Below are 115343 nucleotides of genomic sequence, written 5' to 3' on the forward strand. Positions count from 1 at the left end.
CTGCGTCCACCCCTGCTCGCTAAGCTCGGATACCAGCTCGACCGCATCATCTTTAAATGCGCGCGGGTAGCGCATCGTGTCGCGAGTTTTGGCGCGGGCTTTGAGGTCGTCGATTTTTGCGATCAGGCGGTCCATGAGGGCTCCTCGTTGAAGTCTGAGTTGAGCCGTCACGGTATCAGCGGGGATGTGAGTGTGTCGGTGGGTTCTGGCGAGTACTTACGGCTAAGCCACGCACCACGATTCAACGGAAAGCGGCGTCATCCACCTGGATGGCGCCGCTTTTTCTCTGCCTCCTCCTTCTCAATCCTGACTTTTTACTTCTTCGCTTTTCGTCTGCCGCTCCCCACGCTCCGATTCCCCTCGCCTTCCCCCCTCCCAACCCACACCGCACTCCCTCATCCTCAAATTTCACATGCGTTCGCTCACACGCTACCTTAACCCCTCACCGTTAAGCCTCGCCTCGCCCCGCACCGCCTCTCATCCTCAGGAGACCTCATGCTTCGCCCCAAACTCGGCGTCGCGCTGCTCATCATCATCGGCATCTCGGTCATCGCCCTCCCCATCGCCGCCCTCAGTTGCACCTGGCCCGCGAAGGTCGAAGTCTGGGAGCTTGAGCTCATCGCCGTCACCATCGATGGCGAGCCCGCCGAACTCCACGATCGCTACGACGACATGACCCTGACCTGGTACTCCGGCATCTACAGCGAAGGCATGTACTTCGACTATACCATCAGCGAAGACGCCAACCCTCTGGGCTTCCTCTATTCACGTCAGTCCATGCCCGAAGATTTTGAGCCCTTTGTCGCCGACCAGGGGGAACGCCAATGACCCACCCGACCCGATGGATACTCGCCGCAGCGTTCTGCGCGATTGCCCTTTTCACCACGGGATGCAGCGAAGAATGGTTCGCTGAAGACTGCGCCGAAATTGACCCCGACACGATGCCCGTCGAAAGAGTCCGCGTCGACGACTATGCGACATCCCACTACCTCGATACTTCTCTTCCCCCTGATCATCCGCTCATCCATCTCGTCCCCGACGACGACCATCGCCTTCACGTCCGCGTCGTCAACGACGACCTCCTCGAACTCGCCTTCATGCGCGATGGCCAGGTGGTAGTGGAAACCTATGCGGTCAGGGAAAAGCGCGAGGAGCTGCACTGGTAAGGGGTGGTGCCCGAGCTCAAGGTGATAAGGGCGTCTGACCCACGCTCTATCCCCCACCCTCGTCTCCCCATCCCGATCCATCAACCCTGTTGCCATCCCCCGTTCGGGTCGTTACTCTAGCTTCACATTTCGCAACGACTCCGGTGGGGACCTTTCAGACCACCACATCTGCTCAAGGAAGTTCCGACGTATGAGCACCGACCAAACATCACTCGCTGACTGGCTGCGCTCCGAGCGCACCGCCGCGGGCTTCTCCATCCCCCAACTCGCCAGCGCCATCAGCGCCTCCCCCGACGATCTCAAAGCCTGGGAGGCCGGCAAAGACGTGCCCATCGTGGTTAAGTAATTTCATCAAAACAACTAAAAACAAACATCAACACCAAACCTTACAACATAAAACCTAATAGGGAGGGCAACATTCCAAACAAAACACCTGACGAACTTGAGAATGCATTAAAAGGGGTCGCCACCGCATCAGCAGATACGTCGGAAGCACTAATCAATTATGCTGACGACCAAATCGCTAACAATGCGACCACATCCAACTTTGGAGCCAGGTTCTTTAAAGAGCTTTGGACAGCCTTGGATTATGCCGGTATTGTCTGGAACCGTGGCGCCCACGGTCATCTCGCATTGATGCAAGTCCTCCAAAACCTGACAGATCACCTTATCAGAGATGCATCATGGCGAAACGTTGATAAAGGAACTCACTTCTTTAACCTTGGCTTAGTGCATGTCGCAAATGGAGATGTAGACGCCGCGTTTAGGTACTTCTTATTTGCTGACGAGGAGGACCAACATCACACCGGCACCACAGCGGGTGATTTGTTTCGAACGCAAAGGTTGTTTAACGAGCTACGAACCAGATTTTTCAAAAATTGGCTTCGTTCCGGAACCCACTTCCACGATGGTTTACAAGATTCGCAAAGGTTAGGGGTCGTCGAACGCCTTATAAGCAGCATCCCCGACCTCTACTTACTTTCCCGGTGTCATCTTGGGCTGTTTAGAACTTGCCTGATTTTTCACCAAAGAGGTTCGAACGTACCTCAACCAATCGGAGCCTATCTCCTCGCCGTGGAAGATTTAGCTGTAGCGGCAGAGGCTAGCGCAAAACGGCTCCACTTCAACGGGCATTTTCAGTCCGGAGTAACATTCGGAAAAATGTGTAATGGCCGTAGTAATGTGGGCAATCTTGGTTTCGACCTAAATTCATATCCACGTAAATTTGATATAGATACGAAAGCGACCGCCTATCCAATTATTAAAGACGCCTTAGCCGGAGACAAAGGAGCGATGGCGCGTGTCGTTAGTGGCGTTCGCAACATTTCGGCTCACGCTCACCCGTTTCCTGTTTGGACATTAAATTCAACGGTGCTCTGGGAAGTGGTGTCGATCACCCTCGACTTTATCACAACGACTTCATCCGAAGTTGAACGAACATACCTGACGTCCCCGTCGCCCGTTCATCCCTAGAGTAGTGCCACCGCCTTTATATAATCAAAACCCAAATAAACAAAACCAGAGGACCCTCCAACTAAACATTTTGCCGCAACTGATAACCGTCCTTAACAAATCCAACCCATCACACTTGGCACGATCAGGAAACCAATTGATTACAAACGTACCCAACCATGAAGATTTTCGGAACGAAGGGCGCATTCTACTCAATCTCGCCTGGGACGAACTAAGGAGAGTTGATAGTGCGATCAACGATTTCCTTAGCTTTCCTAAAGTTGACGAGGAGAGGGACGATCTGGACGATCTGGAGATTCAATGGGTAAAGGAAGATATAGCTTATAGAAAACAGATGCATTTAGGTCTGGCTCGATCAATCCAACGCCCCCTCGGCGTTTGTCGCACCCTTATCGCGCAAGCTGCGGAGTTCCTCCTTAAGGCGAAGATTGCGGAAGTATCTCCCTTCATCTTGCTAAAAAACGATCATTCAAAGTGGCCTGGCAAAGACCAGTCCTATTCCGAGTTTCAAACGGTCGACGCGGGTGATCTTGTGCGCGTATGTAATAGTGTACTCAAACAACCTCTACCAGATAGCTTCGTGAATATGTTCGACATCCTCCGCAAGGACCGCAACGTGTATGTTCATGGAGTAACCCCGCCAACAAGCGTACCGCTGTCGAAAGTGTGTGAAGAGCCACTGCGGTTGATTCTGAAAGTGGCGCAGCACCTTGCTAACGAGAATTGGAGAGACACTCGAGCTTGGTTTGTAGCGAATTATGATACTGACACAATTTTAACCCATGGCGATCATATATCGGATTACATGGCCTATGAGATGGCGTGGCTAATCCAGCAGCTTGAGCCCTCCGAGTCCGAAAGGTATCTGAATTTCCATCCGAAGAAAGGAGGCAGAAACTATCTATGCCCATCCTGTTATCACGGCGAATACGACTATATCCGAGAGGCGACGTTCTCAAAGGTCGCAGATGACCAAGCGTTCTGTTTTGTTTGTAACACGAAACACCCAATTACTCGCCAACCGTGCCCGAAAAAAGACTGTAAAGGTGACGTAATCTACACAATAGAATCGATGTGCCTTACATGCGGGGCAGTATGTGAAAGCGCGTCATTCTGAGGGTTACCGCTTCCTCCTAGATTCTAAATCCGCCACCAGCGTCTTCAGCGAACCGAAGTTGCCCCGGTTTCGTGGACAGTCATCTCTTAAATCATGCCGCCTTATTCTGCCCCCCTGACAATCAAGCCACCCTTACGACAACGGTGCCTGGCCAAGCCAAACCTGTCAGAATCGGGTTGGGTGTTGGCCAGGACGTCAGTTTACTGAGGGTGAGATGAGCGAAGAGTTGCCGGAAGATATCAAGCGTTGGACCTCGAAGCGCCGTACCGCATTGGTGCTGCAGATTATCCGCGGGGAGACCACGGTGAACGTGGCTGCGCGCCAGTATTCTGCCCCCCCTGACAATCAAACCACCCTTATGACAATGGTGCCTGGCCAAGCCAAACCTGTCAGAATCGGGTTGGGTGTTGGCCAGGACGTCGGTTTAAAAGGGTGAGATGAGCGAAGAATTGCCGGAAGACATCAAGCGTTGGACCTCAAAACGTCGTACCGCGCTGGTGCTGCAGATTATCCGCGGGGAGACCACGGTGAACGAGGCTGCGCGCCAGTACGACCTCAAGCCTAGCGAGATTGAGCAGTGGTACGAGACCTTTTTGGATGCGGGTGAGAACGGGCTGAAGAGCCGCCCGAAAGAAGAGATTAAGCGCAAAGATGCCCAAATCGCGAAGCTGCAGCAGAAAATTGGCGAGCTGGTGATGGACATCGACATCATCAAGGAGGTCCATCATATGGCCAAGCTGGACCCTTTTGGCTCAGGGTGGCGCTCCGAGGATTGATGGAACGTCACCCGGCCGTGAGCGAGCAAAAATTGTGCGGACTTTTGGCGCTGAACCGCTCCACGGTCTGGCGGCAGAAAAAGGGTGTGCGCCGCCGGGTGGTCAACCTCGAGAAGGAGCGCGAGAAGCGGGAGCTCGTGGAGCGGATGCAGGAGCTCATAAAGGAATACCCGACCTGGGGCTACCGCCGAATTTGGGCCTGGCTTCGTTTTCGAGACCTGCGCTGCATCAACAAAAAACGAGTGGAACGCCTGATGTGTGAGAACGGCTGGCAGGCCCGGTGCATCGTGAATACGCCCCGCCCACGTGTGGCTCAGTCCATCTCCCAGACCTCACAACCTGACGAGCGCTGGGCGATGGATGCAACGAGCCTGTACTGCGAGCAGGACGGCTGGATTGGCGTGATGGCTGTGATTGATTGCTGCACCCGCGAGATTGTTGGCATTGATGTCGCGCGTCGAGGCCGTGCCGTGGAGGCACAGCGAGCCCTGGAAAGCGCATGCTTAAAGCGTTTTGGCCTCATCTACCCCAATGGCGAATCGCGGCCGGTGCTGCGTAGCGACAATGGCAAGGTGTTCACATCGAAGTCTTTCATCGGGAGCTGCAAGCAGTATGGCCTGACCCAGGAATTCATCACACCCTACACACCGCAGCAGAACGGGCTGATTGAGCGCTTCTTCCGCTCGCTCAAAGAGGAGTGCATCTGGATGACGAACTTCAAGACCTTTGCACAGGCCCGGGAGGCGATTGAGACCTGGGTTGAGTTCTACAACACCGAGCGACCCCACCAGGCGCTCGGGTACAAATCACCGGCTGAGTATGGTGCTCAGTTTGGCGAGTTGGTGGCTTGAATTATGGGGGGCACTACATGTTGCGATGACGCGCTCTCGAAGATCCAGTGCGTAGTTGTTGTTTATACAATATTTTAAGCGAGGAAGTTGTTCTCAGGCAAGTGGATCACTGAGCTGGGATCGCCTCAATTCAAGGGCGCAATAACCCGGGCCTTATCAACTCACTTGGAGAGCACTAACCATTCACCATCAATACGCTTCGGCACAGGAATGTCATTAATGGCTTTCCTACATGAAAAATCTACCCACTCCTCTTGTTCGCTAGCACGTCCCCAAAAGCATTCATTACCAATAGCATAGGCGTGTGAATGTGCAGGATCGCCGTGGTCCAGCTTAATCTGATTAATACCTTTCGGAAACTTCTTACCGTAGTCACCATGAAACCTTGCAAGACCTAAAATAAAGTCAAAATCGTCACCCATAACATTCTCCAGCCTCTCGTACTTGCTCTTGATTTTGGAAACGGCTTCGTGAATCTCCCCTTTTGACGAAAAAACCCTTCCTCCGACAGAATACTTACTCATCGCTGATACTCCTTTACTATCTCAACGCTATGATCAACCGAGTTCGCCCTCACCCTCGAGAATGGACCAAACTCGTCTATATGTTGGACCGATAGGCCCCATCGCCTGACTCCACTCAGCATCGCTGCTTGATTGAACGGCGCTACGTGCTTCAGTAAGCGGCATATCAGGTTTCACATCGAGAACACGGGCAAGCCCTTCAGCGGCCGTACGTGGCACGCCAGCAAGCCTCAAAACTAATGCTTCATCACTATTTACTCCGTAATAGACCCTACCCGGTAAGTTTCGGACGCGTCTTTGCTCGACTTCATCCATATCGTCAAAGTCATCTAACAATGTCAGCGTCTGAATCGCAGCCATCCCCCAAGATGCGGTTTGAGTGATCTTGCCAAAAAGCTGTTGACAGCACTTCGAGATATTACCGTCAAAGTATTTATTCGCCATGGACTGAATCGACTCACCTTGAACCCAGTCACACACCGCTCGAGCGACTTCATCCCCATTAATGCCGCCCCCCCCTAAAACATCTTTAAAATTTTCTTTAAGTTCAGGAATACTTATCAGCACTCCCATCATGCTTTGCAGATGCGGCTTCGGCCCCCCAAATATATTAGAAGCCCAAACTTCAGGACCAATCTCCGCATTTTTAAGCTGCGCAAGAGTGTACCTTACGGACTCTAATGAGAATCCAGTGCTATCGACGAGCTTTAAAGGCTGACCTCTCATACTCGCACCATATCGATGAACGCCTGTCAAAAGTTGGTCGGCCAACATGGGATGAGTTTGTTTTAGCTCACGAAAACCAAGGGTTCCGCGTAATACCTGTTCGACCTGGGCGACGAACTGATCATGATCGCCGATTTGACGGTAGGTGTGTGCGAGGTATTGGAGAAAAGAAGACCATTCCGACTTCCAGGCAAGACTCGACAAATTACGAAGATTAACCTCCTCAACATCTTGCACCATTTTAATGAGCGCAGAGTTTAAGGCGCCAACATTGTTTCCGATAAATGTCTCGACTTTCACACGATATTCATCGGTTGGAGCCGAGATGGCGACGATACCCAAATCACCCTGATCAACACGGCCGGCTCTACCGGCAAGGTTCCAAAAGTCAGACGGAGGCATCTCTTGGCCATAAGGATACTGATGAGCGCCCATGACTACAGCAGATACTGGGAAATTAACACCTTGAGCGATTGTCGTTGTGGCGACCAAGATATCTAGTTGACCACGTTCGGTAAGCCATTCAATAAGCGTTTTGGTGTCGTCGGACATTCCAGAGTTGTGAATACCGACGCCATAGTTTAGCAACTCGATAAGCGGGAAATCTGGCCCAAACTCGTTTCGTAAGAATGTTTGCGCCAACTTCACATCCTCTGAGACATTGGCGCGAAGATTCTCTTTAACCTTAAAGAGTCTTGCAAGGCTCCAACAATTCGGCACTGTGCCAGCCAGGACAACAACTGTTCCCCTTTCTTTAAGTTGATGTGCAGTCGCTGCAGCCAGCGCTCCGCGCTGCTTAGCCTTGGACCAAGACATTCCTAAAGGACGAGTCTCAGGCAAGGTCAGATCTTCTGGAATTGCCAAGGTACAGCGTGATGTGTGAACCGGATTAAGTTTCACCTGGAACGCCCCTCGCTCCTCCCCTTGCTCGCGTTCGGCAGTGGCAATCATTCGGTCGTTCGGGGTCCAATCCAACGTCAGCTCAACACTGTAGTTGCTCTCACGATCGAGCCACATCGCAATCTGCTTTGCATTTTCGATAAATGGAGTGAGGAGCAAAAACTGGGCGAACCTGCACTCACGATTAATTGTAGCGAGAAGGAGCTCTAACTTAATGCCGCGATGGGGATCGGCCAAGTTGTGGGCCTCATCGACAACGACCAACGTCAGCGGGCGTCCGATCTTCTCCTCCCAACCACCGCGAAGCATCAAATCGAGCTTCTCAGGAGTCGTCACGAGTACGCGAAACTGCCGATCCCGATCTGCATCCGTGAGCATAATGGCTTCGATACCATCGACCTCGAGGGCCGGACTGACTTGCTCGACCGTGATACCAATCTGTGCGAAATCACGCCTTAAGCGCACCGCTACTTGCCGGACGAGGGTGCGCGTTGGAGCGAGGTAAGCTACCCAACCCCGCTCATGATCGAATTGATTCAAGGCTTGTAGAATGCGAAATGCCGCGATCAAAGTCTTTCCGCTTGACGTGGGCAGGCTAACCACCACGGAACGGTACCCGGAACCTAGAAGACCTTGCTCGCGCAATGTTCGTCTTTGAGGTGGCAGCATTTCGAAGAGCGGGCGAGCCTGGGTTTTAGCGACCAAATGACGGACGAACTTCGTGACTCGGCTATTCACGGCGCGGGTCACGGTCCAAATACTATTCTCCACCAACACATACGCTGTGCGTTCAAGGAGCCTCACGAGCAACTCAAGCTCCATAAGGTGGCCACGGCTGCAAGCCGCAAGAGCTCGCTCAAAATGAGGCTCGAGTTGTTCTCGCACGTCGAATGTGCCCGTCGGGGTCTCTCCCTGGCCGAGAAAGACGGCGAGCACTTCCGCAACTTTTGCGAGGTGGTATTCAGCAACTAGTTGCCAGGCCGGACCTCGAGACTTTAGGCCATTTAAGTATGATGGCTCTCCATCGCCCTGTTCTTGTCGGAGACAAGCCACATTCTCCTGAACCCGATCTAAATCGCTCCAACCTGCTTTTCGAATCAGTCGCAGCCAAGTGTCGAGTGTCAAAGACCAGACCCTAGCGCCCCAATCTTCTTCGTTGAGAATTAGCCCGTCAAAGGATTCATCGGCTAAAATACGGCGAATATCCGCGCCGCGATCGCCCAACATAGCCAAACATGCGAGTCTGAGCAGTTGCTCCCCGCGTGATTGACGTTCGTCGTCCAGGGGCAAGACTCGGGATATCTGGAAAGCCTTACCACAGACTTGCCGTAGCTCATCAGCGTTCGTTCCGCAGAGCTTATCGAACACTTCGAGTTCCAGCAGCGAAACAACCTGACGCAACTCAACGTCATTAACCTGAAACGTTGGCTCCAGACCAAGGGCCCCACCAATTCGCCGACGGCTCGCCTCTTCTTCAGCTCGCTTAAAGCGGTCATTCCCCATCGCGTCTATAAGCCATGAGGTCATAACATACCTCTTGAGATCTCAGGCCAATCGACGATCTTCTCCGGCAAGTACCAAGCGGAAAGTTCAACTTGGGTCGGTGTCGCCAGCATTCCTGCCAGGAACGTAGCTCGGCCTTTGATATCTCGCTCATCAGGAACTGTATCTCTCAAAAGAACACCAACAATCGCTAGATCTTTACCGTCGGAAGTAAGAAAACGCTTTAAGGCTTGGTGATACATAACAAGAAGTACGTCACTCAAGCAGCGCGCGCGGAGCCATTTAAAGAGCGTTTTAAGAATCGTTAATGATGCTGCGGTATCTGCAAGTTGCCAGCCCATCCCGGTCCTCCCACTCATCACGCTCGGAGGCGTCTTCGCATCATAAGAAGTTTTAACTTCTCCGAGGATGAGCTTAACCCCGAGGTGGTCTTCGACAAATCCTACGAGGTCCGCTCCTGGAAGACTCGCTCGAGGGGTCTTGCGATCCCGCGCCTCGTTCCATGGCCAAACCACTGTCCGCTCGGCGTCGGTCGCCAACACTGTCTCAGCAAGCGCTTCGCCGATCTCCCAGCTCTTCTCTTCAACCGACGCGCCGAGAAAATCTTCGAGAAAGGTCGAGCTCATACCGGTCGAATCCAATGCCTTAATCTCTTTCTCCCAAGCGTTATTGAACTCCGCATCAGCTCCTCGCTCATGGACAGGCCCGGCCAAAAATTGTCGAAATGCGGATTTATCCTCTACCACATATCCAACCCAAACGGTGCAACCTTGCGCTCCTGAATAATCGATACGTGCATTGAGTTCGGGGACAGTGATCGTCATATAGGCAACCCGTGAACGGCAAGGCCAACGAAGGCATTTAACGTGGTTTTTTTTAGCATCGAACTTTTTACGCAACAATTCAAAAAGAAGAACAATTACCCCCCCCTTAGACCAAACACAACCCTACAAAACAACATATACTCACTAACAAAACCACAAAAACAAAACACTCAAACACAAACCTACTTTATTACATCGACACCATCCCTGATACGAACAATATTATTTTTTTTAAGACCGCCTAGCTCCTCTAATCCAATCATAGGGTAACTTCACGCATCTTCGCACACCGCCGAACCACTTGACGTTCTCCTTCAAAATTCAAATCTCGTCAACAAAAAGTACGGTGGCGCCCCTAGGACCTTTAACATGTACTACCCTTGGTCGGTGTACTTGTCGATCAAAACGTCAAACTCAGTTAGAGTTTACAAAGCACGCTCTTCACAAGTATAGCATTTCGGTCCTTTCTCGACCTGCTCGGGCGCATGTAGGAAAGCGATCTCTGAATCGGGCCCTACCGTCGCCAGTCATTTACGATGAGGTTGTCCCAGTAAGGCATCGAGAAACTGCGGGAATTCATTGAGTTATCACACCCACCCCCCACCTCCAAATACCGCGCATCAAACGCCCTCCCCCACGCCTCATACCCCTCCCCACCAAGCCCCACCGCACCCGCCACCAACCTCTCCAACGACACCACCCGCACGCAACTCTCCGGCGCCTCCAACTGCCCCCGCACTCCCGCCACAGCCCGTGCCGCGCCCTTATCCCCTTCCAACGCCAGCACCACCACGTGGCCATGCTTGAACCCCTCAGCCTCCTGCACCGCTTTCACCAATAGCAGGTTCCGCCAGAGTTGGTTGGTCGCCCGCTTTACCAACACATCCGCCGCACCCTCAACAAACCCGTGGGCCTTCGTCGTCAGCGTTCGGTAGTTCTCCCGGTCGTACTCCTTCGCACTGAAGGGCTCGGTGTACTTCGTCTCAATGCCCAGAAACCCCACCTCGTTATCGTGCGTCAGGTACTCGACGTAGGCATCAAACGCCGTCTTATCGCCGAGAGGGTGCGCGCCGCGGGGAATCCACTCCACCTCCATCGCCGTAATCGCAGCAATATCCAGGTCGAGCAGCTCGCCGAGCAGTTGTGCGGCCGAGATGGGGTATTGGCGCCAGTACCCGAAAATATTGAAACACATCGGCATGCTCGAGAGCATGTTCCGGTAGAGCCGGTCTTCCTCAAGCGTGCCGCCATGGCAGACGACATACCTTAAGCGCGCCCGGGCGTATTCGGTGATCTCCGGGCTCAGGAAATTGAGCCCCGGGTTCTCCTCCACCGCCTTACGAGGCAGAAGGTTTGGCCGAGGGATCTCCTTCGAGTCGCACCCCACGCCAACGCCCAGCACATGCTCACGATAGTGCGATTGCAGCCTTCGGTAGGTCGCCGTGCGCGCAGAGTCAGAGGCTACGTGGAGCTCCTCAGCGTCCCAGGGGATCATCAAACCGTGGGAAAGCGTCGGCGGTGTATTCGGGGGCTTTGTCATATCTCACGCCATCCATACGTACGGTTTTAGCGAGGTTAAACCACAACATAAGTCCCCGCCTGTGATGTGTTGACCTGACCCAAGTCTAAAAGACATACCTTCCAGGCGCACCCCGACTTTTCTGTGCATCACGATCCATGGATTCTCCATGTGTCAGGTGTCCTCTCACGAACAGAATCGGGATGGCCCCTCCAAACTCCTTGCCACCCACCCCACTTCGTCCTACGTCTTCGACCCACTGTTTTCGCTTCCACCACCGTGCTACCCCACGCCCGGCCCCCCCATGCCCAAAAACCTCCCCCCCGACCGCGTCCCCCGCGCCCGCAGCGGCCAGCTCGGGCCGGCTCGCGAAGAGACCATCGAGCGCCTGCAGCAGGCCTACGCCGACGACCTGCTCACGCTGGACGAGCTCGACGAGCGTCTGGAGCTCGCCAGCCGGGCCGAGAAGCGCGAGCACCTCCTGGTGCTTGTCGACGATCTGCCCGACGAGGCCTCCGACGAGCTCGTGCCCTACGAGGCTGGCAGCGAGCTGGTTCAGGCCGGGGCGGCCATGCGGGTGATGTGTGTGTTTTCGGAGACAAAGCGCACGATCGACGGTCCGGCCCCCTCCCGCATTGAGGCCACGGTGCTCTTTGGCGAGGCCAGGATCGACCTCAGCGGGGCCGACTTCGACTCCGGCGTGCTGGAGATTCGCTGCAACGTCGCGTTCGGTGAGTTGAAGGTGTACGTGCCGCAGGGCGTGGCGGTGGAGACGGCGGGCGTGCCCATCCTGGCTTCCTTCTACGGCAAGGATCGCGACGTGAAGTCCGGCGCGCCCGTGGTGCGCCTGACGGGTTTTGCGGCGATGGGAAGCGTGAGCTGCAAGGCGACGAAGAGTAAGAAAAAACGTCGCAAGCGGAAGTAGGCTTGCGCGCCGCGCGAACGGCCAACGGCGCGTGTCAGACACGCTTACCCGAAGACCTTCTCGGCGTTGTCGGCCAATATACGCGCGAACGTAAACAGGTCGCTGAGGCGTTTGAGCTGGCCCTGCGGGGAACCCCAGAGACTTTCCAGGAGTGGCTCGAGGTCCCGCGCAGGCACCCCGATCGTGCCGTCCTCTCGTTCCCAGGGATACTCAAGATGAGGCCCGCCGCGGGCGATCTGGGGATGCAAGCGCGTAAGCTCAGCGACGAGTTTAGCCGTTGGCAACCAACGACGTTGAGATGTTCCCGGAAACACCCCCAGAAATCGGGGATGGGTGCGAAAAATAGCCATCAAGGATTCTGCGGCTTTATGGGTCCGTTGCGCATCCTCGACGTCGATTTTCTTACTGTAGAGCAGCGCGGCTTTGGCCAGTTTTTCAAAGACCATCTGTAAGAGCATAGCCAGTACAGAGGGATGCCGTCCTTGCAGCATCTGCGCGACACGCAGATCTTCCCGCGCCTGATCCACATAAGCGCTTGCCCACGCTTCGCGCTGGTCTCGTGTTACAGTCACGACTTAGTTACTTTTACGAAGGGAGAAAACTCCTGCATGCGCCACCCGTCGGGCAATAGCTCGCTCTTATCAACACTGTCATTCCACGCGTCAGCGTTCACTAACAAAACAACCACGGGATAATACAACTTACGCTCCGGTTGCGCTGCGAAACGAAACGGCAAAGGCTCCTCACTTATCGGGGCATGCTCGACCACTTCGATAAGGCGCACCTCTCCACCTTCCCAAGACAAATAAACGGAGATGTCACCCTCCTCATCGTCTACATGCGCCTCTGCCATCTGCATCGCATAACTCAGAATGGAAGGGCGTCGAGTATTGGAGGGATGTTCTTGAGACGTCATGGTTCTTCCGGGTTTTCGGGAACGAAGTGCCACTGACAGCGTAGCGCTCTCTTCAAGAAAAGACACACGGCGCGTGTTCAGATTCCCGGCGTCCAGGGCGGCTGACCGCCAGCCCCCCGGGTTATCGGCAGCCATCGCCCCCATTGGCCTTCTTCCTAACCTTCCTGATCACGCAGATTCATGAGCCAGAGACTCGCACGTGCTCGCTCCCTGGCTGCACGACGTTCCGGGCCTCCCGCACCCTCGGTGTTACGTCCTTATCCCCTCCCACCATGTTTCGCCGCCCTCGACACCCCACGCTCCGGCCACCCCGGCCATCTCGACCTACCCTCGACACCCCACCACCCTACCCTTCGGGCATCCCGACCGGCCCTCGACACCCCTCCACGCTACCCTCCGGGCACCGAAACTCGCCATCGACACCGCGACCCTGTGGCGCAGCGACCTCCGCGCCGCCCTCGACACCACCCGGCGATACCCCGACCACCTGAGAGGGTGCCCTCGACACCGCGCCGCCCTCCCCCCGGGCACCGGCTCCCGGGGTCGACACCCGGCCTCCATGCCCCCCGGGCACCCCGCGACGCCCTCGACACCACCCGGCGACACCCGGCCCGGTCCCCCTACCGGCCTCGACACCCCCGGCACGTTACCCCCCCGGGCACCGAAGCCCGGCCTCGACACCGCGAGCTCTCAGCGCCGCGACCTTCGCGCCGCCCTCAACACCTCGCCGCCCTCCCCCCGGGGCACCTGCTCCCGGGGTCGACACCCCGATCCCATGTTTTTTGTCCGGCCGGCGGATCAGCGTGCCAGGTTGTCATAGTCGACGCGTTTGGCTCCGGTTTTAGCGGAGCGCGCGGCATCCGGCATCGCTTCCGACTCGCCCGGGGGTGGGTTGGGGGGCCTCAGCGCTGGCCTGCGATCGGACCTGGGGGCCGGCGAGCGCATGCGAGCGGTGTGTTTGCGACAGGCGCGCATGCCCCGTGCAAAACGCTTAGAAAGCGACCTTTTCACGAAAAACACTTAGGGCCCGTGAAAAACGCTTAGAAATCGGCCCTTTCATGAAAAACCGTTATCTCAAGCCTCCCCCACCACCCTCAAGGCAGCTCTCCATCACTCACATCATGGGCCACCACCAGGCTGATCTCCTGCCCGATGATGCCGTCGCCCGTCGCGTTGAGGTGCCCGGCGAGGCCAAAGGCATAGACCGTAGTGGCCTGGTCGGGGGCGCTGAGTCGGGCGTGGTTGAGCTCGGCCAGCAACCACGACGCCTCGCCACGGGTGCAGGCGGCTACGGCCGCTCTCTGCGCCTCCTCGTCCACGCCCGGCTCACAGAGCAGATAGGCCGGGCAGACCCGCACCGTGCTTGTGAACGCCAGCGTGTTGTAGAACTGCGCCTCGGCCGCGCCCTGAGCGCTGAAAAGACTGGCGTGCCGGTTCCAGAGGTTGTCCTCGCCACTCGCGGCGATGATCTCGGCGTTGGCGGTGACGTTCACCACGCGCCAGCCGGCCTGATAGCTGCCGTCGACGCGCTGCCCGTCGCGCACGAGCATCGCCGCCGGTGCCGGACACGCCGCGGCGCTCCCCGACGTCTCACTTCTGGCCGGATAGAACCCGCACCCTTCCACCTCCGCATGGGCGGCACAGCTCCCACGTGCGTCCTGCTCATACGCCGCGATGACCAGTGTGTGATACTCGCCAGCCACCAGCCCCTCGTCCCCCAGGGGCCGGGCCTGCGACGCGTCGCAGCCTTCGATGCTCTCGTCATAGGCATCATCCCAGGCCAGGTGCGCCACCTGGAGATCCGCGATCGCCGGCACGGCGACGTACTCGGCATACACCATCGCGATGCGGCTTTCGGTCACCGCCGCGCGGGTCAGCACCTTAAAGGGCTGCGAGTCGCCCGCGCGATACAAGCACACCTTGCGCGTCGAGCTTCGCCCCCGGTGATCGCCGACGATAAGGCGCAGGCGCGCCTCGTCCTCGCCGAACACCGGTTCGTCGCACGCCGGGCACGTCTGCCCGCAGCCGTCGGCGCCACAAAACCCCTCCGGACAGCGGGGCACGCACACCGTGTCGCCACCCTCGACCCGAATCCCGCAGTCCTCACAGTCGGTGCCCAACTCGCACAGGCTGAACTGCGAGGCCGGGCCACCGTCATCGCATTGGCCATCGCCGGCGTAGCGACAGGTGTTGGTGCAGATCTCCCCGGGCTCAAGCTGGGGCGGCTGCCAGGGCTCGGGTTCGGGCTCTGGAAGGGGATTCGGCGTCGGGAAAGGCCCCGGGTCCGGCTCCCCCTCTGAATGCCGGGTGCCACAGTCGCGGCAGTCGGTTCCCAGCGCGCAGATGCCATACAACGCCCCCTCACCGCCGTCATCGCACTCCCCGTCGCCCGCATAGGGGCAGGTGTTTGTGCAGAGATCCCCCTCCAGGGGGGCGTCGCCAAAAGAACAGGAGCCAAGCTGAAGGCTCAGGGCGACCAGTCCGACCATCACCGCGCGCTGCATCCAAACATTCATTAAAGCCCCCTCGTTCGGGTGGGTTCAAAGCCATGCTTCGCATGGGACTGACTCTGGCCCTTCACCACGGAGAGATCAAGGCCCCCCGTTGCGGGCATCACCCTCGACGGGCCTCTTCCACCACCCGGACATCGAGCGTTGAACACCCGTTGAACGTCGCGAATCGCCGAAGCTCATCGTTTAACGCAACGAAGAAGCGCTCCCTCTCAAAGGCGACATCTTCCAGGTGCACGCTCAACACCTCCAGCCGCCCCTCGGCCCGATGCGCCTTCGCGTCGATGCGCGCCACAAAGGCGTCGCCAAAGAGAACGGGCAGGCAGAAGTAACCAAAGTGCCGTTTGGACGCCGTGACATAACTCTCCAGCCGGTAGTCGAACCCGAAGAGCGAGCTCAGACGGTCGCGGTGAATCACGGCGTTGTCGAATGGCGAGAGGATCTGGAGCGCCGGCTCGGGTTTAAACGCGGACTCCAGCGAACGCGCGCGCTCCTGCGCCTTGAGGTCGACGTAAACGCTCGACCCATCGCCGAGGACAACCTCCTCCACCTCCCCCGCGTCGAGATGTGCGTCGAGAATCGCGCGCATGGCCTCGCGCATCGCCTTGCCCTTTTGCAGGTGCAGGAGCTGCTTCCAGGTGAACACGCCATGGGCGCGGCGAGTGGTTTTGAAGAGGTAGGCGGCGACGTCGGGCAAGGTGGGTATGCTCAGGTCGAGGCCCTCGGGCAGCACGCGCTCGCTCAGCTCGTACACCTTTTCCATGCCATCGCGGCGGCAGATCATCAGCTCGCCCATCATAAAGAGCGTATCCAGCGCGGCGCGCACCGGGCGGCCGCCCCAGGCCTTGCCGGAGCTCGCGGCCCGGCGCTCGAAGTCCCGCGCGCGGGTGGGGCCCTCGGCGCGCACCCGCGCCAGAATCTCGCGCATCAGCGGGGTATCGAGGTTTTTGTAGTAGCGATTCTCCCCCTGACGAATCGTCGTCATGCGGCGAAGCGCAAAGCGGTAGTCGCGCATCGGCAGGTAGGACGCGGCATGAAACCAGTAGTCAAAGATCTGCCCTTTGCTCACCAGCTGGTTCAGGTGGTCCTGCTCGTAGCCCGGCACCCGGCTCCACAGCACGTGGTGATGGGCCCGCTCGACCACAGCGAGCGTATCGATTTGCACGTAGCCCAGATGCTCCATGGCGCGCAGCACTCCCGACTCGCCAGTGCCAAACGTCCCTGGCGAGGTCAGCCCCTGATGGGCCAGAGCCAGGCGTCTTAACTCGGATGTCATAGGGGGGACTCGGTCGGTAGGGGAGGAAAGGGATTGGGCACCCGCACAAAGGCCTCGCTCGGATAACGCGTGGACCGCCGGGTGCGCCATCTTATTTTGTCTTAAAATTTCCCCCTTTTAGCGGGCATCGTCGCCCATCATGTCGGCCGGAGCGCCCCTCGTCTACTCGCCATAGCCCCCCCAGGGACCGAGCCCGCGCTCGTGGTCTGCTCAGGCCTACTCGCCGGCCTCGCAGGCGGCGAAGAGCGAGCACGCCAAAGGTCGATCAGGCGCATGAATGCTTGCCCTCCGAGGCTTCTCATCGGCTCCGGAGAGCCCCCCCGGGGAGGCAAGGTGCCGCGGATATCTCCTCGGAAAACGCCTGTTTTCCGCTCGCCAGACGCGTGCTCCGCGCCCCCGGAAAGCCCCTCTATCCGGGGGAAAACCTGAGCGCGGGCGCTTGTTTCAGGCCATACGCCCTGCACTTGACTAACCCTCCGGTCAACGCTTTTCTACACCGAACTCATTATCTCCGTCTCTTTCCTGCCGCCGCCCTCCTTTCCGGCGTCTTAAGGGGGCAGCGAGACGCCACTTTGAGGGGATGCCGCTCCGGGCTCCTTTCACACCCTACAAGGACACGCCATGGACCTGCGCTCTTCTCTACCTCGTCGGGCTCGCGACCTCGCAGCGCTGCTCACCAGTCTGGCCCTGCTGACGGCCTGCTCCGACATCGACAGCGATCCCACCCGTGCGGCCGGCGGACTTGCCGAGGCCTGCTACCCCAACGACACCTGCGACGAGCCCTACATCTGCAGCGAGCAAGGCGTCTGCGTGCAGCCGCTGGAGGATATCGACGCCGGCGATACGGACATCTCCGATACCGACGACGCCGGCGATGCAGAGGTCCCCGACGCCGATGATACCGATACCGACGACACGGACATCTCCGACACCGACGACACGGACATCTCCGACACCGACGACACCGACATCTCCGATACCGACGATACGGACATCTCCGATACCGACGATGCCGATGCGACCTGCATCCCGCTGACCTGTGCCGATCTGGGGGCCCAATGCGGTCCGGTCGACAACGGCTGCGGAGAGCCTCTCCAGTGTGGAAGCTGCGCCGCCTATCAGACCAACGCCGGGCTCACCGGATGCATCGAGGGCACCTGTGAATACGCCTGCCGCCCGGGCAGCCTGGCGAGCGCCGAGGGGTGTCGTGATCACCTGCGCGTGGCCGCCGGAAGCACCCACAGCTGTGCGCTGGATGCTCAGGGGCAAGCCTACTGTTGGGGGGCGAACGCTCAGGGTCAGCTGGGCGACGGCACCACCGAGCGCAGCCTGGTGCCGGTGGCGGTCCAGGGGCTGGAGGGCATCGTCCTGAGCGCGATCTACGCCGGGGAGAGCCATACCTGCGGGCTCAGCGACGCCGGTCAGGTGTACTGCTGGGGAGCTAACGCGTACGGCCAGCTCGGCGACGGTACGGCCGTGGACCGCCTGGTTCCCACCGCGCTCACCGGTCTGAGCGAGCCGGTGCTCTCTCTGGCGATCGGGGCGCGGGGAGACCATACCTGCGCGATCACCGCCGGGGGCGCCCCCCGCTGCTGGGGCCGCAACGATAAGGGCCAGCTGGGCGACGGCACCACCGCCCACCGGGCCACGCCCACCACCCTGCTCAACGCTCCGAGCGAAGGCGTGGTCGCTATCGCCGCCGGCACCGCCCACACCTGCCTGGGGCACAGCGACACCTGGATGACGAAGACCTTCTGTGTGGGCGACAACGCCATCGGCCAGCTGGGCGATGGGACCCAGACCACGCGCCACTCCCTGACGGAGACCTCGCGCAACGTGCGCTCCTTTGATCTGGGGGCCGGGGGCCACCACACCTGCTCGCTCAACGCCTACGACGGCCGTGTCATCTGCTGGGGCCGCAACGATACACGTCAGCTCGGCAACGTCTCGGGCGACGTGTATTTCAATCCGCCCACCGAGCGGACCATCCCGGCCGGCGCGGTGCGGGTACGGGCCGGAGAGGCCCACACCTGCGCGCAGATGGATAACGGCGGCCTGACATGCTGGGGCAAAAACACCTCCGGACAGACCACCGACGCCCGGCCCAGCACCGATACGCCCCGGGACGTCGCGGGCCATACCTTTGGGACCCTCTACTTTGACACGGGCGCCAACCACACCTGCTCGATCCAGTCGGATCAGATCGTGCGCTGCTGGGGAAGCAACGGCTCGGGACAGCTCGGCAACGGCAGCACCACCGCGACGGCCACCCCGGTGGAGGTGACGCTCCCCTGAGCGTCGCATGCTGGCCGGCCCGTCGATGCATAGGCATGACGGGCCACCTCGGGTTCCCCCCTGCCGCCGCTTGCTTACCTGATGGGCGTCTCAGGGGGGGCACCGCCCCCCCGCGCCGAAGGGATGCCGCTCCTGACTCCTTACTCGCCAGACAAGGACACGCCATGCACTTGCCCCCCTCCCTATCCCGCAGGGCTCGCCACCTCATCGTGCTGCTCGCCAGCCTGGCCCTGCTGACGGCCTGCTCCGACACTGCGGGCCATGCCACGATCGACGCCGGCGCCGGGGACATCTCCGACGCTGACGATACGGGCACTCCAGACGACACGGGCGCTCCAGACGACACGGGCGCTCCGGACGCTACGGGCGACACTGACATCCCCGATGCCGACGATGCGGGAACCGGGGACACAGGCCTCTCCGATGCCGCTGAAACGTGCATCCCGCTGAGCTGTGCCGATCTGGCGGCGCAATGCGGTCCGGTCGATGACGGCTGCGGCCAGACGCTCCAGTGTGGAAGCTGCGCCGCCTATGGGAGCGACGCCGAGCTCACGGCGTGCATCGAAGGCACCTGCAACTACGTGTGCCTGGCGAGCAGCCAGCCCGCCGCCGACGGGTGCCGCGATGCTCGACGCCTGGCCCTGGGTTCGGGCCATACCTGCGCGCTGAACGCCGAGGGACGAGCGTATTGCTGGGGAAGCAACCCCGACGGTCGGCTGGGCGACGGCACGACCGAGCGCCGCCTGGTACCGGTGGCGGTCCAGGGACTGGAGGGCATCGTCCTGAACGCGCTCTACGCCGGGAGCAGTCATACCTGCGGGCTCAGCGACGCCGGTCAGGTGTACTGCTGGGGAGGCAACGCTGAGGGCCAGCTCGGCGACGGAACGACTGTGGACCGCCTGGTCCCCACCCCGGTCACCGGTCTGAGCGAGCCGGTGCTCTCCCTGGCGATCGGGGCGCGGGGTGACCATACCTGCGCGATCACCGCCGGGGGGACTCCTCATTGCTGGGGCCGCAACGCTGAGGGCCAGCTGGGCGATGGCACCACCACCCACCGGGCCACCCCCACCCCGATGCTCAACGTCCCGAACGGGGACGTGGTGAACATCGCCGCCGGCACCGCCCACACCTGTGTGGTGATCGACGACACGGCAACGACGAAGACCCTGTGCGTGGGTAACAACTCCGTCGGCCAGCTCGGCGATGGCACTCAGACCACGCGCCACACCCTGACGGAGCTCTCGCGCAACGTGGAGTCCGCTGGCCTGGCAGCCGGGGGACTGCATACCTGCTCGATGGACGGCAGCGGCCAGGTCATCTGCTGGGGCCACAACGGCTCCGGACAGCTGGGTAACCGCTCGGGCTCCGCGACCATCGACCCGCCCACCGAAGTCACCCTTCTGGCTGGCGTGGAGGAGGTGCGGGCCGGAGAGAACCACACCTGCGCCCGCATGGACACCGGGGGGCTGAGATGCTGGGGCAGTAACTCGGAAGGACAGACCGCCGACACCGAACCCCGAACCTTCAGGCCCCGGGACGTTCCCGGCCATAGCTCCGGGACCCTCGTCTTTGACACCGGGGGCTACCACACCTGCTCGATCACCTCGGATCAGATCCTCCGTTGCTGGGGAGCCAACGCCGGTGGGCAGCTCGGCATCGGCACCACCACCGCGACGGCCACCCCGATGAGCGTGACGCTCCCCTGAGGGGCGCAGCCGAGGCTGCCCGACTGCGCGCGCCCCCCGGGGTGCGACCTCCTCCCGGGGTCGCACCCCGGGGGGCTTTTTTTTGTACGGTCCGGGCGCTGGCGATCCCCGCGCACGATCGCGGCGCCACATCAGGGCACCGTACTGCTCCCTGCGCCCTTCGGAATACGGGCTGGGCAAAAACCATTCAAAAGGTGTTCAAAACTACTGGACTCGTTCTGAACAGGTGCTTACAACTCTCTTCAGCCCGGGCTGCCCTCCTGGCGTTCGGCCTCCTTTCACAACGCCCTACTTTCGCTTTAACTTCAGCCAGATAGCTCCACCCTTGTACAAAAACAAACAAGTCGCTACACAGGGTCGCCGCAGCGCTCTGAGACTCGCCATCCCCGCTGCGCCCTCTCCCCTCCTGCCGCCTCCCCCCGCCGGCATCCCCCCCGATCGCCCGATCACACCAGGACCTCGCCATGAAGCGCACCCCTGACACCCCCTCTCCGCCGCCCCTGCCTTCCCGCCGCAAAGTGGCCCCTGTGCGGGCCGATATTAGCCTGGAAACACTGATAATTCCGGCCCCGCCGGCCCCCTCCTCCACCCTCGAAGGCATTCCCGGAGTCAGGGGTGACACGGAGGCCGACGCGCCGGTGCCCCGACTTCAAAGCCCTGTTCAACCGCAGGCCACCCGCTTCAGGCGCCGGCGCCTGAACACCCCTACTTCGGGGTGGTCCCGGGCCCTGACCCCGGTCGACGCCATCCCGGCGCTTCCGGCCCCTGCAACTACTTCAAAACCCGTTCAAACCCCATCCAAGGAACCCATCATGAGCAGCATCCTGACCACCGCCCTCGAACAACTCGCGACCACCGCCGGCTTCATCGCCGGAGCCGTCGGCAACAGCACCAGCGGCATGGTCATGGGCTCGCTGGGCGGCTCCGACGACTTCAACGTGGAGCTGGCCGTGGCCGCCAACACCGAGGTGGTCAAAGCCAAGCAGCGCGCGATGGCCTCCCTGGAGTTGAAGGGAAGCGTGGAAGACATCCTCATCACCCTCTCCAACCAGTACCACCTGATCCGTCCGCTCACCGAACGCCCGGAAATCTTCCTCTACCTGGCCGTCGATCGCAGCCAGGCCAACCTGGGCATGGCGCGCTTCGCCCTGGGCGAAGCCGAGAGCATCCTCAAACTCTGAGAGGCTCTCACGAGGCTGATGTGCAGGAAAAACGCCAGATTTGCGCCGGGCGATCTCATCTCAAGCGCCCCTTCCTCAGTAGAATTCACAGAATTCAATAAATGCACATCACCTCATTCCGGCGCGACCCTTCTGAGCGCGAATGGCCGCAGGAATGTTTCCCCTCATCGCTCCTGCCAGGCTTCGTCGCGCTCCTCACCTTTTCATGCGCCCCAACCGGACTTTTACCTTATTCGCGGGAGCGTCGCCCATGATGACCGATGAGTCACACCAACGACAAAAACCCCCGGCTAAGCTTGAGCTACGCGCATCGGGGCGTTACAACCGCACCGACTCAAGCGAGGTTACTTTCGCTCCCTGACAGGAGGAATCCTCTTTGAGCCTACCCTGAGCAATGTGGGGAGACGCCCTGTTCATACGAAACATGAATTCGGGAAGCCCCCTTATCTCGTGTTGTATGAGTCCGGGAGGGCCGGGTGCCATGAGTTCATCACCAGACGAAGCCGAACCTGGCATTCAAGCTATCACCCCTTCCGTTGAAACGGAGCACTGTCCCTCCCGCGGGGAGGCCGGGGTCATTCCCCCCACCCCGGAACAGGATGAACTTCGTCACGCCCCATTCCCCACTGTGCGCCTTCGTCCGAAGCCGCACCGACACGCTCGCCAGAGCGCACTCCGGCTCCCACACCAGACCCCGGTACGGGGATGGTCGGCGGCCCTCACCACCCCGGGCGACTCTCCGGTCGCCCCTGACCCAGAGGAAGTAACGATGTCAAACCCGGTCAACAACGCTCTCGAACAACTTGCCAGCGTCGACGGATTCATCGCTGGAGCCATCGGCAACAGCGCCAGCGGAATGGTCATGGGCTCCCAGGGAGGCTCCGACAAGTTCAACGTGGAGGTCGCCGTCGCCGCCAACACCGAGGTCGTCAAAGCCAAAAATCGGGCGATGAAAGCGCTAAAGCTCAGCGGTGGAATCGAGGACATTCTCATTACGCTCACCGATCAGTACCACCTGATCCGCCCGCTCAAGAGCCACCCGGAGATCTTTCTCTACCTGGCCGTCGATCGCAGCCGCGCCAACCTGGCGATGGCCCGCTTTACCCTGAGCGAAGCCGAGAGCGCGATGAAGCTCTAATCCCGGCATCTGTATCACGACCATGGTCACGTTGAAGGCCGTCGCCCTTTGGGGCGACGGCCTTTTTTATGACGACGTCACACGCAAACGCTGATGCCGATCGCTGCGACGTGAAGGGCGGCACGGCGCAAAACCTGAGAGTCTGCGTTCGCCTCGTCGAGGCTCTCCAACACGCTCGGGGCGCGCTCGATGCAGCAGACATGGCGTCAACGCCGGCTCACAGCGCTGTTACCAGCGCAGACCAACGCGGCAGCACCCGTAGCTCAAGGCGCACGCATCAGACGCCCCCTTTCCCCGGGGCGATGAGGGGTGCCACAGCCCGGCTTACGAGCGGAACTTCTCAAATCCCAACGCGCCCTTAGCATCCAGCGCGCCATGCGCTAGGGTAGTGGAGCCGCGCGCCTGTTGAGTCGGCTTTTTGTGCCCACGCGCCGCACATCCGTCCTGAGCATGCGCCCCGACCGTACCGGGCGCCTTCTATCCACCCGCGTTCCCCTGAGCTGAGGTGATTGTATGAGTGACCATCCCGAAATCGACAGTCTGGAAGGCATCCTTCGTAAACTCCCGGTCGAGGATCAGGCCGAGGCCTTCCGCATCCTTTACGGCAACGTGCCTGCGCCTATCGAGCTTACCGAGGCCGCGGCCTCTCTGGCCGAGCAGCACGACTTTGATGTTGCCGCCTACGCCTTTGCGTGCGCGCCCGAGCAGCGCCGGGCACCGCGTCGCGTGCGCGTCGGGGCCATTCAGACGCGCATCATCGAGCCGACCGACGCGCCGATCGAAGCGCAGTATCTGGCCATCCGTGACCGGGTCGCGACGATCATTGAAGCGGCCGCCGCCATGGGCACCAACGTGCTCTGCACCCAGGAGGCCTGGACGATGCCCTTTGCCTTCTGCACCCGCGAGAAGCAGCCCTGGGTGGAGTTTGCCGAGCCGGTCGACGGCCCGACCACCCGCTTTCTCGCCGAGCTGGCGCGGCGCCACAACATGGTCATCCTCTCCTCGATTCTCGAGCGCGATGAGCGTCACGGCGACACCCTGCACAACACCACGGTGGTCATCGGCAACCGCGGCAACATCATTGGCAGCCACCGGAAAAACCACATCCCGCGCGTCGGCGACTTCAACGAGTCGACCTACTACATGGAGGGCAACACCGGGCACCCGGTGTTTGCCACCGAGTTTGGTAAGATCGGCATCAACATCTGCTACGGGCGCCACCATCCGCTGAACTGGTTGATGTTCGGGCTCAACGGGGCGGAGATTGTATTTAACCCCTCGGCCACCGTCGGCGCCCTCTCCGAGCCGCTCTGGCCCATTGAGGCCCGGTGCGCAGCCATCGCCAACAGCTACTTCAGCGTCGCGATCAACCGCGTGGGCACCGAGCACTTCCCCAACGCCTTTACCTCGGGCGACGGGCGAGCGGCACACCACGACTTCGGGCACTTCTATGGGTCGAGTTATGTGGCCGCTCCCGATGGCAGCCGCACGCCCGGGCTCTCGCGCACCCGCGACGGTCTGATCGTCAGCGAGATCGACTTGAACCAATGCCGTCAGGTCCGAGACTCCTGGGGGTTCCAGATGACGCAGCGCCTCAGTGAGTATGGCGAGCTCCTCAGCCGTGCGGCCGCTCCGGACTTTGAGCCTCAGATCATCGCCGATCCCGGCGTCGATATCTCCAGCGGCCGCGGCTCCGCCCTGCCCTCGGCCGGCCGCGCCCTGCACCACGTCTCGCCACGCGCGCTGGGCTCGGCGCCGACGCAGCAGATCACCTACGTGGGCGACGAAGAAGGCTCGCGTAAGGAATGAGCGTTTTTCGGCGTTTACAACCCGCCTGACGCACAAACGCCCCGCTCATCGACAGGTGAGCGGGGCGTTTATCCTGAAAACAACGCAAATTGGAGCCACGGAGCCGTGACGAACACCTTCAGGCGGCCGACCACGAGTCAGACGCGTTGAAAAACGCCAGCGCCTCCGCGCTCGTCTCGGCGATGACCACGCCATCGCGCTCGGCGATGGCCGCGCGCTCCAGCAGCTCACGGGTCTGCTTCTGGCATCCCACAAGCGCCACCTGACACTGATGTTCGCGGAGTGTCTCCACCGCGCTCTCCAGCGCGACAAGCCCGGTGGCATCCATCGCCGGAACCTGATCCAACTCCAGAATCACCGCCCGCATCTCGCCGCTGACGATCTCCAGCGCGGCCATCGCCTTCTGTGCCGCCCCGAAGAAAAGCGGCCCGCTGATCGCATACACCATCACCCCGGGCGCAAGAGCCGGCTGGCCGGCCGCAGGCTCCTCCTCTCTGAGCCGCCCCTCGGTCACCTCCGACATCCGGCGCATAAAGATGAACGCCGCCAGTACCACCCCCACGCCTACGCCCACCACCATATCAACGGCCACAGTCAGCCCGAAACAGGTCAAGAGCACGGCCACGTCACTGCGCGGTGCCACGCGCACGATGTGGGCAAAATGCCGGGCCTCCGACATATTCCAGGCCACCAGCACCAGCAGCGCGGCAAGCGAAGCCATCGGCAGATACCCCAGGAGCGGCGCGGCCACGACCACGGCCCCCAGGATGGTCAGCGCGTGGACGATCGCCGCCACTGGTGAGCACGCACCGGACTTGATGTTGGTCGCCGTGCGGGCAATCGCCCCGGTCGCCGGAATTCCGCCAAAGAAAGGCGCCACCACATTGCCCACCCCCTGGGCGATGAGTTCGGCGTCGGGATCATGACGCGTGCGCGCCATGCCATCGGCCACTACCGCCGAGAGCAGCGACTCAATCGCCCCGAGCATCGCAATGGCCAGCGCCCCGCCCAGCAGGGCACGCACCATGCCAAAACTCAGCTCAAAACTCGCCCCTCCCGGCCCACCGGCCTCCCAGGGCCACATCGGCAAAGGCGGCAAAGGCGGAATCCCCGCGTAGAGCTCCTGGCCAACCCTCGTCTCGAAGCTGCTGGCGATCGTCGCCACCTCAAACCCCTCCCAGACCATCGAGCCCCCCAGCGCAACACACGCCGCGGCTGGAAGCGCGATCAGCGGTGCCGGAAAACGACGCGTAAGCCGCGGCGTCAGCACAAGGATGGCCAGAGTCAGCGCGCCGATCCCCAGCTCATCCAGCGAAGCCGTCGCGCGCGCCTCCCACATCGCGACCAGCCGCTCGAAGAAATGTGCCGGAGCACCATCGAGCTCAAGCCCCAGCAAGTCTTTGATCTGCATCGCGGCGATCACAGTGGCAATCCCCGCGGTGAAACCCGTTGTGACTGGATGTGGGATAAAACGCGTCAGCCCCCCCAGCCGCAAGAGTCCCATCGCAATGAGGATCACCCCGCCCATCAAGCCCGACACCAGCAACCCGGCCAGCCCGTACGAGGCATAGATCGGTGCCAGAATCACAATAAAGGCCGCCGTCGGACCACTCACCTGCGTGCGGGATCCCCCAAGCAGCGCGATGAAAAACCCGGCGACAATCGACGTGTAAAGCCCGTACTGCGGAGGCACCCCGACCCCGATGGCCAGCGCCATCGCCAGCGGAAGCGCCACCACCCCGACTACGAGCCCCGCCATCACATCGGCACGAAAGTCCTCCCCCCGATACCCCTCTCGCCAGACCGCACGCAGCGCTGCCCCGGGAAGCTCGGTCAACCTGCTCGTCATCTGGCCTGCTGTATAACGCGTGCGTCCCATCGTCGCCGCCTCGCCATGACCCGCATCAACATGCGACCAACGAACGCAAAAAACGCCATCCGTTGTCAATTAACGCATTCCTACGTAAAACAACGCAACCGGTCAATCACCCCCTCCCCCCGCTCAGGCCTGCCCATGGAAGACCGCCTCATGACCGCCCGCCAGCTCGCCAGCTACCTCAACGTCAGCGAGCGCACCGTTCTTAATCTCGTCCAGGAGGGCGCGCTGCCCGGCGTCAAAGTCGGCAACCAGTGGCGTTTTCGAAAGGCCATGATCGACACCTGGCTCGACGACCAGATGCTCGGGCTGACCCCGCGCGTGGTCGAACCCACCCCTCACCCGGCCCCCCGAAAAATGCTGGCGCTTCGGAGCTGTTTTGAGCCTTCCCACGTACTGGCCGACCTGGTCGCCACCACCAAAACCGGCGTGATCAGCGAGCTCGCCGCCTTTGCCGCCGGGCTGGGCCTGGTGCGCGATGACACCTGGTTTGTCGGCGCACTGATCAAGCGCGAAAACGTCATGCCCAGCGCCATCGGCCAGGGGCTGGCCTTCCCGCACACCCTGCGACGCCACCCCGAGCAAATCACGCGCCCCTTCATGGTGGTGGGACGCTCCCGGGCCGGAGTCGACTTCGATGCCCTCGATGGCCAGCCCACCCACCTCTTCTTCGTGCTGGGCCTTCGCTACGAAGAGCTTCACCTTCCCTGGCTCGCCCGCCAGGTGCAGATGCTGGCCAACGCCGAGCTCGTCGACACCCTCCTGCACGCCCCCGATGCCCCGACCATCTACCAGGCCCTGCTGAGCGCCGAAGCCCCGATTGCCGGCCTGTAAAACCCTCTCGCCGACACGCCCGATCCTCGCCGCAGCGCGTCATTTCGCGCGATCCTCCGCGTGACTCACCAGTCATGCCAAAGGCCGTCTTGACATCGCTCACACCTCCCCATAAAGCCCACCTCCCGATAACCGGCAGTGTGCCCGAACCGCTCGGAAGCCGGTCACTTCAATCCAGGTTGGACCCGAAGCCAGGTGGCTGTAGATGGAACCCCATAGCGACACTCGCCGCACCGCCGCGTTCTACGACGTCGACGGCACGCTCATCCGCACCAACGTCGTGCACGCCTACGCCTACTACGCGATCAACAGCCCGGCGATGGGCGATAAGATCGGCAAAACCGCCGGCCTCCTCGCCAGCCTGCCCCTCTACTGGATCGCCGATAAATTCGACCGCCGCGTGTTCAACGAGGCCTTCTACAAAAACTACGCCGGGTTCACCGAAGACCGCCTGGTCCTCATCGGCGAAGAGATTTTTGAGAAGGTCATCAAGCCCAACATTTTCAAGGGTGCACACAGCCTGGTCGATCGCAGCAAGCGCCAGGGCCACGACCAGATCCTGGTCACCGGCGCGCTCGACGTGATCACCAAACCTCTGGCCGACTTTCTGGGCTGCAAGGACTTCGTGGCCAACCGCCTGGAGATCAAAGATGGCAAGGCGACCGGCCGGCTGCTCAAGCCCATGATCGCCGGCGCCAACAAGGCCCTCTGGGTGCGCCGCTACGCCGAGGAGCACGGCTACGACCTTGACCGCTCCTTTGCCTACGCCGACAGCGGCTCCGACATCCCGCTGCTCTCGGTGGTGGGCAACCCCTGCGCCATCAACCCCGATTTCAAGATGCGCACCACCGCCCGCGCGTACGACTGGCCGGTGCTCAACCTCGACTGATTTCGATAAAAAACGCCCGCCGCGTCATCCCCTGACAGGCAGCGCTCCTCATACATCTTTATTGCGGAAGGTCCTGGCATGTCCGACAGCTCGAAGCCTTACAATCCGGTTCGCTACCTCACCGAAGACTCGCGCCCCCTCTACCTGCACTACGGCGAAGACTTTTTGACCCATAAGTTCCCCGCCGGCACGCGCGTGGTCTATGCGAACAAGCCGATGAAGCCCATCGACAACCAGGGCGCGGCCATCCGCTACGCACTCAACCACCCCGAGGGGGACGTCAAGCCCCTCTACGCTCAACTCAAACCGGGCATGAAGGTCACCATCGCCATCGACGATATCTCGGTGCCCCTGCCCCCGATGAAGACCCCCGACATCCGCCAGAAGGTCCTCGAGATCGTCCTGCAGATGCTCGCCGACCACGGCGTGGAAGACGTCGAGATGGTCGTCGCCCTGGCCCTGCATCGCCGCATGACCGGAAGCGAAATCAAGCGCATGGTCGGCCCCGAGATCTTCAACGAGTACTACCCCGAGCGCCTCTACAACATGGACGCCGAGGACGAAGACAACATGGTCTTCCTCGGCGAAACCGACCATGGCGAGAAGGTCCAGATCGTGCGCCGCGCCGCCGAGAGCGACCTGTTGATCTACGTCAACGTCAACTACGTCCCGATGAACGGGGGCTTTAAATCGATCGGCACCGGTTTGTCGGGCTACCAGTCGATTCAGTACCACCACAACCCCCAGACGATTCTGAAGTCTGACTCCTACATGGACCCCAAGAACAGCGCGCTCTACAGCAGCAACGAGCGCATGGGGCGGATGATCAACGAGAAGCTCAACGTCTTCCACATCGAGACCGCGCTCAACAACAAGATGTACGACGACCAGCTTCAGTTTCTGGCCGATCCGGAAGACGACTGGTCCTCGGCCGATGAGCTCAAGTTTAAGTCGATGCAGTGGACGCTCAAAAAGCTGCCGCGCGCGGCCAAGCGCAACTTCTTCCACAAGGTGCCCGCCGACTACGGCCTCGTCGGCGTGTTCGCCGGCGCCACCGAAGCCGTCCACGAGAAGACCCTGGAGAAGTGCTGGCAGCAGCACGCCGTGCCCGTCGAAGGCCAATCCGACGTGGTCGTCTGGGGCATCCCCTTTGAGAGCCCCTACAACGTCAACTCCATCATGAACCCCCTTCTGGTTCGCGTGATGGCGCTGGGCTACTTCTTCAACATGTACCGGGGCAAACCCATCGTGAAGAAGGGCGGCACGCTCATCATCACCCACCCCTGCTACGACCAGTTCGACCCGGATCACCACCCCAGCTACATCGAGTTCTTCAACCGCTGCCTGCCCGAGACCCGCTGCTCCAAGACCCTGGGCAAGCGCTGGGAAAAAGAGTTCGCCGAGAACCCCAACTACATTGAGATGTTCCGGCGCGGCAACGCCTACCACGGCGTGCACCCCTTCTACATGTGGTACTGGGCCGAAAACGGGCAGCATCACGTCGGCCGCGTCATTGTGGTCGGTGCCGAAAACGACCACGTCCCGGCGCGTATGGGCTGGCTCAGCGCCAAAACCATGGACGAGGCCCTGGAGATGGCCGCCGAACACCACGGCCCCGACCACGACCTGACGGTGATGCACCACCCGCCCTTTGTGATCGCCGACGTCCGCTAATCACGTTTGATGGTTTCAAGTCTCGCTTGATGTTCGCCGTCTTTCGCTAAACGCGTTCCATCGTTCTGGAAGTCGTGCGCCTCCGAGCACGCCAGCCTTTGTCGACCCAGGTTTTTGCCATGACGCATACCAACGACACCCCTGCCATCCAAGATGGCGCTCCAACAAACGGTCACGCCAACGGCGCCAACGGCTACGCGCTGCCCGCCACCCTTGATGAGCCCACCCTGGAGGGCACGCTCAACGTCGGCGAGTCCCTGCGGGGCAAGCGCATCCTTCTGACGGGCACCACGGGGTTTCTGGGCAAGGTCGTGATGGTGATGCTCTTGCGCAACCATCCCGACATCGAGCAGCTCTACGTGCTCGTGCGCAGCCGCCGCACCCAGAGCGCCACCGAACGCTTCTTTGACGAGGTGGTGCCCTCCGGCGCGCTCGACCCGCTGCGTGAGGTCTACGGGGACGAAGGCTACCTGGAGTTTCTCAACGAGAAGGTCAGCGTGATCGACGGCGACATCTGCCGCCCGAACCTCGGCCTTCCAGACGACGAAGCCCGCGCGCTCTCCTCGCAGCTCGACGTCTTCATCAACTCGGCTGGCCTGACCAACTTCAACCCCAACCTCAAGAACGCGCTGGAGATCAACACCCTCTCCCAGCGCCTCACGCTCGACTTCCTGGAGCTCGGCGACAATCACGCTCGTCTGATGCACGTGTCCACCTGCTTTGTGGCCGGCAACAGCGAGAAGCCCAGCCCCGAAATTTTCCCCGGACCGCGGGTCTACCCCAGAGTCGAAGAGCTGGGACTGGACTACGACCACACCCGCGAGATCGACGACTGCCTCAAGCTCATCGAGCATTTTGAGGACATCTCCCGCGACCAGGAACATCAGGTGCGCTTTGTGCAGCAAGCGCGCGAGTTCCTCAAAAAACATAATCTCAACCCCGCCGACCGGGGCGCTCTGGACTCCGCCTGCGAGCGCGAGCGCGTGAAATGGGTCGATCGCACCCTTTCACTGGAAGGCCGCAAACGCGCCGCGTTCTGGGGTTGGCCCAACATCTACACCTACACCAAGAGTCTGGGTGAACGCATTCTGGCCGATGCCGCAGCCCGTGGCGTCAAGGTCACCATCGTGCGCCCGGCCATCATCGAGAGCGCGGAGAGCTTCCCCCAGCAGGGCTGGAATGAGGGCATCAACACCACCGCCCCGATCTGCTTTATGATGTACAAGGGGCACCGCTTTGTGCCCACCCGGGAGGGCATCAACCTCGACGTCATCCCGGTCGATTACGTCTCCGGCGCGATGCTCGCTGTCACCGCCGCCCTGCTCACCGACCAGCATCACGATGTCTACCACCTGGGCTCCTCCGACTTGAACCCCATCTCGGTGGCTCGCCTGGTCGAGCTCTCCACCCTGGGCAACCGCCGGGTCATCGACCGCGAGGTCAAGACCCCGGGCTGGAAGAAGCTCGTGCTCAAGTCGATGGACTCGGTGGTCGTCGAGCGCAAAGAGTTTGAGCGCCAGTCAGCTCCGGGGCTCAAGCGCACTGTCAGTGGCATGCGCAAACTCCTCAAAAAACTCCCGACCAGAGAGCTCGGCGGCGTAGGCAAAGCCATCGAAGGCGTCGAGAAGTCGCTCAAGAGCGTCGAGGCGATGGCCACGACGACCGAGAAGATCTTTGAGCTCTTCTTCCCCTTCATCTACGACAACCGCCTGACCTTTAAGTCGGGCAACATCGTGGAGCTCTCCGCAAAACTCGGCCCGGCGGAGCGGCCTGTGTACGGCAGCCGCATCCAGGATCTGGACTGGCGCGAGTACTGGATTCAGACGCATATCCCCGGGCTCGCTCGCCACAGCTACCCGGCGCTGGAGGCCAAGCTCAAAGAGCGCAACCGCGAGGTCTACACCTACGACGACCTGGTGGAGCTCTTCGACGCATCGACCACAAACTTCCAGAAACGGGTGGCGCTGCAGCATCAGTCGGGCTCCATCGTGGAGCGTTACACCTACGGGGAGCTCAAAGAGCGCGCCGAGCGCGCCTGCAGCGTGTTGAGCGGCGTGGGCGTGGGCCCGGGCACCACCTGCCTGCTCATCTCGGAGAACCGCCCGCAGTGGGGCATGACCTACTTCGGCATCCTGAAGACCGGCGGCATCGCCGTACCGGTGGATTCGGCGAGCACCACCGAGCAGATCCTCAACATCGCGCGCTCGGCCCGTGCACGGGCGATTGTGCTCAGCCAGGCCGTTGACGAGCGCCTGGGCGCCGAGCTCCGAGAGACCCTCCTCAAAGAGAGCATCCCGGCGCGCACGCTGACCTTCGCGCAGCTCTACAGCCTGGGGCTTCCCGACCAGGCGCAGCTCAGCGAGGTCGCCGAAGCGCCTTCGAGCGACGCCGCCTCCGTCGAGCTTTTGCCCGCCGAGGGTGATGACCCGCTTCTGGCCGAGCTGATGCGCGCTGAGCAGGACGGCCAGCCCCTGGCGAGCCTGATCTTCACCTCGGGGACAACCGGAGCTCCCAAGGGTGTGATGCTCACCCACCAGAACTTCGCACACCTGCTCAACAGCCTGCAGAAGACCTTCCAGATCACCGAGCGAGACGGCTTCTTGAGCGTGCTTCCGCTGCACCACACCTTTGAGTTCGCCTGCGGCTTTTTGATGCCCCTATCCCGCGGCGCCTCCATCACCTACCTGGAGGAGGTCAACGCCGACGAGCTCACCACGGCGATGACGCATAACCGCATCACCGCGCTCATCGGGGTTCCGGCCCTCTGGCAACTTCTTCACCGCCGCATCGACCAGCGCATCAGCGACGCCCCGCCGGCGCTTCGCTTTGCGCTCGAGTCGATGCTCACGGCCAACACCACCCTGCGCGAGAAGTGGGGGGTTAACCTTGGCTCGACCTTCTTTGCGCCGGTGCACGCGGCCTTCGGCGGACGTCTGCGCTACATGATCAGCGGCGCCGCAGCGCTCCCGGTCAACATCCTTGAGACCTTCTACGGCCTGGGCTTCAGCCTCTATGAAGGCTACGGCCTGACCGAAGCCGCCCCGGTGCTCACCGTCAACAGCCCCGAGCGCGGGCTTGCGCCGGGCACCGTGGGTCGCGCTCTCGAAGGCATTGAGGTCGACATCAAAGACCCCAACGATGAGGGCGTCGGCGAAGTCGTCGCCCGCGGCCCCAACGTCATGCGCGGCTACCTGGGCCGCGACGAAGAAACCGCCGCCGCCCTGCAAGATGGCTGGCTGCACACCGGCGACCTGGGCAAGTTCGACCGCCGCGGCAACCTCACCATCGTCGGACGCGAGAAAGAAGTCATCGTCACCGCCGGCGGCAAAAACTGCTACCCGGACGAGCTCGAAGACATCTACTCCAAATGCCCCGACGCCCTGGATCTCTCCATCGTCGGACTGCCCGACGGCAAGGGCTCTGAGCGCGTAGCCTGCCTGGTGCGCCCCGATCTTCCCGAGAACGCCACCGCCGAGCAGATTGCCACGATGCAGTCGGCCATCCGCGAGTGGATTCGCGTCGAGGGTGCCCGCGTGCCCTCCCACTCCCGCGTGCAGGTGTTGCGCTTCTGGAACGACGAGTTCCCCCGCACCGCCACGCGCAAGATCAAACGCAAAGATGTCGTCAAGATCCTGGAACGCCTCATGGCCGCCGAGCTCGAAGCGGTGGACCGCGGCGAAGTTGAAGACACCACCTGGAGCTGGCTCGACAAGGTGCTGGCCACGCTCGCCGACTACAACGCGGCGCATATCCACAACAACACCCACCTGCTCGACGACCTGGGCTTTGACAGCCTGATGTTCGTCGAGCTGGCCTCGATTCTGGAGGCCCGCGACCACCACGTCAGCGCCGAAACACTCGCCACCATCCAGACCGTCGGCGAGCTCCAGGAGCTCCTCGACGGCGGGGCAAGCTCCACCGAGTTGGTTGTCCAACCCAAATCGGTGCTTGAGCGCGTGGACTCCTACGATGTGCCCCCGGCGGTGCAGCGCATGGTCAAAGACTTGCTCTACAACGGCCAGATGAACGCCTACGAACGTCTCTTCGACGTGGAGGTCTTCGGCCGTGCGCACATCCCCTACCACAATCCCAACGTCATCGTGGTGGCCAACCACTCCAGCCACCTGGATATGGGCCTTGTGAAATACGCCCTGGGCGAGTTCGGACAGGATATTCGCGCGCTGGCCGCCGCCGATTACTTCTTCAAAAACACCGCACGCAAAACCTACTTCGGCAACTTCACCAACCTGCTTCCCGTGGAGCGCTCCGGCACCCTGGAGAGCTCCCTGGGCCGCGCGTCGGAGGCGTTGCGCCGCGGCGAGATGTTGTTGATGTTCCCGGAGGGCACGCGCTCCCGCGATGGGAAGTTGCAGGCCTTCCGCCGCGGGCTGGGCTACCTGGTCGACACCCACCAGATCGACGTGTTGCCCCTGTGGATCGAGGGTACCCATCGCGCCCTTCCTAAAGGTCAGGCGCTTCCCTCCCCGACCTCGCGCAAGCTGAAGGTCACGATCGGACCGGTGCTCAAAGCCTCGGAGCTTCGCGCCAACATGGATGCCGATTCGCCCACCGCCCGCTTCGACGCCATCAGCCAGCGCACCCACGATGCGGTCGCGCAGCTGGGGCTCGCCGCGCGCGGCGGCGGAAACGCCGAGAAGGCCAAAGCTCAAGCCGACCAGCTCTCGCCCATCTTCCACGAACTCAACCACAAGTTCGCCGAGAACCAGGTCGATAGCCCCGTGAGCTTCTACTTCAGCCTGGGCAACTTCGACTCCCATAAGTGGACGATCACCGTCGACCCGAAGACCTGCAACATCCAGAACACCAAACCCTCGGGGCACGCCGACTGCGTGGTCAAAACCTCCCCGGAGATCTTCCGCAAGATCGTCCAGGAGAGCTATGTCCCCTCGATGGAGGAGTTCATGAACGGGGTCATCAAGACCAACGATCCCGATCTTCTGATGCGCTTCTCGGCGGTCTTCCGCCTCTGAATCGAGCACCACCGCCGCATCAGGGCGCGGCCGCCACCTGCGGCCGCGCCTTCTTGATTTTCCAACAAAATCAATACGATAGAGCCACCATGACCACACTCATCACCGGCGGAACCGGCTTTCTGGGCCGACACCTTATCGACCAGCTTCTGGCTACGGGTCAGCATGACCTGCGCGTGCTCACGCGTCGCCACAACGCCGAGATCGAAGCGCTGGGCGTGGAGCAAATCGAGGGCGGCCTCGACGACGCCGACGCCCTCAAAGCGGCGGTCCAGGGCGTAGGTCGGGTCTACCACCTTGCCGGTCTTGTGGAACGCGACCGCAGCCAGGCCCACCGCATGTACGCTCTTCACGTCGAGGGCACCCGGCGGCTCTTTGACGCGCTCATCGCCAGCGACACAGACCTTGAGAAAATCGTCGTGGCCTCGACCAGCGGCACCGTCGGCGTAAGCCGCGAGGCCTCGTTTGTCGCCGACGACACCAGCCCTTATGCCGAGAACCTGGTACGGGACTGGCCTTATTACCTCTCCAAAATCTACCAGGAACGGGTGTGTGTCGATTACCAGAAGCGCCATGACCTTCCGGTGGTCTTGATGCGCCCCACGCTTCTTCTGGGCCCAGGCGACTGGCGGGAGAGCTCGACGGGCGACGTCGTGCTCTTCATGAAACGCAAAGTCCCCGGCGTGATGCCCGGCGGGCTCTCGGCGGTTGATGTGCGCGACGTGGCTGCGGCGTTTATCGCGGCGATGGAGCGCGCTGAGCCCGGCTCAAGCTACCTGCTGGGCGCGGGCAACCTGACGCTTGCGGCGTTTTTCGAGCACCTGGCCGACATCACCGGGCTGAGCGCACCTCGCCTTCCTGTGCCGGGCAAGCTCGCTAAGCTCGGCGGCAAGCTCCTCGGTGCGCTGCAAGAAGCCGGCGCGCCCTCCGGCGACCTGGACGCGGCCAGCTTAGAGATGGCCCGTCACTTCTGGTACATCGACAGCAGCCGCGCCAAAAAAGAGCTGGGCTTTGAGCCGCGCCCTCTCACGCTGACCCTGCGCGATACGGTGCAGTGGATTCGCGAGCATCACCCCGACTTCGCCGGCACCGCCTCGCACCGAGAGGAGCCGCCTGCCGAGTGGGTACCCTCGGAGACGGTGGAGTATGCCCGGGAGCTGCGTCAGCGGGCCGGCGTCGAGAACTGAACGAGAGCTCACGCAGGCTTCGTCAACCTATCGGTGCTTCAAAAAAGAAGCGCGCCTTCATCATGAAAGGCGCGCTTCTTTGTCTCTACATACCACGCCCCGATCAGGGTACGGCGAGTTTTAGTAGAATCGGGCGATCGACAGTCCGATGTTGTCGCCCCCGCCGCCGCGGTTTGCCAGCAAAATAAGCTCCAGGCAGGCCAGCGCCGGGTCCGGCTCCGCCAGCATGATCGCCAGGATATTATCCTCAGCTGCCAGCAAGTTTGGACCACCGAAGTCCGTCAGGCCGTCGGTGGTAAGCAGCATGGAGTCGCCCTCGATCACGCGGAAACGGAAAAGATCCGGCTGGGGCTCCACCGCCACGAGCTTTGCCTCCTCGATCACAAAGGTGCCCATGCACCGTGCCAGCGCTTCGCCGTGCGGCATCGCCAGCGCAGTATCGGCAGCGACGCCTTCTTTGATCGAGAGCGTCCACAGGTTGTGATCGACGGTCATCTGTTCCAGCCCCGCGCCCCGCTGCAAATAAACGCGGCTATCGCCCAGCGCAGCCAGCGTCACCACCCCATCGAGCACCACCGCCACCAGCGCTGTCGAGCCCATCACCTCGTGCGGACTCCCCCGAAAGGGCGAATAGGTGCGGTTGACGTAATCGACAATCCGATGATTCGCGCGTCCCAGAATCTGACGAATGATGCGCGTCTCGTCGACCCGGCTTTCGAGCAAATAGGTCGGCAGAGCATCTTCCCAGACGCGCGCCGCCTCCTCGGCCAACGCCCGACTGGCAAGGTCCCCGGAGCCGTAACTCGCGGTCGATACCCCGTCGGCAACGACGATAAGCGCGAAACGACCGTCTTCGGAGGCGGCCGAGAAGACGCTGTCCTGATTGGTCGGATTGCGACGACGCTTGGCGATGCCGATGTGCGTATCACTCGCAAGGCGAATCACCGGCGGCGCATACTCGCGAGAGCGCACGCGCCGCTCCATGGCCTCACACGCCTCGTAGAAGGCCTCCAGCATCGACTCGACGCTGTCGTAACGGTCGGCGGCATGCGGTCGGGTCGCCCGCGAAATCACGGGCTGAAGCCCCGGAAGAAAGCCCGGGCGGAAGTTCCGCGCAGGAATCGCCGGCGCGTAGCGCGTGTACACCGAAGCCGGCGGCACCATGCCTGAGACCAGAAAATAAAGCAGCATCCCCAGCGCGAAGACATCCGCCGACTCGCCATCGTGGCTCCCAAGGCCACTGAGCAGCTCCGGCGCAGAGAAGCCTGGCGTCACCGCGATCTCGTCGTCGATCTTGCCCTTCTCAAAGAGCCGGTCGATGCCGTCGAGTACCGCGTCGATCTCCAGACCTTCGGTGCCAACTTCCGGCTCATCCTCCTCGATCGCCTCCGAGACGGAGGACGAGTCGTACGCCGGCTCATAGAAAGCGCTATCGTCGTCAGCCGCACCGTCGTTCTTGCGCAGCGCTGCGGCGCGCTCGATCTCCTCCGCGGAGAAGGCAAGCGGCATTAGCTCCACGACGGTCGCGCCCCGATCTTCAAAGGGATTGTTCGGTTCAAGCTGACCGCCCTCAACGGGGGCGGGAGCTTCAAAGACCTGACCGAGCGACTGCGAGATAAAGATGCGAGGAAACCCGTCTTCGCTTCCACGATCAAAAACGCGCACATTCCAGGGGGTCAGCCCCAGATGCACCCAGCCGGCGCGATGCAACTTCCGAAACAGCTCGGCGACCGAAACGAAGATCGCTTTGACCTGCTCGTACTCGAGCTCTCCGCGCACCAGATCAACCAGGTCACCGACCGAGACACCCACATTATCCACAAAGACCGAGCGGGTATGATTGCCCTGCTGCTCCAGGAAGACCGGTGCACGCACCAGCCGACGCACCTCTTCAGGCCAGGAGTCATGCCGTGGCCGTGGTCGCGTGGTTTCCTCGATCAGGTAGGTCGGATGCACAAAAGCCAGCGCATCATCGCCTTCCAGGTCCACACCCGACACCGACGCGCTCACCGCGCTCGCCACCAACACTCGCCGACCATCAAACTCTTCGAGCACCTCGTCGACACGAACCACAAGGGTGACCTCGGCGAGTTCCTGGCGACCGTAATGACGCCCCGCTACCACGATGTCGAGGGTTTGCCCGGGAGAGGCAAATTGCGCGCTAAAAGCCGCCATCTCACCGGTGGCCCGATCGCAAATCGGGCAGCTATCATCGTCACGGGTCGGCTCTCCGCATTCGGGGCAGACCGTTTCACTCAGGGGCATACCATTCGTCCTGGACATTTACGCCGGCAGCTCGTCGTCTCGGCGCGCAGCCTGCCACACCCTGTGCGCATGCAGCAAGCTCCAAGCCGGCCTCAATCCCCCCCTGAATGAAGCTTCAATAGAGTTGTTGCGCGCTGCACAACCCGAGCTCGGTGGCGGTCTCCACCATGGCGTTGCCTACCTCCGGCGGCTGCCCCTGGGGAAGTGCCGGATAGCGTGCATCGACATCGACGATCGTCGCCTGGCCGCTATCCCAGTGAATTCGCGCCACATCCCAGAACTCGCCGGTGCGCTCCAGGGGCTCAAGCGCCGATTCGTAGCGCAGCTGTCCCTGAATGTAGATGCGCACGGTGGCATAGGCAGTACCAAAGAGCTGCCGGTAATAGTGCACACCGATAGCATACCATTCGCAGTTGGCCGGGTTTCGCATCGTGATGTTCTCCGGGCCCGCCCCATCGCGCACGTCGATGTCCAGGCTGGGGTCTTCCGGACTCCAGATCGACTCCTGGGATCGGTTGGGGAACTGGAAGTACACGCTGTAGGGTTCCTCCGCCCAGTTTCCCGGCCCCATTTTGGTCAGGTGCAGATCCACATCACTTCCCTCACCGTCTCCCTCATCGGGATCGCTGGGGTTTGTCCATGTCAGCTCGATATGGATGTCCTGGTCGGGCACCGCGCGAATCTCGACTTCGGCCCCCTCGCAGGAGCGGAACCCGTCGTTGTCGATCACGTTAAGGCCGATACGGTAGGTGCCCGCAGTGAGCAGGCGAAACTCGCGCCGAGAAGAGTCGTTGCCCAGGGGGTCATCCTGCGTCGGCCCCAGCTGCACGAGCGTTCCCGGGGGGCCCTGGAGCACCTCCCACTGATAGTCGACAACCTGCCCATCCGGGTCCTCGCTCTGGCTACCATCGAGGATCACGTACTGCAGGGGAATCGCAGTGAGCGAGGGCCGGCCCATCCCGCTGACCCCGCGCACCCTACCGAGCGCCGTGGCAATCGGGCACTCCCCGTCGGCCCCGCGGCCGACCACATCAATGACCAGCTCGGGCTGAATCGGGTCGTTGTTAACGATGATCACTTCCGCGCGCTCAGTCCCCTCCTCAAAGGGAATGAACTTGATGCCGAAGTTCACGCTCATTCCCGGCGCCACCGATACCGGATCGTCGATCGCGCCATTGCCGCTGCGGTCCCAACTCCCAAGGTCCAGCTCGAAGACGTTGCCAGCCTGAGCGACCACGACGTTGTCGATCTGCAACACGCGGGTACCGCAGTTGGTGACCTCAACCTGGTCGTTGCTGGAACTTCCGATGGGCACCTGACCGAAGTTGCGGTTTCGACTGTCAACTTCGATGCAGGCGGCATCCGCGTCGGCGCGCACATCAATACGCGTCAGTCCGCGATCTTCACGACCGGGCGCCGGATCCCGCACGTCGTTGGTCACCACCGAGATCTCGCCGGTATCCTGCCCCTGCCCGGTAGGTTGGTAGAGCACATCGATCACAAGCTCATAGTTCTCAGCGCCCGCTTCAACCGCCTCGGAATCGTAGGGCAAAATCTCCAGCGGGTAGCTTCGCTCGGGTAGCGCGATGCTGAAGTCATCCCCCCCGCCATACTCCGGCGCCTCATAAATGATGAGCGGCGCGGTACCCACGTTGATGAGGCGAGTCTGGCGCTCATCGAAGGCGCCGGTGCCCGCACGCGCGAAGCGCACGATGGGTGGGTCCACGAGAATCTCCGGCGAATTCCCCAGGGTGGTGATTTCGACGTAGAGAGGCGACTCCGCCGAGTAGCGCGGATCACTCGAAAGAATTCGAACGCGCCCTCGCGCGGCCTCTCCGGGCTCCGGGGCGTAGGTCACCTCAATGACCTGCTCCTGTTGGGCTTCCAGCGCGAAGGGAAGCCCTGGCACCGAGCCCAGGCTCAACCCGGCGGCGCTTCCACCACCGGTTGCTTCCATCTCCAGTTCAAAGATCTGAAGTCGCTCATCGGAGTTGTTCCGGATCGTCAGAAACTCGGTGTTCGAGTCTCCAAGATCGACCTGGGCAAAACCAATCTGAGTCGGCCTTACCTCAATAACGCCAGCGCCGGTTTCACCGATGCCGTCGCGATCGCCGCAGGCAACAAGCGCCATCGACGCCAACACCATCCAGAGCAGCACCACACCGCTCGTTCGAAATCCCGACTGCCAGAGGCTTTGCATACGTCTCACCGACCAGAGGTTACGTTCTTTGAAGCGCCACAGATATGCGGCGATCGTGTGTGTGCCGACACCATAGCGAAACCCGTCCCCTATTGGAATGCCGGGCCTCCACCCCACACGATCGCCGCGATGCAGCAAAAGACGCGCGTCCAGCCGGTCAGCCGGTCAACCAGCTGGCTGGGGACTTGAGGCTGACATAGACTCACGCTGACGCCCCCGGACCACGCCCTTGAGCGCCCGGGCGCGACGCGCGTAAACCTCATCACCAGCGCCACCAGCGGCAATCACGCAGTCAAGTACCTGATGCGCACGCTCCAGACTTCCTGCGCGCAAAAGCGCCTCCCCCAGCCGAATCAACACGTCGACATCCTCCGCTTCCTCTTCGGCAGCGCGCTCCAGCCACATCACTGCCTGCTCGACGTCGCGACGCCTGAGCGCCACATCGCCCAGAACCAGAAGCGGGTACACGCGCTTTTCATCAAGCGCCAGAATCCCCAGCGCCACCTCCTCGGCCTTCTCCAGTTGCCCCTGACGATGAAACTCGTAGGCGCGACTCTCGAAAAACGCCATATCGCCCGGCGTAAGTTGAAGGATGCTTGCCATCGACTCCCCCGCCGCCACGCGCTCGGCGACCTTATGGAGCGTCTTAATTTCTTCGGTATACCTGCCCTGCTTTTGCTCGCTCATGGCCTGTTCTCCCTGGTGGTTATCAGGCGCTCGCCAGCGCGAAGCGCCCGAAGTTCGCCTGCCTCACTGACTTCACACACGCAGATTGCTGATGATCGCCTTCGAGGTGTCATGCATCGCCTGCGAGAACTGCGAGACCATCGAGAAGAGCTGGTTGATCTGCTGAAGTTTGCTCTGAACCAGCGTCATCAACGCCGCCCGCTCCTGAGGATCCACGATCGCGCTGAGTTCCTGCATAAACGCGTCGGGATCGCTGGAGAGCAGATTGACCATCTCGGCGACCTCAAAATCCGCAGCGGTTTTCCCCCCCTCCTTCGTCTCCGAACTCGCGCCCGGGGAATCGGTCGCGCCCGAACCTTGCGTGTTGCCTCCCTTTTCAACCCCTTCATTCGTCTCCATCCGCCTGAGCAAAGCCTTGCCAGCCTCCGACACGTGATGCTTTGAGACCTGCAAATTGCTCAACTTCGGCGCCCTCAGTTCCATGCTGCTCATGGTAAGTTCGCTGGCCGTCGTTACTCCTCCCCCGCCGACGGCCGTTCCATAAGTTTCATAGCTTGCCCCCAACTCGACCTGCATCTCGCGCACAAATCCCTGAAGCATTTCCCGCGGTAGAAGGTGGGTGTCCTCATGAATCCAGGGCACTCCTTCATCCGTTGTTGTGACAAAGGAGGTGACGCTCTCGCTAAAGTCCCGAAACGCATTCTCCAGACGAGTGACCTCCCCTTTAAGCTCAAGCGCACGAGCACTGCGGGGGTCCTCGGCAATCTGCGCTTTGAGATCATCAATACGCGCGAGAAAATCGCTCTCTACCTCAGCTACCTTTGAGGCGACCTCCGGCTTCACGAGCGCCATGTCAATGGGCTCGTAATCGATAGGGCTCTGCTGGTTGATGCCGCCACTGCTGATGCTCGTCATGCTGACCTCGACGTGAAGTAGGGTTGCCAGGTTATGAAGAATACGTCGTGAACATCGCCTCGTGATGCTCTCCCCTCTATTGTCGAGCGCTTCGGAGAGGTTTTGCGTCCAACCCCAAACTTTTTTAATCACGCGGCTTCACACCGCCCCGCACTGGCCAACGGACGCGCAGCGCTTTATGACTTAGTGGCGCGTCGCCTCCCGCAGATCCCCCAGGCCCGGAGCCACCACCGTGAAGACCTACAAACTCAACCCCACCCCCGGCTCGGCCTCCGGCCTGGACTTTGAGCGCGACTTAAACGACGAGCAGCGCCAGGTGGTCACCGCTGGCTCCGGGCCCCTTCTGGTCATCGCCGGGGCGGGCACCGGAAAGACCCACACCCTGACCTATCGGGTGGCCTACCTGGTTTCAAAGGGCGTGCCGCCGGAGAACATCCTTCTCTTAACCTTCACCAACCGCGCCGCCCGAGCGATGACCAGCCGCGCCAGTGCCCTGATCACCACCGACGTGACTCGCCAGTGGAGCGGCACCTTTCACTCCGTGGCCAACCGCATCCTGCGCGAGCACGCTCCGCTTTTGGGCTACCCCAGAGATTACACGATCATCGACGGCGAAGACGCCCAGACCCTGATGAAGTCCTGCATCGCTGAGGCCGGCGTCGGTCATCTCGATCGTAAGCTCCCCCGCGCCAGCATGCTCACGCGACTGTTGAGCACCACGCTCAACACCGGCGTCTCCCTCTCCGATGCCCTCTTCGAGCGCTACCCCTACTTCGCGCACCTGGTCACGCCGATCGAGAAGATCCTCCGCCTCTATCAGATCCGTAAACACGAGATGGGACTGATGGATTTTGACGATCTTCTCGTGAGCTGGCATCGCCTGCTGACCGAGCATCCGGAAGTACGCCGCCACTACGCCACGCGTTTCGAACACATTCTGGTCGACGAGTACCAGGATACCAACCAGCTCCAGGGCGCCATCGTCGATCTGATGGCTTCGGTGCACGGCAACCTCATGGTCGTGGGCGACGACTGCCAGTCGATCTACGCCTTTCGCGGCGCGGACTATCGCAACATCCTGGAGTTTCCCGAGCGCTACCCCGACGCCCGCCAGTACCGTCTGGAGATCAACTACCGCTCCACCCCGCAGATTCTGGAGCTGGCCAACCGCTCGATCCGCTACAACATCCACCAGTTCCAGAAAACGCTGCGCGCCGACCGGCCCGGGGGGCCTCTGCCGGCGCACATTCACGTGCGCGACCCCAATCAGCAGGCGGCCTTTGTCTGCCAGCGCATCCTGGAGCTCGTCGATGAGGGCACCGAACTGAGTAACATCGCCGTGCTCTACCGCTCCCACCACCACTCGCTGGAGCTTCAGCTGGAGATGACCCGCTGCGAGATCCCCTTTGTGGTGCGCTCCGGGCTGCGCTTCTTCGAGCAGGCTCACATCAAAGATGCGCTCAGCTACCTGCGCTTTTTGTTTAACCCCCGCGACGAGCTGGCGTTTCTTCGTCTGGTGCGCCAGTGGTACGGCATCGGCAACAAACGCGCCCAGGACATCTGGCTCTTCTTAAGCTCGCAGCCCGACGCCCTGGCCGCCCTCGACGATCCGGCGCTTCTCGAAAGCCTGGGCGGACGGGCGAAGTCCTCGTGGGAACGCGCCTCAACGCTGCTCACCCAGCTTCGCTCCGAGCGTCTGGCCACCGGCCCCGACCAACTCCTGACCACCCTGCTTCGGAGCGACTTCAAAGATCATATCCAGAGCAGCTACGACCAGGCCGACAACCGCATCGCTGACCTGGAGCAGCTCGCCAACTACGCTGCCCAGTACGAATCGCTCGATCATCTCCTCGGTGAGATCAGCCTGCTCTCGGGCATCTCCGGTCAGGAGATCGGCGTGGGCGAAGCCTTCGACGATCAGTTCGTCTGCTTAAGTTCCGTGCACCAGGCCAAGGGCCTGGAGTGGGACGCGGTATTCATCCTCAGCTTAAGCGACGGGGAGTTTCCCCATCAGAGCGCCTCCCAGGATCAGGAGCAGATGGAAGAAGAGCGGCGCCTCTTTTATGTGGCCACCACCCGCGCCAAACGTGATCTTCATCTCTGCCATCCCCTCATTAAGACCACCCGCGACCGCACCCCGGTGGTGCTACGCGAGTCGCCCTTTGTGCAGGAGCTGCGTGATGAGTCCTACGTCGAGCAACGCCCGCTCCCCTGGGAAGACTGGAAGATCGAGGCCTGAGCCCTCCACAACCTCGCCACCTTGACACCTCGCGGCGCGCCGCGACACTTTAGCTCCATTCGTCGCGCCGAAATCGGTGCGCACTCTGAGTCGACGCAACCCCGTGCACTCCGCCGCATCGCGCTCTCTGTAAACCCCTGACCTGTGAGACTCCCATGGCCAACGCACCTCTGCTCTCCGGCGCCCTGACCGCCCTTATCACGCCATTTAGCGACACTGGCGAGGTTGATTTCGACGCGCTGCGCGCCCTGGTCGACCGCCAGATCGAAGGTGGCATCAACGGCCTTGTCCCCTGCGGCACCACAGGTGAGGCCGCCACGATGAGCGACGATGAGTGCAGCCAGGTCATCAAGGCCGTGGTGGAGCACGTCGATGGTCGCGTCCCGGTCGTTGCTGGCACCGGCTCCAACTGCACCGCCTCGACCATCGCCTTTACGCGCCGCATCGCCGAGGAGAACCCGGGCAAGATCGCCGCCGCCCTGGTCGTGACGCCCTACTACAACAAGCCGGGTCAGGCCGATATGATCCGCCACTTTGAGGCGGTTGCCAACGAGGGCGGCCTGCCCGTGCTTCTCTACAATGTGCCCGGTCGTACCGGCGTCTCGATGAGCGCCGATACCATCGTCACGCTCTCCAACCACGCCAACATCATCGGCGTCAAAGAGGCCAGCGCCGACCTTGTGCTGGACACCGAAATCGCTGCGCGCGTTGCGCCGGACTTCGCGCTCCTCTCGGGCGATGACTTTACGACCTTCCCCCTGATGACCATCGGTGGCCACGGCTGCATCTCGGTCGTCTCCAACTTGAGCCCTGAGACGATGAGCACGCTCTGCAAAGCTGCCGCCGCGGGCAACTTTGAAGAAGCGCTCACGCTGCACCGTAAGATCCAGCCCCTGGCGCGCATCCTCTTTGAGCGCAGCAACCCCATCCCTGTCAAAGCCGCTGCGGCCGCACTCGGGTGGTGTTCACCTGCCATGCGCGGCCCGCTCTATGCGCCCGATGAGGCGTTTGTGACCCGACTTCGTCAGGCCCTCAACGACTTCGGATTGGCATGAGCGCGCACGCCATTGAGATCGCCATCGTCGGGGCTGCCGGGCGCATGGGCACGCAACTTCTTCAGGAAGCAGCGAGCCTTGATACGCTGAAGATCAGCGCAGCGATTGTCGCGCCGCAGAGCGCGCATATCGGCCAGGCGCTGGGGCCAGAGGGGATCATCGCCACCGACGACCTCGACGCCATCGCGACGGTGGACGTGGTCATCGACTTCTCATCACCAGACGCCTGCGCCCGGGTGGCCGAACTCGCCGCGGGTGCCGGCGTGGCGATGGTCAGCGGCACCACGGGTTTGAACGCCGAGCAGCATCGGGCGCTCGACCAGGCCGCTCGCTCCATTCCCCTGCTCCTGGCGGCGAACTTCTCAGTCGGAGTCAACCTGCTGGAGCATCTCGTTGAGCTTGCCAGCCGCGGCTTCGGCGAGGATGCCGACATCGAGATCTTTGAGGCCCACCACCGCCGCAAGGTCGACGCCCCCTCGGGCACAGCGTTGATGCTGGGACGAGCTGCAGCCCGCGGCCGCGACTGGAACTTAGAAGACGTCGCCACCTGGGCGCGCGAGGGGCACACCGGCCCTCGTGATAACGATGAGATCGGTTTTCAGGTGCTGCGCGGCGCCGACATCGTAGGTGAACACACCGTCTACCTGTGTGCCGCTGGCGAACGGCTGGAACTCACCCATCGCGCCACCGACCGCGCGATCTTCGCGCGCGGCGCGCTTCGCGCCGCGCGCTGGCTTGCCGGAAAACCCGCCGGGCGCTACCAGATGCGGGATCTTCTCTTCGGCGACGCTTAAGCGACGCTCATCCAGCGCGACCTCTTATTGCCCCTTCCACTGCGGGTCGCGCTTCTCCAGAAACGCGCTGATTCCTTCCGCCGCGTCCTCAGCCAGAGTGTTGATGGTCAGCTGGCTGTGCAGCATGCGCAGCGCCTGCTCCAAACTCATATCTTCGGTGGCGTAGTAAGCCTGCCTCCCCAACCCCACCACCGCCGGGGAGTGCGCCGCCACGCGCTCCGCCAGAGCACCGACGGCATCGTCCAGTTCGGCGGCAGCGACCACCTGATTGACCACCCCCACCTCCAACGCCCGCGCAGCATCGATGCGATCGCCGGTGAGCATCAACTCCATGGCGTGCTTCTGCGAGATCGAGCGCTGAATCAGCGCCGAGATCATCATCGGAAAGAGCCCCACCTTGACCTCCGGCGTGCCGAAGCTCGCATGATCGGCGGCCACCGCCAGATCGCAGGCCAGCACAAGCCCGAACCCGCCTCCCAACGCATGCCCGTTGACCCTGGCAATCAGTGGCTTTGGCGAGCGTCGCATCGACAGAATCAGCTCGGCGAATTGCCCCCGCACCCGGTGCATCCCCAGCATGCCTTCTTCCGGGAGCTGGTCGCCCAGGTCACCGCCGGCGCAAAACGCACGCTCCCCCTCTCCGGTAAGCACAATTGCGCGCACCTCGGTGTTGTCTCCGAGCATCTTCAACCCGTCGATGAGCCCCTCGATCACCCCGGCGCTCAGCGCGTTGCGCCGGGCCTGTCGGCAGATCGTCAGGCGCGCGACCTGCCCGACCTCGATCTTCACATCGTTCTGCGCTTTGGCCATCTTTGCCTCCTTCCGTATGCCAGCTCTGCTTTTAACTTCTCATTTACGCTCAGAGCATTATAACGCCGTGAGGCCATGTTGACGCTTTTGGATGCGCCATTGCGAGAGACCTGAGCAGGGCACAAGACGCTGGGCGTTGCTTTCGTTGCAACGCAGCTCAGGATGCTCTCCATGCAGCAGGCATGACGTCAACGTTTGCTCACCGCGTCGCAGGGTGCCACCTGCAGCGATCGCCTCCAAGCCTCGCCAGACCTCAACCTCTTGCCCCCACGGAAAGATCATGGACGACACCGCCTGGATCCGCGCCGAGATGCTGGTCCCCATCGCCCAGACCGATTCCCATGTGCTCTGGGAGCTTGGCGCCCTGGGCGTCGAAGTCCAGGACCGCGACACCTTCATGGAAGACGCGCCCTTCGCGCCCCTTCCCGACGGAATGAACCGCCTCATCGCCTTCTTCGACCAGGGTGAAGAGGCCGTCGAGGCGCTGGCTCAGACGATCGTTAACCGCCTTACTGGCGCGCAGATCGTGGCCATCGCCCCCTACAACGACCGAAGCTGGGAGACGGCCTGGATGCGTTTCTTTCGCCCGGTACGCCTCTCGCGCCGCGTGGTCGCCGGCCCACCCTGGGAAGAGCTTGAGACGCCTGACGACGGCATGACCATCACCATTGAGCCGGGCATGGCCTTTGGTACCGGCACCCACGAGACCACCCAGCTCTGCGCGGCGATGCTCGATGAGCTCCTCGACGCCCGCACCGCCCCAACTGTGCTCGATGTGGGCTGTGGCTCGGCGATCCTCGCGATGTTGGCCAGCGGCCTGGGTGCCGACCACGTGGTCGGCGTCGATGTGGACGCCACCGCCGTCGAGGTCGCAAAGGACAACCTGCGGGCCAACGGGTTTAGCGAAGAACACATCGCCCTCTCGACCACCCCGCTGGCCCGGGTCGAAGGCGACTTCGATGTGGTCGTGGCCAACATCCTCGCGCACATTCTGCTGGGGCTGCGCGACGACCTCTTGAGCCACGTCGCCCCCGGCGGCGACCTGCTGCTCAGCGGCATCCCGGACTTTGAGAAAGACCGACTCACCGAGGCGTTCACCGAGCCGGGCTTCACGCTCATCGAGCATCGCCAGCGCGGCGAGTGGGTCGCGCTGCATCTGCGCCGGGAGGGGTGATGCGACGCGTCCCCCTGACTCCTGAGATATTCGATTTCCTGAGCGACGCCGCCCATCGCGAGCGTTTTGTGCTCCCCGAGCAGGCCTCCCACTACGTGCGCACCGTGCTGCGCCTGCCTCCCGGCGCGCCCGTCGAACTCTTCGATGGCAGCGGGCGCCTGGCCCGCGCCACACTTGTTGAATGTGACGCCGATCAGGTTATCGCGCAGGTGGACGCCCCGCGCATCAGTGAGCGCGGGGAGTCCTCGGTGCAGTGGGTGCTCTTTCAGGCCATCCCCAAGGGCGACCGCTGGGAGTGGTTGCTCGAAAAAGCAACCGAGCTCGGTGTCGACGCCATCGTCCCTCTGGCCACTCGCCGCGGCGTGGTGCAGCTCTCCGACGATCGTTTTGAGAAGAAGCGCGCACGCTGGGAGAAGATCATCGCCGGTGCCGCTCGCCAGTGCCGTCGCGCAAAGATCCCCAGCCTGCATGCCCCGCTTCCTCCGGAGCGCGCGCTTGAGTCGCATCCCTGCGACACCCACCTGGTGGCGCATCTGGGCCACGGCATGACCGCGGTGCACGACGCTCTGGAGCGGCGCGCATCCGAGGGCGACGCCATCGCTCGGGCCGGCTTGTGGGTGGGGCCCGAGGGCGGGTTCGAAGAAGCCGAGGTCGACGCCATCTTGAACGCCGGCGGCGCCCCAATCACCCTGGGCCCGCGCGTGCTTCGCGCGGAAACCGCCGGGCTCACGCTCCTCACCCTGGCCCAAAACGCCCTGGGCGAGCTCTAAGGTCCACCCCAGGCCAGATCTACTCGCCGGTTCAGCCTGAGACGAACGACTCAATCCCCCGGGCCAGCTCCCCGATCACATCGATCGCATTGGAGAGGTGGCTGACGGTGTTGCATGTGACCACCCGATCGACGCCGGCACCGCGCAGGATCTGGTAGGCATCCCCCACAAAGAGCGCGTGAACGCCCACGCAAACCGGAGGTTTGAGGCCCGCCTCACGCAAAAGGCGCACCGTCTCGACCATGGTGCGTCCGGTCGAGATGATGTCGTCGAGAATCACCGGTGTCTGGTCGGTCCAGGGCGGAAGGCCCGCGCCGGTAACCTTCACCTCGCGGTCGCCGTGGCGGATCTTATCCATGATCACCGAAGGCAACCCGGCGCGCTGCGCCACCGCGCTGACCCACTGAAAGCTCTCTTCATCGGGCCCCACCACCAGCGGTCGCTCCACATTCTCGGCGATCCAACGTGCAATCGGAGCGGCGCTCTCGGCGACCTTGCTGGGGATCGCGTAGCATTCGTCCAGACTCTGATAGCGGTGCAGGTGCGGGTCGATGGTCACCAGCCAGTCAAAGCTGCGCGAGATCAGCGCCCCGAAGTATTGACTGGTCAAGCCCTCACCGGGCTCAAAACGCGCGTCCTGCCGCATATAGGGAAGGTAGGGCGTGGCCAGGCCAACCGAAGCTGGCGAGAGCTCGCGGGCGGTCTCGGCTAAAAAGAGCGCCGGGAGGACGCGCGCGTTGGGGCGCACCAGGTTGGCCACAATCACCACGTGGCGGTCGGCGACCTCCGAGTCGATACGCACATAGGTTTCCTCATCGGGAAACGCGCGAACCTCCACGCGGGCCAGCTCCCCGTTCAGGTGCGCGGCGACCTGTTCGGCCAGGGGGCGATCGGAAGGCGCTGCAACAATCAGGGCATTCATCGGTCTGAGCTCTCCCCGGGAGCACGCAACGCAACGCCGCGCACACCCGTCGAAGCAAGGGAGCTCTCGCAAAGAGGCTCCCACATCGTTGAGACTTCTACGGGCAAAACCGTCGGCGACTTTAACACCACAAGAAGCGTCACCCAACCCTTAATCGCCACCGGCCTTCGATGCTGTGTTCACGCCTTCAAACCACTATAGTGAGCACAGAACTTGCCAGCGGCCGCCCCCAGACCATCTTTGTGGAAGGTCGACCGATGTAGGCCGCTGTTCATGTCATGCCCGAACCCTCGCACCAACCTTTGGGGGCGCGCTCCCCACGATGGATACCTGATGAATGACGCGACAATCCGGCGACTGCTGCCCTCCGCGCTCCTCTTTGCGGCCGGTCTTGTACTCACGCTGGGCGCTCTGCCGCCGGCGGCCGAAGCGCAGATCTACGTGGTGCCGCGACGCCCCAACCAGTCCAACGTGCGCTACTTTGATTTCGAGTGGTACCACGTCGACATCTTAGTGGGACCGGAAGCCGATACCTCCGATGCCGACCGCATCGACTCCCCACGCGGCCCCCACGACGGCCCACTTCAGCTGGGCCCATCGGCCACCGATGAGGCCCCGGAGCTCGGTGTTGAACGCTCCGGACTCGACGCTGCTCCCCGCTCAACGCTGGCCAGTGATGACGGTCCGCTGACGCCCGCCGACGACTTCCCAGATCCGGCCACGGACACCGCCACAGAGCCTCCCGAAGTCGAGCTTCCGGCCGAGAGAGAAGCCCGAGAGAAGCGCAAGAACACGCCGTCTCCGGAGTTTCCCGCCTCCACCCTCGATGAGCGTTCCGGGGGGGTTCGCCTCTATTTCTACGAACGTGAGCGCGAGGTAGCCCAACGCGCCGCCGCCTACATTGAGCGCAGCTACCGCCGGCTTGCCCGCGACTTCAACTACGTGCCCACGCGCACGCTTCCCTACATCCTCTACAACTCCTATCAGGAGTTTTTGCAAACCAACATTTTCCCCCTTCAGGAAGGCGTGCTCGGGGTGACCAGCCGCCGAGGCGACCTCAAGCTCGTGCTCCCCTACTTCGGTGACCACCGCCTCTTCGAGCACGTCTCCTCCCACGAGATGGTCCACCAGTTCACCATCCAGAAAGCCCAGGATGTGGCAAAAAACGCAGGCGTCAGCGGCGATCCCCTCGACCGCATGCCCCTGTGGTACATCGAAGGAATCGCCGAGTTCTACTCGCTTGAAGGGCTTGACCCGGAGACCGAGATGATCGCCAGGGATCTTCTGCTTAACCCCGATCCCGAGCGCGGCTACGTGATGCTCGACTTCTTCGAAGACCGCCCCTACAGCGGTCTGTGGACCTATAAAATCGGTCAGACCCGCGTGGCATTTCTGGAAGAGACCTATGGCGAGGGCACCCTCCAGGAGATTCTGGAGGCCTCCCACAAACTTCTGGGCGGACGCAACACCGAGGTGGAGCCTATCTCCTTTCGCGGACTCCTGGCCGAGGTCACCGGCGACGACGCACGCACCATCTCCGCGCGTTTTGAGAGCTGGCTCAAAGAGCGCTCTTACACAAGCTTCTTGAACAGCGGTCAGGACGCCCCCGACCTGAGCATCTACACCGAAACCGAAGGGGTCATGCAGACGATGACCACCTCACCCGACGGCTTTTTGATGCTCTACCGCGCCATCGCCACCGATACCGGTCAGGTGCGCCTGTATCTCAACGATGTACGCGACCCCGAGCAGCATATTCGGGTGGCCGCCGACGGCACCCCGGGCGTGGAGTCACTCCACCCGGTCGGGCCGCGCACCTTTGATGTACGTGACGACACCCTGGTCTTCGTGGCCCGCGCCAACGGCCGCGACGTCCTCTACATCCAGGAGCTCGAGACGACGGTCGAGCGTACGCAAAACGCCGAGGGCGAAAGCACCGGCTGGAAGGTGGACCTGGGCCTGGGCAAACGCCGAGGCTTCGAGCTGGGTCGCGAAGGGCTACTCGCTGCCGAATCCCCCTCCTTCTCCCCCGACGGCCGGAGAGTGGCGTTCATCGGACTCGATGAAGACGGCCAGAAAGACCTCTACCTCTTTGAACCTCTCGATGGTGACGACTTTACGCTGCGCCGTCTCACCGACGATCTCTACGCCGAGCGCGGCGTAAGCTGGGGCCCCTCCGGCATCGTTTACACCGGCGATGGTACCGAACATCGCTACTACAACCTCTTTGAGATCGCTCCCACCCCCGGTGCCCACCCCCGACGCCTGACCCGAGAGGCCCGCGACCACATCGCCCCGCGCGCATTGGCCGACGGTCGCATCTTCTTTACCGCCTATGACGCTGGCCGCGCCAACCTCTACCAGGTCGCCGAAGCGGGCCTGACTCGCCGCACCGACATTGTCACCGGCCTCTTCGATCTGGCTCCCGGCCCCGGAAACACCCTGTGGGCAGTCTTTTACCATCGGGGCCAGCGCCGCCCTGCGCGCATCCAGGAGAAGCGCCTGCTCGACGTCAGCCTCCTCGCGTCAGAAAACCCCTCGGAGACTTCCGAAGCCCCTGCCATCCCCAGCCGCCCCATCGAAGGCGCGGAGCGCTACAGCGCAGCGAGCTTCAAAAACTGGGAGCTCGCCAACGTGTTTGGCCTTCTCGGCGCCAGCAGCTCGGGGCTCTATGGTCAGTTGATGCTTCTGACCAACGACCGACTTCGTAACCATGCGATCTTCGTCAACGTGCTGGCCTTTGGCGATCTCAACAACACCCTGGCGGATCTGACCTACCTCAACCAGGAGCGCCGCCTGATCTGGGGAGCGGGTATCTTCCAGGACGTGCGTTACCGCGTCGAAGACACCCTGCCCGACACCCCGCGCTTTCTCTCCGGGGAGCGCTTCTACGGAGGGCGAGCGACGCTGCGTTTCCCGATCAACCGCTTCGCCTTTGTGCAGGGCGAGTTAGCCGTGGGCGGCGTCTCCTACTTTTTGACCGAGGGCTCCCAGAACCTGCTGCTCAACGAAGATCTGGCCACACCTGACGTCGGCCGTCTGGAGCGCTGGGCCGGTCGCTACGAAGGGCCGCGTTTTCAAACCTCGCCATCGCTGAGCCTCGGCTACAACACCATCCGCTACCACCCGGGCACCGGTCCTCTCTCGGGGGGCTCGATCCTGGCGGAGACGACGCTGGATGTTCAGCCCTTCCGGGACGAGGTCCATGGCTCGGTGCGCGTTGACGCCGAGCGCTACTTCCCGATCTATGGGCGCATCAACCTCTCACTGCGCGCCGCCGCTGGCACAACCTACGGCGGACAGCTCGCCAGGCAATTCTACCTCTCCAGCTTCGACACTCTGCGCGGGGTGGAGTTCGGTGACATCGACTATCTGCTGGGCAGCACCTTTGGCTTCGTGAAAACCGAGCTTCGTTTCCCGCTCAACTTCCTCTTGCGCGTGCCACTGCTCGACATCGAAGGGCTGGTGGGCGCGGACTTCGGCGGTACCGGTCAAAATCTCGAAGACCTCTGGCAATGGCGGGCCTTCTCGCCCGTGGCAGGTCTGAACTTCGGACTGGGACCCCTGGTGTTTCGCCTGCACTTTGCCAAACCGATCAATATCGGCGCTCCTCGCCTCCCCCGCGATGGCCAGTGGATCACCAACTTCTCGCTGGGCTGGCGCTACTGGTGAGGCGAATCGACGGCCCTGACCTCAGAACCAACGCCGCGCTTGACGCTGCGCGTAATCTACAGCTAAAACTTGACAAGCTGTCGTCGTTCAGTCCTGTGCGGAGGTTTATCCTTGTCAGATCCCATCGAGATCCTGGAGCGTCGGCTCAAGGCGGTCCTCGATCGTGAGCAGGACACCACCGGTCTCCACTTCTTCTGTCAGATTGGTGGGAATTACGACGATCTGGGTATCGTCACCCTTCAGATCTCGGGTGCCGGGCGTCTTCTGCTCAGCTGGCGCCTCGACGACGAGAGCCCCGATCTGTGGAGCCTGACCCTCTCCGAAGACGATACTCGCCGCTTTATCGCCATGCTTCTGGAGCATCCCTTCTGGACGGCAAGTCCGGCCCGGCGCCCGCGCCGCGACGAAGAGACCAACGTTCATTTTCGCATCTGCGATCAGACCGTGGCCACGTACAAAGGGGTACAGTTCTGGAGCGGCGATTTTGACGAGTTCCCCGTGTTGCGCACTCTGACCTGGCGCATCTGCCGCATCATCGACCGGGTCAGCGAGGGCGAGATCGACCTGGACGATCTTCAGGCCGCCAGCGCGTGAGACGCATTTCCCACACCATCTTCCGGGGGCTTCTTCTCGGCGCGCTCTGCCTGGCTGGTTGCGAGGCGAAGCCTTTGCCCGAGGTCGATCGCGACGCGATTGAGGTGCGCATGCGCACCGGGCAGCAGGCGCTTAACGAGGAGCGCGCCGCGCTCGATGGTGCGGTCACCGAAGCCCTCGATGAGGCCGCCGAACAGGTTCAACAGGCCATTGAGCGCGCCGATGACATCGACGAGTCGACCTTCACCTTCGACGAGTAGACCGGCAGCTCCGGCCTCCCTTCTTCGCAGCGATTCAAGGCCTGCGAAGCCACGCCAGCGTCTCAATATGGCGTGTGCGCGGGAACATATCGAAAAACTCCAGCCCCTCCACGCGCCAGCCTCCTTCGCTCAACACACCGAGATCTCGGGCCATGCATCCCGGATCGCAGGCGATGTAAACCACGTTGGAGATAGGATTCTCGGCTGAGGCCAACCAGCGCGCCGCCTCCTGCGCACCATCCCGGGGCGGGTCGAGCAGCACTGTATCGAAGTCCGCCGCGACCACCGCCTCATAACTCTTCGCCTCGAAGAGGTCCGCCCGTGCAAAACCCAGATGTCCCAGGTTGGCACCGGCAGCCATCATCTTTGCTGCGCGCACGGTCTCGAAGCTACCTTCCAGTCCGTAGAGCGCGTCGAGTTGCCGGGCGAGTGCAAACGAGAAGTTTCCGGCGCCGCAGAAGAGTTCGAGCACGCGCCGACCTCCCAGCTCCGAGAGCAAGGCCGCAACGCGTTCCACAAGCAGCGCGTTGACCTTCGGGTTACTCTGGCGAAATTGCCCGGCGTCGAGCGTGTATGTTCTTTCTTCGGACTCGGGAACGCTCGCCAGCACCTCACCTGCGTCCACCTCCACACGCCCCAGCTCAACCGATGCTCCGCCCTCATCTCGAACCCGCATACCCCGAACCGCAGCGTCTGCATCCACATCCCGGCGCAACGCGTCGAGCGCGGTCTGCCCCGGCAGCCCCTCGCGCTCCAGCATCACCGTGATCACGACTTCATCGCAGCTCGCCGTCTCGATCAGCACCTCGGCCGCGCCCAACGCTCCCAGGCGCGCTTGCCAATCCGATGCGACCGCACGCACAAGAGGCATCGCCACCTCACAGCCCCCTCCCACCTTGATAAGCCGCTTGCCCTCCGCGCTGTAAAACCCAAGCCCGACCCCATCCTCACCTTGATGCAAACGCACCCGTGAGCGGTAGCCTTTGATCTGCGGCGAGTGATGCAAGACGGGCTCGGGCAACACCACCCCGGCAATGCGCTGCATGGCCTCAAAAGCGGCCTTCGCTTTCCAGGCAAGCTCCTGTTCCGGACTCACATGCCAGAACTGACAACCACCGCAACCCTTTGAGACATAAGAACATTCAGGCTCAACGCGATACACCGAGGGCTCCGCAATCGAGAGCACTCGGGCGCGCGCCCAGCGCTTTTTGTCCCGCGTGAGTTCCACGTCGACCCTATCTCCCGGCAGCGCACCGGGAACAAAACAGATCCGGCCATCGGGAAGCTCCGCGACACCATCTCCCCCCTGAGCGATCTCTCGCACTTTCAGCGCCTGATAACGAGCCTTCGCCATCTTCGTACCTCAACCTGCCTGATGCCCGGGACGCAACAACGCCACATCGCCCACCCCATTCATCGGGTCAGCGAGGGGCGTGTGTCAGAGTATCGAGCCGGGCGTGTCCTGTTAAAAGGTGCTCTCCAGAGCCTTGCGCAGTGTGCGATCGTCAACCGCCGGGGTCGTTTCGCGCTCCTTGCCGCTGCCCTCTTCCGATGCCTCGACCTCTTCATTGACGAACTCAAAGTCCTGCAGCTGTCCCAGGCGCTCGGCTTCGGCCAGGTGCCGGGCCAGCTCACGCGCTTCAAAGGAGACGTAAGCGCCGTGCATCGCTGCGGCGCTCACCACGTTGCCCATATCCAGCGGCGTTGTCGGAAGCTGCGGGGCCTCAACATCGGCGGCGGCCTGATCTGCCGGGGTGAGCCCGTTGAGGGTATCACCGCCAAACATCAGCGCTGCGATCATAAGCACTACTAACACCGCACCGGCGCCCACGACCATCACCGTGCGTCGGCGTTCCTCGCGGACTGGTGCGGCATCCAGCACCGCGCTGAACTCCGCCGAGGCGCTCGCCGCCTCCCGTTCCACGCGGACGTCTTCGGACACCGAGGACGATGCCATCGCCGATGTACCCGGCGCGGGCAGTGTGTCCAGAACATCCCGCGCGCTGCTCAACGGAAACGCAGGAAGGGCGTTGGCCACATCGGTCTGGCCGAACGCATCAATCTCGCGAGCCCTCCCCTCCTGGGAGCTCGATGCCTCCGAGCTCGCCCGTGCGTCCTGGTTCTGCGAGATATCCGGCGCGTCACGCATCCAGGCCTGAAGCGCGATCGGGTCGACTTCCTCTGCGGGCACTCGTGCCAGAAGCTCGGGACTAAAGTCCTGCGCGCGGATCACTTCCAGGCGCGCCACAACTTCCTCCATCGAGCCGGGGCGATCTTCGGGGCGCTTGGCCAGCATGCTCAACACAAGCTCATCGAGCGCCGCGGGCACACTGTTGAGCCCCGGAATTGAGGAGAGCGGGCGCGCCGGCTCATTGAGGTGCTTGACCGCGAAGCCCATCTGCGTCGAGGCATGAAAGGGCAGATTTCCGCTGATCAGCTCGTAGACCATAATCCCGATACCGTAGATATCGGCCGCCGCCCCGACCACATCGCCGCGGGCCTGCTCCGGACTCATGTACGCCGGCGTTCCCCACAGGGTGCCCGACTGCGTCATCGTCTCGGCACGGTTGTGTTTGGCGATACCGAAGTCGAGAAGTTTAGGAAACTCATGGTTCTCCTCGACTTTGAGCAGGTAGATATTCTCGGGTTTCAGGTCACGGTGAATCACATCCTGAGCGTGCGCCTCGCCGAGCACCCCGCAGATCGGGGGAATGATGTCGAAGACCTCCCGATACGTCACAAAACGGTAGGCGAGGCGATCGGCCAGACTCTCGCCATGGAGCAGCTCCATGACCATGTAGAAGTGGCCGTCAGAGGTCTGCCCGAAGTCAAAAAGACGCACCGCGTGCGGATGCTTGAGGTTGGAGATGACCCGGGCCTCGTACATAAAGCGCTTTCGGATCCCCTCATCGCGGGCAAAGTCGACTTTAAGCAGCTTGAGCGCCACATCCGTCTCAAAGTCGAGGCGGCGCGCGCTGTAGACCGCGCCCATCCCGCCCTCTCCGAGCTTTTTGTAGATCTGAAAACGCCCGTCGAAGATCGAGCCTATCAGCGGATCTTCGAGATCTTCGAGCCCCGTCTCAATCAGGCGCGCGCCGTCATCGGGGCACATCTCCAGCGCGGTGCTGAAGGTGCGGCCACATTGCCAGCAGACCTTCTCACGCGGAGAGCTTGTCGGGTCGTGTTCGTTGGTAGAAGCCACACACGTCTCAGGTAGGCTTATGCGGGGTCCCACGCGAGGGCCGCGCGGTGGCTCCGAGATTCGGAGCACGTCATCGGGGCAATATAGGAGAAGGCCCCCCGGGGAGCAATCACCCTTGAGGCATCACACGGTGCAGGCGCGGTTGTCAGATCGCCTGGCACCTCGTAGAGTTCGGCCAGCTTTTCTGCGTACTTTCTAACTCTGACTGCTGTGGTTGAACGAACGTTGATGCTGCCATCATTCCGCCGTCTTGCTTCCGAGGGAAGCCGCCTGAGCCTGGGCGCGCTGACCATGGCAGCCATGAGCCTCTCGTCGCCCCTCCTGGCACACGCGCAGACGCCGGCGCCAGCCCCTCATCAGTGCCCCGACTACGTCAGTCCGGATCACCGCGAGGATGCGCGAGTGTTGACCCTGCACGGGGTCTCCTGTTTTGAAGCCGGCGACTTTGAGCGGGCGCTTCACTATTACCTGCGTGCCTACGCCCGCAGCCCCGGGCCGCTCTTGCGGGGGGCCATCGGTCGCTCGCTGCATGAGCTGGGCATCTACGGGCCAGCTCGTCAGTATTATCAGGACTACCTCGACAGCCCGGCAGCCGACACCTCCGGTGCGCAGCGCATCCGCGAGCGCATCGAGCAGCTCGACGCGACGCTGGCCGAAGACGCCGCCGCGCTGGAAGTTCGCAGCTCGCCACCCGGCGCACGCGCGCATCTGGTGTTCGAGAGCGGAGAGTGGTTTGAGCTGGGAACGACCCCGGTGACCGCCCGGGTGCGCGAGGGACGTTATGAGGTAGCGCTGACGCGAGAAGGCTACCGGACACAGCGGGTCCGTACCCGGGTTCATTCCAACACGCAGGCCGTGGTGGAACCCACCCTGGTCGCCGATGCCGCCGCCTTCGATGTGAGCGCAGCGAGCTGGCGGCGCGGCGCACTCTGGACGCTCGTGGCCAGCACGCCGGTGGCCGCTGCCGGCACGGCGATGCTCATACTCAGCGCACAGGACAGCGAGGCGGCCCGCAACGCTGACACCCTGTACGAGGATTCGGACGAGGCGGAGCAGCGGCGTGCGGTGCTTCTGGAACGCTCCGACAACCTGCGCACCTGGGGCACCGCCGCCACGGTGGCCGGTGCCGCAGGCATGATCACCGGCGTGGTCCTCTACTTCAGCGCCAACCGCCTCGCCAGCCCGGGAGGTGAGCCTGGAGCCGAATCGCAGGCAGGCGTGCGTGTGCAACCGGAGCTGGGGGCAAACTACGCGGGCGTGCGCGTGCGCTTCTAAGACCTAACACCACTGTCCTCATTCCCCCCGTAGCCGCCGCCTCCCGGCGTCTCCAGAATCAGGCGGTCGCCGGCCTCCACCTCCACGCTGACTTTGCCCTTGAGCACCTCTTCGCGCCCGGTACGCGCGCGAATCAGGCGCGTGCTTCCGCACGCTCCGGGGCCGCCGCCATGAAGCCCATAGGGCGCAAAGGCGCGCCGCTCGGCCATCACGCTGACCGTGGCAGCCGCCTCAAAGATCATCTCCCGTACGACCCCATCTCCGCCGCGGTACCGCCCCGCACCGCCGGAGGCCTCACGCCTGGCATAACGGACCATGCGAATCGGATACGCATGCTCCAGCGCCTCCACCGGCGTATTGAGGGTGTTGGTCATATGTGTGTGTACCGCCGACTGCCCCGCCCACCCGGGCCCTGCCCCGGCCCCGCCGGCGATCGTCTCGTAATAGGCAAAGGGCCGGCCTGCGTGGCGCGGATCATGACCACCGATCGTCAGGTTATTCATCGATCCGCAGGAGGCCGCCGGAATGCGCCCGGGCAATGCCCGGGCCAGCGCGCCGAAGATCACATCGACGATGCGCTGGCTCGTCTCCACATTCCCCAGCGCCACCGCTGCCGGGTGGGACGCGTCGACCACCGTGCCCGGCTCCGTCAACACCTCCACACACCGCATATACCCGCCGTTGGAAGGAAGTTCGGCGGGAGCCAGACAGCGGAAACAATAGAGCGCCGCCGACACCGCCACCGCCCGCGGCACATTGAGCGGGCCGCGCACCGCAGGCGCGCTGCCCCGAAGATCCACAGTGGCGCGCCCATCCTCAATGCGCAGGTCGCAATGGATGCGAATCGCACCGCTGCCCAGGCCGTCATCATCCAGGGCATCTTCAAACGACCAGCGCCCGTCGCCGACCCCCCGCAGGACCTCACGCATAAAGCGCTCGCTGTGGGTCTGAAGCGCCCGGCAGGCCTCGAGCACCGCCGGACCGCGCCCCTCCAGCTCCGCCTGGAGCCTGGCCACTCCACGGAGGTTCGCGGCAAGCTGGGCCTGCAGATCGCCGCGACGCTCCTGCGGAGTGCGGCTGGCCGAGGTGATCGCCTCCATCACCACCTCATCGAACACCGTCGGCCCCAGGCAGATCCCCTCCTCGTCGATATGCTCGGATAGCCCCATACTGCCCGGCCAAAGGCCCCCGACATCGGCATGATGCGCGCGGTTGGCCACCACAAAAGCCAGCTCGCCGGCGGCGTCAAAGACCGGTGAGACCAGCGTGATGTCGGGCAGGTGCGTGCCGCCGGCGTAGGGGTCGTTGAGGATGATGTGCTGCCCCGCCTTCATCGGCCCCGCTTCCAGTGCGGCGGCCACGCTCATCGGTGCCGACCCCAGATGCACCGGGATATGCGCCGCCTGCGCCACCATCTCGCCATCCGCATCGAAGATCGCACAGGAGTAGTCGCGCCGCTCTTTGATGTTTGGCGAGAAGGCCGAGCGCATCAGCACCACGCCCATCTCCTCGGCGATCGAGGCAAAACGATGCCGCTCCAACTCCAGGGTGATCGCATCCATCAGGACTCCCGCTCCAGAATCAGATGTCCCCGGCTCACAACCACCTCCCAGCCCGGAAGCACCACCGTGGTGGCACTGTACTCGGTGAGAATCACCGGCCCTTTGATGCGCTGGCCCTCGGCCAGCCAGGCCCGCTCGATCACCCGGGCAGCCACAGCGCCTTTCCCCATATCGAGCATCACCTCCTCGGCATCGGCAAGCGCCCGCGCGTCGCCCTCAGGCGCGAGTGCATCGAGCGCTGGAGCGTCGCTGAGACTCGCGCTAAGTCGCAGCCCCACAAGCTCCACCTCGCGGGCTGCCCGGTAGCCATAAAGACGCTCGTGCTCCGCCTCAAAACGCTCGCTCGGATCACGAAGCCCTTCGAGCTCGGCACTCCAGTCCACGGGGACCACCACCTCGAAGCTCTGCCCCTGGTAGCGAAGCCCCACCTCCCAGCGAAGCTCAAGCTCAGCGCCTGACTCTGCGCCGAGCGCATCGACGGCGCTGAGCTCGCTCTCCCGGAGAAGTTCACGCAGCGAGCCATCTTCCGCCAACACCTCGGTGAGCGGGCGCAGCACCGTACGACGGTAGTAGCGCCGACGCCTGGCCCCCAACATGCCGCGAGCCGAGAGCAAACCCGGATTCTGCGGGATGAGCACACGCCGCATCGAAAGCGCTTCGGCCAGGCGGCAGGCGTGCAGGCCACCGGCCCCGCCGAATCCCACCAGGGTAAAGTCGCGGGGATCGCGTCCGCGCTCCAGACTCACCACCTTGAGTGCCCGGGCCATGGCAGCATCGGCAATGGCCAGCACGCCGCGGGCAACCTCCTCGGCGGGCGTCTCAAGCGCATCGGCCAGCCGCCCAAGCGCTCGGAGGGCGGCCGGAGCGTCGAGGGTCATCTCACCACCTAAGAAGCGGCCGGAGCGCAGCGTTCCCAGTGCCAGATGCGCATCGGTTACGGTCAGCTCCTGCCCGCCCCGCCCATAGCACGCCGGCCCCGGGCTTGCGCCCGCACTGCGCGGCCCTACACGCAATGCACCGCCCGCATCACGGTAGGCAATCGATCCCCCACCGGCCCCCACGGTCACGATGTCGATGACGGGAACCACCATCGAAAGCCCATCGATCTCTGCGTCTTCCCGAACCTCCAGCTCACCATCGACCAGGCTCACATCGGTGGAGGTGCCGCCCATATCCAGAGTAATGATCTTCTCAAGGCCTACCTCCCGGGCGGCCTGCAGCGCCCCGACCACACCTCCGGCCGGCCCGGAGAGGACCGTGTGCACAGGCTGCTCAGCAGCAAAGGCCACCTCCGCCCGACCTCCGTGCGAGAGCAGAACCTCCACGCCACGCGCCCCCTTTAAACGCCCCTGAAGTCGCCGCAGATACCGCGCCATCAGCGGGCCGACATACGCGTTGACGCTCGCCGTACTCGCCCGCTCAAACTCTCGAAACGCCCCGCTGATCTCGTGACTTACACTGACATGCCAGCCGGCCGAATGCTGCCGAAACGCGCGGGCAAGGCGCGCCTCATGCGCCGGATTCGCCCAGGCATGAAGCGTGCAAATCGCCACTGCGTCCACATCCAACGCCTCGACATCAGCCACCACCCGCGCGATCTCGGTCTCACTGAGCACCTCGATCACCTCTCCCAGGGCCGAGAGGCGCTCGTGTACACCGACCACGTCGGCGCGCGCCACCACCGGCTCGGGCATCTTCACGTGCAGCGCGTAAAGTTCCGGTCGGGCCTGCCTCCCCAGCCAGAGCACATCCTCAAAGCCCGCTGTGATCACAAACGCCACACGCGCCCCACGACGCTCCAGGAGCGCGTTGGTCGCCACCGTGGTCCCGTGCACCACCTCGTAGGGCCGCTCGTCAGAGCCAAGAAGCGCATCGACCCCGTCACCGATCGCCTCCGAGGGATCGGCCGGGGTCGAGAGCAACTTATAGACCCGGAGGCGGCCATCGCCGCCCGGCATCACCACATCGGTAAACGTACCACCGGTGTCGACGCCGAAGCGGCTGGCCTCTGTGGGCCTGATCATGGTGCTACCTCCAGTTCCAAAAACTTAAGGGAAGACGCCACGCTCCACATACATCACGTTGATGCGCTGAATGGCCACGGCCAGCGCAGCGGTGCGGTTGTCGACGTCGTGGGCACGAGCAAACGCCCGCATCTCTCGGTAGGCGTTCTTCATCATGAAGTGCAGGCGACTGTCGACTTCCTGAAGTTGCCAGGACTCCGAGCGCTTGTTCTGAATCCACTCGAAGTACGAGACGACCACGCCGCCGGCGTTGGCCATCATGTCCGGGATCACCTCGATGCCGCGCTCGGCCAGCACGCGCTCACCACCCAGGGTGGTCGGGCCGTTGGCCGCCTCGACCACCACGCGAGCTTTGAGCTTGCTCGCGACCTCTTCGGTGACCTGAAGCTCCAACGCCGCCGGGATGCAGATATCGCACTCCACCTCCCAGAACTCATCCGAGCGGATCGCCCGGGCTCCCGGGTAGCCGGCCACGCCGCCATGCACTTCGACGTGATCCACAAGTTTACGCGGGTAGATACCCTCGGGGTTGTAGAGCGTTCCGGTATGATCTTCGACGGCCACCATCACCGCGCCCAACCGTGAGAGGATCTGCGCGGTGTGGCTTCCTACATTGCCAAAACCCTGCAGGGTGTAGGTGGCGCCGTCCAGACGGAACCCATGCTCGTCGGCCCACTCCTGGATGCAGTAGACCACGCCCTGTCCGGTGGCCTTCTCTCGCCCGACGCTACCACCGGAGTTGAGCGTTTTACCGGTGACGATGCCACGCTGGGCATTCTTATCATTGGCGTTATGCGTATTCATGTAGGTGTCCATCATCCAGACCATCGTCTGGCTGTTGGTCCCGACATCCGGTGCCGGAATGTCGTACTCCGGCCCGATATTGTTGCCCAGGTCGTGCGTAAAGCGACGCGTGATGCGCTCAAGCTCGGTCTGGCTGTAGCTCTCCGGGGTCATACGAATGCCCCCCTTGGCCCCACCGAAAGGCACATTGAGCAACGCGCACTTGTACGTCATCAGCGCAGCCAGCGCTTTGACCTCTTCGAGCGTCACCTCGTGATGGTAGCGAATCCCGCCCTTGTAGGGGCCTTTGATGTTGTTGTGCTGAATCCGGTAGCCGGTAAAGAGTTCGTAACTTCCGTCGTCCATACGCACCGGAAAGTTAACGATGACCTCATTCTTGGGCTGGCTCAAGATCAGACGCACATGGTCCTCAAGCGGAGCCGCTTCCATCGCCCGCTGAAGTTGGGCGAGGTGAACGTCAAAGAAGCTCTCAGCAGGATCGGGGCTGGTCTCGGCCGCCGTGACAGAAGCCGGTGCCGTCGCCTCAACGACGTCGGGTGCGTCGGGTTTCTTGCTCATCGCAGGACCTTAATCTGGGACGTAGGTAAAGAACTGAAGTCACGCGCTATCACGCGGCTTTCAGCAGCGAATTGTCGCTCCAGGACGAAGCTGCACAACTCTCATCGGACGCGATCGGATTATCAGCGCCACCGGGGAGCGTCAAGCGCTGGAGAGGACGCGCCGTCATCTCCGAGCCCTTGAATCGCCTTAGTCAGTGCGGACTTCCGCATCCTGCCCGGGGGCCGGTTCGGCGGCCTCGACACCGACATCGGAGGGCTCCTCATTCCCCACCGCCGCCTCGTCATCGTTCTCTACAGGCTCAGCCTGAGGCGATGGGGAGGCAGCCGGTGAAAGATCTGCCTGGCTGCGCTCCACTGGCGCTTTGAAACTGAGAATGTCACCGGTGTTCGAGACCTCATAGACCACATCAAGCGCGCCGTCGCCACGCAGCACACGCAGGGTCACCTCGGTGCTGCGATGATCACGCGGCGCAATCGCCACCACACCGGCTGGCGTGACACCCAGCTTTTGCAAGACTGCGACCCGCTCACCAAAGTCTTCCAATGATGTGCCATACATATCGGACTCTGCCGCAACATAGCGGCGCGCTTGCTCAACTCTCCCGTTGGCAACTTCCCGGTGAAAGCGCTGCGCCATCATGGCCGCCGGATCATCGGCCAGGCTTCGCGTGACGCGCGTCACCTCCCAGGCGCTCACGCCGTAGCCGGGCTCGGCCTCTTCGCCACCGACGTAGCCCACCTCCAGGCGGAGCTGCAGCGCGTGCGAAGCACTCGGCTCGGCCACGCGTGTGGTCATCTCCCAGACCACCTCACTCTGGTCATCATTGCGAGAGAGGAGAGTGACGCCGAAAGGCGTGGGCATCCCCTTATTCAGATCCTCGGTATGCGGAGAAAAGGCCCGACGTACATCCTCCACCTGAAGTTCGTGTTGCGCGGTGGCGCTGAGTGCGGCGTAGGCGCTCTCGTAGTCTTCCCGACGAAGATCGATCACAAACTCGTAGGCATGCTCCTGGGCACCCTCGGCGACCAGCGCGAGTTCCTGGAACTCCCCACAGCACGACACGACTTTAAACGCCCCAAAGCCGGCGAAGATCGCGCCAATCAACACGATCACCGCGCAGCCTATCGCCGCGAACTTCAACACTTTAGAGCCCGTGCTCGCGCCCTGCTCTCCACCCGAAAAATCATCCACCGTCCGTCTCCTGCCGAAGATCCTGTGTACCTTTTAAGAACCCTTCATCACCGGGGAGGACCATACGCAAATCCGCGCGCGCTGTCCTCCCCGGCGAATTTTTTGATACGTTTATGGGATTGCAGAGAGCTCTCGGACGATCTCGTCGAGCATCTCCTTCGGCGCCTTGCGTAAGGGATCGAGCTCATTGATCGACATGCTCCGGGGTCCCTTCATGGCATGAACCTTCTTGTTGACATCAACCTGGTAGGTCACCGTTGGCGCCTGGGGATTCTCGTGAATGACCAGGGTGACATCAACCCGACGCTCATCAAGCGGGAGAAAAGCTACGACCTCCACTTGCTTGTCGCGGATAGGCTTAAACGCCTCCACCTGTTCCTCAAGACTGAGCGCGGCCTCGTCCTCAAAAGACGCGTCAATCATGCCGCGGGCCCGGCTGACATCGCCGTCGATCAACGCCTGATGAAAGGCCAGCGCGCGTTCACTCTGCGGAAACGCCGAGAGATCGCGAAGTGCGAAATCCGTGCTCAGCTCGACAATACTGTAGCGCGAGCCGGAGCTGCTCGGTTCGCGCGCGATCACCAGATGGATGGTTTGCGCCATCGGAGCGACCGGTGACCCGATCGTGGTAAAGGCCTCCCAATGTTTTGGATTATCGTCGCTCTTGGCGACGATAAAAGGTGTGGGAGGTACGACCGCAACGACCGGCCGCATCAGCGCAAAGGTCTCGTTCAAATCGGCAGGACTCATCTCGCTGCCCAGCTCCTCGCTGAGGCGAGCGTGAAGTCGGTCATAGTCCCCCGACTTGATCTCGCCGGCGAATCCGTCAGCGAACGTCCTGACTTCGTCGACGGTGTCGATGGTGTCTTTCACGGTGAAGACGACTGCAGCCGTGATGAGCGCGAAGGCGATGCCGCCTACAAGGAGCAGAGCTCCGCAGCCCCACGCCGCGATCGTTTTCATGCTGCGGCCTGCCTTAACCTCTCCCACATCTGCTTTGGTGTTCTCGTGCATGGTCGCCTCCCGTCTGGGTGGTTGAAGGTGGTTCCCCGGGCCAACCTGACTTCGCACCCCGCGCTCCGAGCGACCTCGGCGGCAGCTTCAGACGCCGCCGCTTCGATCCACCCCGGAGCACGCAACACCCGTACGCAGCGCGTCCGCCCCACGCCGAGTAACGCGACGCAAGCAAACACCCCGCACACCTCTCGGCTGCGACTCAGGCCCCTTCTACGACTTGGGAATGAGGTACGACACTAGCCCAACTCCGGCGGCGAGACCAAGTGCGATCGGCGACGGCAAAAAAAAAGACTGCGGGCCTCAGGGCCCGCAGTCTTTTTTAACTTCGCGACGTGATGTCGCGTCAAAGCAACGCGGCTCGATCCTGCGTCACTTCCTCAGCGGCCACGCCCGTCGATCACCCGTGAGACCAGCGCCCCGAGCCGCCCGGGAGGGCGCACAAGTGCCACCTTCGGCCCCGGGCTCACACGCAGCACACAGCTCTCCTCAGGCTCAAAGAGCTCGCCATCAAGCACCCAGCCGGCCGGCGCATCGAGCACAAGCTCATCCAGCTCTGCGGCGCGTCCGGCGCCCTCCCCAACCGACTCTAATAGTTCCGGTTTAAGCCCCTGGCTGACCAGCGCGCGGGTGGGGATATGCGCCCAGAGGGCGGGCTTCGCAGCGGGGTTTCGAAGCCCGTACCAGGTCCGCTCCAGAGAGGTCGCCACCACCGAGCCCTGATGCATCTCCACGATGGCACGAGCCACGCGCATCCGAGCGGCCACATCCTGGGCCTGAGCCTCACGCAGGGTGTCCGATGCCAGCCGCGCCACCGCACTGACCAGTCTTCCCGCGCCCTTCTGCGCTTCGCTCTGGGCTCGACGCGCGCGGTACACCCAGCCCGCCCCGAAACTAAACCCGTAGCGCGCCCCGCTGTGGGTGCTCGCGCTGACCTTGAGCGTCGGCGTCATCTGCACCGGCCAGCCCGCAGCCTCCAGCATGATGCGCGCCGCCCGGGAGGGTTTCATCTCTGAGGCCAGCGCCTCCCCCACCACCGAGGTCCCCCGAGGCCCGCAGGGCCACACCCGCATCCCGCTGGCCACAAGGTTCACCTCGCCCAGGAGCGCGCTGATCACACGCCCCACCAGCGCGTCGTCGCCATACACCGCCAGCAACTCCACCCCGTCGGCGGCCAATTCGTGGAGTTGCGCGCCAACCTCGGCGCGATCCCCACCCAGCGCAATCACCTTATCGGCGCCAAAATAGCGACGCGCATCATCCAAAAAAAAGCCGCCCGAAAGGACGGCGTAGGTTGCTTGACTCATGTCTCACTCAGCCTTGAGGTGCCATCGCCAATGATGGCACCGTCTTAGCGCTTCATCGTGCCGGCGACCAGCCCCAGAAAACGATCTTCATCGAGATCACTGGTCATCGCGTACGTCACGCCCAGGTCCTGGACGACCGCAACGCCGTATCCCTTCTGGTTGAGCCAGACGATATCACGATCTTCGACCTCACGGATCGACTCCCGCGGCACTTTGAGCCCCTCGCTGTCAAAGAGCAGCACGCTCATTCGCGAGCCATCAACCTCGTAGAGCACCAGCGCTGCGCGACGATCTTCGACGTGCGCGATGCGCCCGCCCAGAAGATTAACCCGGGCATTGTCGAAGTGCGGCAGGCGCACCGAGAAATCGACCTTGTCCTGGAACCAGGCGCTGGCCTCCTGCGGGTTGCTGGTGGTGATCTCCAGGGGGAAGTTCCCCTTATGCCACTCGACCGTCTGATCGACGACCGGCGTGGGACTGCTTGCCGCCGGCGCAATCGTCATCTCCGGCATCAAAAGCACCAGCGCGAGCATCGCCGCCAACGGTCCGGCTATCCAGCCCACCCGCACATAAAGCGGACGGGTTTCGACACGCTCCTCATCGAGCTCAAGTTCCAGCGTGGCGAGGTCGAGAGTGATGCGTTCCCGCAGCGCTTGTGGCGCGCGCTCCTCCGAGAGTTTCTCGCGAAGTTGAGCCTTAAAACGCAGCTGGGTATTCACTCGCCCGCGGCAGCGCTCACAGCCCGCCAGGTGCGCCTCCATATCGGCGCGCTCCCGCTCGTCGAACTCCTCATCGACATACGTATCGATGAAAGGCTCAAAGTCTTCACAGCCCAACGCCACATTTTGCACCAGTTGTCCCACGTTCTTCACCTCATCTGGAAGTTCGACTCAACCCGCCACCACCGAACCTATCAGCTGGCCTGAGCGGCCTTGCGTTCGCGGTAGGCGTTCAGGTCGGCAGGCGCGTCCGTGGCATCTTCCTCCTCATCCTGAGCGGGGATGTAACCATTGTTGAGGGCGTACTCTTTGAGCTGCGCCTGGAGCATGCGCCGCCCGCGGTAGAGCCGGCTCATCACCGTACCGATCGGGCAGTCCATGATCTCGGCGATCTCTTTGTAGGCAAAGTCCTGCAGGTCCGCCAAAAGCACGACCATGCGAAAGTCTACCGGCACCTGCTCCAGCGCGCGCTTGACCTCATCGCCGAACATCTTGAAGTACAGATGCTCCTCGGTCTCAAAGCTCTCGTGGAAGGGGGTCAACTCCGGCGCTTCGGCGCGTTCCTGCAAGGGACGGAAGTCGTCATCGACCAGATACTCGCGGCGCTTCTGCTGCTTGCGGTAGCGGTTGATGAACGTATTGGTCATGATCTTAAAGAGCCATGCCTTGCAGTTGGTGCCCTGCTCGTATTTATCGAAGTAGCGGTACGCCTTGAGCATCGTCTCCTGGATCAGATCCTCGGCGTCGCTCTCGCTCTTGGTCAGACGCAGCGCCGTGCCGTAGAGGGCATCCAGATGAGGGATGGCCTCCTGCTCAAATGCCAGCCGCTCCTTTGCGTCCATCTTCGCTTTGTTCTTCTTAAACATGGGCACCTTCCCGTGCTCTTAAGTCATCGCTGCGCCCCGAGTGGGCGGCGGCGCGTGGCCCGCAGACCAACGCGTCGGTTGTAACTTCAGACGTGGACGATTCTATTTCATTCAGCCTGCAATCTTCCAGATACAACCCGATCGCGGCCTCGCCCCACATCCTCCTTCATGATCGCAGAACGACGCCGAAAAACAAAGACGCCCCGGCCAGCCCTTAGCGGGCAGCGGAGGCGTCGGAGGGATACGGGTATCACCCTGCACGTTTAGAGCAACTCGCTCAGCGGCGTGTACTCAAGATCCAGGCTCTCGGCCACGGCCTTATACACACACTGCCCCCTGTAGATGTTGACCCCCAGAGCCAGCGCAGGATCGTCTTTGACGGCCTGCTCAAAGCCCTTGCTGGCCAGCGCCAGGCCGTAGCCCAGCGTGGTGTTGTTGAGTGCAAAGGTCGAGGTGCGTGCTACGGCCCCGGGCATATTCGCCACACAGTAGTGCACCACACCGTCCACAACATAGGTCGGGTCCTCATGGGTGGTCGGGTGACAGGTGGCGATGCAGCCGCCCTGATCGACCGAGACATCGACGACGACGCTGCCCTCCTGCATCTGGCTGATATGATCGCGGGTCACAAGATGCGGCGCCTTCGCGCCGGGAATGAGCACGGCACCCACCACGAGATCGGCGTTGAGCACCTGCTCGGCAATCGTGGCGACGTTGGAGTGCATCGTCTGAACCCGGCTGCCGAAGATATCATCGAGATAGCGCAGACGGTTGAGATTCAAATCGACAATCGTGACCTGCGCGCCCATGCCCACGGCCATCTTCGCGGCGTTGGTGCCCACGACGCCGCCGCCCAGGATCACAACTTTAGCGCGGGCCACGCCGGGCACACCGCCCAGCAGAACCCCCTTGCCTCCGTGCTCGCGCTCCAGGCAACGCGCCCCTACCTGAATGGCCATACGACCGGCCACCTCACTCATCGGCTCCAGGAGCGGCAGTCGCCCGTCGGGGAGCTGAATCGTCTCATAGGCCACCGCACGCACCTGACGCTCCAGCAGAACCTCGGCCAGCTCCGGCACCGCTGCCAGGTGAAGATACGTGTAGACGATCTGGCCTCTCTGCATCAGACCGTACTCCGGGGCCATCGGCTCTTTGACCTTCACGATCATATCCGATGATTCCCAGACCGCTTCCGCGCTGGACACCATCGTGGCCCCGGCTTCCACATAGCGCTCATCCGGGATGGCGCTCCCTTCGCCAGCACCGGTCTGGACCACCACCTCATGGCCCTGACGCACGTACTCAGCCACACTCGCTGGGATCAGCCCTACGCGATACTCGTTATTCTTGATCTCTTTCGGAACCCCAATTTTCACGGTTCTTCTCCCGGTGGTGTCCTGCGTTGACACGGTCGGATCTCGCTCGTCTCGTTTTCGATACCGAGACTATAACGAGCACGCCTTATCCCTGCAATCCGGCCACACCCATGATTGTCGATGGCACAACGACAGCACAGGCCGACACTTGCGCCCGTTGCGAAAGATGCCTTCGGCCACTAGGAATGCCCCCGAGCGCGGATCGTTTTTCAACGCGTTGAGACTCTCCCACACCAGGACTCCCTCCATGAATACCCACCAGACTTTGATGACGCGGCGCACCATTCACGACTACAAAAGCGACCCCCTCCCCGAAGGAGTGCTGGAGCGCGCGCTGCAGGCCGCCACTCGCGCGCCCAATCACAAACTGACCAACCCCTGGCGCTTCACCCTGATGGGTCCGCAGACGCGCGCCCGCATCACCGAGATCGGCGTGGCCGAAAAGCGCAAGAAACGCGGCGAGTTAAACGATACTGCGGAAGCCTCCATCCGCACAAAGTTTTCGCGCCCCCCGGAGCTCGTCGCAGTCAGCCAGGTCATCGACGCCGATCCGCACCGCCGGCGCGAAGACTATGCCGCGGTGGCCTGCGCCATCCAGAACATCCAGCTCTCGTTGTGGAGTGAGGGCATCGGCTCCAAATGGAGCAGCGGCGGCGTGACCAACTCCCCCGAAACCTACAACGTGCTCGGCATTGACCCGAGCATGGAGGAGATCGTGGGCTTTGTCTGGGTGGGCTTCGCCGACGTCGTGCCCGACCCGCCGCGCACGCCGCTGGCCGAGGTGATACGCACCACCGCCTGACGCCCTACCCCGGCCTCATGAGCCGGGGACCTCGTCCTGAAGACGCTCCGGGCGCATCTCCACCCGCGCCCCTTCGAGCAGCGCGCTGAGCCGCGCGGTGTAAGCCTGAGCCCGATCTTCACGCGTCAGCGCAGCGGCCGCAAAGCGCTCCACCTCCCGCGGGTCGGCGGGCTGGCTTTCCAACTTCTCGTCGACCTTAAGAAGGTGCCACCCGACCGGGGAGCGCACCGGCTCACTCAACGTGCCGAGTTCGTGTTCGCTGGCGAGCAGATCGGCGGCGCGGGAAAACTCCGGCACCACCTGAATCCATCCGTCGGGCAGACGCTGACTGACATCGCCCTCGGCAGGCCGGGCAAAACGCATATGTGCGTTGACCACGGCCTGATACTCGGCGGGTAACACCTCCCGGTTGAGGCGCTGCGCCTCGGCGAGCAGCGCGTCGAGCGTGGGCTTCGCTTCGAGCGATTCCGCGCTGGCTTCGATCCAGGCCTGAGCGCGCTCAAAGCGCTCTTCGCGAAGTTCGCGGCGGCGATCCGCGCCGAACTTCTCATCGCCGGGCATCGTCCCCGGGACCACAATCACCAGATGGCTGGAGCGATACCCCCGGGGAAAGTCGGCGTTCTTTTGCAAGATCGCCACAAAGTCTTCGGAGGGCGCGTCGACCCGATGCTCCGCCTCAACCTCTTCGTCGAGGAAGGCGTTCACCAACCCCTGCTTGCGCGCAAAGCCAGCCTCGGGCCTCGCGTGCAGCCCGAGTTTGTAGGCCTCCTGCCAGAGCATCGTCTCTTCGATCAGGGCGCGCATGGCCTCCTGACGACCCAGCTCCGGGTGGGCCTCCCAGAAGATTTCCAGCTCACGCACGCCCAGGCTGACCTCTCCGACGCGCGCGAGCTCCGGCTGAGGCGATGCGGCCAGCACGCGCTCCATCGCTTTTTCCGCCGGAGGGTGCGCCACCCCGGCCTGCTCCTCAGCGCACCCCATCAGCAGCGCGAGTACGACGACTCCCCATCCTCTTTGTTGCCAGCTTCGCATCAGTCCTCCCGGCTCGCCGCCACCGCCAGACGGCTGAGATCGACGCCGGCGCGCACCACCGCAAACGCCACCGCCAGCGCAATAAGCGCCGCCACATAATCGGCCTCGGCGAGGAAGTTCACCGTGCGCACGAAGAAATAGGCGCTTCCGGCAATAAACCCGATCCCAAGGATGTCGTACATCGTCGCGCGCATCTCGCCTCACCTCTGCTGTGTGGCCGGCCACAATGGAGCCACCTGGCGTCATGGCAAAGTTACGACCATCTGCATGCCCAACACGACCATCATCGCCGTCGCAACCACCCAACCAACAACCCGACGCTTCAAGACGCCCGGGGATTCCAGAAGACGCGACTGCCCGCGAGTCAGCACCGGTTGCCGCCGCTCATATTCCCAGTTTAGTGACGGCAGTACCGCCGCCATATACGCCATCACAACCCACGCAAAGAGCATCACGACCGAGATAAAGGTCAGGTGCAAGGTCGCGCGCTCCCCGGCCTTCTCCACAAGCGTGCGACCGATGTTCGGGTCGACAAAGATCATCCAGACCAGGACCGCGAGCACCCCTATCACCACCAGGGCGCGCGTGCGCACGAACACGCGATAACGCGAGGCCAGGCTATCCGTGGCATGAACCTCGGTGGGCATCTGGCCCGGCGTCTCGCGCAGATCGTCACCGATCGCCGCGACAACCAGATAACTCACAAAGGTCGCCGCGCTCGCAAGCAGTGCGACCGGCTCGGCCATCGCCGCCCATTCACGCTCGGTCAAAAGCGCCATCGCCGGCAGGAAACTCACCGGAAAGACCATCAGGCGCAGCGCGGGGTTGGCGCGCGCAATCGCCAGTGCTCCGAAAAAGAGAGGCGTGAGCAGGGCTATCACGCGTAACCCGGATCCGTCGGCGCTGAGGACCTCGGCGGCAAGCCCCGTCCCGAGCCATTGACCCCAGAGGGTCAGCGCCAGAAACGCCAGCAGCATCGTGCGCCACACCGAGCCTCGCACACGCGATGTCTCATGCCCCTGATCGTCGCGCCTGGAACTTTCAACCATCCCTGCCGCCCTGTCGGTGTTCACGTGTGCCCGGGCTCACTCCACCCGCCAGATGGCATGCGCCGGTTGTCCGTCGCGGCGAAAGTCCACACGAATCTCATCGGCCTCGGCCAGCGTCGACCAGGCGTTGAGATAATGATCCGGTCGCTCCAATTTCACCAGGTTCACGTGGGTGACCACATCGCCAACACGAAGTTGCGGCGCCACAAAGCTATGTGCCTGGGTGGAGATATCGACGATCAAAAAGCCGACAAATACGCCCTCTTCGTGGTGAGGCTCGGTGTCGACATGCTGAAAGACCACCGCCGGGCCGCGCTCCAAAAGCGCGTCAACCTCACCGCGGGAGATCAACGAGGCACCATCGGGTCCGACCATGGGCTCTCGGAGCTCGACGCGCCGTGCCGGCGAGGAGGCGGGGTTATCGGGCAGCGGCGCAACCGCCGCCTCATCGCCCGAAGGGGGCGCACCTACATTCTGCTCTGGCCCCCGCTCGGCTGCCCGCCGCTGATCGGGGGCGCTCGCACACCCCGCACTCAGCGCGACCAACGCCAGGGCCACCAGCCAGCCCCCCAACCTCTGCACTTCGCTCTTCATCGGCGCTCCTCATTGAGTTTTTCAAACATCTCGGCGCGCGTGGCGTACTTAAACTCCACAAGCCCCCGCGCCTCCGCCTCTTTCGCAGCGAGCCGATCGAGATGCTTGACGCCTTCATAGTCCACGACCCGAACCTCGCGCTCGTCGAGAAGAGCAGAAAGCCCCTGACGAACATCCTCATAGCCGCGCGCTCCGGCCGGTCGCACCCGAAACGCACCATCGAGGTAGGCGAGAATCTCATCGCCCCCCTGGACCGCATCGGCGCGGGCTTTACCCACAAGACCATCGGAGGCCTTTCGCGCCCAGCCCACCACGAAGGTGTCCCAGATCGGTGTCTCAGCGACCGGATCGTAGACCATGTAGCGCGGCCGCTCCGGATGCGTCTCCCAGGGCTCCTGCACCGTCGCAAACTCGCCGGACCACGCCGGTGAGAGCGGCAACCCGAGCGAAGGCTCAATCGCATCGCCGATAGCAAATACGATGGTGTCGCAGGCCAGGGTCTCAAACTCCCCGGTGCGCTCCACGCCCACGCGACCGTCGGGGCCCGCTGCCTTGAGACGCGTTTTCTCGCAGATGAGCCCGCTGACCCGGCCCGCCTCATCGACCTCCACGCGGGCCGGCGAACGCAGAAAACGCATCTGCAACGAGGTCTCACTGGGGTGCTCCAGCGGCTCATCTACAAAGCGCACGTACTCCTCAAAGAGCGCCTCCGGATCCTGGCCCACCTCGGTGAGTACCGGCGCGATCTGGTCGAACTCCGCGCGCAGCGCATCCTGGTCGAGGGCCTCACTGACGAGCTTGAACTCCTTGTCGGTGAACGCCCGCTCGGCCGGTCCCCGTCGTGCCACCGCGGTGACCGAGCGCACCTTCCGCTCACAAACCATCCAGTGAACGATGTCCAGGCAGACGTTGCCCATGCCCACCACCACCACGTCCTCACCGACCGGAAACTCCCGCTCACTGAAAGGCGGGAGCCCGTTGTAGTGGTACACCAGATCTTTGGCGTGGAAGCAGGCCTCGGCATCTTCACCGGTGAGCCCGAGCCACTTGGTGCCCTGGGCCCCAACCGCGACCACCAGCGCGTCAAACCCCAGCTCGCGGAGCTCGTCGAGCGAGACATCGGCGTTTTCGCCCACGCTCACATTGCCCACGTAATCGATGTTCTCATGGGAGAGCACCCGATCGAAGTAGCGGCGAAGGCCGCGCTTCATCTTGTACTTGGTCGGATAAATCCCGAACTCGGCCAGCCCACCCGGCTTGATATCCCGGTTGAGCATCACCACCTGATGGCCTGCCTTGGCCAGCACTTCCGCCGCATAGATGCTGGCCGGGCCAGCGCCGATCATCGCAACGGTATGCGTTGATTTCGTCGTCATAGTCTCGTGTCCTTACGCCTGGAGCGCGGCCTCGGCCAGCTCCTCATACTCCGCCACGTCGCTTTCAAGATCGGCGATCGCGGCCTGCCAGAACTTCGCATCGCGAAGATCGCCACCGAGGTAACGCTCGGCGAGTTCCTCGGAGGTCATCCGCCCGGAATCCAGCAGCAGGTTGTCGATCTGTTCGATGAAGCCTTCGCCCTCCTGCTTCGCGCGCGCATACACCGCCCGCGAGAAAAGGAACCCGAAGGTGTAGGGGAAGTTGTAGAAAGGAAGCCCCGTCAGATAGAAGTGCAACTTCGAGGCCCAGAAGAGCGGGTCGACCGAGCTCAAGCTCTGACCAAAATGCTTCGCGAAGATCGTCTCGGTCATCTCGCTGAGTTGCTCTTCGTTAAGCGGCCCCTCTGCGCGCACCTCATGCAGCGCCAGCTCCAGATCATAACGCGCCGGGATGTCCATCAAAAACGCCACCCCTCGCCCCAGGCGCTGATCGAGCAAGCCCAGGCGTTGGGAGGCATCGGCCCGCGCCAGCGCGCCCTGCTCCACGATGACCTCCAACAAGGTGCTGGCCGTCTCGGCCACCCCCATCCCCAGGTCGCGCTCGCTGGAGGGCAGATCGCGCATGACCCAACCGTGGTAGGCATGCCCCAGCTCATGGGCCAGCGTGGTGACACCGGTGGTCGAACCGCCGAAGGTCATAAAGATGCGCGTCTGACCGCTCACCGGCAGCCCCGAGCAGTAGCCACCCTGCGCCTTTCCGGGGCGATCTTCGACTTCAACCCACTGATCGCGCAACGCCATCTTACAGAACTCGGCGATGCGTTCGGCGAAGCCTCCCACCTGGTCGACGATGAAGGTCTGAGCCTCCGGGTAGGTGAAGCTCGGTGCCTCGCCACCCACCGGCGCCATCAGGTCATACCACTGCATCGCATCAACACCGAGCAGACGCTGCTTGGCCTTGAGGTAGCGATGCAACAGGGGCTGTGCGCCGCGGGCGGCCTCAAACATGGCCTCGATCGTGGCGCGCTCCACGCGATTTGCGTTGAGCGAGAAGGTCAAACAATCCTGACCGCGCCGGGTATAGAGCGTCTGCTCCGCCCCGATGATCGAGCTGAGTGTCGCAGCGCAGACCGGCGCAAGCTCACCCCAGGCTTTGCTCAGCCCTTCGTGCGCCGCGCGTCGAATCTCCCGATCATGATGGTCGAGAAGGTTCTTGGCCTGCCCGACCGACATCACCTCCACCTCACCATCGCGCTCAACCTCAACCGTCTGGCGGGCACTGACCTGCCGGTAGAGCATCCCCCAGGCGTGCAGACCGTCGCGGTTAAGCTCCACGGCAAGGTCTTCAAGCTCGGGGTCGAGCGCCATATCGGCATCGCGGCGAAGCTCGTTGAGATAGAGCTGCATATCTCCAAAACGAGCGTCCTTGAGCAGGCCTTCAAAGACCTCGTCGCTCAATCCGCGGAACTTGCTCTTCAGCGCGACCGACAACTTCCCATGGGCCGTGCTCACACCTGTAAGATTGGCAGGCAGGCGGAGCGCGACCGGGTCATCGGCGTGGGCCGACGCCATCCCGCTGGAGAAACAAAAAGCCTGGGAGAGCCGATCGTGCATCTCGAAGAGCCCGTTGAAGAACGCGCGCCACCCGACCAAAACCTCGTCGTCCAGCGGAGCACTGTCGGGGAGCACCAGCGCGTCGAGCGTCGACTCCAATTCCGTCACACGGCTCTGAAGCCAGCGCAACTCCTCCTGAAAGCTCTTCGACGTGGGTCCGCCGGAGAACACGCTCTCCATATCCCAGGTGGGGTCGGTGGTTGGAAAGGGACGCGACATGGGGGCTCCTCTTCAGCGACATCTTGAATGAAAACACCGAGTCGACGCGCTTCTTTTGAGCGTCGTTTCAGCAAAGGACGATTGGCCGGGCAAACATAGTACTGCCACCGCGTTGAAACAATGGCTCTTGGTGCCAGGTTCTTCCGACCCGCTTGCGGGACGTTGACGTGGCGCGCTTCCATCTTCTAAACCTCCTCTCGGACTGCACATTTCCTCAGCCCCCGACACCACCATGACCAAGCCTGCCGAAGTATCCAGCCCCGAGCGGGAGCTGGCCGCCCGCGTTGACGCCCTCAAAAAGGAAGTTCAGGGGGCGATGCGCGATCTCAACCGCGCGCGCAGCGCGCTGGAATCGATGACCCGCGCGGGCACCTTCGCCTCCGACGCCGCAAAGGTCGCCGACGCCCTGCGGGACCTGCGCCGCTCCTCCCTCGACGCGCTGGGGCTCGAAGATGAGCGCGCGGCGCTGGTCGGCGAGCTTGACGCGTATTTTGAACGCGAAAAAACCCGCGCTCGTATGCAGCTTTTAGGTGAGCTTGATCGGGCGCTGCGCACCGAGGGAGGCCGCCTGGAACACCTGGGGGACCAGCCCCTGACCCTGGGCGTCGGGCCGCTGACAGTGACCATCGATCTGCTCGCCAGACGCGCGACCCTGAGCTACGCCCGCGAAGACATTGCCACAGTCGACGCCGACGCCCCGACCCTCCTCAGCGCCCTCACCAGGGTGCGCGCCTCCATTCAAGAGCGGGCGCTGGAGAGCGAGACCTTCTTTGAGCAACTGGAGCGTGCCTACCGCGTTCAGCTGGCCATGGCGGGGCTCCCCGATGGCGAGCGCGTCGATCTGGTGGACCTGCTTGTCCCTCTCTCTCTCGTCGATGCCGACAGCAGCGCGCGACGCAAAAAAGGCCTCGACGCGCTCAAGCCCTGGCCGCGCTACCTGCTGGCCTATCAGCTGCAACGGTTGCGGCGCGACGGGCTGCTCGAGCGCCAGGGACGTCGCCTCGATCTGGGCACGGCCACGGGCGGATCCACAAAAAATAAGCGGGATGTGCTTTTTGTCCCTGGACCCGGCACAGATGGGCAGTATTACTTATCGCTCCGTTTCCAATCCGTACCGGGAACTCCTGGCAGCTGATGTCGACGTCGGGCGCGCACTCACGCACACGTGCGCCCCGGATTTTGACAGATGCGCTCGTGTGCGCCTGACCGACTCCCGCGTGATGTACGCGTGTAAAGCACCCCACGGATCGACCCATGAGACCTTCCCAACCCAACGCCGCCATCGACGACGCCCTGGTGGCTCGCCACATTCTTCAACGTCTCGGAGAAGGTGGTCAGCCGCCTCAACACGGCGTGCGCCGCATTAATGTGGGCAATGAGAGCTACCTGAAGGTGCTCGAACACGAGTATTTTGACTACCACCTGCGCTTTGGCGCGAGTTTTAAGCTGGTGCAGGGCTATTTCGGCGGCGGCAAAACCCACTTTCTCTACTGCGTACGTGAGCTGGCCTGGGATCGCGGTTTTGCTACTGCAGTGGTCGAGCTCTCACCCAACGAATGCCCCTACGACGACAGCTTCAAGGTCTACCAGGCCGTGGTGCGCCGCATCGGGCAACGGCCGCGTACTGCACTGGGATCGCCGAGTTACGGCCTGCCCGACCTTCTGCGTAACCTGATGGATGATCGCGTCGACGCCGCGCTGCAGACGCCCTCGGTGCCCGACGTCGACGCGGCCCGAGAGGCGGTTCTGACCTGGCTGCGCACCACGGTGGCGCGCGCCGCCTGCGAGAGCCACTCCTACCGCCGCGCGATTGTGGAGTTCGCCGCCGCCTTCCTCGAAGGACGTTTTGAGGACGAGCAACGCCTGGAAGCCTGGCTCACCGGCGAGTCGATCCCGGCCAGCGAGCTGCGGGAGCTGGGCGTCTATGAGGATATCGGTAAGAGCAACGGTTTTATCATGTTGCGCTGCCTTACTCAGATGGTCGTGGGCCTGGAACTTCCCGGCACCGTGCTCCTCTTCGATGAGGTCGACCGCAACCTCTCGGTGAGCGTCAAACGCAGCCAGATCATTGGCGACAACCTCCGCCAGGTTATTGACCTCTGCGGCCGCCACCAACTCCCCAACACCCTCTTTATGTATGCGGTCCCCCCGGAGTTTATGCGCAATGTGGTGCCGGATTACCCCGCGCTCTACCAGCGCTTAAAGAGCCCGGTACCACTCAGCGTGCGTAGCCCCCAGGCAGTGCTTATTGATCTGGAGCGCCTGGATCTGGAACCGGCTGAGCTCCTCTCAACCCTCGGAGACAAGCTGGTCGGTGTATTTGAGTCTGCGCGTGACTGCACCTTCGATCGCACTCTTCAATCCGCCAACGCCCGCGCCCTGGCAAACGCCTGCGTCTACAGCTACTTCGAAGTCAATCACCGCCGCCTCTTCGTCAAAACCTGGGTCGACTTTCTGCATCGCCAGCTCGTCGACGGTGAGCTGGAACTCAACGCCAACGCCGCCACCGATCTCGTACTCTCCGGCTACGACGCGCTCGCCCAGACCCCGACCCAGGACGACTTCTCCGACTTCTAACTCCATTGCGCTGTCTCCACAGGTGACGCCATGATCGCTGAAGCAGAAGAAGTCGAACACCCGGTCCACGGAAGCGGCCGGCTGGTCGGCTTGCGACGAAACGGACGGCTGGCGCTGGTCCACTTTAAGACCTTGCCCCTTCCTACGCTCGTACCCACCCGCGAGCTGCGGCGCCCGGGCGCGAGCACGCCACCACGCACTCCTGAGCAACCGCCATCCCCGGCCCAGGACGTTGACCTGCGGAATGATCATCCGAAGGCACCGACGACGTTGCGGCGCTACGCCCTGGAGCCCACCCAGGCCGATATGGCCCTTGAGGCGATGCGTCTGGGCGTGGTGCCCGCCCAGGGCATTGAGGCGTTTACCGTCGCTCGCGATGCTGCCTTCGCCAGTCTCAACGTCGCCCTGGAGCAAGCCTCCCAGCACGGGGCGCTGCGCGTTATTGAGGGCGACTACGGTGCCGGCAAGACCCATATGCTTGAATGGTTTGGCACCCGCGCGATCTCCGAAAACTACATCACCGCCCGCGTCACCCTTGACGCCGATGAGACGTCTCCGGCGCACCCTCAGCGCGTCTACCGGGCGATGATGCACACCCTTCGCTACCCCGACCGCCCCGATGAGGTCGGGCTGGGACTTGCCCCGCTGATCGATCGCGCGCTGATCTCCGATGGCGCCCGCGAGATCTTCGCTGTCGGGGAGCGCGGCCACGGTACGCACCTCTATCTGAGCGCGGCGCTCAACTGGCTCGACGCCCTCAACGCTCCGCAACTTGCCGGTGAATCTGACCTCGAAACCTGGCGTCGCGCCGTGCTCGACTGGCTTGAGGGCCACCGCACCCAATCCAACCTCGGACTCAACAACGAGCTCGGCGCCGTGCCCGGCTCCCACCCCTGGCTCTACAGCCTCAAAGACTACCGCCCCTGGGCGCGCATCTACGCCTTCATTTTAAGCGGCCTGGCAACCCTGGCCCGCGAGTGCGGCTACAGCGGTCTGATGGTGATGGTCGATGAAGCGGAGCGATTCGCGCTTCTCTCGCGCGAGAACCGCGAACACGCCGCAGCCACCCTGCGCGCCCTGAGCAGCGCGGCCCTTGGCGATGCGCTCCCACCTCACCCTTCCGACGCCACCCTGGAGTTGGGTGGAGTCGGAAGACTGCGCGAACTCCCCTGCCGCTTTGAGCCCGCCTCGGGCCTGGGTGTGGTCATGGCCCTCACCCCCAGCTATGACGACGATCCTCTGCTGCAGGGCCTCTTTCCGCCCGAAGCCCGCATCGAGCTCACACGCCCGCTTCCCTCCGACTACGCCGAGCTGGCCCGACGCGTCAGCGCCTTCTACGCCGAAGCCCGAAACGGTCTGCCGCTACGCCCCCAACAAATCGACGCCATCGCCCAGACCATCGAACGCCTCAGCGCCCGCGGCACCCTGGGCTCCATGCGGCAGGTCATGAAGACCCTCGTTGAGCTCCTCGACGTCCACCGCCACTTCCCCGAGCGCGCCGATGGCGTCGTCGACAACCTCGCACGCGTCAGTCACTTCGACCTCTAAGGCCCATGACCTCACCCACCGACACGTTTGACGAGCTTCGCGCAGTTCGCGAGGCGCTGCGCCACACCTGGCATGCCTTCTACGCACGCTTTGGAAACCTGCGCGAAGCCCAACGCCTGGCCGTCGCTCCGGTGCTCGCCGGGCACGACACGCTGGTCGGAGCCCCGACCGCCTCGGGAAAAACCGAAGCTCTGATGGCCCCCCTGGCGCAGCGACTTCTGAGCCGTCGCGACGCCCCTGCAGGCCAGGCCCGCCTGCTTGTCATCAGCCCCACCCGCGCGCTCTGCAACGATCTTCATCGACGCATCGAACCTCCGCTTCGCCAGTGCAAGTTGAAGGTCGGCGTGCGCACCGGTGACCACAGCCTCAACATCACCCGCGACGCCCCACCGGTGGTGATCACCACCCCTGAATCTCTCGACTCGATGCTCTCGCGCTGGCCCGCCGCGTTGCGCTCGGTCGAGGCCCTTCTCCTCGATGAAATTCACCTCCTCGACGGCAGCGCCCGCGGCGATCAACTTCGCGTGCTTCTGGAGCGTCTCGAACGCATCTGCCACACCCGCCCCCAGCGCTGCGCGGCGTCGGCGACACTTCCTCACGCCGATGAGATCGCCCGACGTTACCTCCGCGCCCCCGAGCTGATTCTTGTCGGCGGCGCGGGTCGAGGCCTGGACGCGCGTCTTGTGCACACCCCGGAGCTTGCCGATGCGTCCACCGACATCGCCGAGACCTTCCTCTCGGGGGAGTCGCGCAAGATCCTCGTCTTCGCCAACGCCCGCGCTCAAGTCGAGGCGCTGGTGGCCTGCCTCTCAGCCCATCCGCGACTGGCCGGGCGCATCTTCGCCCACCACGGCTCGCTCTCCCGTTCGGTGCGCCTGCGCACCGAACGTCGCTTCCTCGACGCGCCGGCAGCCATCTGCGTCGCGACGATGACCCTGGAGCTGGGCATCGACATCGGAGACGTCGACCGGGTGGTGCTGGTCGGACCGCCTCCCAACGTCGGAGCGTTGGTGCAACGCGTCGGCCGTGCCAATCGCCGCGGGTCCGTGGCCCATGTAACCTGTCTGGCCTCCGATGACTTCGAGGCGTTGCGTCTGGAGCATCTTCTCGTCTGCGCCGACGAGGGCCGTCTCTTCGAAGATCCGGTCCCCTTTCGCCCCTCAGTGCTCGCGCAGCAGGCGATTTCGTTGCTCTTTCAAAGCCGCAACAAATGGATCGGCGCTGAGGTTCTTCACCAGCGCCTGCCCGAAACGATTCAGTCGACCTACTCGCCACACGACCTTCTCGATCTTCTCCAGGCGATGTGTACCGCCGGCTACCTCACCCCCCTCAACGGTCAGCGCTTTGCCGCCGGCGATCGCGCTCAGAAGATGTACGAGCACGGTCTGATGCACGCGAACATCGACGATACCCCCGAGATCGAGGTCTTCGATGAGACCACCGGCGAACTTCTCGGGCGCGTCGCGCTGAGCCGAAAACAACGCGAGTCGCTGGGCGATGGTCAGGAACTCGGCCTCTCGCTGGCCGGCCGCCGTCGCGAAGTGGTCCGCATCACCCAGGATCAAGTCTTCGTCGACAGCGCCCAGGGCGAGGCCCCCAGCGCCTTCTTCGCGCGCCAGTCTCCTCGTTATGCCTTTGGGCTGGCTCGCGACCTGGCAGCCTTTCTGGGCATCGGCCACCATGAACTCCGCGTCGAGCGCTGGACCAAAGGCGCGCGCCTTGGCCACTTCCTGGGTACCCGATGGGGACTTCTTCTCGATGGCATCCTGCGCGAGCGCGGGCTGGCTACTCGCCCCGGAAACGCTTTTTTTCACATCCTTAAACGCGACCCTGAACTCAAAGATGGCTTCGATGACGCCGAGCGGCTTGAGCGTGACGCCCGCGCCTTCATCGCCCGCGAGAGCGAGCGCCTGGCCCGACGCCTCGATATCGGTCCCTTCTACAACGGTCTGCCCCCCAACCTCCTTCGCTCCTGGCTCGACGAGGCGCTGGCCCCCGCCGAGTTCGCCCGTCACCTCGCCCAATGCGAATGGGTGGAAGGCCCCATCTTCCCCCTGTCCCCCGAAGACTAAGCGCCCGCCCCCCATTGGCCTACCCGGCCTCGAAGCGTAGGGTAGACCTCCCCGCGGACTCCTTGCTTTCCCATTACTTTCCTTCAGGGCGCGCTGTGTTGGATACCATCGCTGAGTTTTTTGTCGCTTCCATCGGTCCCTACCTGCCGATGACGCTCACCGCGCTGGCGTTGGCCGCCGCATTACTCTCCTCCAGCCACATCCTGCTCTCCCGCCGCGAACCCGGATCCACCATCGCCTGGATGGCTCTGGTGTGGCTGGCCCCCCTTCTCGGCTCGGCCGCCTACCTGATGCTGGGCGTCAACCGCATCCAACGCCGCGCCGAATCTCTGCGCATGGAACACCACCAGCGCCGGCACGCCACTGAAGAACTTACCTTAAGCGACGCCGAGCTCCGAGAGCGTCTTCATCACGACGTCGAGCATCTCATTCCCCTGCGCGCCCTGGTCGATCGCGTGGTGCGCCGCCCTCTGGTCGCGGGCAACAAGGTCCTCCCCCTCTTCGACGGCGACGATGCCTACCCCGCCATGCTCAAGGCCATCAACGAGGCTCGCTCGTCGATCACCCTGGTCACCTACATCTTCGATAATGATGAGATTGGTCGCACCTTCGTCGACGCCCTGGAGCGCGCCCACAAACGCGGCGTCGAAGTCCGCGTGCTCATCGACGCCGCCGGGCTGCGCTACTCTTTTCCTTCGATCCACCAACGCCTTAAACGCGCCCGCGTCCCCTCGGCACGCTTTCTCCCCTCCATCCTCCCGCCGCATATCATGACGGTAAACCTGCGCAACCACCGAAAGATCATGGTCGTCGACGGTACCCTGGGTTTTACCGGCGGAATCAACATACGAGATGCGCATCGCCTGGACACCCTTCCTAAATTTCCCGTCCACGACCTGCACTTTCAGATCGAAGGTCCGGTCGTCGCCCACCTTCAAGAGGTCTTCTCCGAAGACTGGGAATTCACCACGGGGGAGCGCCTGGAAGGCCCGGCGTTTTTTCCCGAGCTTAAACCCACCGGCGAGGTCGTTGCGCGGGGCATCTCCGACGGCCCCGACGAGGATCTGGACCGTCTGCGCTGGACCATCGTCGGTGGCATCGCCTCGGCTCGCCATCGCGTACGCATCATGACCCCCTACTTTATCCCCGACGACTCCCTGATCACCGCGCTCAACCTGGCCGCGCTCCGCGGCGTTCAGGTCGATATCCTGCTCCCCTCGATCAACAACCTCGTCTACGTGCAGTGGGCTTCAATGGCGCATCTGCGCAGCCTCCTGGACTGGGGCTGCAACATCTACTTCAGCCCGCCCCCTTTTCATCACTCCAAGCTCATGGTTGTCGATCAAACCTGGTTCACCCTGGGCTCGGCCAACATCGACCCGCGCAGCCTGCGCCTGAACTTTGAGTTCAATCTGGAGTGCTGGGATCCCATCCTTGGCGGCCACCTCGACCAGCTCCTCAATGACCGCATCGCGGAGGCCACGCGTATGACGCGCGAGAACTGGGAGCAGCGCCCTCGCTGGCAACGCCTGCGCGACGGTGCCGCTGCCCTGCTCTCCCCCTACCTCTAATCCGGCATTCAGACGGGCTCGGACGTCTTCCAGCGCTCGTAAATCTTGCGCGTCAACGCCGAAATCGCCGCCTGACCAAGCTCCAACTCCGGCACCCAACGCCAGCGCTCCTCAGCCACCGTCACAGGTGCATCGATCTCAGCCGCATACATGCGCGTCTGCAAACGGCGGTGCGAGAAGATATGCGTCACCTCGCCAACTTCCTCTGCGACGATCGGCATCCCCAGTAACGACGCCACCTCATCGAGCTCCGGCCATCGCGTGCCCTCGCGCTCTACCGTGGGAAACTCCAGCATCCCGGCCAGGAGCCCCCCGGCCTCTCGCGGCCCCACCAGCATGTCTCGCCCACTCGTGCCCCGACGGTGGACCACCACCGTCAGCGCCCGCATCGGCTTGACCGCACTTCGTCGCGCAACCTCCGGGAGGGCCTCGGGCTCACCGCTGGCAAAGCCCGCACAATACTCCCTCACCGGACAGAGCAGGCACGCCGGAGAGCGCGGCGCGCATACCCGGGCCCCCAACTCCATCAATGCCTCATTAAAGTCCCCCGGCTTGTTGCGATCGACGAGCGCCTCGGCCAGCTCCCAGAAGATCTTCTGATTGGCCGTGCTGCGCGGGTCTCCCGCAATGGCAAAGAGACGCGCAAAAACGCGAATCACATTTCCATCCACGATCGGTGCCGGTAGCCCGAACGCAATCGATGCGATCGCCCCCGCGGTGTACGGCCCGACTCCGGGAAGCCGGCGCAATCCCTCAAGCGTTGAGGGAATCGCCCCGCCATGCTCATCGACGACGACCTTTGCGGCCCGATGCAGAAAACGTGCCCGTCGGTAATAACCGAGCCCCGACCACTGCTCGAGGACCTCCTCCTCATCCGCCGCGGCAAGCGACTGAACGTCGGGAAATCTCGCCATCCACCGCTGAAAATAGTCGATGACCGTGATGACCTGGGTTTGCTGCAACATGATCTCGGAGACCCAGGTCGCATAAGGATCGCCCACCCCACGCCAGGGCAAATCTCGCCGCGCTCGCCAGAACCAACTCAACAATGCACGCTGAAACTCGTCCTTTCGCTCCCCCCAACCGCTGGCAACGAGCACCTCGCTCACGCCGGCTCCGGCGCCACACACTGGTTGGTCGACGCCTCGTAAACCTCGTCGTCGGCGCAGCCCTCACACCCCGCCTCACAGCGCGCAAGCGGGCAGCCGCGCTGGTCTTCGTAGATCTCCAGGCCACACCCCTCGCGGCACTGCGGCTCCTGGGCCGCCGGACAGGTCATGCATGCCTTATTGGCCTCATGATAGAACTCCCCCGGACGGCAATCCTCCGGGCGGTCGGTCGCCTCGGCTCCACAGCCCATCATCACGAGCATCACCGCCGCCTGCATCCACTTCTTCACGCTCACCTCTGCAACTTGGCCATCCCAGGTGGCAACGCCACCGAGACCTCTGTCCTAACAGCGTCATCTTGCGCTGAAAAGTCCCGGAAGCAGAGCCCGGGGTCGATTGCGCAGCCGCAGCCCCTTTGTTACGGTATGTTGAACGCTCAACCCCCGAAAACCTGCGGGCTCCATCCTCTCCCGCCCCCCCGGGTTGTACGCGCTACGAACACCGCTCACCTCGAAGCCGTGAACCTCGACTCTTCGCTCTCACCGGTTCAAGCATGTCAGCAGGCGCCAGCATCGGGACGGTCATTGAAAACAAATACCGCCTCGACGAGCAGATCGGTCATGGCGGCATGGGGGCCGTCTACCGCGGCACTCAGCTGATGGTCGATCGGCCTGTCGCCGTCAAACTGCTGCACCCGAACTTCGCGCATCAAAAGAACGTTCAGGCTCGCTTTGAGGTTGAGGCCCGCGCTATCGGCCGACTTAACCACCCCAACTGCATCACCCTCTATGACTTCGGCTACTCAGCCGACCTCAACGCCTTCTACACGGTTGTGGAGTACATCGACGGCGTCGCACTCGACGAGATCGTGCAGCAGCGCATGCCATTGAGCACCGTGGTCACGATCCTGCGCCAGATCGCCTCGGCCCTCGATCATGCCCATCATCACGGCATCCTCCACCGCGACCTCAAGCCCGAAAACATCATGCTCGCCAGGCAAACCGATGGCAGCGAGGCCGTCAAGGTACTGGACTTCGGCATCGCCCAGATCATGACGGGCGAAACCGAGGATGACGACGACTTTGAAGCCGACCGCCTGACCCGCGCCGGCGAACTCTTCGGCACGCCCCCCTATATGAGCCCGGAGCAGGCCCAATCCTCGCGGACGCTCACCCCGGCCACCGACCTCTACTCCATGGGCATCATCGCCTACGAGCTCATTGAGAACCGTCTGCCCTTCTTTACCGACAATCCGCTGGACATCTTGATGATGCACATCCAGCACGATCCGCCTCCGATGCGTCGCGCCGCAGTCCCCGACGCGCTGCGCGCGGTGGTGATGAAGCTGCTGGCCAAAGATCCGGCCGCGCGCCCTCCCAACGGCAAAGCGGTCATCGAGCAGCTTGCAACCATTCCGGCCGACGCCCTCGACGTTCCGCTGGCCGCCGCGACCGGTCCGTCGGATGGAGCCGATACATCTCGCGCGGTCGACCCTACCCTGCTCAACCTGGACACCGGAGAGTCACGAGCCCCCGGGGTGTCAGACACCTCCCTGGACATCGATCTCGCTCTGCCCCCGACCCGACCTCCATCCGCACCGCTGACGTCGCCGCACCCACCTCGTAGCGAGGGGGCCCCCGCCATTCCCACCCTGATGGGCTCGCCCGAGGACAAGCCCTGGCGCTCCCCTTCGGCCGAACGCATCGCGCAGTCCAACTCGCGTCGAAGCCTTGTGGTGATGCTCGGCGCCCTCTTCATCCTGATGTTCGCCGGTCTGCTCTGGTGGGTCTCCTCCCAGGGGGCCGCGGAGCCCTCCGAAGCGCCGGCGCCCCCCCCCGGGGACATCGCCGAAACTGCCCCCGAGGCCAGTCCGCCAGCCTCCCATCAAACCACCGAACTGTCCGCCGAAGAACCCGTCCCGCGCGAGGTCAGCGTGGAGTCCGTTGATGGCCTGGAGCCATCCATCGACGCGGTCGCGCCCACCCCGGAACTCGATCATTACCCCCCGCCGCCGCCTCCCACACGGCCGGCCACCCAGCGACGTCAAGCCGACTTAAAACCCTCACGCACGCGCCCGACCCGCAGCGCTGAAGCGGGTGAATCGTCCGCCAACGACGCGCCCGTGCGCCTCTACGACGACCAGACCGACGACGACGCCCCGCGACGCCCTGCGCGCCTGGGCCTGTGAGGAGCCTTCTTTTGACCGCTCGACCTCGCACGATCGCGCTCGCTATGCTGGTGCTCATCACCCTCTTCGGCACTCCGGCTCTCGCACAGGATGACGAATCCCCTGAGTACCAGCGCATGCTCCAGCTCAGCGACGAGGCCACCATCGCCGTGCTCGATGGCAACTTCGAGGCCGGCGCGATCACTTTTCGCGCCGCCTACCGGGCCTACCCCGACCCGGTCCTCCTCAAAAATGAGATGATTGCGTGGTACCGCGCCGGCGACTGCCACAGCGCCCTGCCACCGGCACGCAACTTCCTGCAAAGCGAGAAAGCCCTCCCCGAAGACATCGCCGATGTCCGCACCGTCGAACGCGACTGCCACCTGCAACTCGGCGAGGAAGCGCTCAAGGACGACGACCTGGCCCTGGCCGACTACCACCTCGACCGACTCGGCGCGCTTGAGTTACCCGCGGAGTCCGAGCAACGCCTCGATGCGCTCCGCACGCAATACGCCGCGCGAGTCCTGACGAACTCCGATCCCATCAACCGCTCGGAGGATGCCGGCTGGAGCCCCCCGCCTACCCCCGCGCTGGCACTTTTTGGAGGCGGCGCTGCAGGAGCGATCACCGGATTGAGCCTTCACATCATCGCGCTGCAACGCCAGAATGAACTCAACAGCCTCTCCAACTCAACCGACCCCAATGACGCCCGGCGCCTGCGCCAACGTCGCGCCGCCTGGGATGGATACCAGCGTGCCTCCCGCTGGCTCGTGCCCACGCTCTACACCTTAAGCGCCGCGGCCATCGGTGCCGGCATCTATATCACCCTCACCGAGACCTCCGGCGATGCGTCCGCCCGAGCTCATGCGGTGACATTTGCCCCCGTGCTACGGACGGGCTTCGCAGGTGCCCATCTCAGCGGCGCATTCTAAGCCATGAGCCGATGGAGCCCGGCCGACGCACTCGTCTCCCGGTTGCACAGCGCCCCGAGCTTCGGTATCGCTGCAGTCCACGCTCCCCACCCGATGGACGGCTCCGCCTTCAACCCGAACGACGAGTCAGATCAGGCACTCTGCGCCTCCCATCGACGCGAACCCACACCCTTGATATCACCGACAGCTGCAGCGAACGTCGGGTCGTCTACTGCAGCAGTTGTCGTGACCCGTGCTGGCAACTCCGGCGTCTGCGCAACGCGCCCTTCGGACCCTCCTGCTAACCTTCAGAACCTCTCGCGATGAGCGACATTGCTATGACCCCAGAAACCCTTGAAACGACCTTTCTCATCGTCGGCGCCGGCATGACCGGGCTGGCCTTTGCCAACTTTTTGGAGAGTGACGACGTCCTCATCGTCGAGCGCGACCAGGAGATTGGCGGCTGGTGTAAGACTGTGCACCAGGACGGCTTCGTCTGGGATTACTCCGGCCACTTCTTCCACTTCAAACATCCCGACATCGAGGCCTACCTGCGCGAGCGCATGGATCCCGATGAGGTCATCACCGTCGAGAAAAACTCCCTGATTCACATCGCCGGCCACAAGGTGGACTTCCCCTTCCAGAAGAACATCCACCAGCTGCCGAAAGAGCTCTTTATCGACGCGCTCTATGACCTCTTCTTTCGCGACGAAGTCCGCGCCGAGGCCGACGCCACCTCTTTTAAAGGGATGCTCTACGAGAAGTTCGGGCGCGCCATCTCCGAGCTCTTTTTGATCCCCTACAACGAAAAACTCTACGCCTGCGACCTCGAATCGCTGGATCGCGACGCCATGGGCCGCTTCTTCCCCCATGCCGATCTCAAGAGCATCGTGCGCAACATGCGCCGCCCCGACAACGCCTCCTACAACGCCACCTTCACCTACCCGATCAACGGCGCAATTCGCTACGTCGAGGCACTCGCCAGCGACATCCCCGAACAGGCCATTCGCCTGGGTGACGGGGTCGCGAGCATCGACCTCAACCAGAACATCGCCACCCTGGAGAGCGGCACGAAGGTCCGTTACCAGCACCTGATCTCCTCGGCTCCCTTTGACCGCCTGCTCCAGATCACCGGGCTGCCCCACAGCCCCGAGGACTTCAGCTCCAACAAGGTCCTCGTCTTCAACCTGGGCTTTGATAAAAAAGGCCCCGAGGGCGTCCACTGGATCTACTACCCGGAGCGCGATCTGGCCTTCTACCGCGTAGGCTTCTACGACAACATCATGGACACCGATCGCATGAGTCTCTACGTCGAGATTGGACTCGACTCCGACGCCCAGGTCGATGTCGAAGCCTCCCTGACCCGAGTGCTCGCCGATCTAAAACACGCCGGTGTCATCGAAGACCACGAGCTCGTCTCCCATCACAGCGTGGTACTCGATCCGGCCTACGTGCACATCACCTCCCGCTCGCGCGCGAGCTTCGATGAGCTCTCGGCCATCTTAAAGCAGGCCGGTGTCTATTCGGTGGGACGCTACGGCGGATGGACCTACTGCTCGATCGAAGACAATATCGTGGAGGCCCGCGCGCTGGCCCGGCGCTTCAACACGCTGGCGCAGGCCTGAGCCCCTCGGAAGCCCCGGATTCCCGCATAAAAAAACCGACCTCGTAACGAGGTCGGTTTTTTTTATGCGTCGGTGATGGTCAGGCTTAGCGGGACTCCCCGGGCTGCTCAAGCAACCAGCGGGTCTGCTCCACATCCTGCTCCAACTCCCAGGCAGACTCGTCGGCCTGCGGGAAGCCTGTCGGGTCGTGCGCGGTCGCGCGATTGGTGCTCAGAAAACTGAACATCACAAAGATTCCGAAAAGCACAAGCACCACCGCCACCATGTGGCTGGGCCGCAGCGTCTCGAAGTAGCGCTGCACATCAAAGCTGGACGGCGAGGCAACTGCTGCGGCACCGGAGGCCGCCGGCGCGGCCTGAGGGATGGCTCGGGGCTCCGGCGTTGCGCGGCGCTCCTCGGGAATCGTCAACGGCTGACGCTTGCGCCCGGAAAAGCGCTCATAGACCTGGATGACCTGTTCGCCATCAAGCCCCAGCTCCCGCGAGTAGTTGCGAATATGGCCCCGAAGAAACACCTCGGCGACGTACTCCTCAAAGCGATCGTTCTCCAGATGTTCCAGCATCTGGCGCGGGATCCGGGTCATGGTAGCTACATCACTCAGCCCCAACCCTTGTTCCTCGCGCGCTTCGCGAAGCATCATTCCGGGCGATTTCATACGACGTCCTTACGCGTTACGACTCGACAACCTGCGCATTCTTCTAAGCTCGGCAACGACCGACGGCACCCCGCCAGCTGTCGCGCTTTGAACTGTGATGCGTTGATACATCATTCCACAGAGATTGCAACCCGTATTGGATAAGGTTTTAACCAGCTTAGCCAGCCCTCGGGTCGCACCCCGGCGAGTGTTTTCCACACCCGCCAAACCAACGCATCAAACACTTAAAGAGATACTTCAACAGTGCAGCAACGCAGGCAGGCCGTCAACATATCCCGACGTAAAGTCATGTTACTCTGCGGCGTTTCGAGCTCCGCCCCCTTCTTGACACCCCTGCGCCTCACTGATAGCAATGCAGGGTGCCTCAAAGCTGTATTTTTTGCGTTCAAATATCCGCCCAAAATTCTCGGGTGTGCGTTCGCCTTCACCGCTGATGTTGTCCGGTCGAGGCCCCGGCCCTTTTAAGCGACGCCTGCCCTGGTCGGATCGAGGAGTAACCTATGTTGGTGCGTGTACTGAATCGACTGACCGCAAGCCCCCTGATCGCCACTCTGGCGGCCGCCGCGCTCTTTATGCCGGCCTCGGCGTATGCCGGTGAATTCACCGACCTGATGGATGCCGCCGATAATTTCGATGATCGGGACCCGGCGACGCACGATCCCTTCGATTTCAACCTCGAGCCGACGTTCCGTTTCGACTACGGAAGCGCTCGCATCAGCCGGGAGGCGCCCTGCGTGCCCACCGGGGGCTCCAGCAGCACCGTCGATGAGAATCCGCGCCTGGTGCGCGACTCAGGCCGCTGCAGCGAAGCGACGGTGGTCAACAACAAAGAGATGCTCTACCGCCAGACGCGCAGCACGCTCGACATTACGCTGCGCGCCGGCCTCTATAAAGATCTCGAGTTTCGCGCCACCCTTCCCTACGTCTTCGAGTCGAGCCGCGCGCTCAAATACGCCGATGACGACCCCTCCGGACGTCGCATCGTCGATGCGGCCAACTCCTCGGTCGACCCCAGTGACGATCGCATTCGTCGCCACGCCGAGACGGTGTTTCAGCCCGGCGACAGCGCCTCGCAATTTGCCGCAGGCCTGGACGATTTCCAGCTCTACCGCTTCTTTGATCTGAACAACCAGTACAGCACCGCACAGTCACGCGGCGGCCTGGCCGACCCGACCATCGGGTTGCACTGGGCTCCCTGGAACGACCACCGCGACCCGACCAAAGCGACGCTTGCCCTGGGCATGGACTACACCATGCCGGTGGCCGAGGTGGAGCGCTTTGATAACAGCGCGGTCGGCCGCGGGGTGCACCTGCTCTCCTGGTCGGTGAACTCCTCGAAGAAGTTCGACTGGATCGAGCCTTACTTCGGCCTGAAGTACAACCTTCCCCTGGCGAGCACCAACTCGCTCTACGGGCGCACCGACTCGAACGCCGACAGCCAGGGCCAGGTGCTGCTCAACCCGCCGATGAGCGGGATGTTCACCGTAGGCACCGAATTCATCCCTTACGAAGATGCCGAGACCGGCGCGCGCTACGGCATCGATTTGCGCTTTAGCTTCGGCTACACCAGCGAGGGTCGCGACTACACCGCGCTCTTCGATCATATGACCAGCGATAATAATGAGTGTAATAACCGCACCATCGACTCGGTCCGCCCGGAGTTCGACGGCAACGGAAACCTGCTCAACCCCGACGACGTGGCCTGCGCCTGGGTGGTGCGCCAGCCCTCCAACGCGCGTCCGCTTCCCGTTTACGATGTGCGTGAAGCGATTGAGAGCGGCGACACCTCTGAGTTCGCTTTCCGCGACCTCGCCACGGTCGGCAGCTACGGGACCTTCGCCGGGCAGCTGGGCCTGCACCTGCAGCCCTCGCGCTACTTCCAGTTCAAGGCGGTGGGCGGAATCACCCACAACCAATCGCACCTGATCACCAACGCGCGCACTGGCCGCAACTCCAACCGCAGCAACGACGACACCGTCGCGCTCACCGGCCCCGACGCGCGCTACGAGCGCAACCCGGCCTACAACCCCAGCTACGACAGCTCCGGGGCGCGCTTCCGCATTGAGGACTACAACATCTGGCACTTCGCCGTGACCGCTGCGTTGCAGTTCTGAGCGCGTCTGCCGAAGTCTAAAAAGAAAGCCCCCGACGCCTCGTCGGGGGCTTTTTTGTGCGCGCCGCCGCGACGCGAAGCTCACAACACCATCGCGATCGCCTCAGGTCCCGCGCTTGCCCTCCACCGCCGCGATGCGTGCGTAGATCGCCGAGCGCGGAAGATCGCTGACCTTTCCCAGAACCTCTTTGATGCTGCGCGAGCTCAGCCCCTGCTCGAGTAAGGCTTCGATGAGGCGATCGGCCTCGGCCTCCTCCGCGCTCACATCGGTGGCCTGCCCCGGAGCCACCACCAGCACCAGCTCCCCGCGCAGCTCCTCCCGGGCTGCCACCTGCGTGCGGACCTCGGCCACCGTCCCCCAGAAGTACTCCTCAAAGCGCTTGGTCAGCTCTCGCCCCACACAGATCTCGCGTTCCGGGCCACAGACCGCCTCCAGATCGCTCAGGGTCTCCTCCAGGCGCCGGGGAGACTCGTAGTAAATCACCGAGACTCCCAGGCCCTCCAGGGCCCTGTGACGCGCCTGGCGAGCTGCCGACCTGGTGGGAAGAAACCCCTCGAAATAAAAGCGGTCGCTGGCGAGCCCCGACGCGCTCAGCCCCACGGTGGCAGCCACCGGCCCGGGAAGTGCCACGACCTCGAGGCCTGCCTGACGTGCCGCGCGAACCAGACGGTAGCCCGGATCGGATATCGTCGGCGTGCCCGCGTCGCTGATCAGCACCACCTTCTGGCCCTCTTGAAGCTCCTCGACCAGGCGCTCCGCCTGCGCCTGAGCGGTGTGATCATCGTAGCGCCACAACTTCGGCCGCCCCTCCACCCGCGCCACCCCCAGGCGCTCCAGGAGTTTGCCGGCGTTGCGGGTATCTTCACACGCGATGATATCGGCCTGCGCCAGCGCCTCGCGCTGGCGCGGGCTTACATCATCAAGGTTTCCTATCGGGGTCGGGCACACAACGAGCATAGCGAACTCTCCACTCTCACTTCAGATCGTTTGTTCAACAACTCGACGTCGTGGGGCGTATCAAACACCGCGCACGACAGGTCGCCCCGCAAAAAAGGGCGGCTGCCACGTGGTGTGACAGCCGCCCTCTTCACTGGCAAGGGATGACCCTGGTGGTCAAGTCCCTGCCCTTATTTACCGATGGCCAGGCCCAACTCCTCGCGAAGCTGGAAGTAGTCTTCGCTGATGGAGAAGAGCACCAGTTCGCGGATCTTCTCCTTCACGCTGGCTTTGCCCATCGGCACCAGATCGCTCTTGATGCAGGCCGCCGCGGTATGAAGGTCACCGCAGATGAGCAGCCCCATGCGAATCGCGGTGTGCTCCACCGCCAGCACCCACTCCGAGAGGTTGGGGTTCTGACCCTTGCTCAGGAACTGCTTCATCGCCTTCTGCGCCTGCATCAGCATCGGGCCGGGAAGCGCCATAAGCTCTTCCTTCAGCGGGGCACCCTGTTCACCGAGCGTCGCGCCGATCCCTAAGCTCGGGTCGGTGATGTCCATCAACGCCATGAAGAGCAGCTTCAAGAACTCGGTGGGCTGACCGATGGAGCCGACATAGTGGCGCGGCATCACCCAGGTGAGCGACTTGGCGATGATGAACGCAAGCTCGCGGTCGCCGCTCTTCTGGCGCACATCGCCGCCAATGATCACCGCAGCCGGATCGATGTTGGCATTGCGCATGCCCATGGCCTGGTCACCCTTGAGGTAGACCCTTGGCGCGGGCAAAAGCTGCATCGTCTGAGCGACATAGCGGTACACGTTGTTAAAGGGCGTCTGCTCCTCAAGATCGACCAGGTCGCGCTTCTTATGCACGCCCCAATCCTTGATCGAGGAGAGCGAGTACATCGGGCGAAGCCCCTGGCCGAGCACCGTCATGATGTAGGTGATCAGCACATCCTGACGCGGATGGTAGAGGCGCTTGTACATCTCCTCGTTGAAGGCCCCGCGCGCCGGCTGCATATGGGCGCCCAGGTACTTGCGGTAGAAGGTCTCTTCTTGCTCCGAGGCGCTCTGCAAGAAGCTGAGCGCGCCGGCCATGCACCAGGCTTTGTCGTACTGCTTGGTCTGGATGTAGCTCTTAAAGAGAACCCGGTAGCTCTCCACCCGGAACTGATCGAGTTCGATCAGCGCGCGATGCTGCTCGATCGCGCCTTCCGGATCGCTGCCGGTCTTCTCGTAGAGCTCGGCCAGAATCAGACGCAACTTCTCGTCGGAGGGGTTCAGCCCCACGGCGATCTTGTACGCCTCAATCGCCGTCTCCATGTCGCCCAGGCGCGTTCGGTAGATCTCGCCGAGGTTCTGCCAGAGCAGCGTCTTGACGCTCTCCATCTGCCCGTCGTCGTGCTCGCTGACGCGGTGAAGCATGCGGCGGTAGGCACGTGAGAGCTCCTTCCACTCCTTCTGCTTGGTGAGGATGCGGTCGATGGCCTCAAAGGCCTTGAGCATCTTCACGTCCACATCGAGCGTCTCATCGAAGAGGGTGACGGCCTGCATCGGGTCGTCAATCTCATCGCGGTAGATCACCGCCGCGGTGTAGTAGTACTTGGCGATGCGGCCCGGATCCTGCTCCTGCTCGATGATGCGCTTGAGGATGTCAACAGCCTCATGCCACTGACGCGTCTTGGTGTAGAGGTCGAGCAACTTACGCAGGATGACCACGCTCTTCGGCTCCAGCGCCAGGGCCTGCTCATAGGCATCGACCGCTGCCGGGGGCTGGTTGAGTTTGGCAGCCAGCAGGTCACCCATCTTGGAGAGGTGAGCAAAACGCGCGGTGGGATCGTTCTCGGCGTCGAGGAGCCAGCGGGTGTAGTGGACGACGTCCTCCCACTTGCTCTGAGCCTCGGAAACCTCCACCAGGTTGACCAGCGTGGGGCGATGCTGGGGACTGAGTTCGAGCGTCTTCTCGAAGTACTGGCTGGCCTTGCGCATCTCGCCAAGCGTTTTGCGCACCGAGCCCAGGCGGAAGTAGATCTCCGCCAGCTCCGGCGTCTCAAGTTTGTCGGCGTGATGCAGCTGCAGCGCCTGAAGCACCCGGGAGGCCTGCTCCCACTCCTGGCGGGCGTAGAGCAGCTGACCGAGGCCCTTGAGCGTGTCCATATCGTTCGGGTCGAGCTCGTACGCGTTACGGTAGGCCACCAGCGCGCGCTCGGGCTGAGCGAGCTGGTCGTAGGCCTGGGCGAGCTGGAGTTGGCGGCGGTGAAGCTCACTGGCCGGGGCGGAACCCTGGCTGAAGACGCCGATGACCATCTCCAGGAGCGGGATGGCGCGCTCAAACCGGCGCTCGCGCACATACACATCGATCAGCGGTTCAGCCGCCTCGGTGATGCGGGGCTCAAGCTCCAGGGCCGACTCGTAGTAGCGCAGCGCGCTGACCTCATCGCCGACCTGCTCTTCGTAGACCTTACCGATCTCGCACTGCAGCGCGGCCTTCGCGCTCAACTCACGGGTGGCCTCCTCGGCCGCCTTGAGCACGCGAATCAGGCTCTGCCACTCCTGCTGAATCGCCAGCAGGTTGCGCACCGCGTCGAGCACACCCGGGTGGGTCGGCTCCAGACGCAGCGCCGAGAGGTAGGCATCTTCGGCGTTGGCGTGATCATGGAGCTGGCTTTCCATCAACTGACCGGCACGGAAGTACACATCCACGCGCTGCGCCGGATCTTCGAGCTGATCAGCCAGGCGGTTATACGCCTCAACCGCGCTCTCCCAGTTGCTGGTGGACTCATGCAGTTGCGCGAGTTCCGACCACAGTTGCGGGTTGATGGGCTCCAGCCCCAATGCGGCGTTGAACGCTTCAATCGCCGAATGCGGGTCACGCGCCTGGTCACGTTGCACACGACCAAGTTCGGTATAAAGCGCGACCTTCTCCTCGCCGCGCTGGGAGAGTTCGATATGGCGCTGCAACACATCGACCAGCTCAAACCAACGCTCCAACGCGTGGTAGAGACGCTCGAGGTTCTCAATGGCGGTGACGTTCTCCACGTCGACCATCAAGATGTGATTGTAGCTCTCAACCGCACGCTCCATGTCGCCGAACTGCCCTTCAAAGACGCCGGCCATCTTGCCGTAGATTCCCACCTGGGCGTCGGGCTCATGCGTCAGCGCCAGGCGCTGTTCGAGCACGTCAATCAGCTCATCCCACTGCCCGCTCTGGGTGTAGAGGCGCTCCAGCGCTTCGAGCGTGGGGGCGTGGGTCTGATCGACGGTGAGCACATCGCGGTAGGCCATAATCGCCTGACCGATGTCGCCGAGTTGACCTTCCCAGAGCTCGGCGGCCCGGCTCTTGATACCCACGATGGCGTCGGGGTCGTAGGTGGCGCCGGCCTTCTGCTCCAGCACCGCCACGAGCTCTTCCCAGCGCTCGAAGGTCTCGAAGACCCGCTCCAGACTCTCCATCGCAAGGATGTCGGTCGGATCGATGACCAGGATCTCACGGTAGGCTTCGACCGCCTGATCCACTTCGCCGAGCTGCATCTCACTGAGTTCGCCCAGCTTGCGCCAGAGTTCCACGCGGGAGTCCGGCTCACCGACCAGATCGACCTGGGTGCGCAGCACCTGGGCGAGTTCCGGCCAGGCCGCAAGACGGCGATAAAGCCCTTCGAGCATCTCGAGGATCTCGACGCTATCCGGGTTGATCGCCAGCGCACGCTGCAGGTGGTAGACGGCCTCATCGGGCTGGTTAAGTTCGGTGGCACGCCACTGACCCACCAGGCGATGAAGCTCAGCCGCCTGGGGCGAATCGTCGATGACGCGGAGCACGTCGCCGAAGCGACCGACGGCCTCCTCCCACAACCCGGTCTGACGCGCGAGACGCTCGATATCGGCGATCAACGCCTCATCGCTCATCGTCTCCGGCCCGAAGGCCGAGAGCAGCACAACGAGCGCGTTCTCCGGCTGCATCAGGTTCTCTTCGAAGATACGCGCGGCGTTTCGCAGATTCTCCACGCGTTCAAAGATATCGTCGCCAACCATCTCAGCGCGATCCAGGTAGACGCCGGCAAGCTGCTCAAAGCCCTCCGAGGTGCCCTGCTCAACGAAGATGGCCTCCAGCGCACGGCTGGCCGACATCCGCATCGGGTCGATCTCAAGCACCGCGCGGTGATACTGCACCGCCTGGTCGCGATCCAGGAGCTTGCTCTCCCAGATCTCGGCGACGCGCGTGAGCAGTTCAATGCGCTGCTCATCATCGTGCATACGATCGGCTTTCAACTCGAGAACCTGGGCAGCTTCCTCCCAGCGGCTCTCCTGGAGGTAGAGCCCTTCGAGCTCATCAAGCGCCTGATCGTGGCCGGGATCAAGCCCCAGCACGTTCTTCCAGGCGTCGATGGCCGACTCCGGATTCATGAGCATATCGCCCTGGACCCGACCAAGCTCCACCCAGAGATCGAGCTTACGCTCATGGGCGACCTGCTCGTGAGCGATCAGACGCTCCACCATATCGGCCTGCTGCTGATAGTCAGCCTGACGGGTGGCGATAGCGTGCAGAGCCTCCAGCGCCGGGAGGTGACGGGCATCGAGCCCGAGCACCGCCGTCCAGGCATCCTGTGCCTGGATCTCATCGTTGAGGTACTCCCCGTAAATCGTGCCGAGCGATTCGTAGAGGTTGAGCTGCTCGTCGGCGTCCTGGCTCAGCTCCACTTCACGGCGAAGCACACCCACCAGGTCATCCCAGCGCTCACCATCGAGGTAGAGGCGGCGAAGTTCGCCGAGCGCCATGCGATCATCGGGGCGAAGCTCACTGGCACGCTCCCAGAGGTCGACGGCATCATCGCTGCGACCGAGCATATCCTCGGCGATACGCGCCATGCGCGCCTGGTAGTTGGCCTGCTCATCCGGATCGTGGGTGAGCTGAGAGCGACGCTCCAACACATCGAAGAGCGGCTCCCAGGACTGCAATGCAGTGTGAATCTGCTCCAGATGGGCCAACGCCTGCTCGTGGTCAGGCTGAATGCTCAGGATGCGCTCGTAGGTGGCCACAGCCTGATCGTAATCGGTAAGCTGCTCGGCAAAGACCCGTGCCAGGCGGAAGTTCAGTTCGACAACCTCCAGCTCATCGTAGGTGCCCTCGACGCGACGCTCGAGCACGCCAGCCAGGTCTGCCCAGCGCGCCTGCGCAAGGTAGATGCGGTCAAGCGCAGCCAGTGCGTCGGCATGGGTCGGGTCAAGCTCAAGCACCTTGAGGTACGCCATCTCCGCATCTTCAAACTGCTCCAGGCGTGCGTCGAGAATCGTCGCCACGCGCAGCCAGAGATCGAGGGCAGCGTCTTCAGTGATCTGCGGGCTCTCCAGCGCGTCGGCGTAGAACGATGCCGCCGCGCCCCAGTCCAGCGTCTGCTCGGCCAGGCGGTCGAGCTCGGCGATGGCCATCTCATCGTCCGGACGCTCCACCAACGCCGCCCCATAGGCCTGCATGGCGCGACCGAAGTCCTGGAGCGGGTCGAGGAAGATACGTGCCACCTGGGTGAGCAGCTCATAGCGCTCGATCGGGTCCTCGAGCATATCCAGGCGCTGCAGGTAGATCTCGACCAGCTTCTCGTGCTGACCTTTCTCCAGGTAATAAGGCTCCAGGATATCGCTGATGCGCTGGACCTGGCGCCCTTCCATGAACATCTGCTCCAGGTTGTCGATGGCCTGGGCGTTATCCGGCTCCTCCAGAAGCACTTCCTGGTAGGTCGAGATGGCGTTCTCCGCGTCATCGAGCGCGGCCTGATAGAGCAGCCCCAGTCGCAGGCGAAGCTCCAGAGCCTCGGCGGGCTCTTCGCTGCTGAAGATGCGGGTGCGCAAAATCTCAGCCAGGTTGGCCCACTCGCCTTCGCGCTGGTAGAGGCGGTCGAGCGCAAGCACCGCATCGGTCTGCTCGGGCTCAATTTCGAGCACGCGCGTAAAGCGTGAAATCGCCTGCTGCGGCTGGTCGAGTTCTTCTTCGAAGATGCGCGCCACGCGCAGGTGCAACGCGGTGGCGACCTCAAAGTCGGTCACCGACACCAGGCGCTGATCGATCTGCTCGATGAACACATCCCAGGCACCGAGTTCGCCGGCAAGACGCTCCAGGGTATCGACGATCTCAACGCGTCCAGCGTCGACATTAAGGGCCTCCACGTACGTCGCAAACGCCTCGGCCTTATCGCCCATGCGCTCTTCGACGATCGGACCGACCTCTTTGTAGAGGGCGATGCGGCGATCGGGATCTTCGCTCGCGTCGATCAGCAGGCGATAGACCCAGACCAGCTTCTCCCACTGGCCGGCATCCTGATAGAGGGGCTGGAGCACCTGTGCGGCCTCCACGCTCTGCTCGTTGCGCTCCACAAGCCCCTCCAACGCCTCGATCGAGGGCTGGTGCTGCGGGTTCTGAGTGAGCACATCCTGATACACCTCGACGGCCCGAAGCGCATCGCCCAGCTGCACCTCCCAGAGGCGGCCGGAGCGGTACTTAAGCGTCTCGATTTCCTCGGCGTAGGGCGAGAGCTGGAGCTGCTGTTCAAGCGTCTCAAGGAGCTCGTGCCACTGCTCAGTGGCCTCAAAGAGCTCATCGAGTTTCTCCAGAGCGTTCTTCTCACTGGCGTCCAGATCGAGCACGCGACGGTAGGTGTCGATCGCATCATCGGGCCGCTGCAAGTGCTCCTGATAGATGGCACCCATCACATAGAGCAAATCTTTGCGTGCGGCATCGTCGTCGGCCAGGTCCAGCTTGCGGCGGTAGATGTCGAGCAGATCGTGCCAGCGCCCCATCTCGGTGTAGAGCACCTCGAGACGGTCGATGGCGTGACGGTCAGCCTCATCAATCGCCAGAGCGCGGTGGTAAACCTCCACGGCCTCATCCGGCCCGGAGAGGATGTCTTCATAAAGTGTACCGGCCTGATGGAGCAGATCTTTACGCTCATCGAGATCTTCGACGAGTTCCGATTTGGTCACCAGAATCTGCACCAGCTCCGACCACTCCTGGGTGTGGCGATAGATGGTTTCCAGCTCCTCGACCGTCTCAAGATCGGCCGGGAAGAGTTCGAGCACCGCGTGCAGATGCACCGTAGCCCGGTCGAGCTCGGCGAGCGGCTCGATGTAGATGGCCGCCGCTCGACGCATCAGGTCGCGCTTGACATCCGGGTCACTCTGGTACTCGGCCTCCTGCTCAAACACCTGCACGAGTTCTTCAAAGCTCTGGGTGGCCTCGCCGATGCGGTAGAGGCTGTCGAGGGTCTCGCTGTTGGCCACATCGTCGCGCAGCGCGCGAGCGTAGGTCACAAAGGCCGAGGCAACATCCTGAAGCTCGCTCTCATGGAGCACCGCGATACGGTGGAGGAGTGCGACACGCTCGTCGGGGTCCTGACTGACCTCAACCTGCACTTCGAGCGCGCCCACCTGGCGAGCGGCGTCGCCGCGCGCGATGTAAATCGGCTCGAGAATCTTCGAGATGCGAGCGCGCGGCGCGCCCTCCTGCATCATCAAGACTTCCATCGCCGCGTTCGCCGCCACGTTATCGGCGTCGGCGTCGAGCACCTCTTCATAAAGGTCGACGGCACGCGAGGCGTCGCCAAGCTGCGCCTCCACCAGCGCGGCCAGCCGGTTCTTGATGGGAAGCTGCGCCTCTTCCTCCACCAGCGCCAGCTCCTCTTCGAGGTTGGACGCCAGCTCGTTCCACATCGCCTCGGCCTCATAAATGCGGTCGAGTTCGGCATAGGCAGCGAGGTTCTCCGGCGAGCCTTCGAGGATCTCCAGGTAAATCGCGATGGCCTGATGCGCATCGTCCAGGAGTGTCTCCCAGACCTGAGCCTTGCGGAACTTCAGGCTTTCGGCTTTCGCGGCGTCATCGGCCTGCTCGATCTTGCGATCGAAGACGTCCAGAAGATCGCGCCAGGCCTCGGTGGTGATAAAGAGTTCTTCGAGATCATCGAGAGCGCGGGCCGAGCCGCCGTCGATGAGCAGCACCTCTTCGAGGTTGCGGCGCGCCTCGTCGTACGCCTCGCGGCGCTCTGCGTTCACCGTCGCAAGCACGAAGAAGTAGTCGACGCGCAGCGCTTCGTCTTCGATCTCGGGGAGCACGGCCTCGGAGGCGGCGACCAACGCGTCCCAGAGCTCGAGCTCATGGGCGATGCGATAGAGCTGCTCTCGGGCCGAAGTGTCCGCCGGATCACTCTGAATGACGCGGGCGTAGCGCTCAAAGGCACGCTCGCCATCACCAATCTCATTAAGCAACACATCGCCCGCGCGACGTTCCAGCTCACGCGCGGCTTTCGGCTCATCGGCGGCGTCGGCCTGAATGCTCAGCGAGCCCACCAGCTCTTCCCAGCGGCCGTGCACCTCGTAGACCGGTTCCAGGATCGTGGCGACACCGGCCTTAAAGAGCTCATCGTCGAGCAGACGCTCCAGCGCCTGGCAGGCCTCGGCGTGGTCGGGACGCCAGAGCACGACTTTGGCCAGCGCGGCCACCGCTTCTTCGACTTCACCGAGGTGGTCCATGCAGACCAGGCCAAGTTCAAAGCGCAACGCGCTCAAAAACTCGACGTCCTCTTCGGTATAATACGCCGGTGCTCCGAGGTCGATGGCGTCGAGGTCATCCATGCCTTCAAACGCCTGCTCCTGCGCGACTTCGACAGCCTCGGCAGCCGAGTCTTCGTCACCGGCGTCGGCCGCCATGTCCTCAGCGCCCGAATCATCGCTCAGGTCCGCGAGCACATCCTCGACATCATCCCCTCCGGCGAAGCCTTCGCCGAACATGGAGCGCTCCTGCGGGGCCCCCTCACCGATCAGCGCCTCGATGTCGACCAGGTTTGTGGCGTAGCGACGGCTCTTGTGACGAGCGCGACGCTCTACAAGATCGATCTCCTTACGGATCACATCGGCCAGGTCGGCATACTCTTCTTCCTGCGCATAGAGACGATGCAGTTCGGCCAGCGAGGCGAAGTTATGCTTATCGAGCTCCAGTGCCTCGTTATGACGCGCAATCGCGGTGACAACGTCGGAGGCTTCCACCTCGGCGATGCGCGCCATGCCCTGAAGAATCTGCACCCGGGCGTCGCGGTCGTCTTCGAGTTCCAGGCGGTGGCGGTAGACCTGCATCAGGTCGTCCCAGCGCGCGCTGGCAAAATAGATGCGCTCCATGGCTTCGAGCGCGCGCAGGTTGTCTTCCTCCACATCGAGCACGGCCTGGAACTGCTCGAGCGCAGCGTCGAGATCGCCCAGCTCCTCGGAGAGCACACGGCCCAGAAGTGCGCGCACCTCCAGGGTCTGCGCCTCGTCGAGGTCGGCATCCAGCGCCTGGCGGTAATGCTCCACCAGCGTGGACCACTCCCCGGCCTCGCCAGCGGTGGCTTCCAATTCGGCAACCACATCAAGCTCGGAGGGAATCTCCAAGAAGGCCTGGGAGAAACGGGCGAAAGCCCCCTCAACATCGCCGAGGCTGCTGCGGTGAAGGCGAGCCAGCTGAAGCTGTAGCGCCTTGCGCTCGGACGCCTCTTCGCGGTGCGAAAGCACGATCTCAAGAGCCGACTTCAACTTCTCGGCGTCACCGGCTTCCTCGTAGATCGGAGCGAGCTGCGCGGCAGCGGCTTCATTCTCGGCGTCGAGTTGAAGCACGCGCTCCAACTCGCGCTCGGCCCGGTTGGTATCACCGAGTTCTTCGCGCCAGATGCGCGCCGAGCGCAGCAGAAGCTCGATCTTTACGTCGTCTTCTTTAATCGTGCCGCTGAGCGTGCCCAGGATGCGCACCAGATCGGAGTAGGCATCCGACTCGGCGTAGAAGGCCTCAAGCTCGTCCCACTGACGGTTGTCGATGTAGAGACGCTCCAACGCCTTGCGCGCTTTGAGATCCTCTGGCTCGAGCGCCAGGGCGCCCTTCCAGGCTTCGGTGGCCCGCTGGCTGTCTTCGAGGCGGTCGGCGTAAAGCATACCGAGCTTCTGGTAGAGCTTCATCGACTCGGCGCTGTCGTCGCTTTGAGCGACCTTCTGCTCGAGGATCTCGGCCAGCGCCTCATAGTCGCGGTTCTTCTCGTAGAGCGTCTCAAGGGCGTCGAGGGCGTCGGCGTCGGCCGGCACCAGCGCGCGCACCTCCAGCCAGAGCTCGGTGGCGACTTCCGGCTTACGCAACTTGTCGGTGGCCAGGCGCGCCACCTCTTTCAACCCTTCTGCACGCGCCTCATCGGTGTCGAACGTTTCGATCTCACGTTTGGAGACATCGATCAGGCTCTCCCAGTCGCGGCGCTTCTCGTACATCTCCTTGAGGAAGACGATAGCGTCGCCGTGGTAGGGCTCGATCTCCAGGACCTGCTCGTAGGCTTTGATCGCCTCGGCCTGGTTGCGGAACTTCTCGATGAAGAGCGTCGCGATCTGGCTGTAGATCTCGACCTTCTGCGCAGCCGTCGGGACGATCTCGGCCTTGGTCTGCAGCATATTAATGAGATCCGACGACATGTTCATCTCGCCGTAGAGCTCAATCAGCTGATCGATAGCATCGAGATCATCGGGGGCGAGACCCAGGATCTCTTTGTAGATATTGATCGCCATGCGATCCTGGTTCATTTCTTCGCGGTAGACGCGGATCACCTCATAGAGAAGGTCGACCTTATCTTCGACGCGCTCATCGGCGAGCCCTTCGACCTCCTGCTTGACGAGATCAACGTACATCGGCCACTTGCCGGCGCGCTTGTAGAGGATCTTCAGACGGCTCTTGACCTGTTCGGCGTCGACCTGACGCTCCAGGCGGCGCAGCGCATCGATCTCTTTGTCGGGCTCGTTGAGTGCGGCGGCCAGATCGGCCATGCGCAGATAGACCTTCAGCGCGCGCTCATCAGCGTCGAGCTCGGCATGGCGCTGCTCCAGGCTGCGCTGGAACTTACGCCAGTTGGCCTGGGCCTCTTCCAGGTCGGAGAGCGCGTCGAGCACCGGCGCATCGTTGACCTCTTCGGCGATGGAACGAGCCATCTCCACGTCGCTGAGTTCGTAGAGAGCAATGCGCGCGCGAAGCGCGCCGCCACCTTCAACCTCCGAAGACTCCACGGCGTCGAGCGCGCCTTTCCAGAACGCATTGTCCGCGTAGAGGTAACTGACACGCTTGTAGTATTCGAGTCCCTGACCGGCCGAGAGCGCGCGTTCAAAGAGCGCGACGCCTTGCGCGGCATCGCTGGTGTGGCGCGCCTGCAGGCGCGCGGCGCGCACCAGAAGGCGCAGGCCTTCTTCGCCGCCGGCGACGTCAGCACGCTCGACCATCGCCGAGTAACGCTCGCGCCAATCACGCGAGGCGTTGGCCGGCTCGTCGTCCGCGACCAACTCGACGTCCTCAATGGCTTCAAGCTCTTCGAATTCTTCGAGCTCTTCGGAGTCATCGGCCGCTTCAAACTCCTCAGCCTCAACGTCTTCGGAGACGTCGAGTTCTTCGGCCTCGTCGAGTTCTTCGGCGTCCCCGGCAGCTTCCAGCTCCTGGTCGTCGTCGGACGACACGTCCATGTCGTCGTCGAGTTCGTCGATCGCCTCGCTCTCTGCAACTTCGGCGACTTCCAGCGCTTCGCCATCCCCGTCTTCCACGGCTTCCAGCGCCTCCACGTCCTCAGACTCATCCGCGGCCGCCAGCGCCTCATCTTCGCCGTCAGCCTCGGCATCAAAGGCATCGACCGGAAGATCGGGGAGGTTGTCGGCAACAGGCTCCGCATCCACCTCGTCGAGCATCAGAGACTCGTCAAGTTCCATCGTCATGGGCGCGGCTTCGGCGGCCTCGACGGGAAGCTCGGGGAGCTCCTCAGAAGCAGGCTCCGGCTCGATCTCTTCAAGGACGAGAGACTCGTCAAGTTCCATGGTCATCGGGGCGGCTTCGGCCACCTCCTCTTCGACGACGGAGCTCTCCTCGATCGCGTCAAGCTCCATGCCCTCGGGCTCAAAGCCCAGGGCGACTGCGGCCTGGAGTGCCTCGGTGTTGGTGGGGTCTTGCTCCCACGCAAAAACGAAGCACTGGCAGGCGCTCTCCGCACTGTCCAGATAGTCCCGGTAGACCTCACCCACGGTCAGCGAGAGCGCCGACTGACGCAGGGGATCGGCAGTCTGCTCGATCTCCTCGATCATCAGCGTGGCGAGCTTCTCCCAGGCGGCCTGCTTGCGCGCGAGAACCTGACGGGACCAGAGCGCGACGACGTTATTCGGGTCGAGATCCAGCGCCCACTTGTACGCGGTGTCCGCCTGCTCCAGGTCTCCGACGAAGTCCTCCAGGATCGAGCCCATGCGCTGGTACAGCCGGCTCTGGTAGCCGCCGTCGGTATCATGCTCCAACGCCTCGGCGAAGAAGGTCTGCAGCTGGTCGGCGTCGTCCTGCAACGCAAGCTGGAAAAGATACGCCTCCACACTGACCAGGGTATCTTCGCCGACACTCAGCGAATGACTGAGCAGCTCCACGCCGCGCTCCAGATCGTTGAGACGACCACCGGCCATGCGCGCGGCCTCAAGGTAGAGGCGCGCAGCGGCGTCACGCGAGGCAGATCCCTGCGCGCGTTCCTCAAAGATCGCTACCAGCTCGGCCAGCTCCTCGGTCGACCCGAAGGCCTCCTCCAGACGGCCCACAGGCGCGAGATCGTAGGGGTTTGCTTCCAGCTGGGCGACGTATTCCTGAACCTGGTTTTCGCGATTCATGTGCTCTTTGGTCGGCCTGGAGGGTAAGGAAGAGAGCGCCGGCCCGCGATCATGGGGGCCTTTGCTCAGGGCGTCGACGTCAACCGCCCGGCTCGGTCATAGGGGCCCTCGGGCAGCGCCGTGGCGCCGCCTCCATTGAGGACCTCTAAGGGGGGAAAGGTCTGAACATCACACTTCAACGTGACCATCGAAAATCGTTGGCCGAGGTATACCACAGCGCTCCGAAGAGCGGCAACGCGCCGTATGTCGATCACCGCTACGGCACGTGACCCCGCTCGGGGTGCTATTTCGCGTCGCTCTCGTCTTCTTCTTGAAGCTCGGTCAGCAGGGCCTGTGCCGCAGCCTGGCGTGCCACATCCTGGGTCGCGGCACCGCTGGCCAGAAAACTCTCCAGCTGCGCGACGGCCCCGTCGGTATCCCCGCGCCGGTGGTGAGCGACAGCAAGGTTGAAGTTGGCTGAACCGTGCCCGGGCTCTTGCTTCATCGTCGCTTCAAAGCTCCGGGCGGCCTCATCGAAGCGCCCAAGCTCCATACGCGCCACGCCCAGTCCGTGAAGCAGACGCGTGGAGGTCTGGTTGTTCTGCACCCCATTCTCGTAGACCTGCACGGCGTGGTCGCTCAACCCGAAGCGAAGATAAAGGTCGGCCAGAGCGTGGTAATGCTCTCCGCCCGGATCTTCTTTGCTCATGCGCAGACGCGGGTTGGTCTCGATGGCCCGGGTGTAGCTGGCCACGGCATCGCTGTGGTTGCCGAGGCTGTCCTGAGTCAGCCCCAACCGAAACCATGCTCGGGAGAAGCTCTCATCGTTAGCAACCGCCTTCTCAAACTGCGTGACGGCATCATCGAGCTTGCCTTGATCCACAAGCGCCGTGCCCAGACGGTAGGCGTACTGAGCGTTGGTCGGCTCGAGATCCAGCGCGCGGCGATAACCCCGGGCGGCTTCTTCGTAATTATCGAGACGCATCTGGTAGACCTGCCCCAGAAGATACGCGGCCTCGGCGAAGGTCGGATCGATGCGCAGCGCCTCTTCCATGTGTTGGACCGCCTCACTGGCCGAACCGGCCTGAAAAGCCTCCATTCCCACATTGAGTTCTCGAACCGCGGCGGTCCGGTCGGCGTTACATCCCACCAGAACAAACGCCAAAAGAAGGGTCATCAGGAGCGCTTTCAGACGCGCCCTCCTCCTGGAATCAACGCACCTGGTCTTCACACGGCTGGGCAGGCTCATGAATCGCTTCCTCCGTTCAAAACGTGAGTTCAACGCTCCGGCGCCCCGGGGCACGGGATGCGGCAGACCCATCGTACCTCTAGCGCCAAAGCGCTGACAACCGGGCAAGTGTTGCAATTCGATCGTGGTGCGGAATTTTACGCTCCTTCTCAAACACACCAGCAGAAGGCGATGTTCTTCCGACATTCGAGCGACCCCAACACCACTTCTCATACCATAGACGGATGTCCATCTTTCGCTTCGCCGGGATCAGAACTGACGTCAAAGGAGGAGTTCACGTTGACGATGCCCTCGCCAGCAGGTTTGGGAAAGCCTCACCCACCGATGCTTTCCAACATACATGCCTCCGGGGCCGCGCAATATACCGAGCACGCTCTCTCACTGACCTGCGTGACCTCGCCAGTCGGCACCATGATCCATCGCATGCTAACCCGGCCGATAAGCTCAGAGTCTCGCGCTGCCTCGAAAGCGTACCATGGGTCGATATCGTCCAGGTCCTGGTCAATGATGCTCTCAGGTGAGCGGTGGATGCACCATCGGGCGTTTGAATATGCGCGCTTCAGATGAAGGGTTCGCGCTGGTGGCCCCCCGACCATCGCCCACGCCAGCAGCAAGCCTGCGACTAAAACAACGTATGCCGAGCCCCGTGCATCGAACACATCCCTGAAAAGCGGGCCAAAATGTATAGGGATACATACGACAAAAGGCCCCCTGGCGGGAGCCTTTTGCGAATCGCGTCGCTTCACATGCGAAGCGTCAGGAGCTGAAGTTGAAGGGGTAGTTCACGTTGACGATGCCTCCGCCTTTGGGCTCGGGGAAGACCCAGCGGCGAATGCGCTGCGTCATGCATTGCTCCACGGCGGAGTTGTTCATCGAGGTCTCCGTCACCGAGGCGATCGTGACCGAACCGGTCGGAGAAATCACCCAGCGGATGGTGATACGCCCGGCGAGGTTCGGGTTGCGCTGAAGTTCTTGCTCGTAGCAGTGCTGCATCTCGCGGCGATGCTGACGAACGACACGCTGGATAATCTCACGGTCAAGCGAGCCCTGAACCGCCGGACGGCCCGGAATGATCTTGGGCTGACGAACCTCGCGGTCGCCCAGGTTCGCGCCGCCCTTCCCGTAGTTGCCGCCGCCTTTGCCACCGCCACCACGACCGGCAGTGCCGACCTGCGCCATGCCAATGCCGCGCTCCGAGACACCGCCGCCGCCACGACCGGCACCGGCCAGTCCCAGACCACCAACACCGGCGGCCGCGCCAGCCTGGCTGCCCGTCATGTTGCCCAGGGCGTGCATCGCGTCGCTCCCCACCGAGGTATCACCCGAGCCCCACATGCTGCTGAGCGACGCATCGTTGAAGGCCGCCAGCGCACCGGTGTTCATCGCGATCTCGGTATCACGCGCCTTGCGAAGCTCGATCTCTTCGTTGGTCGAAGGCCCCTGAACCGCCAGATGATTATCGGCCTCTTCGGCCATCTGATCGCCGGCTTCGCCTTCGTCCCCCTTCTGGGCGGCGGCCTCCTCCTGTTGATTGCCGCCTTCAAGCCAGTCGGGAACTTCTTCTTCAATCTCTTCCTGCTCCGGCGGCGCGAGCAGCTCGACGAAGCGATCCTGGGCTTTGAACTCGTGAAGTTCAAACGCCCCGTGCCCTTCCGGCCACGAGAAGACCATCACCAGGAAGAGGATATGCAGCATCGCGCTGGCCGCATGGTAGGGAATGGGCTGGCGATCGATCGCCATCATTCCACCGCCCAGCGCCGGCATGGTCGTAAAGTGAATCAAAAAGGTGTTGGTACCGAACTCCACCCGCACGCTGGTCCGCGGCCCCATCGCGATACTGTAGCCCCCGGCGACCTCGGAGCTCCCGGTGGCAAGCCCGCGGCTGATCGCTTCGGCCAACGTAAACTGCTGACCTTCGTGCTGAATCAGCCCTTCCATCTGCGCCGAAACATTGACCCGGTAACCTCCGCCCTCGCTGTAGCTGACCAGCGGGAATTTCGGCTGGTTCACGAGCGGGTCCTCGACCACAAAGTCGTTGGTCTCGTCCGGCCCGATGATCACCGAACGCGGGGTCTCGTAGGCGTTGACCGCAAGGACGTGATCGGTCCACAGAAACGCCACCTCCAGGGTCTGACCACCAACCGGATCGAAGAAGCGCTCGGTGTAGAGCTCCGTATCACTGGGGCCTTTCACACCGGCGGGATCCGGGGTCGCCACCCACTCGCCCTGCGGGTCGTAGAAGCCGTGCGCCACCTGCCAGGCACCCTGCTCGTCGTGGTAGCCATAACCGTAGTGGTAGGTGCCCTGGTCGTCGTAATAGCCCGGGATGTAGTTGCCGGCGTCGTCGTAGTAGCCCTCCATACTGAAGGGCTGAACCACCGAGCCATCCTCCAGACGAATGTAGCCTTCGGGGAGCTCACCGGTGGCTGCAAACGCGGCGGCCGGCGTGGCCGCAACCTCCACCACCTCGGAGAGACGCACCACAGTGTCACCGAACTGCAGCTCATCGCCAGCCCCCACCGCCGCCTTGGTGATCTTCTCGCCATTGACGTAGGTGCCCGAGGCGCTGCCCAGGTCAATCGCCATAAAGGTGCCGTCGGGCTGACGCTCGAGCACCGCGTGAATGCGCGAGACGCGATCATCATCCAGCCGGATATGCGAGCTGGAGAGCTTCCCGACCTTGACGTTGTCCTGCTCCAGCTTGACCGTTGAGACGACCTGACCGGCTTGAATAATTTCGGCTTGAAGCATCATGCAATCTCCACTCGTGGCGTGTGCGATTCACACGCACCCGGGCTGCGCTGCCAACCCTGCAAACTAGAGCGTCTCAACGCTCTTGAGCATCTCAGGGATAAAGTCCTGGCGGATGTTGATCAGGCTGCTGGTCTTGCCTCGCTGATCGCCCGTGATGTTCTCGCCATCAGGGCGGATCAGGTTACCAGTGAGGTCCTCGCCATCGAAGTCGTAGGTGGTCTCCTCCTGGTAGACCACGCCCTCGTCGCCGGCCTGGCCGCTGGCCGCACCCGCCTCTGGCAAGGACTGAGCGAAGGAAGTCGCCGGGAGGATCATCCCCAGCGCCACCAAACCTGTTAAGAACGCGCGTTTCATCGCTTCGTCTCCTCGATCCGGGCGCACGCTGCGCTCAGATCACCTGATTGTCTGCCTCAATGTGCTTTAAAAAGCCTAACACACCGATGAAAACCCTGCCAAACCCCGGCCGGGTAAAGGGACGTAAAGATCAAGGATTCTCTTCGAGCGGAGCGCTCGCGTCGGGATCCCCATCCTCGGCCGGCGGCGCATCCTGCGCCTGCTCCTCGGAGGCCGAAGCCTCTGCGGCAGCGGCGGCTTCGGCCTGAGCAACCTCTGCAGCGATCATGTCACGCTGCTCCACCAGCATCGGGATCTGCTCGCGGGTCATGTCAATGATCTGCTGAACCTGCTCAATACGCTTGCTGACGTCGTCGCGCTCCTCGACGTGCTCTCCGCCCTCGTAATGCAGGAAGTTGTTGTAGTGCTCGATGGACTTCTCGTAATGGCCGATCGCGTTCTCCAGGTTCGCGATCGTCCAGTCCATCTGCCCGACCATGTCATCGGGATCGGGAGCCTCGGTGTCGCCGCCGAGCTGCGCGTTTTGCGCGAGGTGCTCATGCTCCAATACGCCGAGGTTAAATTGCACCAGGGCGTTCTCCGGCTCCAACTCCAGCACCCGCTCATAGGCCTGGCGGGCACCGTCCAGATCACCGAGACCGCGACGAGCCACGCCGATGGCGACGATGGCCTCTTTATTCTGCGGCTCAATCTCCAGGACGCTCTCAAACAGCTCGATGGCGCGCTCGTAGTCGCGCACATTGAGGATGATCGCCCCCAGGTTCATCTTCGCCGGCACATGTTTCGGATCGACCTCCAGAGTCTTCTGGAAGTAGGCGATGGCCGAGGTCACATCGTTTCGCACAAGCTCAATGTGGCCCAGGATGTTGTAGAGGTCCGGGTCGTTCTCATCGATCTGAATGGCGTTGAACATCACAAGACGCGCCACCTGGTGGTTGCCACGATCGAAGTAGATGCGCGCCAGGTTGCCGTAGGCGCGGGTATTTTGAGAGTCGCCGGCCAGCGAGCGACGCGCATGGTTGACGGCCTCGGCATACTCACCACGCTCCCGCAACATCACCGCGATGTTGTTATGCGCCGCCGGGTTGTAGGGCTGCACTTCGATGGAGCGCTGAAAGTAATCCCAGGCCTCATCGCGCTCGCCACGCTCCATCTCCAGCATACCGATGTTGACGTAGGCCTCGCCGAGCTTCGGCGCAAACTCCGCGGCCTTCTCATAGGCCTCACGCGCGCCCTCGAGATCGCCTTCCATCTCCAGAATCACGCCGAGGTTGAACCAGGCTTTTCCGAAGCGGCGGTCTTCTTTGAGCGCTTTCTCCAGAAGATCTTTGACCTCGGCGTTGCGGCCTTCGCCGCCGGCCTCCCAGACTTCAACGGCTTTTTCAAACTCGGCGATCGCGTTGACGTTGTTCGTGCCACCGGACTCGGTGGCCTGACTCATGTCGTCGGCGCGCTTCGACGCGCCACCGCAAGCAGTCGACCAGGACAGCGCCAGCGCGGCGATGAGGATGAGGAACTTATTTTGAGAAACTCGCATAGGTCTCTTTTCCTTGGAACCTGTCACAGGGGCGGCCGATGGTAGCGACCACCCCCGTCAGAAACGCTCCGGGGGTACAGGGGCCAGCGTCGGCCCCGCTCCATCCGACTTCAGGAAGCCGGCTCGCTCTCCACCTCTTCAGGGGCCTCATTGATCGCCTGCTCATCGCTTCCCAGGCCACCCAGGATATCTTCATCCTCCACATCATTGATGAAGCCCGAGCGCATAAAGCCGTCGCGGAAGAAGACCGGAGAAGCGCGCATCTCCGAGGGCTTACGGAACTCGCGGGGACGCAGGTCAGCGAGTGCAACTTCGGCCTGGCGGCTGTACTGGTTGAACCAGTTGGCCCGCCGCGCCGTTGCCAGCGCTTCGCGGTACATCTCCACGGCGTTGTCCTCAATCAATGAGGCTCGGTCCTCGAGAATACCCCGGTAGATCTCCTGCTGCTCATAGGTCAGGCGGCTGGGCACCGGGCTGTTGCGGAAGGTCTCAGCGAAGTTCTGAAAACCACTGCCAATACGGTAGAGCGCGGCGATGGCCCAGTCGGGGCGACCGAACACGATGACTTCTTCGTAGACTTTACGAGCCTCCTCGATCGCTTCCATCTTGGCTTTGGTTTTCTTGGTGAGCTCCTCCGCGTTGGAGGAATCGATGCTCAGGGCGGCCGCCCGCTCGAAGATATCCTCGCCCATCATGAACTTGGCCTGGGCAGCGGCGTCGCGGCCGGTGGTCATCTCGGCGCGCTCCTCCTCGCTCATGCGCTCGTAGAGGCGCAGGGTGCGCTCAAACTCCTGGAGCGCGTCGCGACGGCCGTTGCGGCCACCGTTGTTCCAATGATGCAGCCCCACCTTCACGCGCGCTTCCAGCATGCGATCGTTGGTGCCGTTTTCGGCGTGGCGACGCAGGTACTGCTGGTACTGCTCAAAGGCTTCGTTCTTCTTGCCCTGCTCTTCGTAAATCTGAGCGATCTGGAAAAAGACCTCCGCGGTCTCTTGCTTGTTCTCGCTGGCAAAGAGCTCCATGTAGCGCTCGTAGTTGGCGATCGCCTCATCGTACTGCCCCAGCCCCTGCCGGAAGGTCGAGGCGTTGGAGAGCGCGTCTTCGGCCTTCTCATGCTCGGGGAAGTTGCGCACGAAGGCTTCGTAGAAGCGCGAGGCTTCGCTGTAGACGGCCAGCGCGTGGTAGTTGCCGCCGATATTAAAGAGCGTTTCAGGGGCGAGCTCCGAGCTGGGTCGTACGCGCAGGAGGTGCAGACGCACCTGGATGGCCGGACCGATCTCACGCAGGCGCTCGAAGTCGAGCGCGGCGTTGTAGAGCGCCTTATCGACGTACTCCGACTCGGGGAAGTCGCTGGCGTAGGCGACGAAACACTCCGCAGCCTGACGCCACTCTTCCTCATCGTCGTGCACCGTGCAGACCTTGAAGCGAATCGCCATGTGCAGGTTGGTGACGTCTTCCTGGAATTCGGCATCATCGATCGGGTCGACCTCAATGTAGCGCTCGACGGCCGCGTTGAGGTTGTCGAAGTCCTGCAGAAGGTTGAGCGAGTCGAGGTGCAGGTTGGCCGAGATCACCGCCAGGCGATGTTCGCTGTGGGAGAAAGCGATGTCTTCAAAGATTGTGGCGGCCTGCTCCAGGTGATCAAAATCGTAGTAGGTGCGTGCCATGGTGTATTTGACGTCGACCATGCGATCGCCGTCGGGCACGTACTCCACGTAGTTCTCACAGGCGGTCATCAACTTCTGATAGACCTCCGGCAGCTCTTTGGGCTCGGGGATAGCCGGGGTCTCTTCCTCGCCCCCTTCCTCATCAAAGGTGGCCTCAATGACCGCGCGCTCCTCGGAGGTATCCACGATGTAGAAGTAGGCCAGCACCGTGGCCAGCACTGCTTCTTTGGTGTACTCGCCATCCGGCTCAAGCTCCAGGACCCGCTCGTAGGCTGCGGCGGCCTCTTCCCAGTTCTCCAGCTGGTAGAGAAGCTCCCCGTAGAAGA

At 62.7% G+C, this 115343-nt stretch carries 80 protein-coding genes (1 of these 80 running past the window's edge); 38 read left to right on the forward strand and 42 right to left on the reverse strand.

What is annotated here, in order from left to right; all coding sequences use genetic code 11:
- Positions 1–495 precede the first annotated feature (495 nt).
- The 8 genes from EA187_RS09190 to EA187_RS09225 all read left to right on the forward strand — a co-directional run bounded on the left by EA187_RS09190 (position 496) and on the right by EA187_RS09225 (position 5383).
- Positions 496–828, forward strand: coding sequence for a hypothetical protein (locus EA187_RS09190; protein WP_127780075.1), 333 nt, complete (start codon positions 496–498; stop codon positions 826–828).
- The gene (locus EA187_RS09195) at positions 825–1166 is read left to right on the forward strand and encodes a hypothetical protein (RefSeq protein WP_127780076.1); all 342 of its coding nucleotides are present in this window, start codon (positions 825–827) and stop codon (positions 1164–1166) included. The genes EA187_RS09190 and EA187_RS09195 overlap by 4 nt, the downstream gene beginning before the upstream one ends.
- Positions 1167–1356: 190 nt before the next feature.
- The gene (locus EA187_RS09200) at positions 1357–1512 is read left to right on the forward strand and encodes a helix-turn-helix domain-containing protein (RefSeq protein WP_127780077.1); all 156 of its coding nucleotides are present in this window, start codon (positions 1357–1359) and stop codon (positions 1510–1512) included.
- Positions 1513–1748: 236 nt separating this feature from the next.
- On the forward strand, positions 1749–2639 hold the full coding sequence (locus tag EA187_RS09205) for a hypothetical protein (RefSeq protein ID WP_127780078.1): 891 nt from the start codon (positions 1749–1751) through the stop codon (positions 2637–2639).
- 136 nt (positions 2640–2775) lie between these two features.
- Positions 2776–3756, forward strand: coding sequence for a hypothetical protein (locus EA187_RS09210; protein WP_127780079.1), 981 nt, complete (start codon positions 2776–2778; stop codon positions 3754–3756).
- Between the two features lie 214 nt (positions 3757–3970).
- On the forward strand, positions 3971–4192 hold the full coding sequence (locus EA187_RS21145) for a hypothetical protein (protein ID WP_127780080.1): 222 nt from the start codon (positions 3971–3973) through the stop codon (positions 4190–4192).
- Between the two features lies 1 nt (position 4193).
- Positions 4194–4532, forward strand: a complete 339-nt coding sequence (locus EA187_RS09220; RefSeq protein WP_127780081.1) for a DUF1153 domain-containing protein — start codon at positions 4194–4196, stop codon at positions 4530–4532.
- Complete coding sequence (locus tag EA187_RS09225; protein ID WP_127780082.1) at positions 4532–5383, forward strand: IS3 family transposase; 852 nt, start codon at positions 4532–4534, stop codon at positions 5381–5383. Before EA187_RS09220 ends, EA187_RS09225 begins: the two co-directional genes overlap by 1 nt.
- 161 nt (positions 5384–5544) lie before the next feature.
- On the opposite strand, the gene EA187_RS09230 is transcribed toward EA187_RS09225, so the two are convergent.
- The 4 genes from EA187_RS09230 to EA187_RS09245 form a co-directional block, all read right to left on the reverse strand.
- A complete protein-coding gene (locus EA187_RS09230) occupies positions 5545–5907 on the reverse strand; it encodes a DUF3223 domain-containing protein (RefSeq protein ID WP_127780083.1) in 363 nt (120 codons plus the stop codon).
- Between the two features lie 33 nt (positions 5908–5940).
- A complete protein-coding gene (locus tag EA187_RS09235) occupies positions 5941–9060 on the reverse strand; it encodes a DEAD/DEAH box helicase (RefSeq protein ID WP_127780084.1) in 3120 nt (1039 codons plus the stop codon).
- On the reverse strand, positions 9057–9860 hold the full coding sequence (locus EA187_RS09240; RefSeq protein WP_127780085.1) for a hypothetical protein: 804 nt from the start codon (positions 9858–9860) through the stop codon (positions 9057–9059). Before EA187_RS09240 ends, EA187_RS09235 begins: the two co-directional genes overlap by 4 nt.
- A gap of 514 nt (positions 9861–10374) precedes the next feature.
- Entirely contained in the window at positions 10375–11400 is a 1026-nt protein-coding gene (locus EA187_RS09245; RefSeq protein WP_127780086.1) for a PGN_0703 family putative restriction endonuclease, read from the reverse strand.
- 283 nt (positions 11401–11683) lie between these two features.
- Between EA187_RS09245 and EA187_RS09250 the strand changes: the two genes are divergently transcribed.
- Complete coding sequence (locus EA187_RS09250) at positions 11684–12304, forward strand: DUF1707 domain-containing protein (RefSeq protein ID WP_164856155.1); 621 nt, start codon at positions 11684–11686, stop codon at positions 12302–12304.
- 44 nt (positions 12305–12348) lie between these two features.
- Here the strand turns inward: EA187_RS09250 and EA187_RS09255 are convergent, their stop codons facing one another.
- From EA187_RS09255 to EA187_RS09270, 4 genes are all read right to left on the reverse strand, one after another.
- Positions 12349–12876, reverse strand: a complete 528-nt coding sequence (locus EA187_RS09255; RefSeq protein WP_127780088.1) for a hypothetical protein — start codon at positions 12874–12876, stop codon at positions 12349–12351.
- Positions 12873–13220: a hypothetical protein gene (locus EA187_RS09260; RefSeq protein ID WP_127780089.1), complete on the reverse strand. Its 348-nt coding sequence runs from the start codon at positions 13218–13220 to the stop codon at positions 12873–12875. Before EA187_RS09260 ends, EA187_RS09255 begins: the two co-directional genes overlap by 4 nt.
- Positions 13221–14314: 1094 nt before the next feature.
- Entirely contained in the window at positions 14315–15736 is a 1422-nt protein-coding gene (locus tag EA187_RS09265; protein ID WP_127780090.1) for a hypothetical protein, read from the reverse strand.
- A gap of 97 nt (positions 15737–15833) precedes the next feature.
- On the reverse strand, positions 15834–17006 hold the full coding sequence (locus tag EA187_RS09270; RefSeq protein ID WP_127780091.1) for a winged helix-turn-helix domain-containing protein: 1173 nt from the start codon (positions 17004–17006) through the stop codon (positions 15834–15836).
- 621 nt (positions 17007–17627) lie between these two features.
- Between EA187_RS09270 and EA187_RS09275 the strand changes: the two genes are divergently transcribed.
- The 5 genes from EA187_RS09275 (at position 17628) to EA187_RS09295 (ending at position 25135) form a co-directional block, all read left to right on the forward strand.
- Positions 17628–19301, forward strand: coding sequence for an RCC1 domain-containing protein (locus EA187_RS09275; protein WP_127780092.1), 1674 nt, complete (start codon positions 17628–17630; stop codon positions 19299–19301).
- A 164-nt stretch (positions 19302–19465) separates the two neighbouring features.
- Entirely contained in the window at positions 19466–21007 is a 1542-nt protein-coding gene (locus EA187_RS09280; protein WP_164856156.1) for an RCC1 domain-containing protein, read from the forward strand.
- Positions 21008–21819: 812 nt separating this feature from the next.
- Positions 21820–22188 (forward strand): hypothetical protein, encoded by a 369-nt coding sequence (locus tag EA187_RS09285; protein ID WP_115604057.1) that lies wholly within the window; start codon positions 21820–21822, stop codon positions 22186–22188.
- Between the two features lie 769 nt (positions 22189–22957).
- Positions 22958–23326, forward strand: coding sequence for a hypothetical protein (locus tag EA187_RS09290; RefSeq protein ID WP_115604056.1), 369 nt, complete (start codon positions 22958–22960; stop codon positions 23324–23326).
- Between the two features lie 513 nt (positions 23327–23839).
- A complete protein-coding gene (locus EA187_RS09295) occupies positions 23840–25135 on the forward strand; it encodes a nitrilase-related carbon-nitrogen hydrolase (RefSeq protein WP_115604055.1) in 1296 nt (431 codons plus the stop codon).
- A 118-nt stretch (positions 25136–25253) separates the two neighbouring features.
- Here the strand turns inward: EA187_RS09295 and dauA are convergent, their stop codons facing one another.
- Positions 25254–27014 carry a C4-dicarboxylic acid transporter DauA gene (gene dauA, locus EA187_RS09300; protein WP_206524234.1) on the reverse strand — a complete coding sequence of 587 codons (1761 nt, stop codon included), beginning with the start codon at positions 27012–27014 and terminating at the stop codon, positions 25254–25256.
- A gap of 135 nt (positions 27015–27149) precedes the next feature.
- On the opposite strand from dauA, the gene EA187_RS09305 reads away from it, so the two are divergent.
- The 5 genes from EA187_RS09305 to EA187_RS09325 all read left to right on the forward strand — a co-directional run bounded on the left by EA187_RS09305 (position 27150) and on the right by EA187_RS09325 (position 36586).
- Positions 27150–27845 carry a PTS sugar transporter subunit IIA gene (locus tag EA187_RS09305; protein ID WP_164856157.1) on the forward strand — a complete coding sequence of 232 codons (696 nt, stop codon included), beginning with the start codon at positions 27150–27152 and terminating at the stop codon, positions 27843–27845.
- A 205-nt stretch (positions 27846–28050) separates the two neighbouring features.
- Positions 28051–28734 carry an HAD family hydrolase gene (locus EA187_RS09310; RefSeq protein WP_115604052.1) on the forward strand — a complete coding sequence of 228 codons (684 nt, stop codon included), beginning with the start codon at positions 28051–28053 and terminating at the stop codon, positions 28732–28734.
- Between the two features lie 78 nt (positions 28735–28812).
- Positions 28813–30408 (forward strand): NPN-dependent hydroxyacid isomerase, LarAH14/15/16 family, encoded by a 1596-nt coding sequence (gene larAH / locus EA187_RS09315; protein WP_127780095.1) that lies wholly within the window; start codon positions 28813–28815, stop codon positions 30406–30408.
- Between the two features lie 119 nt (positions 30409–30527).
- Positions 30528–35399 (forward strand): AMP-binding protein, encoded by a 4872-nt coding sequence (locus tag EA187_RS09320; protein WP_127780096.1) that lies wholly within the window; start codon positions 30528–30530, stop codon positions 35397–35399.
- A gap of 89 nt (positions 35400–35488) precedes the next feature.
- Positions 35489–36586: an NAD-dependent epimerase/dehydratase family protein gene (locus EA187_RS09325; RefSeq protein WP_115604045.1), complete on the forward strand. Its 1098-nt coding sequence runs from the start codon at positions 35489–35491 to the stop codon at positions 36584–36586.
- 120 nt (positions 36587–36706) lie between these two features.
- Here EA187_RS09325 and EA187_RS09330 read toward each other — a convergent pair whose 3' ends face one another.
- From EA187_RS09330 to EA187_RS09345, 4 genes are all read right to left on the reverse strand, one after another.
- Entirely contained in the window at positions 36707–38851 is a 2145-nt protein-coding gene (locus EA187_RS09330; RefSeq protein ID WP_164856158.1) for a protein phosphatase 2C domain-containing protein, read from the reverse strand.
- Between the two features lie 115 nt (positions 38852–38966).
- The gene (locus EA187_RS09335; RefSeq protein ID WP_127780098.1) at positions 38967–41051 is read right to left on the reverse strand and encodes a choice-of-anchor D domain-containing protein; all 2085 of its coding nucleotides are present in this window, start codon (positions 41049–41051) and stop codon (positions 38967–38969) included.
- Positions 41052–41216: 165 nt separating this feature from the next.
- A complete protein-coding gene (locus EA187_RS09340) occupies positions 41217–41738 on the reverse strand; it encodes a tetratricopeptide repeat protein (RefSeq protein WP_115604039.1) in 522 nt (173 codons plus the stop codon).
- 72 nt (positions 41739–41810) lie between these two features.
- Positions 41811–42653: a hypothetical protein gene (locus tag EA187_RS09345; RefSeq protein WP_115604037.1), complete on the reverse strand. Its 843-nt coding sequence runs from the start codon at positions 42651–42653 to the stop codon at positions 41811–41813.
- 232 nt (positions 42654–42885) lie between these two features.
- Between EA187_RS09345 and EA187_RS09350 the strand changes: the two genes are divergently transcribed.
- The 3 genes from EA187_RS09350 to dapB all read left to right on the forward strand — a co-directional run bounded on the left by EA187_RS09350 (position 42886) and on the right by dapB (position 46741).
- Positions 42886–44892, forward strand: a complete 2007-nt coding sequence (locus EA187_RS09350) for an ATP-dependent helicase (RefSeq protein WP_127780099.1) — start codon at positions 42886–42888, stop codon at positions 44890–44892.
- 155 nt (positions 44893–45047) lie between these two features.
- Entirely contained in the window at positions 45048–45947 is a 900-nt protein-coding gene (dapA, locus tag EA187_RS09355; RefSeq protein ID WP_127780100.1) for a 4-hydroxy-tetrahydrodipicolinate synthase, read from the forward strand.
- Positions 45944–46741, forward strand: coding sequence for a 4-hydroxy-tetrahydrodipicolinate reductase (dapB, locus tag EA187_RS09360; RefSeq protein WP_127780101.1), 798 nt, complete (start codon positions 45944–45946; stop codon positions 46739–46741). The genes dapA and dapB overlap by 4 nt, the downstream gene beginning before the upstream one ends.
- A 24-nt stretch (positions 46742–46765) precedes the next feature.
- On the opposite strand, the gene EA187_RS09365 is transcribed toward dapB, so the two are convergent.
- On the reverse strand, positions 46766–47551 hold the full coding sequence (locus tag EA187_RS09365) for an enoyl-CoA hydratase/isomerase family protein (protein ID WP_127780102.1): 786 nt from the start codon (positions 47549–47551) through the stop codon (positions 46766–46768).
- Between the two features lie 280 nt (positions 47552–47831).
- Between EA187_RS09365 and prmA the strand changes: the two genes are divergently transcribed.
- Both prmA and EA187_RS09375 read left to right on the forward strand, forming a co-directional pair.
- The gene (gene prmA, locus EA187_RS09370; RefSeq protein WP_164856159.1) at positions 47832–48725 is read left to right on the forward strand and encodes a 50S ribosomal protein L11 methyltransferase; all 894 of its coding nucleotides are present in this window, start codon (positions 47832–47834) and stop codon (positions 48723–48725) included.
- A complete protein-coding gene (locus tag EA187_RS09375) occupies positions 48725–49495 on the forward strand; it encodes a 16S rRNA (uracil(1498)-N(3))-methyltransferase (RefSeq protein WP_127780103.1) in 771 nt (256 codons plus the stop codon). Before prmA ends, EA187_RS09375 begins: the two co-directional genes overlap by 1 nt.
- Before the next feature lie 31 nt (positions 49496–49526).
- Here EA187_RS09375 and EA187_RS09380 read toward each other — a convergent pair whose 3' ends face one another.
- Positions 49527–50417, reverse strand: coding sequence for a ribose-phosphate pyrophosphokinase (locus tag EA187_RS09380; protein WP_127780104.1), 891 nt, complete (start codon positions 50415–50417; stop codon positions 49527–49529).
- Positions 50418–50750: 333 nt separating this feature from the next.
- Between EA187_RS09380 and EA187_RS09385 the strand changes: the two genes are divergently transcribed.
- From EA187_RS09385 to EA187_RS09395, 3 genes are all read left to right on the forward strand, one after another.
- Positions 50751–54089, forward strand: a complete 3339-nt coding sequence (locus tag EA187_RS09385) for a PD40 domain-containing protein (RefSeq protein WP_164856160.1) — start codon at positions 50751–50753, stop codon at positions 54087–54089.
- 111 nt (positions 54090–54200) lie between these two features.
- On the forward strand, positions 54201–54683 hold the full coding sequence (locus tag EA187_RS09390; protein WP_115604019.1) for a hypothetical protein: 483 nt from the start codon (positions 54201–54203) through the stop codon (positions 54681–54683).
- Positions 54680–54943 (forward strand): hypothetical protein, encoded by a 264-nt coding sequence (locus tag EA187_RS09395; protein WP_115604017.1) that lies wholly within the window; start codon positions 54680–54682, stop codon positions 54941–54943. Before EA187_RS09390 ends, EA187_RS09395 begins: the two co-directional genes overlap by 4 nt.
- Positions 54944–54977: 34 nt before the next feature.
- Here EA187_RS09395 and rlmD read toward each other — a convergent pair whose 3' ends face one another.
- Complete coding sequence (gene rlmD, locus EA187_RS09400) at positions 54978–56297, reverse strand: 23S rRNA (uracil(1939)-C(5))-methyltransferase RlmD (RefSeq protein WP_127780106.1); 1320 nt, start codon at positions 56295–56297, stop codon at positions 54978–54980.
- A 111-nt stretch (positions 56298–56408) separates the two neighbouring features.
- The gene (locus tag EA187_RS09405; RefSeq protein WP_115604013.1) at positions 56409–58145 is read right to left on the reverse strand and encodes a serine/threonine protein kinase; all 1737 of its coding nucleotides are present in this window, start codon (positions 58143–58145) and stop codon (positions 56409–56411) included.
- Positions 58146–58373: 228 nt separating this feature from the next.
- Here EA187_RS09405 and EA187_RS09410 point away from each other — a divergent pair, with 228 nt between their 5' ends.
- Positions 58374–59420 carry a PEGA domain-containing protein gene (locus tag EA187_RS09410; protein WP_127780107.1) on the forward strand — a complete coding sequence of 349 codons (1047 nt, stop codon included), beginning with the start codon at positions 58374–58376 and terminating at the stop codon, positions 59418–59420.
- Here EA187_RS09410 and EA187_RS09415 read toward each other — a convergent pair.
- The 9 genes from EA187_RS09415 to ald all read right to left on the reverse strand — a co-directional run bounded on the left by EA187_RS09415 (position 59417) and on the right by ald (position 70844).
- Positions 59417–60982, reverse strand: coding sequence for a hydantoinase B/oxoprolinase family protein (locus tag EA187_RS09415; protein ID WP_127780108.1), 1566 nt, complete (start codon positions 60980–60982; stop codon positions 59417–59419). The genes EA187_RS09410 and EA187_RS09415 overlap by 4 nt on opposite strands.
- A complete protein-coding gene (locus EA187_RS09420; RefSeq protein ID WP_127780109.1) occupies positions 60982–63006 on the reverse strand; it encodes a hydantoinase/oxoprolinase family protein in 2025 nt (674 codons plus the stop codon). The genes EA187_RS09415 and EA187_RS09420 overlap by 1 nt, the downstream gene beginning before the upstream one ends.
- A gap of 24 nt (positions 63007–63030) precedes the next feature.
- The gene (locus EA187_RS09425; RefSeq protein WP_206524235.1) at positions 63031–64368 is read right to left on the reverse strand and encodes a Glu/Leu/Phe/Val family dehydrogenase; all 1338 of its coding nucleotides are present in this window, start codon (positions 64366–64368) and stop codon (positions 63031–63033) included.
- Positions 64369–64557: 189 nt separating this feature from the next.
- Positions 64558–65562 carry a hypothetical protein gene (locus EA187_RS09430; protein WP_127780110.1) on the reverse strand — a complete coding sequence of 335 codons (1005 nt, stop codon included), beginning with the start codon at positions 65560–65562 and terminating at the stop codon, positions 64558–64560.
- Positions 65563–65673: 111 nt separating this feature from the next.
- Positions 65674–66576: a hypothetical protein gene (locus EA187_RS09435; protein ID WP_127780111.1), complete on the reverse strand. Its 903-nt coding sequence runs from the start codon at positions 66574–66576 to the stop codon at positions 65674–65676.
- A gap of 380 nt (positions 66577–66956) precedes the next feature.
- Positions 66957–67883 carry a hypothetical protein gene (locus EA187_RS09440; RefSeq protein WP_127780112.1) on the reverse strand — a complete coding sequence of 309 codons (927 nt, stop codon included), beginning with the start codon at positions 67881–67883 and terminating at the stop codon, positions 66957–66959.
- A gap of 44 nt (positions 67884–67927) precedes the next feature.
- Positions 67928–68746, reverse strand: coding sequence for an anti-sigma factor family protein (locus EA187_RS09445; protein WP_164856161.1), 819 nt, complete (start codon positions 68744–68746; stop codon positions 67928–67930).
- A gap of 50 nt (positions 68747–68796) precedes the next feature.
- Positions 68797–69444 (reverse strand): sigma-70 family RNA polymerase sigma factor, encoded by a 648-nt coding sequence (locus EA187_RS09450; RefSeq protein WP_115604513.1) that lies wholly within the window; start codon positions 69442–69444, stop codon positions 68797–68799.
- A gap of 287 nt (positions 69445–69731) precedes the next feature.
- Positions 69732–70844 carry an alanine dehydrogenase gene (gene ald, locus EA187_RS09455; RefSeq protein ID WP_127780113.1) on the reverse strand — a complete coding sequence of 371 codons (1113 nt, stop codon included), beginning with the start codon at positions 70842–70844 and terminating at the stop codon, positions 69732–69734.
- A gap of 247 nt (positions 70845–71091) precedes the next feature.
- Here ald and EA187_RS09460 point away from each other — a divergent pair, with 247 nt between their 5' ends.
- A complete protein-coding gene (locus tag EA187_RS09460; protein WP_164856162.1) occupies positions 71092–71646 on the forward strand; it encodes a nitroreductase family protein in 555 nt (184 codons plus the stop codon).
- A 15-nt stretch (positions 71647–71661) separates the two neighbouring features.
- On the opposite strand, the gene EA187_RS09465 is transcribed toward EA187_RS09460, so the two are convergent.
- Genes EA187_RS09465 through EA187_RS09490 form a run of 6 tightly spaced genes read right to left on the reverse strand, consistent with a single transcriptional unit; the run spans position 71662 to position 77530 of the window.
- Entirely contained in the window at positions 71662–72678 is a 1017-nt protein-coding gene (locus EA187_RS09465; protein WP_127780115.1) for a peptidylprolyl isomerase, read from the reverse strand.
- Positions 72678–72872, reverse strand: coding sequence for a hypothetical protein (locus EA187_RS09470; protein WP_115603991.1), 195 nt, complete (start codon positions 72870–72872; stop codon positions 72678–72680). Before EA187_RS09470 ends, EA187_RS09465 begins: the two co-directional genes overlap by 1 nt.
- A 48-nt stretch (positions 72873–72920) precedes the next feature.
- Complete coding sequence (locus EA187_RS09475; RefSeq protein WP_127780116.1) at positions 72921–73727, reverse strand: hypothetical protein; 807 nt, start codon at positions 73725–73727, stop codon at positions 72921–72923.
- A gap of 36 nt (positions 73728–73763) precedes the next feature.
- Entirely contained in the window at positions 73764–74321 is a 558-nt protein-coding gene (locus EA187_RS09480) for a hypothetical protein (RefSeq protein WP_115603987.1), read from the reverse strand.
- A complete protein-coding gene (locus EA187_RS09485; protein WP_127780117.1) occupies positions 74318–75697 on the reverse strand; it encodes an FAD-dependent oxidoreductase in 1380 nt (459 codons plus the stop codon). Before EA187_RS09485 ends, EA187_RS09480 begins: the two co-directional genes overlap by 4 nt.
- Positions 75698–75709: 12 nt before the next feature.
- Positions 75710–77530 (reverse strand): M3 family oligoendopeptidase, encoded by a 1821-nt coding sequence (locus EA187_RS09490; RefSeq protein ID WP_115603983.1) that lies wholly within the window; start codon positions 77528–77530, stop codon positions 75710–75712.
- Between the two features lie 232 nt (positions 77531–77762).
- Between EA187_RS09490 and EA187_RS09495 the strand changes: the two genes are divergently transcribed.
- The 5 genes from EA187_RS09495 to cls all read left to right on the forward strand — a co-directional run bounded on the left by EA187_RS09495 (position 77763) and on the right by cls (position 85298).
- Entirely contained in the window at positions 77763–78665 is a 903-nt protein-coding gene (locus EA187_RS09495) for a hypothetical protein (RefSeq protein ID WP_127780118.1), read from the forward strand.
- 119 nt (positions 78666–78784) lie between these two features.
- Positions 78785–80107, forward strand: coding sequence for a BREX system ATP-binding domain-containing protein (locus tag EA187_RS09500; RefSeq protein WP_127780119.1), 1323 nt, complete (start codon positions 78785–78787; stop codon positions 80105–80107).
- A gap of 30 nt (positions 80108–80137) precedes the next feature.
- Positions 80138–81655, forward strand: a complete 1518-nt coding sequence (locus EA187_RS09505; protein ID WP_127780120.1) for a BREX system ATP-binding domain-containing protein — start codon at positions 80138–80140, stop codon at positions 81653–81655.
- Between the two features lie 5 nt (positions 81656–81660).
- Positions 81661–83727 carry a DEAD/DEAH box helicase gene (locus EA187_RS09510; protein WP_127780121.1) on the forward strand — a complete coding sequence of 689 codons (2067 nt, stop codon included), beginning with the start codon at positions 81661–81663 and terminating at the stop codon, positions 83725–83727.
- Between the two features lie 98 nt (positions 83728–83825).
- The gene (gene cls, locus EA187_RS09515; RefSeq protein WP_206524237.1) at positions 83826–85298 is read left to right on the forward strand and encodes a cardiolipin synthase; all 1473 of its coding nucleotides are present in this window, start codon (positions 83826–83828) and stop codon (positions 85296–85298) included.
- A gap of 8 nt (positions 85299–85306) precedes the next feature.
- On the opposite strand, the gene mutY is transcribed toward cls, so the two are convergent.
- Both mutY and EA187_RS09525 read right to left on the reverse strand, forming a co-directional pair.
- On the reverse strand, positions 85307–86407 hold the full coding sequence (mutY, locus tag EA187_RS09520) for an A/G-specific adenine glycosylase (protein WP_164856163.1): 1101 nt from the start codon (positions 86405–86407) through the stop codon (positions 85307–85309).
- Positions 86404–86697, reverse strand: coding sequence for a hypothetical protein (locus EA187_RS09525; protein ID WP_127780123.1), 294 nt, complete (start codon positions 86695–86697; stop codon positions 86404–86406). The genes mutY and EA187_RS09525 overlap by 4 nt, the downstream gene beginning before the upstream one ends.
- A 263-nt stretch (positions 86698–86960) precedes the next feature.
- Here EA187_RS09525 and EA187_RS09530 point away from each other — a divergent pair, with 263 nt between their 5' ends.
- The 3 genes from EA187_RS09530 (at position 86961) to EA187_RS09540 (ending at position 91110) form a co-directional block, all read left to right on the forward strand.
- On the forward strand, positions 86961–88595 hold the full coding sequence (locus tag EA187_RS09530; RefSeq protein ID WP_127780124.1) for a serine/threonine-protein kinase: 1635 nt from the start codon (positions 86961–86963) through the stop codon (positions 88593–88595).
- 11 nt (positions 88596–88606) lie between these two features.
- Entirely contained in the window at positions 88607–89506 is a 900-nt protein-coding gene (locus tag EA187_RS09535; RefSeq protein ID WP_127780125.1) for a hypothetical protein, read from the forward strand.
- 317 nt (positions 89507–89823) lie between these two features.
- A complete protein-coding gene (locus EA187_RS09540) occupies positions 89824–91110 on the forward strand; it encodes a protoporphyrinogen/coproporphyrinogen oxidase (RefSeq protein WP_127780126.1) in 1287 nt (428 codons plus the stop codon).
- 85 nt (positions 91111–91195) lie between these two features.
- Here EA187_RS09540 and EA187_RS09545 read toward each other — a convergent pair whose 3' ends face one another.
- A complete protein-coding gene (locus EA187_RS09545) occupies positions 91196–91765 on the reverse strand; it encodes a helix-turn-helix domain-containing protein (RefSeq protein ID WP_115603965.1) in 570 nt (189 codons plus the stop codon).
- A 500-nt stretch (positions 91766–92265) separates the two neighbouring features.
- On the opposite strand from EA187_RS09545, the gene EA187_RS09550 reads away from it, so the two are divergent.
- Entirely contained in the window at positions 92266–93879 is a 1614-nt protein-coding gene (locus EA187_RS09550) for a hypothetical protein (RefSeq protein WP_127780127.1), read from the forward strand.
- A 102-nt stretch (positions 93880–93981) separates the two neighbouring features.
- On the opposite strand, the gene rsmI is transcribed toward EA187_RS09550, so the two are convergent.
- The 7 genes from rsmI to EA187_RS09585 all read right to left on the reverse strand — a co-directional run.
- Positions 93982–94836, reverse strand: coding sequence for a 16S rRNA (cytidine(1402)-2'-O)-methyltransferase (gene rsmI / locus EA187_RS09555; RefSeq protein ID WP_115603961.1), 855 nt, complete (start codon positions 94834–94836; stop codon positions 93982–93984).
- Between the two features lie 170 nt (positions 94837–95006).
- Positions 95007–107477 (reverse strand): tetratricopeptide repeat protein, encoded by a 12471-nt coding sequence (locus EA187_RS09560; RefSeq protein ID WP_127780128.1) that lies wholly within the window; start codon positions 107475–107477, stop codon positions 95007–95009.
- A gap of 283 nt (positions 107478–107760) precedes the next feature.
- Entirely contained in the window at positions 107761–108633 is an 873-nt protein-coding gene (locus EA187_RS09565) for a tetratricopeptide repeat protein (protein ID WP_164856164.1), read from the reverse strand.
- Between the two features lie 828 nt (positions 108634–109461).
- A complete protein-coding gene (locus EA187_RS20960) occupies positions 109462–111459 on the reverse strand; it encodes an AgmX/PglI C-terminal domain-containing protein (RefSeq protein WP_115603955.1) in 1998 nt (665 codons plus the stop codon).
- Positions 111460–111522: 63 nt separating this feature from the next.
- Positions 111523–111813 (reverse strand): hypothetical protein, encoded by a 291-nt coding sequence (locus tag EA187_RS09575; protein WP_115603953.1) that lies wholly within the window; start codon positions 111811–111813, stop codon positions 111523–111525.
- A 130-nt stretch (positions 111814–111943) separates the two neighbouring features.
- The gene (locus EA187_RS09580) at positions 111944–113350 is read right to left on the reverse strand and encodes a tetratricopeptide repeat protein (RefSeq protein ID WP_115603951.1); all 1407 of its coding nucleotides are present in this window, start codon (positions 113348–113350) and stop codon (positions 111944–111946) included.
- Between the two features lie 110 nt (positions 113351–113460).
- Positions 113461–115343: the 3' portion of a tetratricopeptide repeat protein gene (locus EA187_RS09585; RefSeq protein ID WP_115603949.1), read on the reverse strand. The gene runs 1429 nt beyond the window's last position; 1883 of the gene's 3312 nt are visible here — the last part of the coding sequence; its start codon lies beyond the right edge, outside the window — the gene reads right to left on this strand; it ends in the stop codon at positions 113461–113463.

The organism is Lujinxingia sediminis, from assembly GCF_004005565.1.
GTDB classification, from domain to species: domain Bacteria; phylum Myxococcota_A; class Bradymonadia; order Bradymonadales; family Bradymonadaceae; genus Lujinxingia; species Lujinxingia sediminis.

Coding starts and splice junctions, on each gene's coding strand:
- EA187_RS09560 (WP_127780128.1), bottom strand. CDS start 107,477: ATGAATCGCGAAAACCAGGTTCAGGAATACGTCGCCCAGCTGGAAGCA.
- EA187_RS09305 (WP_164856157.1), top strand. CDS start 27,150: ATGGAAGACCGCCTCATGACCGCCCGCCAGCTCGCCAGCTACCTCAAC.
- EA187_RS09250 (WP_164856155.1), top strand. CDS start 11,684: ATGCCCAAAAACCTCCCCCCCGACCGCGTCCCCCGCGCCCGCAGCGGC.
- EA187_RS09565 (WP_164856164.1), bottom strand. CDS start 108,633: ATGACCCTTCTTTTGGCGTTTGTTCTGGTGGGATGTAACGCCGACCGG.
- EA187_RS09330 (WP_164856158.1), bottom strand. CDS start 38,851: ATGCCCCTGAGTGAAACGGTCTGCCCCGAATGCGGAGAGCCGACCCGT.
- EA187_RS09290 (WP_115604056.1), top strand. CDS start 22,958: ATGTCAAACCCGGTCAACAACGCTCTCGAACAACTTGCCAGCGTCGAC.
- EA187_RS09505 (WP_127780120.1), top strand. CDS start 80,138: ATGATCGCTGAAGCAGAAGAAGTCGAACACCCGGTCCACGGAAGCGGC.
- EA187_RS09365 (WP_127780102.1), bottom strand. CDS start 47,551: ATGGCCAAAGCGCAGAACGATGTGAAGATCGAGGTCGGGCAGGTCGCG.
- EA187_RS09340 (WP_115604039.1), bottom strand. CDS start 41,738: ATGAGCGAGCAAAAGCAGGGCAGGTATACCGAAGAAATTAAGACGCTC.
- rlmD (WP_127780106.1), bottom strand. CDS start 56,297: ATGGCGAAGGCTCGTTATCAGGCGCTGAAAGTGCGAGAGATCGCTCAG.
- EA187_RS09460 (WP_164856162.1), top strand. CDS start 71,092: ATGAATACCCACCAGACTTTGATGACGCGGCGCACCATTCACGACTAC.
- EA187_RS09195 (WP_127780076.1), top strand. CDS start 825: ATGACCCACCCGACCCGATGGATACTCGCCGCAGCGTTCTGCGCGATT.
- EA187_RS09240 (WP_127780085.1), bottom strand. CDS start 9,860: ATGACGATCACTGTCCCCGAACTCAATGCACGTATCGATTATTCAGGA.
- EA187_RS09345 (WP_115604037.1), bottom strand. CDS start 42,653: ATGACGAGCATCAGCAGTGGCGGCATCAACCAGCAGAGCCCTATCGAT.
- EA187_RS09545 (WP_115603965.1), bottom strand. CDS start 91,765: ATGAAATCGCCCGGAATGATGCTTCGCGAAGCGCGCGAGGAACAAGGG.
- EA187_RS09230 (WP_127780083.1), bottom strand. CDS start 5,907: ATGAGTAAGTATTCTGTCGGAGGAAGGGTTTTTTCGTCAAAAGGGGAG.
- EA187_RS09425 (WP_206524235.1), bottom strand. CDS start 64,368: ATGAGCAAGAAACCCGACGCACCCGACGTCGTTGAGGCGACGGCACCG.
- EA187_RS09380 (WP_127780104.1), bottom strand. CDS start 50,417: ATGAATGCCCTGATTGTTGCAGCGCCTTCCGATCGCCCCCTGGCCGAA.
- EA187_RS09410 (WP_127780107.1), top strand. CDS start 58,374: ATGCTGCCATCATTCCGCCGTCTTGCTTCCGAGGGAAGCCGCCTGAGC.
- EA187_RS09375 (WP_127780103.1), top strand. CDS start 48,725: ATGCGACGCGTCCCCCTGACTCCTGAGATATTCGATTTCCTGAGCGAC.
- EA187_RS09245 (WP_127780086.1), bottom strand. CDS start 11,400: ATGACAAAGCCCCCGAATACACCGCCGACGCTTTCCCACGGTTTGATG.
- EA187_RS21145 (WP_127780080.1), top strand. CDS start 3,971: ATGAGCGAAGAGTTGCCGGAAGATATCAAGCGTTGGACCTCGAAGCGC.
- EA187_RS09530 (WP_127780124.1), top strand. CDS start 86,961: ATGTCAGCAGGCGCCAGCATCGGGACGGTCATTGAAAACAAATACCGC.
- EA187_RS20960 (WP_115603955.1), bottom strand. CDS start 111,459: ATGATGCTTCAAGCCGAAATTATTCAAGCCGGTCAGGTCGTCTCAACG.
- prmA (WP_164856159.1), top strand. CDS start 47,832: ATGGACGACACCGCCTGGATCCGCGCCGAGATGCTGGTCCCCATCGCC.
- EA187_RS09420 (WP_127780109.1), bottom strand. CDS start 63,006: ATGATCAGGCCCACAGAGGCCAGCCGCTTCGGCGTCGACACCGGTGGT.
- EA187_RS09575 (WP_115603953.1), bottom strand. CDS start 111,813: ATGAAACGCGCGTTCTTAACAGGTTTGGTGGCGCTGGGGATGATCCTC.
- EA187_RS09510 (WP_127780121.1), top strand. CDS start 81,661: ATGACCTCACCCACCGACACGTTTGACGAGCTTCGCGCAGTTCGCGAG.
- EA187_RS09450 (WP_115604513.1), bottom strand. CDS start 69,444: ATGGACGCAAAGGAGCGGCTGGCATTTGAGCAGGAGGCCATCCCTCAT.
- EA187_RS09200 (WP_127780077.1), top strand. CDS start 1,357: ATGAGCACCGACCAAACATCACTCGCTGACTGGCTGCGCTCCGAGCGC.
- EA187_RS09435 (WP_127780111.1), bottom strand. CDS start 66,576: ATGCACGAGAACACCAAAGCAGATGTGGGAGAGGTTAAGGCAGGCCGC.
- dauA (WP_206524234.1), bottom strand. CDS start 27,014: ATGGGACGCACGCGTTATACAGCAGGCCAGATGACGAGCAGGTTGACC.
- EA187_RS09540 (WP_127780126.1), top strand. CDS start 89,824: ATGACCCCAGAAACCCTTGAAACGACCTTTCTCATCGTCGGCGCCGGC.
- dapA (WP_127780100.1), top strand. CDS start 45,048: ATGGCCAACGCACCTCTGCTCTCCGGCGCCCTGACCGCCCTTATCACG.
- EA187_RS09490 (WP_115603983.1), bottom strand. CDS start 77,530: ATGTCGCGTCCCTTTCCAACCACCGACCCCACCTGGGATATGGAGAGC.
- EA187_RS09320 (WP_127780096.1), top strand. CDS start 30,528: ATGACGCATACCAACGACACCCCTGCCATCCAAGATGGCGCTCCAACA.
- EA187_RS09465 (WP_127780115.1), bottom strand. CDS start 72,678: ATGCGAAGCTGGCAACAAAGAGGATGGGGAGTCGTCGTACTCGCGCTG.
- EA187_RS09285 (WP_115604057.1), top strand. CDS start 21,820: ATGAGCAGCATCCTGACCACCGCCCTCGAACAACTCGCGACCACCGCC.
- EA187_RS09310 (WP_115604052.1), top strand. CDS start 28,051: ATGGAACCCCATAGCGACACTCGCCGCACCGCCGCGTTCTACGACGTC.
- EA187_RS09415 (WP_127780108.1), bottom strand. CDS start 60,982: ATGGATGCGATCACCCTGGAGTTGGAGCGGCATCGTTTTGCCTCGATC.
- EA187_RS09480 (WP_115603987.1), bottom strand. CDS start 74,321: ATGAAGAGCGAAGTGCAGAGGTTGGGGGGCTGGCTGGTGGCCCTGGCG.
- EA187_RS09470 (WP_115603991.1), bottom strand. CDS start 72,872: ATGCGCGCGACGATGTACGACATCCTTGGGATCGGGTTTATTGCCGGA.
- EA187_RS09280 (WP_164856156.1), top strand. CDS start 19,466: ATGCACTTGCCCCCCTCCCTATCCCGCAGGGCTCGCCACCTCATCGTG.
- EA187_RS09220 (WP_127780081.1), top strand. CDS start 4,194: ATGAGCGAAGAATTGCCGGAAGACATCAAGCGTTGGACCTCAAAACGT.
- EA187_RS09225 (WP_127780082.1), top strand. CDS start 4,532: ATGGAACGTCACCCGGCCGTGAGCGAGCAAAAATTGTGCGGACTTTTG.
- EA187_RS09325 (WP_115604045.1), top strand. CDS start 35,489: ATGACCACACTCATCACCGGCGGAACCGGCTTTCTGGGCCGACACCTT.
- larAH (WP_127780095.1), top strand. CDS start 28,813: ATGTCCGACAGCTCGAAGCCTTACAATCCGGTTCGCTACCTCACCGAA.
- EA187_RS09335 (WP_127780098.1), bottom strand. CDS start 41,051: ATGCAAAGCCTCTGGCAGTCGGGATTTCGAACGAGCGGTGTGGTGCTG.
- EA187_RS09550 (WP_127780127.1), top strand. CDS start 92,266: ATGTTGGTGCGTGTACTGAATCGACTGACCGCAAGCCCCCTGATCGCC.
- EA187_RS09270 (WP_127780091.1), bottom strand. CDS start 17,006: ATGACATCCGAGTTAAGACGCCTGGCTCTGGCCCATCAGGGGCTGACC.
- EA187_RS09500 (WP_127780119.1), top strand. CDS start 78,785: ATGAGACCTTCCCAACCCAACGCCGCCATCGACGACGCCCTGGTGGCT.
- EA187_RS09260 (WP_127780089.1), bottom strand. CDS start 13,220: ATGACGTCTCAAGAACATCCCTCCAATACTCGACGCCCTTCCATTCTG.
- rsmI (WP_115603961.1), bottom strand. CDS start 94,836: ATGCTCGTTGTGTGCCCGACCCCGATAGGAAACCTTGATGATGTAAGC.
- EA187_RS09580 (WP_115603951.1), bottom strand. CDS start 113,350: ATGCGAGTTTCTCAAAATAAGTTCCTCATCCTCATCGCCGCGCTGGCG.
- EA187_RS09385 (WP_164856160.1), top strand. CDS start 50,751: ATGAATGACGCGACAATCCGGCGACTGCTGCCCTCCGCGCTCCTCTTT.
- EA187_RS09275 (WP_127780092.1), top strand. CDS start 17,628: ATGGACCTGCGCTCTTCTCTACCTCGTCGGGCTCGCGACCTCGCAGCG.
- EA187_RS09495 (WP_127780118.1), top strand. CDS start 77,763: ATGACCAAGCCTGCCGAAGTATCCAGCCCCGAGCGGGAGCTGGCCGCC.
- EA187_RS09190 (WP_127780075.1), top strand. CDS start 496: ATGCTTCGCCCCAAACTCGGCGTCGCGCTGCTCATCATCATCGGCATC.
- dapB (WP_127780101.1), top strand. CDS start 45,944: ATGAGCGCGCACGCCATTGAGATCGCCATCGTCGGGGCTGCCGGGCGC.
- EA187_RS09475 (WP_127780116.1), bottom strand. CDS start 73,727: ATGGTTGAAAGTTCCAGGCGCGACGATCAGGGGCATGAGACATCGCGT.
- EA187_RS09235 (WP_127780084.1), bottom strand. CDS start 9,060: ATGACCTCATGGCTTATAGACGCGATGGGGAATGACCGCTTTAAGCGA.
- EA187_RS09265 (WP_127780090.1), bottom strand. CDS start 15,736: ATGAATGTTTGGATGCAGCGCGCGGTGATGGTCGGACTGGTCGCCCTG.
- EA187_RS09440 (WP_127780112.1), bottom strand. CDS start 67,883: ATGAGTCAAGCAACCTACGCCGTCCTTTCGGGCGGCTTTTTTTTGGAT.
- EA187_RS09295 (WP_115604055.1), top strand. CDS start 23,840: ATGAGTGACCATCCCGAAATCGACAGTCTGGAAGGCATCCTTCGTAAA.
- EA187_RS09485 (WP_127780117.1), bottom strand. CDS start 75,697: ATGACGACGAAATCAACGCATACCGTTGCGATGATCGGCGCTGGCCCG.